General features: G+C 69.6%; 95 protein-coding genes and 5 pseudogenes (2 of these 100 only partly in view). 46 read left to right on the top strand and 54 right to left on the bottom strand.

Going from position 1 to position 115,343, the window contains the following annotated elements:
* Positions 1-2,943 carry the 3' portion of a TIM-barrel domain-containing protein gene (locus ACSYGN_RS01855; RefSeq protein WP_460391103.1) on the top strand. 288 nt of this gene lie to the left of the window's left edge, so the window shows 2,943 of its 3,231 coding nt (coding positions 289-3,231); its start codon lies beyond the left edge, outside the window; its stop codon occupies positions 2,941-2,943.
* A gap of 116 nt (positions 2,944-3,059) precedes the next feature.
* Here the strand turns inward: ACSYGN_RS01855 and ACSYGN_RS01850 are convergent, their stop codons facing one another.
* A complete protein-coding gene (locus ACSYGN_RS01850; protein WP_460391101.1) occupies positions 3,060-4,073 on the bottom strand; it encodes a LacI family DNA-binding transcriptional regulator in 1,014 nt (337 codons plus the stop codon).
* A 158-nt stretch (positions 4,074-4,231) separates the two neighbouring features.
* Here ACSYGN_RS01850 and ACSYGN_RS01845 point away from each other — a divergent pair, with 158 nt between their 5' ends.
* Positions 4,232-6,868 carry a PA14 domain-containing protein gene (locus ACSYGN_RS01845; protein WP_460391099.1) on the top strand — a complete coding sequence of 879 codons (2,637 nt, stop codon included), beginning with the start codon at positions 4,232-4,234 and terminating at the stop codon, positions 6,866-6,868.
* 64 nt (positions 6,869-6,932) lie between these two features.
* Here the strand turns inward: ACSYGN_RS01845 and ACSYGN_RS01840 are convergent, their stop codons facing one another.
* Together ACSYGN_RS01840 and ACSYGN_RS01835 are read right to left on the bottom strand one after the other, a co-directional pair.
* A complete protein-coding gene (locus tag ACSYGN_RS01840; RefSeq protein WP_460391097.1) occupies positions 6,933-8,432 on the bottom strand; it encodes a nitronate monooxygenase in 1,500 nt (499 codons plus the stop codon).
* 299 nt (positions 8,433-8,731) lie between these two features.
* On the bottom strand, positions 8,732-9,952 hold the full coding sequence (locus tag ACSYGN_RS01835) for an esterase/lipase family protein (protein ID WP_460391095.1): 1,221 nt from the start codon (positions 9,950-9,952) through the stop codon (positions 8,732-8,734).
* Between the two features lie 337 nt (positions 9,953-10,289).
* Here ACSYGN_RS01835 and ACSYGN_RS01830 point away from each other — a divergent pair, with 337 nt between their 5' ends.
* Positions 10,290-11,420 carry a GNAT family N-acetyltransferase gene (locus ACSYGN_RS01830; RefSeq protein ID WP_460391093.1) on the top strand — a complete coding sequence of 377 codons (1,131 nt, stop codon included), beginning with the start codon at positions 10,290-10,292 and terminating at the stop codon, positions 11,418-11,420.
* A 92-nt stretch (positions 11,421-11,512) separates the two neighbouring features.
* Positions 11,513-12,760 (top strand): DegT/DnrJ/EryC1/StrS family aminotransferase, encoded by a 1,248-nt coding sequence (locus ACSYGN_RS01825; RefSeq protein WP_460391092.1) that lies wholly within the window; start codon positions 11,513-11,515, stop codon positions 12,758-12,760.
* Positions 12,761-12,809: 49 nt separating this feature from the next.
* On the opposite strand, the gene ACSYGN_RS01820 is transcribed toward ACSYGN_RS01825, so the two are convergent.
* From ACSYGN_RS01820 to ACSYGN_RS01810, 3 genes are all read right to left on the bottom strand, one after another.
* A complete protein-coding gene (locus ACSYGN_RS01820; RefSeq protein WP_460391090.1) occupies positions 12,810-13,220 on the bottom strand; it encodes a nuclear transport factor 2 family protein in 411 nt (136 codons plus the stop codon).
* A gap of 54 nt (positions 13,221-13,274) precedes the next feature.
* Positions 13,275-13,919 carry a DsbA family protein gene (locus ACSYGN_RS01815; RefSeq protein WP_460391088.1) on the bottom strand — a complete coding sequence of 215 codons (645 nt, stop codon included), beginning with the start codon at positions 13,917-13,919 and terminating at the stop codon, positions 13,275-13,277.
* A 206-nt stretch (positions 13,920-14,125) separates the two neighbouring features.
* On the bottom strand, positions 14,126-15,010 hold the full coding sequence (locus tag ACSYGN_RS01810; RefSeq protein ID WP_460391085.1) for an NAD-dependent epimerase/dehydratase family protein: 885 nt from the start codon (positions 15,008-15,010) through the stop codon (positions 14,126-14,128).
* Between the two features lie 107 nt (positions 15,011-15,117).
* On the opposite strand from ACSYGN_RS01810, the gene ACSYGN_RS01805 reads away from it, so the two are divergent.
* On the top strand, positions 15,118-15,690 hold the full coding sequence (locus tag ACSYGN_RS01805; protein WP_460391083.1) for a TetR/AcrR family transcriptional regulator: 573 nt from the start codon (positions 15,118-15,120) through the stop codon (positions 15,688-15,690).
* Positions 15,691-15,756: 66 nt separating this feature from the next.
* Here the strand turns inward: ACSYGN_RS01805 and ACSYGN_RS01800 are convergent, their stop codons facing one another.
* Entirely contained in the window at positions 15,757-16,260 is a 504-nt protein-coding gene (locus ACSYGN_RS01800; RefSeq protein ID WP_460391081.1) for a DUF1203 domain-containing protein, read from the bottom strand.
* Between the two features lie 288 nt (positions 16,261-16,548).
* On the opposite strand from ACSYGN_RS01800, the gene ACSYGN_RS01795 reads away from it, so the two are divergent.
* Complete coding sequence (locus tag ACSYGN_RS01795) at positions 16,549-17,886, top strand: methyltransferase domain-containing protein (protein ID WP_460391079.1); 1,338 nt, start codon at positions 16,549-16,551, stop codon at positions 17,884-17,886.
* Between the two features lie 202 nt (positions 17,887-18,088).
* Here the strand turns inward: ACSYGN_RS01795 and ACSYGN_RS01790 are convergent, their stop codons facing one another.
* On the bottom strand, positions 18,089-19,480 hold the full coding sequence (locus tag ACSYGN_RS01790; RefSeq protein WP_460391077.1) for a uracil-xanthine permease family protein: 1,392 nt from the start codon (positions 19,478-19,480) through the stop codon (positions 18,089-18,091).
* A 744-nt stretch (positions 19,481-20,224) separates the two neighbouring features.
* Here ACSYGN_RS01790 and ACSYGN_RS01785 point away from each other — a divergent pair.
* Together ACSYGN_RS01785 and gap are read left to right on the top strand one after the other, a co-directional pair.
* A complete protein-coding gene (locus ACSYGN_RS01785) occupies positions 20,225-21,181 on the top strand; it encodes a GlxA family transcriptional regulator (RefSeq protein ID WP_460391075.1) in 957 nt (318 codons plus the stop codon).
* A gap of 104 nt (positions 21,182-21,285) precedes the next feature.
* Complete coding sequence (gap, locus tag ACSYGN_RS01780; protein ID WP_460391073.1) at positions 21,286-22,284, top strand: type I glyceraldehyde-3-phosphate dehydrogenase; 999 nt, start codon at positions 21,286-21,288, stop codon at positions 22,282-22,284.
* A gap of 81 nt (positions 22,285-22,365) precedes the next feature.
* Here gap and ACSYGN_RS01775 read toward each other — a convergent pair whose 3' ends face one another.
* From ACSYGN_RS01775 to ACSYGN_RS01765, 3 genes are all read right to left on the bottom strand, one after another.
* Positions 22,366-22,899: a TetR/AcrR family transcriptional regulator gene (locus ACSYGN_RS01775; RefSeq protein WP_460403165.1), complete on the bottom strand. Its 534-nt coding sequence runs from the start codon at positions 22,897-22,899 to the stop codon at positions 22,366-22,368.
* Between the two features lie 22 nt (positions 22,900-22,921).
* Complete coding sequence (locus tag ACSYGN_RS01770) at positions 22,922-23,758, bottom strand: alpha/beta fold hydrolase (protein ID WP_460391071.1); 837 nt, start codon at positions 23,756-23,758, stop codon at positions 22,922-22,924.
* A 99-nt stretch (positions 23,759-23,857) separates the two neighbouring features.
* A complete protein-coding gene (locus ACSYGN_RS01765) occupies positions 23,858-24,166 on the bottom strand; it encodes a TetR/AcrR family transcriptional regulator (RefSeq protein WP_460391069.1) in 309 nt (102 codons plus the stop codon).
* Between the two features lie 20 nt (positions 24,167-24,186).
* Between ACSYGN_RS01765 and ACSYGN_RS01760 the strand changes: the two genes are divergently transcribed.
* The 6 genes from ACSYGN_RS01760 to arcC all read left to right on the top strand — a co-directional run bounded on the left by ACSYGN_RS01760 (position 24,187) and on the right by arcC (position 30,884).
* The gene (locus ACSYGN_RS01760) at positions 24,187-24,684 is read left to right on the top strand and encodes a cysteine hydrolase family protein (RefSeq protein WP_460391067.1); all 498 of its coding nucleotides are present in this window, start codon (positions 24,187-24,189) and stop codon (positions 24,682-24,684) included.
* A gap of 337 nt (positions 24,685-25,021) precedes the next feature.
* Positions 25,022-25,576, top strand: coding sequence for a TetR/AcrR family transcriptional regulator (locus tag ACSYGN_RS01755; protein ID WP_460391065.1), 555 nt, complete (start codon positions 25,022-25,024; stop codon positions 25,574-25,576).
* 530 nt (positions 25,577-26,106) lie between these two features.
* Positions 26,107-27,606, top strand: coding sequence for an APC family permease (locus ACSYGN_RS01750; protein WP_460391063.1), 1,500 nt, complete (start codon positions 26,107-26,109; stop codon positions 27,604-27,606).
* A 6-nt stretch (positions 27,607-27,612) separates the two neighbouring features.
* The gene (gene aguA, locus ACSYGN_RS01745; protein WP_460391061.1) at positions 27,613-28,710 is read left to right on the top strand and encodes an agmatine deiminase; all 1,098 of its coding nucleotides are present in this window, start codon (positions 27,613-27,615) and stop codon (positions 28,708-28,710) included.
* A gap of 212 nt (positions 28,711-28,922) precedes the next feature.
* A complete protein-coding gene (ptcA, locus tag ACSYGN_RS01740; RefSeq protein ID WP_460391059.1) occupies positions 28,923-29,936 on the top strand; it encodes a putrescine carbamoyltransferase in 1,014 nt (337 codons plus the stop codon).
* Positions 29,937-29,945: 9 nt separating this feature from the next.
* Positions 29,946-30,884: a carbamate kinase gene (arcC, locus tag ACSYGN_RS01735; RefSeq protein ID WP_460391057.1), complete on the top strand. Its 939-nt coding sequence runs from the start codon at positions 29,946-29,948 to the stop codon at positions 30,882-30,884.
* A 115-nt stretch (positions 30,885-30,999) separates the two neighbouring features.
* Here arcC and ACSYGN_RS01730 read toward each other — a convergent pair whose 3' ends face one another.
* Positions 31,000-32,307 (bottom strand): hypothetical protein, encoded by a 1,308-nt coding sequence (locus ACSYGN_RS01730; RefSeq protein ID WP_460391055.1) that lies wholly within the window; start codon positions 32,305-32,307, stop codon positions 31,000-31,002.
* Entirely contained in the window at positions 32,304-33,479 is a 1,176-nt protein-coding gene (locus ACSYGN_RS01725) for a dolichyl-phosphate beta-glucosyltransferase (protein WP_460391053.1), read from the bottom strand. The genes ACSYGN_RS01730 and ACSYGN_RS01725 overlap by 4 nt, the downstream gene beginning before the upstream one ends.
* Positions 33,480-33,565: 86 nt before the next feature.
* On the opposite strand from ACSYGN_RS01725, the gene ACSYGN_RS01720 reads away from it, so the two are divergent.
* Positions 33,566-33,922, top strand: coding sequence for a hypothetical protein (locus ACSYGN_RS01720; RefSeq protein WP_460391051.1), 357 nt, complete (start codon positions 33,566-33,568; stop codon positions 33,920-33,922).
* Between the two features lie 50 nt (positions 33,923-33,972).
* Complete coding sequence (locus ACSYGN_RS01715; protein WP_460391049.1) at positions 33,973-34,194, top strand: hypothetical protein; 222 nt, start codon at positions 33,973-33,975, stop codon at positions 34,192-34,194.
* Here ACSYGN_RS01715 and ACSYGN_RS01710 read toward each other — a convergent pair.
* Entirely contained in the window at positions 34,175-34,681 is a 507-nt protein-coding gene (locus tag ACSYGN_RS01710) for a SigE family RNA polymerase sigma factor (protein ID WP_460391047.1), read from the bottom strand. The two genes, ACSYGN_RS01715 and ACSYGN_RS01710, sit on opposite strands and share 20 nt — an antisense overlap.
* Before the next feature lie 88 nt (positions 34,682-34,769).
* Positions 34,770-36,122 (bottom strand): glycoside hydrolase family protein, encoded by a 1,353-nt coding sequence (locus ACSYGN_RS01705; protein WP_460391045.1) that lies wholly within the window; start codon positions 36,120-36,122, stop codon positions 34,770-34,772.
* 186 nt (positions 36,123-36,308) lie between these two features.
* On the opposite strand from ACSYGN_RS01705, the gene ACSYGN_RS01700 reads away from it, so the two are divergent.
* From ACSYGN_RS01700 to ACSYGN_RS01685, 4 genes are all read left to right on the top strand, one after another.
* Positions 36,309-37,322, top strand: a complete 1,014-nt coding sequence (locus ACSYGN_RS01700; protein ID WP_460391043.1) for a LacI family DNA-binding transcriptional regulator — start codon at positions 36,309-36,311, stop codon at positions 37,320-37,322.
* 154 nt (positions 37,323-37,476) lie between these two features.
* Positions 37,477-38,832, top strand: a complete 1,356-nt coding sequence (locus ACSYGN_RS01695; protein WP_460391041.1) for an ABC transporter substrate-binding protein — start codon at positions 37,477-37,479, stop codon at positions 38,830-38,832.
* 98 nt (positions 38,833-38,930) lie between these two features.
* A complete protein-coding gene (locus ACSYGN_RS01690; RefSeq protein ID WP_460403163.1) occupies positions 38,931-39,881 on the top strand; it encodes a carbohydrate ABC transporter permease in 951 nt (316 codons plus the stop codon).
* A gap of 7 nt (positions 39,882-39,888) precedes the next feature.
* A complete protein-coding gene (locus ACSYGN_RS01685) occupies positions 39,889-40,758 on the top strand; it encodes a carbohydrate ABC transporter permease (RefSeq protein ID WP_460391039.1) in 870 nt (289 codons plus the stop codon).
* Between the two features lie 132 nt (positions 40,759-40,890).
* Here ACSYGN_RS01685 and ACSYGN_RS01680 read toward each other — a convergent pair whose 3' ends face one another.
* On the bottom strand, positions 40,891-41,214 hold the full coding sequence (locus tag ACSYGN_RS01680) for a DUF6191 domain-containing protein (RefSeq protein ID WP_460391037.1): 324 nt from the start codon (positions 41,212-41,214) through the stop codon (positions 40,891-40,893).
* A gap of 245 nt (positions 41,215-41,459) precedes the next feature.
* Between ACSYGN_RS01680 and ACSYGN_RS01675 the strand changes: the two genes are divergently transcribed.
* A complete protein-coding gene (locus ACSYGN_RS01675) occupies positions 41,460-42,686 on the top strand; it encodes a PTS galactitol transporter subunit IIC (RefSeq protein ID WP_460403161.1) in 1,227 nt (408 codons plus the stop codon).
* A 69-nt stretch (positions 42,687-42,755) separates the two neighbouring features.
* Here ACSYGN_RS01675 and ACSYGN_RS01670 read toward each other — a convergent pair whose 3' ends face one another.
* Complete coding sequence (locus ACSYGN_RS01670) at positions 42,756-43,253, bottom strand: hypothetical protein (protein WP_460391035.1); 498 nt, start codon at positions 43,251-43,253, stop codon at positions 42,756-42,758.
* Positions 43,254-43,448: 195 nt separating this feature from the next.
* Positions 43,449-44,288 (bottom strand): formate/nitrite transporter family protein, encoded by an 840-nt coding sequence (locus ACSYGN_RS01665; RefSeq protein WP_460403159.1) that lies wholly within the window; start codon positions 44,286-44,288, stop codon positions 43,449-43,451.
* A gap of 535 nt (positions 44,289-44,823) precedes the next feature.
* Here ACSYGN_RS01665 and ACSYGN_RS01660 point away from each other — a divergent pair.
* Positions 44,824-45,255, top strand: coding sequence for a universal stress protein (locus tag ACSYGN_RS01660; RefSeq protein WP_460391033.1), 432 nt, complete (start codon positions 44,824-44,826; stop codon positions 45,253-45,255).
* Positions 45,256-45,309: 54 nt separating this feature from the next.
* Here ACSYGN_RS01660 and ACSYGN_RS01655 read toward each other — a convergent pair whose 3' ends face one another.
* The 3 genes and pseudogenes from ACSYGN_RS01655 to ACSYGN_RS01645 form a co-directional block, all read right to left on the bottom strand.
* Positions 45,310-45,900, bottom strand: coding sequence for a TetR family transcriptional regulator (locus ACSYGN_RS01655; RefSeq protein WP_460391031.1), 591 nt, complete (start codon positions 45,898-45,900; stop codon positions 45,310-45,312).
* 165 nt (positions 45,901-46,065) lie between these two features.
* Complete coding sequence (locus ACSYGN_RS01650) at positions 46,066-46,368, bottom strand: hypothetical protein (RefSeq protein ID WP_460403947.1); 303 nt, start codon at positions 46,366-46,368, stop codon at positions 46,066-46,068.
* 11 nt (positions 46,369-46,379) lie between these two features.
* Positions 46,380-46,679: pseudogene (locus ACSYGN_RS01645) on the bottom strand (RNA polymerase sigma factor); the annotation flags it as partial.
* A gap of 292 nt (positions 46,680-46,971) precedes the next feature.
* On the opposite strand from ACSYGN_RS01645, the gene ACSYGN_RS01640 reads away from it, so the two are divergent.
* On the top strand, positions 46,972-47,832 hold the full coding sequence (locus tag ACSYGN_RS01640) for a DUF6544 family protein (protein WP_460391029.1): 861 nt from the start codon (positions 46,972-46,974) through the stop codon (positions 47,830-47,832).
* A 139-nt stretch (positions 47,833-47,971) separates the two neighbouring features.
* Here ACSYGN_RS01640 and ACSYGN_RS01635 read toward each other — a convergent pair whose 3' ends face one another.
* Positions 47,972-49,873 carry an RICIN domain-containing protein gene (locus ACSYGN_RS01635; RefSeq protein ID WP_460391027.1) on the bottom strand — a complete coding sequence of 634 codons (1,902 nt, stop codon included), beginning with the start codon at positions 49,871-49,873 and terminating at the stop codon, positions 47,972-47,974.
* Between the two features lie 526 nt (positions 49,874-50,399).
* Here ACSYGN_RS01635 and ACSYGN_RS01630 point away from each other — a divergent pair.
* Positions 50,400-51,059 carry a TetR/AcrR family transcriptional regulator gene (locus tag ACSYGN_RS01630; RefSeq protein WP_460391025.1) on the top strand — a complete coding sequence of 220 codons (660 nt, stop codon included), beginning with the start codon at positions 50,400-50,402 and terminating at the stop codon, positions 51,057-51,059.
* A 63-nt stretch (positions 51,060-51,122) separates the two neighbouring features.
* On the opposite strand, the gene ACSYGN_RS01625 is transcribed toward ACSYGN_RS01630, so the two are convergent.
* A complete protein-coding gene (locus ACSYGN_RS01625) occupies positions 51,123-52,808 on the bottom strand; it encodes a CocE/NonD family hydrolase (protein ID WP_460391023.1) in 1,686 nt (561 codons plus the stop codon).
* A gap of 49 nt (positions 52,809-52,857) precedes the next feature.
* Between ACSYGN_RS01625 and ACSYGN_RS01620 the strand changes: the two genes are divergently transcribed.
* The 4 genes from ACSYGN_RS01620 to ACSYGN_RS01605 all read left to right on the top strand — a co-directional run bounded on the left by ACSYGN_RS01620 (position 52,858) and on the right by ACSYGN_RS01605 (position 55,494).
* Complete coding sequence (locus ACSYGN_RS01620) at positions 52,858-53,631, top strand: TetR/AcrR family transcriptional regulator C-terminal domain-containing protein (RefSeq protein ID WP_460391021.1); 774 nt, start codon at positions 52,858-52,860, stop codon at positions 53,629-53,631.
* A gap of 177 nt (positions 53,632-53,808) precedes the next feature.
* Positions 53,809-54,642, top strand: coding sequence for a class II glutamine amidotransferase (locus ACSYGN_RS01615; RefSeq protein WP_460391019.1), 834 nt, complete (start codon positions 53,809-53,811; stop codon positions 54,640-54,642).
* 144 nt (positions 54,643-54,786) lie between these two features.
* On the top strand, positions 54,787-55,122 hold the full coding sequence (locus tag ACSYGN_RS01610) for a carboxymuconolactone decarboxylase family protein (RefSeq protein ID WP_460391017.1): 336 nt from the start codon (positions 54,787-54,789) through the stop codon (positions 55,120-55,122).
* 105 nt (positions 55,123-55,227) lie between these two features.
* Positions 55,228-55,494, top strand: coding sequence for a hypothetical protein (locus ACSYGN_RS01605; RefSeq protein ID WP_460391015.1), 267 nt, complete (start codon positions 55,228-55,230; stop codon positions 55,492-55,494).
* Between the two features lie 74 nt (positions 55,495-55,568).
* On the opposite strand, the gene ACSYGN_RS01600 is transcribed toward ACSYGN_RS01605, so the two are convergent.
* The 4 genes from ACSYGN_RS01600 to ACSYGN_RS01585 form a co-directional block, all read right to left on the bottom strand.
* Positions 55,569-56,114 carry a hypothetical protein gene (locus ACSYGN_RS01600; protein ID WP_460391013.1) on the bottom strand — a complete coding sequence of 182 codons (546 nt, stop codon included), beginning with the start codon at positions 56,112-56,114 and terminating at the stop codon, positions 55,569-55,571.
* A 1-nt stretch (position 56,115) separates the two neighbouring features.
* Positions 56,116-56,472: a PadR family transcriptional regulator gene (locus ACSYGN_RS01595; protein WP_460391011.1), complete on the bottom strand. Its 357-nt coding sequence runs from the start codon at positions 56,470-56,472 to the stop codon at positions 56,116-56,118.
* A gap of 148 nt (positions 56,473-56,620) precedes the next feature.
* Positions 56,621-57,841, bottom strand: a complete 1,221-nt coding sequence (locus ACSYGN_RS01590) for a carbohydrate-binding protein (RefSeq protein ID WP_460391009.1) — start codon at positions 57,839-57,841, stop codon at positions 56,621-56,623.
* Between the two features lie 108 nt (positions 57,842-57,949).
* Positions 57,950-62,392, bottom strand: a complete 4,443-nt coding sequence (locus ACSYGN_RS01585) for an acyl-CoA dehydratase activase-related protein (RefSeq protein WP_460391007.1) — start codon at positions 62,390-62,392, stop codon at positions 57,950-57,952.
* Between the two features lie 151 nt (positions 62,393-62,543).
* On the opposite strand from ACSYGN_RS01585, the gene ACSYGN_RS01580 reads away from it, so the two are divergent.
* Positions 62,544-63,176, top strand: a complete 633-nt coding sequence (locus tag ACSYGN_RS01580; protein WP_460391005.1) for a TetR/AcrR family transcriptional regulator — start codon at positions 62,544-62,546, stop codon at positions 63,174-63,176.
* Here the strand turns inward: ACSYGN_RS01580 and ACSYGN_RS01575 are convergent.
* Positions 63,142-63,615 (bottom strand): diadenosine tetraphosphate hydrolase, encoded by a 474-nt coding sequence (locus tag ACSYGN_RS01575; RefSeq protein ID WP_460403157.1) that lies wholly within the window; start codon positions 63,613-63,615, stop codon positions 63,142-63,144. The genes ACSYGN_RS01580 and ACSYGN_RS01575 overlap by 35 nt on opposite strands.
* Positions 63,616-63,862: 247 nt before the next feature.
* Here ACSYGN_RS01575 and ACSYGN_RS01570 point away from each other — a divergent pair, with 247 nt between their 5' ends.
* From ACSYGN_RS01570 to ACSYGN_RS01555, 4 genes and pseudogenes are all read left to right on the top strand, one after another.
* Positions 63,863-64,342, top strand: a complete 480-nt coding sequence (locus ACSYGN_RS01570; protein WP_460391003.1) for a CoA-binding protein — start codon at positions 63,863-63,865, stop codon at positions 64,340-64,342.
* Between the two features lie 171 nt (positions 64,343-64,513).
* A pseudogene (locus tag ACSYGN_RS01565) lies at positions 64,514-64,933 on the top strand (cellulose-binding domain-containing protein); the annotation flags it as partial.
* The gene (locus ACSYGN_RS01560) at positions 64,928-65,902 is read left to right on the top strand and encodes a hypothetical protein (protein ID WP_460403155.1); all 975 of its coding nucleotides are present in this window, start codon (positions 64,928-64,930) and stop codon (positions 65,900-65,902) included. The pseudogene ACSYGN_RS01565 and the gene ACSYGN_RS01560, both read left to right, overlap by 6 nt.
* Positions 65,903-66,140: 238 nt before the next feature.
* The gene (locus ACSYGN_RS01555) at positions 66,141-66,626 is read left to right on the top strand and encodes a hypothetical protein (protein ID WP_460391001.1); all 486 of its coding nucleotides are present in this window, start codon (positions 66,141-66,143) and stop codon (positions 66,624-66,626) included.
* A gap of 37 nt (positions 66,627-66,663) precedes the next feature.
* On the opposite strand, the gene ACSYGN_RS01550 is transcribed toward ACSYGN_RS01555, so the two are convergent.
* A complete protein-coding gene (locus tag ACSYGN_RS01550; RefSeq protein ID WP_460390999.1) occupies positions 66,664-67,401 on the bottom strand; it encodes an SGNH/GDSL hydrolase family protein in 738 nt (245 codons plus the stop codon).
* A 381-nt stretch (positions 67,402-67,782) separates the two neighbouring features.
* Positions 67,783-68,391: a TetR/AcrR family transcriptional regulator gene (locus ACSYGN_RS01545; protein ID WP_460390997.1), complete on the bottom strand. Its 609-nt coding sequence runs from the start codon at positions 68,389-68,391 to the stop codon at positions 67,783-67,785.
* A 371-nt stretch (positions 68,392-68,762) separates the two neighbouring features.
* Here ACSYGN_RS01545 and ACSYGN_RS01540 point away from each other — a divergent pair, with 371 nt between their 5' ends.
* The 3 genes and pseudogenes from ACSYGN_RS01540 (at position 68,763) to ACSYGN_RS01530 (ending at position 73,070) form a co-directional block, all read left to right on the top strand.
* Entirely contained in the window at positions 68,763-70,397 is a 1,635-nt protein-coding gene (locus ACSYGN_RS01540; protein ID WP_460390995.1) for a GH39 family glycosyl hydrolase, read from the top strand.
* A 230-nt stretch (positions 70,398-70,627) separates the two neighbouring features.
* Complete coding sequence (locus tag ACSYGN_RS01535) at positions 70,628-71,893, top strand: IS701 family transposase (RefSeq protein WP_460390556.1); 1,266 nt, start codon at positions 70,628-70,630, stop codon at positions 71,891-71,893.
* Between the two features lie 191 nt (positions 71,894-72,084).
* Positions 72,085-73,070 (top strand): annotated as a pseudogene (locus ACSYGN_RS01530) (IS5 family transposase).
* A gap of 168 nt (positions 73,071-73,238) precedes the next feature.
* Here ACSYGN_RS01530 and ACSYGN_RS01525 read toward each other — a convergent pair.
* Both ACSYGN_RS01525 and ACSYGN_RS01520 read right to left on the bottom strand, forming a co-directional pair.
* On the bottom strand, positions 73,239-74,084 hold the full coding sequence (locus ACSYGN_RS01525) for an LLM class flavin-dependent oxidoreductase (protein WP_460390993.1): 846 nt from the start codon (positions 74,082-74,084) through the stop codon (positions 73,239-73,241).
* A gap of 354 nt (positions 74,085-74,438) precedes the next feature.
* Positions 74,439-75,419 (bottom strand): LacI family DNA-binding transcriptional regulator, encoded by a 981-nt coding sequence (locus ACSYGN_RS01520; RefSeq protein WP_460390991.1) that lies wholly within the window; start codon positions 75,417-75,419, stop codon positions 74,439-74,441.
* A 250-nt stretch (positions 75,420-75,669) separates the two neighbouring features.
* On the opposite strand from ACSYGN_RS01520, the gene ACSYGN_RS01515 reads away from it, so the two are divergent.
* The 4 genes from ACSYGN_RS01515 (at position 75,670) to ACSYGN_RS01500 (ending at position 82,849) form a co-directional block, all read left to right on the top strand.
* Positions 75,670-76,977: an MFS transporter gene (locus ACSYGN_RS01515; RefSeq protein ID WP_460390989.1), complete on the top strand. Its 1,308-nt coding sequence runs from the start codon at positions 75,670-75,672 to the stop codon at positions 76,975-76,977.
* Positions 76,974-77,750 carry an alpha/beta hydrolase gene (locus tag ACSYGN_RS01510; protein ID WP_460390987.1) on the top strand — a complete coding sequence of 259 codons (777 nt, stop codon included), beginning with the start codon at positions 76,974-76,976 and terminating at the stop codon, positions 77,748-77,750. The genes ACSYGN_RS01515 and ACSYGN_RS01510 overlap by 4 nt, the downstream gene beginning before the upstream one ends.
* A complete protein-coding gene (locus ACSYGN_RS01505) occupies positions 77,747-80,395 on the top strand; it encodes a family 78 glycoside hydrolase catalytic domain (RefSeq protein ID WP_460390985.1) in 2,649 nt (882 codons plus the stop codon). The genes ACSYGN_RS01510 and ACSYGN_RS01505 overlap by 4 nt, the downstream gene beginning before the upstream one ends.
* Before the next feature lie 96 nt (positions 80,396-80,491).
* Positions 80,492-82,849: a glycoside hydrolase family 3 C-terminal domain-containing protein gene (locus ACSYGN_RS01500; protein ID WP_460390983.1), complete on the top strand. Its 2,358-nt coding sequence runs from the start codon at positions 80,492-80,494 to the stop codon at positions 82,847-82,849.
* A 65-nt stretch (positions 82,850-82,914) separates the two neighbouring features.
* On the opposite strand, the gene rbsD is transcribed toward ACSYGN_RS01500, so the two are convergent.
* From rbsD to ACSYGN_RS01465, 7 genes and pseudogenes are all read right to left on the bottom strand, one after another.
* Positions 82,915-83,304, bottom strand: a complete 390-nt coding sequence (rbsD, locus tag ACSYGN_RS01495; RefSeq protein WP_460390981.1) for a D-ribose pyranase — start codon at positions 83,302-83,304, stop codon at positions 82,915-82,917.
* Entirely contained in the window at positions 83,301-84,203 is a 903-nt protein-coding gene (gene rbsK / locus ACSYGN_RS01490; RefSeq protein ID WP_460390979.1) for a ribokinase, read from the bottom strand. Before rbsK ends, rbsD begins: the two co-directional genes overlap by 4 nt.
* Positions 84,204-84,312: 109 nt before the next feature.
* Positions 84,313-85,149: pseudogene (locus tag ACSYGN_RS01485) on the bottom strand (D-ribose ABC transporter substrate-binding protein); the annotation flags it as partial.
* A gap of 219 nt (positions 85,150-85,368) precedes the next feature.
* Positions 85,369-86,341: pseudogene (locus ACSYGN_RS01480) on the bottom strand (ABC transporter permease); the annotation flags it as partial.
* A complete protein-coding gene (locus ACSYGN_RS01475) occupies positions 86,331-87,869 on the bottom strand; it encodes a sugar ABC transporter ATP-binding protein (RefSeq protein ID WP_460390977.1) in 1,539 nt (512 codons plus the stop codon). The pseudogene ACSYGN_RS01480 and the gene ACSYGN_RS01475, both read right to left, overlap by 11 nt.
* Positions 87,866-88,882 (bottom strand): LacI family DNA-binding transcriptional regulator, encoded by a 1,017-nt coding sequence (locus tag ACSYGN_RS01470; RefSeq protein ID WP_460390975.1) that lies wholly within the window; start codon positions 88,880-88,882, stop codon positions 87,866-87,868. Before ACSYGN_RS01470 ends, ACSYGN_RS01475 begins: the two co-directional genes overlap by 4 nt.
* Positions 88,883-89,038: 156 nt before the next feature.
* Positions 89,039-89,473, bottom strand: coding sequence for a hypothetical protein (locus tag ACSYGN_RS01465; protein ID WP_460390973.1), 435 nt, complete (start codon positions 89,471-89,473; stop codon positions 89,039-89,041).
* A 507-nt stretch (positions 89,474-89,980) separates the two neighbouring features.
* Here ACSYGN_RS01465 and ACSYGN_RS01460 point away from each other — a divergent pair.
* Positions 89,981-90,973: an enoyl-CoA hydratase/isomerase family protein gene (locus tag ACSYGN_RS01460; protein WP_460390971.1), complete on the top strand. Its 993-nt coding sequence runs from the start codon at positions 89,981-89,983 to the stop codon at positions 90,971-90,973.
* Positions 90,974-91,188: 215 nt separating this feature from the next.
* On the opposite strand, the gene ACSYGN_RS01455 is transcribed toward ACSYGN_RS01460, so the two are convergent.
* The 3 genes from ACSYGN_RS01455 to ACSYGN_RS01445 all read right to left on the bottom strand — a co-directional run bounded on the left by ACSYGN_RS01455 (position 91,189) and on the right by ACSYGN_RS01445 (position 94,588).
* The gene (locus ACSYGN_RS01455; protein ID WP_460390969.1) at positions 91,189-92,199 is read right to left on the bottom strand and encodes a cytochrome P450; all 1,011 of its coding nucleotides are present in this window, start codon (positions 92,197-92,199) and stop codon (positions 91,189-91,191) included.
* 161 nt (positions 92,200-92,360) lie between these two features.
* Complete coding sequence (locus ACSYGN_RS01450; RefSeq protein ID WP_351572402.1) at positions 92,361-92,441, bottom strand: tryptorubin family RiPP precursor; 81 nt, start codon at positions 92,439-92,441, stop codon at positions 92,361-92,363.
* 539 nt (positions 92,442-92,980) lie between these two features.
* Positions 92,981-94,588 (bottom strand): MFS transporter, encoded by a 1,608-nt coding sequence (locus tag ACSYGN_RS01445; protein WP_460390967.1) that lies wholly within the window; start codon positions 94,586-94,588, stop codon positions 92,981-92,983.
* 198 nt (positions 94,589-94,786) lie between these two features.
* On the opposite strand from ACSYGN_RS01445, the gene ACSYGN_RS01440 reads away from it, so the two are divergent.
* Complete coding sequence (locus ACSYGN_RS01440) at positions 94,787-95,446, top strand: TetR/AcrR family transcriptional regulator (RefSeq protein ID WP_460390965.1); 660 nt, start codon at positions 94,787-94,789, stop codon at positions 95,444-95,446.
* Positions 95,447-95,891: 445 nt separating this feature from the next.
* Here ACSYGN_RS01440 and ACSYGN_RS01435 read toward each other — a convergent pair whose 3' ends face one another.
* The gene (locus tag ACSYGN_RS01435; protein ID WP_460390963.1) at positions 95,892-97,259 is read right to left on the bottom strand and encodes an amino acid permease; all 1,368 of its coding nucleotides are present in this window, start codon (positions 97,257-97,259) and stop codon (positions 95,892-95,894) included.
* A gap of 528 nt (positions 97,260-97,787) precedes the next feature.
* Between ACSYGN_RS01435 and ACSYGN_RS01430 the strand changes: the two genes are divergently transcribed.
* Together ACSYGN_RS01430 and ACSYGN_RS01425 are read left to right on the top strand one after the other, a co-directional pair.
* Positions 97,788-99,038 (top strand): hypothetical protein, encoded by a 1,251-nt coding sequence (locus ACSYGN_RS01430; RefSeq protein ID WP_460390961.1) that lies wholly within the window; start codon positions 97,788-97,790, stop codon positions 99,036-99,038.
* Positions 99,039-99,058: 20 nt separating this feature from the next.
* The gene (locus ACSYGN_RS01425) at positions 99,059-99,670 is read left to right on the top strand and encodes a hypothetical protein (RefSeq protein WP_460390959.1); all 612 of its coding nucleotides are present in this window, start codon (positions 99,059-99,061) and stop codon (positions 99,668-99,670) included.
* 25 nt (positions 99,671-99,695) lie between these two features.
* Here ACSYGN_RS01425 and ACSYGN_RS01420 read toward each other — a convergent pair whose 3' ends face one another.
* From ACSYGN_RS01420 to ACSYGN_RS01385, 8 genes are all read right to left on the bottom strand, one after another.
* Entirely contained in the window at positions 99,696-99,986 is a 291-nt protein-coding gene (locus ACSYGN_RS01420) for a ferredoxin family protein (protein ID WP_460390957.1), read from the bottom strand.
* A gap of 11 nt (positions 99,987-99,997) precedes the next feature.
* The gene (locus ACSYGN_RS01415; protein ID WP_460390955.1) at positions 99,998-101,299 is read right to left on the bottom strand and encodes an FAD-dependent oxidoreductase; all 1,302 of its coding nucleotides are present in this window, start codon (positions 101,297-101,299) and stop codon (positions 99,998-100,000) included.
* Positions 101,300-101,387: 88 nt separating this feature from the next.
* On the bottom strand, positions 101,388-102,863 hold the full coding sequence (locus ACSYGN_RS01410) for an FAD-dependent oxidoreductase (protein WP_460390953.1): 1,476 nt from the start codon (positions 102,861-102,863) through the stop codon (positions 101,388-101,390).
* Positions 102,864-102,920: 57 nt separating this feature from the next.
* A complete protein-coding gene (locus tag ACSYGN_RS01405; RefSeq protein WP_460390951.1) occupies positions 102,921-103,829 on the bottom strand; it encodes an electron transfer flavoprotein subunit alpha/FixB family protein in 909 nt (302 codons plus the stop codon).
* Positions 103,830-103,886: 57 nt separating this feature from the next.
* The gene (locus ACSYGN_RS01400; RefSeq protein ID WP_460390949.1) at positions 103,887-104,618 is read right to left on the bottom strand and encodes a hypothetical protein; all 732 of its coding nucleotides are present in this window, start codon (positions 104,616-104,618) and stop codon (positions 103,887-103,889) included.
* Between the two features lie 255 nt (positions 104,619-104,873).
* Positions 104,874-105,530, bottom strand: a complete 657-nt coding sequence (locus ACSYGN_RS01395) for a response regulator (protein ID WP_460390947.1) — start codon at positions 105,528-105,530, stop codon at positions 104,874-104,876.
* Between the two features lie 4 nt (positions 105,531-105,534).
* Complete coding sequence (locus ACSYGN_RS01390) at positions 105,535-106,734, bottom strand: GAF domain-containing sensor histidine kinase (RefSeq protein ID WP_460390945.1); 1,200 nt, start codon at positions 106,732-106,734, stop codon at positions 105,535-105,537.
* Between the two features lie 30 nt (positions 106,735-106,764).
* Complete coding sequence (locus ACSYGN_RS01385) at positions 106,765-107,613, bottom strand: LysR family transcriptional regulator (RefSeq protein WP_460390943.1); 849 nt, start codon at positions 107,611-107,613, stop codon at positions 106,765-106,767.
* A 93-nt stretch (positions 107,614-107,706) separates the two neighbouring features.
* Here ACSYGN_RS01385 and ACSYGN_RS01380 point away from each other — a divergent pair, with 93 nt between their 5' ends.
* The gene (locus ACSYGN_RS01380; protein ID WP_460390941.1) at positions 107,707-108,582 is read left to right on the top strand and encodes an NmrA family NAD(P)-binding protein; all 876 of its coding nucleotides are present in this window, start codon (positions 107,707-107,709) and stop codon (positions 108,580-108,582) included.
* Positions 108,583-108,690: 108 nt separating this feature from the next.
* Here ACSYGN_RS01380 and ACSYGN_RS01375 read toward each other — a convergent pair whose 3' ends face one another.
* From ACSYGN_RS01375 to ACSYGN_RS01365, 3 genes are all read right to left on the bottom strand, one after another.
* Positions 108,691-110,679: an ABC transporter ATP-binding protein gene (locus ACSYGN_RS01375; protein ID WP_460390939.1), complete on the bottom strand. Its 1,989-nt coding sequence runs from the start codon at positions 110,677-110,679 to the stop codon at positions 108,691-108,693.
* 334 nt (positions 110,680-111,013) lie between these two features.
* Complete coding sequence (locus tag ACSYGN_RS01370) at positions 111,014-111,898, bottom strand: phosphotransferase (protein WP_460390937.1); 885 nt, start codon at positions 111,896-111,898, stop codon at positions 111,014-111,016.
* A gap of 972 nt (positions 111,899-112,870) precedes the next feature.
* Entirely contained in the window at positions 112,871-113,797 is a 927-nt protein-coding gene (locus ACSYGN_RS01365; RefSeq protein ID WP_460390935.1) for a PIG-L deacetylase family protein, read from the bottom strand.
* A 344-nt stretch (positions 113,798-114,141) separates the two neighbouring features.
* On the opposite strand from ACSYGN_RS01365, the gene ACSYGN_RS01360 reads away from it, so the two are divergent.
* A protein-coding gene (locus tag ACSYGN_RS01360) for a helix-turn-helix domain-containing protein (protein WP_460390933.1) crosses the window boundary here: on the top strand, positions 114,142-115,343 show its 5' portion. It continues 1,111 nt past the right edge of the window; only the first 1,202 of its 2,313 coding nucleotides appear in the window; its start codon is at positions 114,142-114,144; its stop codon lies beyond the right edge, outside the window.

Raw genomic sequence — 115,343 nt, 5'->3', positions numbered from 1 at the left:
TCCGGTCCCTTCGGCGCGGAGAACCTGAGCGTGTCGCTCAGGGCGGGCCGGAGCCAGGTGCTCGCGGCGCCCTGGCAGCACCGTGACTGCTCGGCGGGCGTGCTGTGCGAGACCGAGGACCAGACCTACGACGGCCCCGGACTCGCCGCGGACCACTCCGGGTTCACCGGTAAGGGCTTCCTGGCCGGGTTCGAGACCGACAACAATTCCCTCACCGCGGACGTGCGCGCACCGAAGGACGGAACCTACGAGTTAGCCGTGCGGTATGCCAACGGCACCGGCGGCGACGGCCGTCACGTCACCCGCACCCTGAGCCTCGGTGTGGACGGCGGCACCGACCAGACGTTCAGCCTGCCGGAGACGGCCGACTGGAACACCTGGAAGGTCGCCAGGGTGTCCCTGCGACTCGGCGCCGGTCACCACGCCCTTCGGCTGCACCACGCCGCTGGCGACTCCGGGAACGTCAACATCGACAGCGTCGCCCTGCTGGACCCGCGCGCCGACTACCCGTCCAGGGCCGCGACTTCGCTGCCGGGCTGCCGGTTCGGCACAAGTTGCGAGGCCGAGGACGGTCTCCTCTCCGGCACCGGCGTCATCGCCACCGACCACAAGAGCTACGCCGGGTACGGCTTCACCGCCGAACTCAACAAGGGCGCGGGCGTCGCGCAGCGCGTCGTAGGCGTACCCGCGGACGGCACCTACCAGTTGAGCCTGCGCTACGCCAACGGCACCGGCGGTGACGGCTTCCACCAGGCCCGTACCGTCGACATCGCCACCGGCGGCGGCACCCACCGCACCCTCTCCCTCCCGCCCACCGACAACTGGGACACCTGGCAGTCCGCCACCGTCCCTGTCGACCTGAAGGCGGGCACCGACCAGCTCACCCTCTCCTGCCCGGACACGGCGAGCTGCCACGTCAACCTCGACACCCTCGCCCTGAGCCGCACGGACGACCCGGCCCCAGCGCCGCATCTCGCCCTCGGCGGTTACCGCCGCAGCCTCGACGGACTCAACGGCGACAACGACCCCGCCCCCTGGACCACCCCCGGTCTGCTGCACCGTGACGGCTGGTACCTCCTCGACGACACGCCCTCCGCGGTCTACGACGCGGCGACCCACGGCGCCTCGTCCCGGCCCGCCCACGGCACCGGCCCCTACCAGGACGGCTACCTGTTCGGTTTCGGCCACGACTACCAACAGGCCCTCACCGACCTCGCCACCCTCACCGGTCCGCCGCAGCTGCTGCCCCGCTGGGCCTACGGCGTCTGGTACTCCGAGTACATCGACCGCACCGCCGCCGCCTACGAGAACACCATCCTGCCCGCGTTCCGCGCCGCGAACGTCCCCCTGGACGTCCTCGTCACGGACACCGACTTCAAGTCCCCCAACACCTGGAGCGGATGGAACTTCGACGCGGCCAAGTTCCCCGATCCGAAGGGGTTCTTCGACTGGTCGGCCGCCCAGGGCCTGCACAATACCCTGAACGTCCACCCCAGCATCCTGGGCTCCGACCCGCAGTTCGCGGCCGCGCAGGCCACCGCGGGCGGCAAGCTGCGCATGGGCAGTTGCTCGGCGGGCGCCGACTGCTACACCTTCGACTTCGGTGACCCCGACCAGCTCAAGGCCTATCTTGATCTGCACCGGCCGATGGACAGGGCGGGCAACGACTTCTGGTGGCTTGACTGGTGCTGCGACGCCTCGCGCTCCTCGCAATCCGGTGTCACCCCGGACGCCTGGATCAACCAGAAGTACGCCGACCTCACCGCCGAGACCAGCGACCGCAGCTTCGTCCTCTCCCGCGCCTACGGCTCCCTCCAGGCCGGTGGCTACAGCGGGGGAGTGGGCCTGCCCACCGGGCCCTGGGCCGACAAGCGCACCACCCTCCACTTCACCGGCGACACCACGTCAAACTGGGCCACCCTGCGCGCCGAAGTGGGCTACACCCCGGGCGAGTCCGCCGCCACCGGCATGAGCGCCGTCAGCCACGACATCGGTGGCCACAACGACGGCTGGGGCATCCCCGGCGCCGAGACCTACACCTCGGGCGGCCAGACCCACCGCACGACCAGACTCCCCGACGACCTCTACGCCCGCTGGGTGCAGTTCGGCACGTTCCAGCCCGTCGACCGGCTGCACAGCAACCACAGCGACCGGCTCCCCTGGCAATACGGCACTCAAGCCGCGAAGTCGGCGGCGAGGTTCCTCGACCTGCGTGAGGCGCTGGTGCCGTACACCTACACCCTGGCCCAGCGGGCGAGCACCACAGGCGTCCCGATCGTCAGGCCGCTGTACCTCCAGTACCCGGAGGAGGACGCCGCCTACAGCAGGGCGAACAGCGAGTACCTCTACGGCCCCGACCTCCTCGTCGCCCCGGTCACCACCTCCGGCACCAGCACCACCACCTCCGTATGGTTCCCGCCGGGACAGTGGACCGACTGGTTCACCGGCACCACCTACACCGCACCGGCCGGCGGCGCCACGCACGACGTGACGACCACCCTCGACACCATGCCGGTGTTCGTCCGCGCGGGCGGCGTCGTGGCCACCCGCACCGACAAGGTGACCAGTGACGCGCAGAGCCACCTCGACAAGGTCACCGCCACGGTCGCCACCGGAGCATCCGGCGCCTTCTCCCTCTACGAGGACGACGGCGTCAGCCCGGTGTCCGCGCGGTCGGCCACCACGCAGCTCCGCTACAGCGAACGTGCCGACGGCACCGGCCAGTTGAGGATCGGCCCCACCAAGGGCTCCTTCAAGGGCCAGACCGCCCGCCGCACCTGGACGGTCTCGTTCCTCGGCACCGCCCAGCCGCCGCACCGCGTGAGCGCGGACGGCACCCGGCTGGCGGCCTCCGCTTGGCACTACGAAGCCGACAGCCACACGCTCCAAGTGACCCTGCCCGCCCGCAGCATCCGCAAGGGGGTCACGGTCACCTACCGATAGCCGTCACCGCGGGTGACGGCCACCGGACCTTTACCGTCAACCATGGAAGATGCCCAAGGGGGCCTGCGCGCACACTGCGTAGGCCCTCTCACCCCCACCCCCCGCCGGTACCGCACTCAGCGTCTCCCCAGGGTGCTCTCTCGCTCCACCAGCCGGTATTCCGCGGTGATTTCACGCCCGCCCGCTACCTCACGCCCGGACAGCGAGCGCAGCAGCGAGGCCACCGCGAGCCGTGCGATGGCCTGCTTGTCCGGCGATACGGTGGTCAGCGAGACGGCTCCGAAACGGCCCTCGGCGATGTCGTCGAAGCCCACCACGGCGATGTCCCACGGCACCCTGAGCCCCCGCTCGTGCAGCACCCGCATGGCGCCGATCGCGATGAGATCGTTGAACGCGAACAGTGCGTCGGGGCGCATCCCGGAGTCCAGCAACCGGGCCATGGCGCATGCGCCGTCGTCCCGGTCCCAGCCGCCGACCGGCACCACGAGGTCGTCCGGCGCGGGCAGCCCGGCGGCGGTCAGCTCCGCGCGCCAGCCGTCCAGGCGCAGATGGGCGGGGCGGTTCGCGGAGTCGGTGCGGGCGCCGAGGTAGGCGATGCGGGTGCGGCCACGGCCCAGCAGATGGCGCACCGCGGCGCGGGCGGCGGCCACGTTGTCGATGGCGATGTGGTCGAAGGGCAGGTCGTACTCCCGCTCGCCGAGCAGCACCAGCGGCACGTCGTCGGTGCGGCCCCGCAGGTCCTCCGCCTCCAGCTCCAGCGGGCTGAGGATCAGGCCGTCGATCACCCGGCCGCTGAAACCCTGGCTGACCAGCAGTTCCTGCTCGCGTCTGCCGCGGGTGTGGTCGAGCAGCACCGTGAACTCGTGCTCGGCGGCCGCGTCGATCACGGCACCGGCCAGCTCGGCGAAGTACGGATTGCCGAGCTCGGGGACGGCGAGGGCGATGATGCCGGTGCGGCCCTTGCGCAGATGCCGCGCGGTGAGGTTCGGGCGGTAGCCGAGCTCGTCGATCGCCTCCTGGACCCGGGCCCGCATCCCCGGTGTGACGTGCGGATAGTTGTTCACCACATTGGAAACCGTCTTGATCGAGACGCCGGCCCGTTCGGCCACGTCCTTCAGGCTGACCGGCAAGGGATCTCCTCGGCGTGGACGGGTGCTCCGGAGCCAGAGCATGTGTCGTTGATCTGGACAGCGGCCGGGAGGCGTGCTCTCATGCCAACTGCCACTGTTTCCAACGTTGTACAGACTGAAGCATCGAGTCGCCACCCTTCCTCAGCCAAGGAGGATTCGTGCGCATCAGACAGTTCAGCCCGTTCAACCCACTCACCCCGTTACGGCAGTTCAGACACCGGCTCGCCCTCCTCGTCGCGGTGGTCCTGGGAGCCGCCGGACTGGCCGCCGCCCCCGCGACAGCGGCCGTCGCAGCGACCGAGGTACACGGACTCAAGGGCGAGTACTACAGCCAGTCCGCCCCCGGAGCCTTCGACTTCCACGAGTTGAAGGCCACCACGTTCGACCCGCAGCTCGACTTCGGCAACCTGGAGCCGAGACTGAGCGCGGCGACCGGTCAGTCGGACGACGTCAGCGTCCGCTGGACCGGCCGGATCGTCCCGGAGAAGTCCGGCCCCACCACCTTCTCGATCATCGGTGACAACGGCTTCCGCCTCTGGGTCGGCGGTCGGCTCGTCATCGACCACTGGGTCGACGACTGGGACCGCGAGCAGACCGGTCAGCCCGTCGACCTGGTCGCGGGCACGGCCTACGACATCAAGGTCGAGTACTTCGAGCACTACGGAGGCTCCAACCTCCACCTCCGCTGGACCCCGCCCGGCGGCACCAAGGCGGCCGTCCCGCAGTCCGCGTTCCTGCTCCCCGAGGGCTACGACTACGACGGCGCCGTCGCCGCCACCGTCCAGAAGGACGGCAGGACCCTCAAGCTCGACTTCGCTCAGCAGCTGACCGCGCCCCCGGCCGGTCTCACCGGCCACCTCAAGGCCGTGATCGGCGGCGCCACCTGGCCGCTCGGCGAGGTCACCCTGGACAGGTCCGACTCCAAGGCACTCCTCGTCACGCTCACCGAGCCCGTCGTCGGCAACAAGGCCGGCACCGCGCCCGGCACCGCCGATGTCCGCTACGACGGCCAGGGAGGCCTCACCGCGGCGGACGACAACGTTGTCAGGGCGTTCTGGAGCAGCGGCTCCAACAAGTCGACGTACGAGCTGCGCACCAAGTGGGCCGACAAGGTCACCCCGGCCGACGCCCACCGCGAGTACCCGCGGCCCCAGCTGACCCGGAGCGACTGGAAGAACCTCAACGGCACCTGGCAGTTCGCCGCCGCCACGGCGGACGAGCAGCCGCCGGTCGGCAGGAACCTCGCCGAGAAGATCCTTGTCCCCTACCCCGTCGAGTCCCAGCTCTCGGGCATCGAACGGCACGAGGACCGGATGTGGTACCGGCGCACCTTCACCGTCCCCGCCGACTGGCGGATCGGCTCCGGAAAGCACCTCCGGCTGAACTTCGGCGCGGTCGACTGGCGCACCGTGGTGTACGTCAACGGCACCGAGGTCGCCGAACACCAGGGCGGCTACGACAAGTTCAGCGCCGACATCACCGACGCGCTGAAGCCCGGCCGCACCCAGGAACTGATCGTCGGCGTCTACGACCCGACGGATGCCGCGAGCGGTGAGAACCCGCCGGTCGGCAAGCAGCGCCTGGACCCGAGCGGCATCTGGTACACACCGACCTCCGGCATCTGGCAGACGGTGTGGATGGAGCCGGTCGCGGCCGACCACGTCGACTCGCTCAAGCTCACCCCGGACGTGAGCGCGGGCACCCTGACGGTCGAGCCACAGGGCGTGCGCGACGGCATGAAGGTCACGGCGACGGCGTACGTGGGCACGAAGCGGGTGGCCACGGTCACCGGCCGCACCGGCACAGCCCTCACCCTGAAGATCCCGAAGGCACATCTGTGGTCCCCGGACGACCCGTACCTCTACCACCTCGAGGTGCAGGTCGGCGCGGACCGGGTGGGCAGCTACTTCGGGATGCGCTCGATAGCCGTGCAGAAGATCAACGGCACCCCGCGCACGGTCCTGAACGGCAAGCCGGTCTTCATGATGGCCACCCTGGACCAGGGCTTCTGGCCCGACGGCCTCTACACGGCTCCGAGCGACCAGGCACTGGCCTACGACCTGAAGATGCACAAGGCGATGGGCTTCAACTCCGTCCGCAAGCACATCAAGGTGGAACCGGACCGCTGGTTCTACTGGGCGGACAAGCTCGGCCTGCTGGTGTGGCAGGACATGCCGGCCATGACCGCGGGCGTCAACCCGTCCGCCGCGGCCCGCGCGGAGTACGAGCGCGAGATGAAGCAGATGATCGACGAGCACTACAGCAGCCCGTCGGTCGTCATGTGGGTGACCTTCAACGAGGGCTGGGGCCAGTACGACATGGCCCGCATCGCCGACCAGGCCAAGTCCTGGGACCCGACCCGGCTGGTCAACAGCATGTCGGGCATCAACCTGGGTGCCGACGGCGGCACCGGCGACATCCTCGACGAGCACGGCTACCCGAGCCCCGCACTGCCCCCGCACCCGGACGGCACCCGCGCCCTGGTCAGCGGCGAGTACGGCGGCCTCGGCCTCGCGGTGCCCGGCCACGCCTGGCCGGTGCAGCAGTCGTACGTCGACGTCGACCCGTCGACCTACACGGACGACTACCTCACCAAACTGTCCGAGGTCCACGCGCTCGCCTGCAGAGGCGGCAACGGCGCGGTCTACACCCAGATCACGGACGTGGAGGGAGAACTCAACGGCCTCCTGACCTACGACCGCAAGGTCGTCAAGCCGGATGTGAGCCGCCTGAAGGCAGCCCAGCAGTCCCTCATCGCGGACGCGTCCCGGGCCACCGTGGCCAATTGCTCCTGACCGACCAAAGCCCCCGGAGCCGGTCGGCTCCGGGGGCCCTCAGCGGTTCATGCGGGCGTACGTCTCACACCGCGACGGCGACAGGCCGCTCGGCCTCCGCCGCTGCCTCTGACTCGACCTCGACCCCCGCGGACAGCCACTGGACCACCTCCGCAGCGGTGTACGGGGCGCCGTTCGGGGTGATGCGGGGGAGGAAGTCGAGGTCCTGGCCGATGGTGACGACGGGGGGCTCCACCGTGCCGCGGGGGCGGCGCTGGCCGAGGCCTATGGTGGCCAGGAGACCGTTGCACAGGCACTGGCGGCCGTCGGTGGCCTCGATGTCGCCGCCCTTGCGGACGTACGCCACACGCGGCTCGGCGGGGCAGCGGTAGTCGATGGTGCCCTTGGCGGTGCGGAACGGGGTGCGCAGGTAGCCGAGGTCGCAGACGCGGGTGCGGGCCGCTTCGACCTCGGGGTCGGCGACCGTGCCGGGCAGGTCGGCGACCTTGAAGGGGAACGCGGTGGGGGAGGCGGCCGGGTTGTTGCGGACCTTGAGGTCACCGCCCAGCTCGCGCTCGATCAGCTGCCGCCGCAGCTCCGCGTCCATGCCGGACTCCTCGCACAGCGCGAAGACGCTGCCCACCTGGACACCGGCGGCACCCATCTCACGGGCCGCGCGGACCTGCTCCGGGCCGCTCTGGCCGCCGGCGATCCAGAACGGCAGGCCGAGACCGGTCATCTTCGCGAAGTCCGGGACGTCCCGGGGGCCGTAGATCGGGTCGCCGTCCTCGTCGTGGCGCATCGGGCCGCGCGGCGGGGCGCTGTGGCCGCCCGCGCGGTGGCCCTCGATGACGAAGCCGTCGGGGCGGGTCTCCGCGTCGCGGTTCAGATACGCGGCCAGGGCCGGGAGCGAGACGATCGCGAGGACGTCGGGGCGGCGCAGGGTGCCCACGGCGCCGGCGCCGGCCTCGCCCAGGATCGAGGCGGGGTCGAAGGTCACGTCCAGGGGCTGGTCGTCGCCGGTCACGTCCACCTGGGCGGTGACCGGCTCCAGACGGGTGAGGCCGGTGGCCGTCCTGGGGATCTGCGTGGGGATGCCGGCGCCGACCAGGACGTAGTCCACGCCCGCGAGGATCGCGCCGAACATGGCCGGGACCGTGGCCAGCTGGATCTTCGCCAGGTAGTTGATGCCGACCGGCCCGTCGTGCCCCTCCTTGGCCAGCCAGACCTCGACGAAGTTGGCGACGACGGTCAGGGCGCGGGCGGGGCAGTCCGCCTCGACGGTCATCATGGGCGTCGCGGCGTAGCGCTCACCGGGGGCCACGCCTCCGGGCACGTAGTACTTCTCCTGCACCGCGTCGGCGAGCTCGCGCACCGGGAAGGCGGCGAGCGCCCGCCGGACGTGGCCGTCCGGGTCGCCGTTCTGGAGCGTGCGGATCAGCAGGGTGTCGACGGCGGTGCCGGAGACGACCCCCAGCTGCCCGGCGGAGGCGACGGCCCTGGCCAGCCGCCAGCCGGACACGCCGACACCCATCCCGCCCTGGATCAGCCACGGCAGTTCGGCCGCCGCCCGGGTTGCACTCATGAGGTCCTCACAAAAACGTCGCAGCCGGACCGGGGAGGGGAGCCTCGGATCCGTACCTTCACTGCCGTAACCTACGGCATCGTAACCTACGGCCTCGTAAGTTCACGCAAAAGGGTCCGTCCGCTTGCGCCGCTTCCCGCGAGACCGGCCGGTTTCTCTCCGTCGTCCCGGACCCGCGGGCGTCCATGGACCGAACGGGCCGGGGCGGGCCGCCGTACCCCCGCCGCCGCACGACAGCATGGGGTACGACGGCGGGGGCATGACGGCCCGCCCGTCGGGTCTGCGGTCCGGCCCAGGGGTCAGTCCAGCAGCCGGTCCAGCAGCCAGCCGCACAACTCCTCGGTGATCGCGGTGTGCGCGGTCGTGGCGGAGGAGCAGACGAAGTCGTCGACCTCGCTCTCCGACGGGTCCAGCGCGTCGATGTCCGCGTACAGGTCCTTCTGCTGGTCGAGGTCGCGGATCGCCACGGCGCTGACCGAGGGCACGAAACAGACGTCCTCGTGGCGCAGTTCGACCTGGGCGCCGAACTTCTTCAGCATGTCGGCGAGGATCCCGTAGGAGCGCAGGCTGCCGCCCGGGGCGCCGTCCAGTTCGGGGAAGCCGGAGGTCCGGATGGTCTTCTCGGCCGCCGGGAACCTCCGCTTCAGCTCGGCGACGACGACATCGTTGCCCTGGGCCTGGACGGAGAAGACGGTGCCGGGGTAGATCCGCTGGACCTTGAGCGCCGTCTCGCCGGGCGGGAGGGACAGGCCCGTGCCGTCGCCGCGGCCGTTGGCGAGCGCGAGAATGCGCGGAATACGCGGCCAGTTGCCGACCTCGGCCAGCCTCCGGAGGAACTCCGTGCGCTCGGGCGCGATGCCGATCTCGCCGCTCGCGGGGTCGTAGTGCCGCCAGAGCATCTGGCGGGCCGCTTGGCTGTCCATCTGCCGGGCGAAGTCGTTCGGCACCGGGATGAAGTGCGAGAACGCCTGAAGGCCCACCGGCACGACGGCGCCGCGGTGCGGGCTGTCGTACGAGAAGTACACGCGGACGCGGTGATCCATGCGCTGCATTTCCATCCGCGCCAGCGCATAGCGGGCGATCAGGCCGCCCATGCTGAAACCGCCCACTGTCAGTCCCGCATCGCCGAGTTGCTCGGCGATGGTGCGCATGACGGCGGCCATCACGGTCTGGGCGTTGTCGATGACGGACGCGGTGCGCTCCTCGAAGCCCACCAGGATCACATCACGGCCCCGGCGGCGCATTTCGCTGAGGAACGGGTAGTCGCCGTCCAGACCGGCGTAGAGCCAGTCCAGATCGCTGCGGCCGAGGTTGAAGCCGTCCGCCATGATCACCGGACGGAGGATCCCCCGGTTGCTCTCGCCGTAGTACACCTGGGCGAAACCGTTCGGCAGCTGCCACCGCTCGTCCGGTTCCGGAGCCTGATAGGAGGGCTGGGCCGGGCGAGCGGCGCTCAGCGGGTCGGCGAGCGTGAACGCCCCGACACTGTGCTCCGCCTTCTCGTCCTGCTGATCGGACAAGGCCGTCTCCTTCCGAATCCGCGCATGGCGCAGCAACCCGGCTGACCCGGGCTGGGGAACTGCGGACGGCGCGAAGACGCGACCATCATCAGCACACCGGCCGCTGCCCGGACGCGCACCACTCGCCCGGTCCTCCGTATGGCGGAAGCTCACCGAGGCAGCCGCCCCCTCCGTCACTCGACCGGCCCACCGGGCGGACGCCGGGGGGAGGGCCAAAGGGCCCGGGCGAGGGGCCTGTTCGGCCCAGGCGGACCGGTCCGCGGCGTCAGCATGCTGGCGTTGGCCTTGCCGGCCGGCGCGTCCGCACCGAGACCACGGGAGGGCGGGGGAAACCGGGATGGACATCACGGTGCACGGACTCGACGGGCTGAGCCCGTCGCTGCGCACGGCGTGGCACCGCACCACGGACGAGTCACCCGAGTACGCGAACCCTTTTCTGGCACCGCAGTTCGCGACGGCCGTCGCCCGCTGCCGCAGCGGTTCGCGGGTCGCGGTCCTGCGCGAGGACGGGGAGCCCGTCGGCTTCCTCCCCTACCGCCGTCATGCGCTCGGCGTGGGCCGCGCCATCGGTCTCGGCCTGTCCGACTGCCAGGCGCTGGTGCATCTGCCCGGGGTGACCTGGGAGGCCGGTGATCTGCTGCGGGCCTGCGGTCTGTCGGTGTTCGAGTTCGACCATCTGGTGGAGCAGCAGAAGCCGTTCGACCGGTACGCCCGGGGGTGGTTCGCCTCGCCGGTGATCGACCTGGGCGACTTCGGGGAGCCGGATGACCTCGGGAACGGGTATCTGGAGCGGCTGCGCGAGATGGCCCCGCGGCGGACCAGGACCACCCTGGCGAAGGAGCGTCGGCTGGGCCGCGAGGTGGGCGAGGTCCGGTTCGTGTTCGACGAGCGGGACCCACGGATGCTGCGCCGGCTCATGCGGTGGAAGTCGGACCAGTACCGCAGGACGGGACGGATGGACCGGTTCGCGCGGCCGTGGATCGTGGACCTGGTCGACGACCTGTTCCGCACCCGGGACGAGCACTTCACCGGGGTGCTGTCCGTCCTGTACGCGGGGGACCGGCCGGTCGCCGCGCACTTCGGGCCGAGGTCGCGCACCGTGCTCGCGGCCTGGTTCCCGGCGTACGACCCCGAATTCAGGCGCTATTCTCCGGGGTTGATCATGCATCTGCGGATGGCGCAGGCGGCCGGCCGGGCCGGGGTGCGCCATGTCGACCTGGGGCGCGGGGACATGGAGTACAAGGACTGGCTCAAGACCCGTGAACTGCGGGTGGGCGAAGGGTTCGTGACCCGGCCCCGCCCGGTGGCGGCGGCGTACCGGCTGTGGCGCGGTTCGGCACGCGGCGTGCGGACGACGGTCCTCGCGCATCCCCGGCTGCGCGAGCCGGCCGACCGCCTGCTGAAGACCGCCGGACGGCTCCGTACCTCCGGCCCGACGGGCCCGGGCCGCGGCCCTCGCGACCGCTGACGCAGGGGGCGCCGCTCCCTGGACTCCGCTCTCTGGACTTCGCTCCCTGGACTTCGCAGCACTCCGCAGCACTCCGCAGGAGGAAGGCGACCATGCCCTACGGCTCACGTCTGGCGGCGACCATGGCACGGCGGCTGGGCCGCGAGTGCGTCTACACTCCGTCGGCCCGCCTGGCCCTCTATCTGGCGTTACGGCGCTGGTGCCGCCCCGGCGCACGGCTGCTGATGTCACCGGTGACCGACGACGTGATCCTCTTCGTCGTCCTCGCCGCGGGACTGCGCCCGGTCATGGCTCCGGTGAGCGTGTGGGACGGCAACATCGATCCGTCAGCCGTTCCCGAGGCCGACTGGCGCGGCGTGGACGCCGTACTGACCTCGAACCTGTACGGAAATCCGGACCGGATGGAGGAACTGGCCTCCCGTTGCGACCAGTTGGGGATCCCGCTGATCGAGGACGCGGCGCACGCCATCGGCTCGCATGTGTCCGGACAGCCGGTCGGCAGTTTCGGAACGGCGGCGGTGTTCAGTCTCTCCAAGCACGTGGCCGCGATGTCCGGCGGGTTCCTCGCCGTCGAGAACCCCCGCACCAGAAGGGAGCTGGAACGGCTGCGCGACGACCTCCTGGCCCCACGCCGACTGCGCGGCGAACTGGCCGCCGCTCTGAAGCCGTTGGCCCGCTCCTCGGTCCGCACCCTCCATCTCGTACGACCGGTGTGGCGCACGATGCGGCAACTGGGCCTGCTGGAGCGCGAGGCGTACCGGATGCCGCTGAACGCACCCAGGCTGTCGGCCTGTTCGCGCAGGGCCCCGGACCTGACGGCGTACAACCCCTGGGTCCGAGTTGACCTGCACGACTACCGCCGTAGCCAAGGCGCCCTGTTCCGCGCCCAGTTGTCGTTGCGCATGTCCGGTCTCGACTACGACCTTGCTCGCCGCAGGCCAGGAGTGTCCCTGCTGTCGGCCACCAAGTGGGCGCCCCCACCGGTTCGGGACCGTACGGCCCACGAGGGCCCCCTGCCCCTCTTCCGTGTCCCGCTCCTCGTGGAGGACCGCGACACCCTCGTGAACCGGCTGGTCCGCTACGGAGTGGTCTGCGGCTACGTCTACGATCCGCCGCTCGACGACTACGCGGGAGCGGAGTTCGTGGAACCGTCCCCGGACCCCGCGCCTGCCCGCTGGTTCGCCTCGCACGTCCTGCCCGCGGACCCGCTGCAGGCACGCGGGATCATCACCACGCTGCACCACGAACGGGCGACGACCGCACACCCACCGGCCACCCCACCTGAGGTGAGCGAAGAGCGACGACGGAGCGACGGCTCCACGACGAGCCCAGGGAACTGAACCCTTGATCATCCGGAGGAGACGTACTCCGCGCTGACGTGGGCGGGTCCTACGCCATGCCGGGCGGCACCACCGTGCCCTGGTGGTAGTACATCCGCCAGCCCGTGTCCGCGTCGCCCTTGCGCCAGATCGAGCTGCGCCTCGTCCGATGCTCGCCGCGCCGGACCTCGAAGGTCAGGTGCACCAGCCCCGGCGCGAGCAGCACCCCGGAGATCTCTGGGGGCTCGTAGTGAGGCCCGTCCTCCGAACTGCCTGCATGGCCGAACAGTTCGTCGAGCATCTCCTCACGGGTCCACCGTCTCCCCGACGCACCCACCTCCACGAACTCCGGATCCAGAAGCCGGGCGGCCCGCTCCCGAGATCGACGGACGTCGGGGTCCATGAGCTGCAACTCACCGGCGATCGCCTGCCGCACTGCATCCGATGCACTGCCCATTGCACTGCCCATTGCACTGTCCATGGCCGCATTCTCGCCGCGCCCACCGTCCTCGCGGCAACCGAATAACCGGTTACGTCACTGTTCCGGCGCGGTGGGCAGTTGCATGTCTTTCCACGTCTCCGGGTCTTCGTGGACCCCCCTCAATATCGCGTCGAAGCGCTTCCGGTCGTAGAGTATGCCGCTGTAGTCGACGGGTATGCGTTTGCCGTTGATCACGGCGGTCGGGGTGCCCCAGCCGTGCGGGGCCGCGCTTCCTCCGGCACGCTCGTAGGCCTGCTCGGAGGTGGACACGAAGTCGCGGTACTTCATGGACTTCACGGCCGCGTCGAAGTCCGGGCCGCGCAACCCCTTGACCTGGCCGGCGAGCTTCAGCAGGTAGGTGTCGGTGAAGCCGTCCTCGCTCTCCTCGGGCTGGTGCGCGTACAGCACGGCGTGGTACTCGGTGAACTTCCCTTCCTTCAGCGCCGCACGCAGTGCGTTGACCGCCTTCCGGGACCCGCTGCCGCCGAGCCGGTCGTCGAGGAAGGAGGCCATGGTGTACTCCGTCCTGGTGTCCCGCCGCAGGTTCGCGTCCTCCAGCGCGGGGGCACCGGTGGACTCGAACTCCTTGCAGACCGGGCACCGTGGATCCTCGTACAGATGCACGGTCATGGTCGCGTGCGGATCGCCGACCGTGATGGTCGTCCCGTCGGCAGCGAGCCGCTCCGGCAGTTCCTCCACGCTTTCGTAGGGGCCATCTGCCCGCGCACCGGAATACCCGGAATACTGTCGACCGCACGCCACAAGCCCCAGAACCGCCGCTGCGCACACCACAGCGACACGCCCCCCACGCCTCACCGAATCCACCCCTCCTTTTTGGACCAGCGCGACATTAGATCATTCGCACAGGGAGCGCACGGGGATTCCATGGTCGGGCCGGCTGGAGGTCACCCGGCGGCGAAGTAGTGCCCCTCGTCGAGGTCGGCGATCAGCCCGGGGTGGACCGGTTCCCAGCCCAGCAGTTCCCGGGTTCCCGCGTCGGGCATCGTGATGTCCAGCGTGATGAACGGGAAGCCCTCGAAGTGCTCGGCGGCCCGCCCGGTCGGGACACTCACGGCCGGAACGCCGAGATGGCGGCCGATGGTCTCGGCGATCTCCCGTACCGGGATGCCCTCTTCGGCCGCGGCGAACAGCTGTGATCCGGCCGGACCCTTCTCCAGGGCCAGCCGGAAGAGGCGCGCCACGTCCAGGGTATGGCCGGCGGGCCAGCGGTTGGCGCCGTCGTCGACGTAGCCGGACACTCCCGTGGCGCGGGCGATCCGGATCAGCCGCGGGACGAAGCCGGCCGTGTCGCGCGCGCTGTGCGTGACCGACGGGACGCCGACGAGGACGGTCCGTACCCCGTGTCCGGTGAATCCGGCGAGCGTCTGCCAGACGGCGGAGCGGGGGTTGGCGTCGATGGCGGCGTCGCGCCGCGGGTCGCCGGTCCGGGTCATGCCGACACCGACGAGGGCCTTGCCGGTGCCGGCGAGGGTCTCGCCCAGCGCCCGCACCACGGTCAGATCGGCGGCCGCCGCCTCGGCGAAGGCTCCGGCGGCTATGGAGGCATGGTCGAACGCGAGATGGACGACGGCGTCCGCGTCCGCTGCGGCGGCGCGCAGCATGTCCAGGTCGGCGAGGGTGCCCCGGGCGACCTCGGCGCCGAGGCTCTGCACGGCGGCGGCCGAGGCGTCGGACCGCGCCAGACCGGTGACCTTGTGTCCGGCCCCGATGAGTTCGGGCACCAGGGCGGATCCGATGTGGCCGCCGGCGCCGGTGACGAATACACGCATCAGTAGCTCCCTGAGATGAGAGGCTCCGCACGGGCGGAGTGATGTGACTCAGTACCGTCACTATAGTCCAAGTGACGGTACTGAGTCACATCACCTATGCTGTCCTCATGGCTCGATGGGAACCGAACGCGCGGATACGGCTGGTGCGCGCCGCACTCGACCTGTTCGTGGAACAGGGCTACGACGCCACCACGGTCAGCCAGATAGCCGATCGGGCAGGGCTGACCAGGACCACGTTCTTCCGGCACTTCCCGGACAAGCGCGAAGTGCTGTTCGCGGGGCAGGAGTTGCACACCCGGCTCATCATCGAAGCGATCGACGCGGTACCTGATGCAGCCACCCCGCTCGATACGGTCGGAGCGGCCCTGGACGCTCTGGCGGACACCTTCACCGACGACCGCCGAGAGTTCAGCGCCAGACTGCGCCCTGTCATAGCGGGCCACCGGGAACTCCAGGAGCGAGCGGCCCTGAAGCGCGCCGGACTGGCGGCAGCCGTGGCGGAGGGGCTCCAGAAGCACGGGGTGACCGAACCGGCAGCGAGCCTCGCCGCCGAACTGGGCGTCCGCGCCTTCTATCAGGCGTACGACGAGTGGTCCGACCCGTCCGACGACCACGCCCTGACCGATCTCACCCGCCAGACGTTCGCCGAACTCCGCACCGCGCTGGCCGCGCTGACGTAGAGGCCACTGCATGCGGGGGACACGCCCGGAACGCCGAAGCCCGCGGACCTGGCGGACGGCGGCCCGTCAGGCCCGGTCCACACGGAAGAGATAGCAGCCGTACTCGGCGGCGCGCACATGGACCTGGACGGTGTCCGGGTGCGCGAAGGCCTCGGTGAGGGCACGCTCGAAGGCCGCGTCGGCGTCCTCGGGGAACTCCACCACCTGGCCGCCCGTGATGTGCCCCCGCTCGTCGTAACGCCGGAAGACGCGCAGGGTGCCGGGACGGGCCCCGGGGTAGCCGGTCCGGTCCGGGGCCGGTCCGCCGCAGTCCTCGGCGTGGATGAACACGGGGCCCTGCTCGTCGTACGCGCCCGGCTCGGCACCCGTCTCCGCCGCCCAGCGGCGCAACGGGGCGTACGACACCAGGGCGATCCGCTCGCCCACGCTGCTGCGCCTCAGGCAGCAGCGCAGCGGGGCTCCGCCCTCCTCGTCCGGATACGGGCTCGCCGGCTGCCCGGCGTCGTCACGGACGCGGAGTTCCGCCAGAACGGCGGGGGTGATGGGACGTGGCTCGAAGACATTGCTCATGCCATCGAGGGTGACGCGGCGCGGCACGAGGTGCTGGCGGTAATCCGACGGAGAGTTCAGCGCCTTCGGCCCCGCTGCACTTGCCGGGCTCGCCGAGGCTCCTCCGTGCGACGGGACGGCGGCGGATGCTTGGCGCACGGTCTGAGCAGCAGTAACACGGTGGCACCGCAATTGCTAGGTAAACATCGTCTGTGCCATCGTATGAGCGGCTATTTCGTTCGGCACGCTTGGCATGTGCGTTTTCAGAAGCTGGGTGTCTGGGTACGGTCACCCAGGAGGTGGTGGTCCGTGAGTCAGTTCCAAACAGCCGCCGGTACGGCCCACGACCCGAGGGCGGACGTCCTGGTCCTGGAGAACGCGCCGTACGACGGCCCGTACGCCATCGGCACCGCGCTGGAGGCAGCCGGCCTGACGCTGCGCACGTGCCGAGTCTGGGCAGGGGACCCGGTGCCGGACACGCTGGACGGCACGGCTGCCCTGGTCGTGCTGGGCGGGGCGACGGCAGTCTGTCTCGGACACGAGGACTTTCCCGGCCGCGCGGCGGAACTCGCCCTGCTGCGGGCCGCGCTGGCGGCCGAGGTGCCGGTGCTCGGGGTGTGCCTGGGTGCGCGGCTGCTCGCGGTGGCGGCGGGTGCGGAGGGGCATCGCGGAGGCGGTGCAGAGACCGGCTGGGGTGCCGTGGACCTGTCCCCGGTTGCGCGCCGCGACCCGCTCTTCACCGATGTACCCGGGCGACTCCGCGTTTTCCACGGGCACACCGACTCCATGGAGCTGCCCCACGGCGCCACGCCGCTGGCTTCCTGCGACCGGGACCCCGTCCAGGCCTTCCGGATCGGCGGCTCGGCCTGGGGTCTCCGGTTCCATCTGGAAGTGGACAAGTCGGCCGTCGACGCCCTCGCCGCGGCCTTCCCGGACGAGGCGCCCGACATCGCCGCCTCCGCCTCCGCCGAGCTGGCCGCCCTGGCCCCGTACCGCGACGGAGTCTTCGCGCGCTTCGCCGCCCTGGTCGCCGAACGGGCCGCGACGACGATGACCCGTACCTTCTTCACACCCCGCGCCGCCACCTGGGAGCAGCGCTTCGCCGACGACAACCCGGTGTACGCGGCGGCCGTCTCCGCAATGGGACTGCGCCGGGGCCAGCGGGCCCTGGACGTCGGCTGCGGCAGCGGCCGCGCCCTGCCGGCGCTGCGTGCCGAGGTGGGCGAGGAGGGCGTCGTACTCGGTGCGGATCTCACCCCGGCGATGCTGACGGCCGCGGTGAGTGAAGGACGCGCCGGTCTCGCAGGGCTGCTGGTGGCCGACGCCTGCCGGCTGCCCCTGCCCTCCGGCACCATGGACGGCATCTTCAGCGCCGGCCTGATCAACCACGTCCCCGACCCGCCGACGGCGCTGCGCGAATGGGCCAGGGTGACCGCTCCCGGCGGCGTCCTGCTGCTCTTCCACCCCTCCGGCCGCGCCGAACGTGCCGCCCGCCACGGCCGCCCCCTCGACCCGGACGACCCACTGGCCGAGGACAACCTGCGGCCCGCGCTGCATGCGGCGGGCTGGGATCTGGTCCGCTACGAGGACGCCGCGCACCATTTCCTGGCCCGCGCCGTCCGCCTGACCACCGAACCGGGAACCTGAATCCCCCCGGGCAACCGCCTGTCGGCGGGAGAAGGGGAGGGGCGCGGCCCCGTGACACGGCGGCGACGCAGGCGTCTCCGTCGCCGGATGAGCCCCGGAGGCCACCGCCCTGCAGCGCCGGATCCGGCCAAGGGAACGTTTCTCCCCTTCATCCGGGCGGTGGCCCCCGTGCCGGTGAGAGGGGATGCCTCCCGCCGGACGGCTACGACTCGGCGTGCCGGACGGTGTCGTCGTAGGAGCTGGTGCCCTCGTCCAGCAGGGGCTCCTGTGTCTTGAGATGGGCGGGGGCGAAGGCGCGCAGGCCGTGATAGCAGATGATCACGACCAGGGTGCCGAGTGCGATGCCGCTGAGGGAGAAGGTGTCGGTGAACTTCATCGTGACGTTCCCGACGCCGATGATGATGCCGGCGGCTGCCGGGACCAGATTCAGCGGGTTGCGCAGGTCGACGTCGGCGTTGAGCCAGATCTGGGCGCCGAGCAGGCCGATCATGCCGTAGAGGATGACGGTGATACCGCCGAGGACACCGCCCGGGATGGCCGCCACGACCGCGCCGAACTTGGGGCACAGGCCGAACAGCAGGGCGAAGCAGGCGGCGGCCCAGTAGGCGGCGGTGGAGTAGACGCGGGTCGCGGCCATCACACCGATGTTCTCGGAGTAGGTGGTGTTGGGCGGACCGCCCACCGCCGTGGACAGGATCGAGCCGAGGCCGTCGGCGGAGATCGCCGTGCCCAGCTGGTCGTCCAGCGGGTCGCCGGTCATCTCGCCGACCGCCTTGACGTGTCCGGCATTCTCGGCGACCAGGGCGATCACGACGGGCAGCGCGACCAGGATCGCCGACCACTGGAAGGAGGGGCCGTGGAAGGACGGCAGCCCGATCCAGTCGGCGTGGCCGACACCGGAGAGGTCCAGCCGCCAGTGGTCGGTGATCTTGCCGCTGGCGTCCGCCGAGTGGATCTTGCCGAAGACGAGGTCGAACGCCCAGGAGATGCCGTAGCCGAAGACCAGTCCCAGGAAGATGGCGATACGGGACCAGAAACCGCGCAGGCAGACCACCGCCAGGCCGGTGAACAGCATGACCAGCAGGGCCGTCCACTGGTCCTGCGGCCAGTAGGTGGCGGCGGTGACCGGGGCGAGATTGAAGCCGATCAGCATCACGACCGCGCCGGTCACGATCGGCGGCATCGCGATGTGGATGATCCTGGCGCCGAAACGCTGCACGGCCAGACCCACCAGGAACAGCGCGACGCCGACGACGAGCACCGCGCCGGTGACCGTGGCGCTCGTGCCGCCCTGCGCGCGGATGACCGCGGCGACGCCCACGAAGGAGAGCGAGCAGCCGAGATAGCTGGGCACCCGGCCGCGGGTCGCGAGGAGGAAGATGACGGTCGCGACACCCGACATCATGATCGCCAGGTTCGGGTCCAGGCCCATCAGGACCGGTGCGACAAAACTCGCCCCGAACATCGCCACCACGTGCTGCGCGCCGAGCCCAGCCGTGCGAGGCCAGGAGAGGCGCTCGTCGGGGCGGACCACCGCGCCGGGCGCGGGGGTGCGTCCGTCGCCGTGCAGTTTCCAGCGGACGCCAAGATCCATGGTGCGGCTTCGCTTTCGTTCGTACGTACGTATATCCGAGCCATTCTGACGTGAAGCGGAAGGCGAGCGGCCGCTCAGGCCCGGTTCGACTGCCCGCCTTTGCCTGTACACCCACCCGCCCGCCGCTCGCGCCTACCTCCGCACACTCGCTTGAGGCCCATGTTTTCGCAGGTCAGACGGGTTAGAGCCGCGACGGTCGAAGCCCCGGCGGCCTGGTCCGGCCGTGCGACCGGTGATCCCCGTCACCGTCTGCTCGACGGCTCACGCATTTGGACGATTGCACAAACCCTGTCGCCTGCGCCGGAGTGGAGACCGCGCAGGTCCGTTCGGCCGGGGAGGGTGTGAATTCGGGTGCGGCCCGGTCATCGGAGTCCTGGTGTTCTGCGCGCACTGGCCAGGGACCGCCGCCAAGTCTTAGCCGCAACGCCGCACGTAGATCACTCATTTGCCGTATCGACATGGTGCCGAGGCCGGTGCGAGCCTGGTGCGCCTCGACGGGAAAGCGACCGTGGCAGGGGAGCCGGAGCCCGGTCTGGTCTGGAAGCAGTCGGAGATGGCGGGCAGGTTCCTCACGACGGCACCGCTGCACCGGTGGGGGCAGCGCGTCGTGGTCGAGGCGTCCGTTGCGGTTCGACAGCGCCCCAAAGGGGCGCGGGGAACTGCGCGACCAGCCACGATGGTGCCGCAGACGACAGTCGACAGGCGGCACATCGCGGCACTTCCAGCGGAGCGTACCGTGGCCCCGTGCCGCCTTCCCGTCTGCGCCGTGTCGCCGTTCTCGTGCTCGACGGTGCCAAACCCCTCGACGTCGGTATCCCCGCGCAGGTGTTCTCGACCCGGGCGAGCATGCCGTACGAGGTGCGGGTGTGCGGTGCGGCGCCGGGGCCCGTGTCGGGCGGTGACGGGCTGTCGTACCACGTCGAGCACGGCCTCGAGGCGATCGCGTGGGCCGACATCGTCTTCATCCCCGGCTGCCGGTTTCCCGGCCGCGACGACCCGGCGCAGGCCGTCCTCGACGCACTGACAGCGGCCCACGACCGGGGCGCGCGGCTCGCGGCCATCTCGACGGGTGCCTTCACGCTCGCCGCGACGGGTCTGCTCGACGGCAGGCGTGCCACGACGCACTGGCACTACACGGACGCGCTCGCGGTGAAATATCCGCTCGTTCGCGTGGACCAGAATGTCCTGTTCGTCGACGAGGGCCGTGTGCTCACCTCGGCCGGCGCGGCCTCCGGCATCGACCTCTGCCTGCACATCCTCCGCGCCGACCTCGGCGTCGCCGCGTCGAACCACGCCGCCCGCCGCCTGGTCGCCGCGCCCTACCGCAGCGGCGGCCAGGCGCAGTACGTGCCGCGCAGCGTACCCGAGCCGCTCGGTGAGCGGTTCGCCGCCACCCGTGAGTGGGCACTGCGGCGGCTGGGGGAACCGCTCACGCTCACGGTGCTGGCCCGGCATGCGGCGGTGTCTGCGCGTACGTTCTCGCGGCGGTTCGTCGAGGACACCGGGTACACGCCGATGGAGTGGGTCATGCGCGCCCGTATCGACAGGGCGCGTGAGCTGCTGGAGCGTTCCGAGCGCAGTGTCGAGCAGATCGCGGCCGACGTCGGACTCGGCACCGGTGCGAACATGCGCCTGCATTTCCAGCGGGTCCTGGGCACCACGCCGAGCGAGTACCGGCGCACTTTCGCCCGCGGCGAGTAGCCGTGAAGGCGGCTGGCACGATCCTTGCGGACCGTGGCGATCACGCCGGTGTCACCGGCAGGGGCCGAGCGGGAGGCTGGTGGTGAGAGGAAGGGACACCACACATGACTCGCATAGCCATCAACGGATTTGGCCGGATCGGACGCAACGTTCTGCGCGCCCTTCTGGAACGTGACAGCGGCCTGGAGGTCGTCGCCGTGAACGACCTCACCGACCCCGCAGCGCTCGCGCGGCTGCTCGCCTTCGACACCACGGCCGGTCGGCTCGGCCGCCCGGTGAGCGTCGACGGGGACGACCTGATCGTGGACGGCCACCGCGTCAAGGTGCTCGCCGAGCGCGATCCCGCGCAGCTGCCCTGGGCCGAACTCGGCGTGGAGATCGCCCTTGAGGCGACGGGCCGGTTCACCTCGGCGAAGGCGGCGCGCGCCCACCTCGACGCGGGCGCGCGGAAGGTTCTCGTCAGCGCGCCCTCCGACGGGGCCGATGTCACCCTCGCGTACGGGGTCAACACCGAGGCGTACGACCCGGCGCGGCACACGATCGTCTCGAACGCCTCGTGCACGACCAACGCGCTCGCACCGCTGGCCTCGGTGCTCGACGACCTCGCCGGCATCGAGCACGGCTTCATGACCACGGTGCACGCCTACACCCAGGAGCAGAACCTCCAGGACGGCCCGCACCGCGACCCCCGCCGGGCCCGTGCCGCCGCCGTCAACATCGTGCCGACCACCACGGGCGCCGCCAAGGCGATCGGCCTGGTGCTGCCGAACCTCGACGGCAAGCTGTCGGGTGACTCGATCCGTGTGCCGGTGCCCGTGGGTTCGGTGGTCGAGCTCAACACGACCGTCGCCCGCGACGTGACCCGCGACGAGGTGCTGGCGGCCTACCGCGCCGCGGCCGACGGGCCGCTAGCCGGCATCCTCGAATACTCGGACGACCCGCTGGTGTCCTCCGACATCACCGGCAGCCCGGTCTCGTCCGTCTTCGACTCCGCCCTGACCCGGGTGGACGGCCGCCACATCAAGGTCGTCGCCTGGTACGACAACGAGTGGGGCTTCTCGAACCGGGTGGTCGACACGCTCGAACTCCTCGCCGCCCGCTGACGGCACGACAGGCGCGGCCCGGGCACCTGGATTCCGGGTGTCCGGGTTCCGCGTGTCCCGGACGCCCCGACCGGGGCCTGCTCACATGGCGCGCAGGCCCCGGTCGGTGAAAGCGATCAGCCACTCGAAGCTCTCGTCGATGTCCGCGCTCCACTGGAAGCCGTTGGCCGCCTGGAGCGTGGCGAAGCCGTGGCAGAGGCTGCGGAGCATGCGCAGGGCGTGGTCGACGTCGGACTCCTCGATCTCGTAGCCGTGCAGGACCGTCATGAACGCGTCGAGCAACCGCTGACCCGCGGTGGCCACCGGATCGTCCGGGCCGGTCGGTTCCACGCCGATCGTCGCGGCGTAGCGGCCGGGGTGCTCCAGGACGAAGGCGCGGAACGCGCGCGCCGCGGCCGCCAGGGCGTCGCGGCCCGCACGGCCCCGGACCGCGCCGCCGACGGCGTCGGCGGCCTCGCTCAACGCCAGAGCGGCGATACGCCGGTTGAGGTCTTCCTGGCCGCCCACGTGCTTGTACAGGGACGGGGTACGCACGCCCACCCGCTCGGCCAGCAGACCCATCGTCAGACGGGCGATGCCCACCTCGTCGGCGAGGGCGGCTCCGGCCGCGACCACGGCCGCCGGATCCAGACCGGCCCTAGGCACGGACGGCCTCCGAGCGAAGAAAGCCGAGCATCAGCGAGACCACCTGGTCGGGGAACTGGTCGTGCGGGTAGTGCCCGGCGCCCTCGATCATCTCCAGTCGGCCGAGGCCGGACGGCAGGGCATCGACGACGGCCGCACCCTCGGCGTGCGGGTCGGCCCAGTCGGGGTCGAGCGTGCCCATCACGACCAGGACCGGGCAGCGGACGCGGGCGAGTTGCGCGCCGGCATCGGCCGGGGCGCTGTGGCCCATGCCCTGCATGGCTTTCATCCGCCCCGGCTCGTGCATCAGGGAGTCGATACGGCCGAGCCGCTCGGCCCAGTCGGCGGGCTTCACCCGCGGGTACGCCACGTCGAGGTACGAGCGCCACAGCGCCACGCTGCCGAACACGCCCGTCCCGAGCAGCCGCAGCATGCCCTGCCGGAAGCGCCGCACCCGCAGGTCGCCGAGGCGGATCGACTGCTTGCGGGTGAACGGCGCCAGCTCGACGACCGCGGTGATCAGCGAGGGCTCCCGCGCCGCGGCGATGGTGGCGGCGCCGCCGGAGACCGAGTGGCCCACGAGCACGGCCGGGCCGCCCAGATGACGGACCAGGGCGAGCAGGTCGCCGGCGATGGCGGTGCGGCTCCATTCCGGCCAGCCGACGCTGGAGTCGCCGCAACCTCGCAGATCGACGGCGGCGACCCGATATCCCGCCGCCACCAGCTGAGGGATCACGGCACGGTACGCGGCGCGGCTGTCGCCCATGCCGTGCGCGAGAACGATCAGCGGTCCGGACCCCGTCACCTCGTAAGCGATCGTGCCGCCGTCGACGGCAAGACAGTCGGTCATGACATCCCCCTGTCTGGCTAACCCTGTTAGCTAAAAGCTAATCCCGTTAGCCAAGTCTGTCAACGACGAGGCAACTCACCTGTCTCGGGGGCCGGTTGCCTACCCGGAGCCGTCCCGTGGTTCCTCCAGCAGTGCCGTCAGTACGAGCCGGAGCAGCGGGGCCAGGTCTTCCGGCCCCGCGTCACCGAGGGGCTGGACGGCGACGGCGGAGCGGAGCACCGCCATGCCGACGCCCAGGGCGACGACCATCTGGGCACGCAACTGCTGCTTCGTGGCATCGGTCTTGGGCGGTGCGCTGGAGGCAGAGGCAGAGGCAGAGGCGGCGGCGAGAATGAGGCGCACGAAATCCTCAAGTGCGGCGCGTCGCATGTCCGCCAGCTCGGTGTCACCCGGATCGTTCAGCAGCATCAGCACCGGGTGCTCACCGAGTGCGGAAAGCGATCGAGGCCGCGAGGGCGTCGGAACACGCGGTTGTCCATGTCATGGTCGGCTTCCGGCCGGGCCGCGCCGAGGTCAACCCGCGCAACAAGATGTTCGGCGCCCTCGCCCGGAGCGCCGCTCCGCCCCAGGAGGAGCGCGCCAACGCCCTTCATCCCGAGGTGGCCCCTCTGTCGCTGGAACCCGTGGTCGTCAAGCGTCGTGTGAGCGGTTTCGCCGGCAGCGACCTGGACATGGTGCTGCGCTCAGGGGGCATCGAACACCTTGTCCTGGCCGGTATAGCGACCAGCGGCGTGGTGCTCTCCACCCTGCGTCAGGCGGCCGATCTCGACTACGGCCTGACCGTGCTGGCGGACGCCTGTGCGGACGCCGATCCGGAGGTCCACCGGGTGCTGATGGAGAAGGTCTTCCCCCAGCAGGCCGAGGTCATGACGGTGGAGGACTGGGTGACGCGGACGCGGCGGTCGCCGGACGGCGATCCGGCGTGAACGGAGCGCGCGCCGGACACTGTGCGCAGACGGTCAGCAGCCGCAGGTGCCCGCGACGGGAGCGGTCAGAGGGTCGGCGTGGCTACCGCGACGCCCTGTCGGCCACTGACACGGAGGATCGGTCACACAGTGTAACTGCTGCGCCGCTCCCGCCCGGTCATGGACCCCTGGCTCCTCTGTCGCCACAGTCGCGAGGAGTACAGTGCTTGCTGATGAGTACGGCAGCGTGCCGGATCGCTGATAGTCAGGGGGCAACCTCAAGGTGTCGACGGCGGGTCTGCGCTCCTCCCAACCTCACGGCAGTGAGCGTGGGCGCCGAGCCAGTGGTGAACGCAGGATGCGGCAGATTCTCGACGCGGCCGTGCAGGTCGTCGGCAACGGCGGGTTGAGCGCGCTCACCCATCGGGCCGTGGCCGACATCGCCGGGGTTCCGTTGGGCTCGACGACGTACTACTTCAAGGACCGCGTCGACCTGATGCGCAAGACCATGGAGCACGCGGTCGAGATCGAGGCCGAACGACTGGCCGCGATCGTGGAGGACTTCGACGGCGAGCTCACGGTCGACACCTCGGTCGACCTTCTGACCGAGATGTTCTTCGACAAGACCGTCGCGGATCCGCTGTACGATCTGGCGCTGTTCGAGATGTTCTTGGAAGCTACACGTAATCACGCGGTCCGCGACCTGACCCAGGCGTGGTCTCGGATGATCGCCGTACTGACAGACCGTGTGCTGCCGCCCACCGATCCGACGGTTCCCCGAGAGACCGCCGTCCAGATCGTGGCCACGCTGATCGACGGACTGATGCTGGAAGAGGCTTCCAACCAGACACTCGGCCTGGAGAATCTGTCCGATCGCCTGCGGATCGTCATCGCCCGGCTGTGCACGCCCTGACGGCCTGCGGCAACCTGACGCGCGGCGCGCGGGCGTCATCACCACGCTGTTGCCGCTGCGCGAGCTGAGGCTTGTCAGTCGGCGTCGGTTTCCGGCCGGTGCCCCCTGCCTGCGTGAGCCGCCGCACGAGCCGCTCGCGCTGCCTACGCAACCCCTTTGACCGGCCCCTTCGCCACTTAGGCCGAGGGGCTTCGACTCATGCCTCCTCGCGCCTGACCGCCCTCCCTCCCCGCCCGCGGTGCGTGAGTGGCCTGCCTCGACGCGGGCCAAGGGGCCGAACAGCCCGGGTATGTGAGCCCAACAGGCCTTGTGGCCGATTCTGAACCTCGTACATTTGTACACAGTGGATCGCGAGACACCCACTGGAACTGTTTTCCTGTGTGCGGCAGAGCAATAGGCCGCGTGTAGGGGACCGCTGTGGCCAATCGGGTTCACCAAGCCTCCGTCTTTCCCCTCGGCCGGCCTTTCGACGGGCCCCGGAGGGAAACGGCATCGGCCAATTCAGCGGTATGCGTAGCGAAGGAGCAGCCATGACCGCGCAATCTGACAAACCACCCACCGTCGAGGGTGGCGCGAATCATCCGAGTTTCCGGATGTTCGACATGGTGCTTTTCTCCGTGTGCGCCATGCTTCTGCTCTCCCAGTTGACGGTCACGGCGTCCGTAGGACCCAGTGCCATCTTCTGGACCGTGGTCATGATCGTAATTTTCTTCCTCCCCTACGGACTGGTCACCAGCGAACTCGGTTCCACCTATCCGGACGCCGGCGGTATCTACGCCTGGGTGGTAAGAGCCTTCGGCAATCGCTGGGGGAGCCGCGTTTCCTGGTGGTACTGGGCGAACGTCGCACTCTGGGTCCCCAGCGTCTATCTGATGTTCTCCGGTGTCCTGTCCTCGATCTTCTTCGACGGAAAACTCGAATTCTGGGTGCAGGTCGCGATCACCGTGGTGCTGATCTGGCTCAACTACCTGGTCAACGCACGCAGTCTGGACATCGGGACTTGGGTCTCGAACATCGGCGCGGGAATCACCGTCCTGGTGATTGTGTGCGTGGCTGTCGCCGGAGGGTTCTACGCTTCCGCCCACGGTTCCGCGACGCACTGGACACTGAATGCCGTCCTTCCCCATGACGGATTCTCGGCCGTGACCCTTGCTCTGCCCGTCATCATCTACAACTTCCTGGGCTTCGAGCTGATGTCGTCCGCGTCGACCCAGATGGCGAACCCCAAGCGGGACGTGCCCAAGACGATCGCCATCGCCGGCGCCATGATCGGTGGCTTCTACCTGCTCGCCACCGTGGGCATGCAACTGCTGCTCCCCGCGGACAAGATCTCCGAGACGACCGGTCTCATCGACACCCTCACCAAGGGTCTGGACGGCATGCCGGGCGGCGGCGTCCTGGTAACCCTGCTCGGCATCGGTTCGCTGTACTGCTTCTTCGCCTGCCTCATCCCCTGGACGATCGGTGCGAACATCGCGGCCTCGGAGTCCGCTCAGCAGGGCGACCTGCCCAAGGTGTTCGCCAAGACCCACCCCGAGCGCGGCACACCGACCGGCGCGGCCATGCTGTGCTCGATCGTCGGCACCGTGTTCACCGTCGGCTACGCCGTTCTGTTCTCGCTGACCGACGGTGCCGTCGACGACCTCTTCTGGAACCTGTTCGCCTTCTCCTCGGTGATCTTCCTGCTGCCCTACATCGTCATGATGCTGGCCTTCCGCAAGCTGCGCCGTATAGACCCCGGCCGCCCGCGCCCCTACCGGGTTCCCGGCGGGCCTGCCGTGGAGTGGTTCGTGGTCTGGGTTCCCACCGTCCTGCTGATCGCCGCATCCGTGTTCTTCGTGTGGAACCCCTTCGACTTCAACGCCGAAGTCACCGGGTCGATCGTCATCGGCCTCGTGGTCACCTTCGTGATCCAGGAGATCTTCTGCAAGAAGTCGCCCGAATGGACCCGGCAGCGGGCCCTCGAGCGCGGCGAGGACCCCGACTCCGTCGTCCAGTTCTCCGACACCGTCCCAGTTCAGAAGGGCTGATCCATCATGGGATCGACGCTTGACTCCACCCCGGCCGCCGACGGCTACCGCATGCCGGCCGAGTGGGCGCACCACAGCGGCTGCTGGCTGGTATGGCCCGAGCGGCCCGACAACTGGCGGCTGGGCGGCAAGCCCGCGCAGCAGGTGTTCGCCGAGGTCGCCAAGGCCATCGCGCAGACCGAGAAAGTGACGATGGTCGTCTCGGCCGCGCAGTTCGACAACGCGCGCAGCCGGCTTCCCGACGAGATCCGCGTCGTGGAGATGTCCACCGACGACTCCTGGATGCGGGACATCGGCCCCACCTTCGTGGTCGACGACAACGGCGATGTCCGCGGCGTGGACTGGGACTTCAACGCCTGGGGCGGCCTGGTCGACGGACTGTACTTCCCCTGGGCGGACGACGACGCTGTGGCCCGCAAGGTCATGGAGATCGAGGAAGTGGCCCGCTACAAGGCGGACTTCGTGCTCGAAGGCGGATCGATCGACGTCGACGGCGAGGGGACGGTCCTGGTCACCGAGGAGTGCCTGCTGTCCGAGGGCAGGAACCCCGGCCTGACGAAGGACGAGATCGACCAGCGGCTGCGCGACTACCTGGGAGCCGAGAAAGTCGTCTGGCTGCCCGACGGCGTGTACCTGGACGAGACCAACGGCCACGTGGACAACTTCTGCCGCTTCGTCGCACCCGGCAAGGTCATGCTGACCTGGACCGATGACGTCGACGACCCGCAGTACGACCGGTCGCAGGCCGCGCTCGAGGTGCTGCAGAAGGAGGTCGACGCACGCGGGAGGACGTTCGAGGTCGTCAAGATCCACCAGCCCGGCCCGATCTTCATCACCGAGGAGGAGTCGAACGGCGTCGACGCCATCGAGGGCACCCTGCCCCGCCAGACCGGCGACCGCCTCGCCGGCTCCTACGTGAACTCCTACATCGGCAACGATGTCGTGGTGCTCCCGGTCTTCGACGACGCCCACGACGAGGCCGCGGTGGCGACGTACACCGAGATCTTCGCTCCGCGTCGCGTCATCACGGTGCCCGGCCGCGAGATCCTTCTCGGCGGCGGCAACGTCCACTGCATCACCCAGCAGCAGCCCTCCGGCCGCTAGCTCCCCGCCCGGCCGCCGGCGGCACTTCGCTCCCCCCACCCCACCCGCGGCCGACGCTCACCTTCCCCTTTTCTCGTCGACCCGCGCCGGGCCCGCAGCTCGGTCCCGGCGCGCCTCGGCTGCTCCGTCCTGCCCGCGAACGGGCGCGGCACCACAGATCCACCCCGCCCGCCTCACCGCGAGCCGGTGCTACTCACAGAAAGAAAGATCCCATGACGACTGCGATGGACTTCATCGACACCCAGGACTTCACCAAGCAGGAACTCCTGGACATCGTGCACCTGGGCATCAAGCTCAAGCGCTGCATCGACGCCGGCTACTACCCGCCGCTGCTGAAGGACCGTACGCTCGGCATGATCTTCGAGCAGTCCTCCACCCGCACCAGGGTCTCTTTCGAAACGGCGATGACCCAGCTCGGCGGCCACGCGCAGTACCTGGCTCCCGGCCAGATCCAGCTCGGCGGCCACGAGAGCATCGAGGACACCGGCCGGGTGTTGTCCAAGCTCGTGGACATCCTCATGGCGCGTGTCGAGCGGCACAAGACCGTTGTGGACCTGGCCCGTTGCGCCTCCGTCCCGGTGCTCAACGGGATGTCGGACTACAACCACCCCACCCAGGAGATCGGCGACCTGATCACCATGGTGGAGAACCTGCCCGCGGGCAAGCGCATCGAGGACTGCAAGGTGGTCTTCGTCGGGGACGCCACCCAGGTCTGCGCCTCCCTGATGATGATCACCACCAAGATGGGCATGGACTTCGTCCACTTCGGCCCCGAGGGATTCCAGCTCAATGAGCACTTCCAGGCCATCGGTGAGCGCAACTGCGCCGAGTCCGGCGGCAGCCTGCTGGTCACCGACGACGCCGACAAGGCCATGGCCGGTGCCGACTTCGTCTACACCGACGTCTGGTACGGCCTGTACGAGGCCGAGCTCTCCGAAGAGGAGCGCCTCGCGGTCTTCATGCCCAAGTACCAGGTGAACGCGGAGCTGATGGCCAAGGCCGCCCCGGACGCCAAGTTCATGCACTGCCTGCCCGCGACCCGCGGGGAGGAAGTGACCGACGAGGTGCTGGACTCGGACAGCTCCGTCGCCTTCGACGAGGCCGGCAACCGGCTGACCGCCCAGCGGGCCCTGCTCGTCTACTTCCTGCGCCCCGAGATCCCGAACCCCATCAAGGTCGCCGCGGCCAAGGCCGACCTCGAGGCTCACCTCGCCACGATTCTCTGAGGTCGCGACATGTCACGCATCGTCATTGCGCTCGGCGGCAACGCGCTGGGCAACAACCCGCAGGAACAGCGGGAACGGATCGCCGCGTCGACCCCCGCACTCGTCGGGCTGATCTCCCTGGGCCACGAGATCATCCTCTCCCACGGGAACGGACCGCAGGTCGGGGCCATCAGCCTCGCCTTCGACACCGCCTCCCAGCACAACGAGCGGGTCCCGGCGATGGACCTGCCGGAGTGCACGGCCATGAGCCAGGGGTACATCGGCTACCACCTGCAACAGGGCATCAACAAGGAACTCAGTGCCCAGAAGATGCCCTGGCACGTGGCCACCGTCGTCACCCAGGTCGAGGTCGCCGCGGACGACCCCGCCTTCGACACCCCCACCAAGCCGATCGGCAGCTTCTACGACGAGGAGACGGCCCGGGACCTCATGGCGAAGGATCCCGCCATCGTCATGGCCGAGGACTCCGGGCGCGGCTGGCGGCGCATGGTGGCCTCCCCGCGGCCGGTCGACATCGTCGAGCGTGACTCCATCCTCAACCTGCTCGACCACGAATTCATCGTGATCGCCTGCGGTGGGGGCGGGGTGCCGGTGGTCCGCGACGAGCACGGCGACTTCCGCGGTGTGCCGGCCGTGATCGACAAGGACTTCGCCTCGGCCCGGCTCGCCCAGACCGTGGGGGCGGACTACCTGTTCATCCTGACCGCCGTGGACAAGGTGGCCGTCAACTGGGGCCGGCCGGACCAGACGGACCTCGACGACCTCGATGTGGCCACGGCCCAGCGCTACATCGACGAGGGCCACTTCGGTGCCGGCTCGATGCTGCCCAAGGTGCAGGCCGCGGTGGAGTTCGCCCGCAGCAGTCCCGGCCGCCGTGCGGTGATCTGCTCGCTGGAGAAGGCGCCGCTGGCCATGACCGGCAGCAGCGGAACCCTGATCCACGGCTAGCAACCGGCGCCGGCCGGGGGAGTGCTTTTCCCCCGGCCGGCGCATCGGCACGTCGACTCGAAGGGCGGTTTGCTGCTACGGGCGCAAGAAAGGGGTGATGCTGCGGGCCGTCTCCTCACGGGACACCCAGTTCGAAGAGCGCGTACCCCGCGTAGGAGCCGGACGCGACCGCTGCGATGCCGAGCAGGGCGCACAGCATGGGCAGGCGGAGCGTGCGCAGTTGGAGGGCGACGGGGATGAACAGGGGGAAGGCGGGGAGCAGATAGCGGGAGACGTTCCCGAATATCTGCTGGCTGCCCAGGACCAGAAGGAACGTCAGGACCGTGTAGACGGTCAGGACGGTAGGGAGACGGAGGTGGAAGAGGAGGGGGATCAGGAGCAGGCCCAGCAGGACGACCAGCACCCCGATGAAGTCCTCGAAGGGGTAGGCGAAGAGATAATCGAAGCGGCCCACCGCCACAGAGGTGAGGACGTCGAGGGTCTGCCGGCCGTAGTCGAAGGTGTGGGCCCAGGCTCCCTTCTGCAGTTTGAAGTAGCCGCCCAGGTCGCCCATCTGATTGCCGACCCAGAGCAGATAGCCCAGGAGCCCGAGCGGGGCGATCAGTATCGCGGTCCAGGGGCGTGCGAGGTCCTCCCGGCGGCGATGGAGTGTCAGGAGTCCGGCGACGGTGAGAGCGGCGACGAGTGCGGCGGCGGTGGGCCGGTTGAGGCCCGCGGTGAAAGCGAGGATGCCCGCGGTCAGCCAGCGGTCGGTCATGACGGCGTAGCAGGTCCAGACGGCCAGGGCGATGTAGAGGGACTCGGAGTACGCCGACCATTCCATGCCGGAGCCGGGCCATACGGCCCAGAGGCCGGCCGCGGCCAGCCCGGCGCGCCGGCCGCCGTACCGGGCGGTGACGGCGTACACGCCGACGGCAGCGACGAACGAGGCGACGACCGAGACCAACATGCCGGCGCCGTACAGACCGAGGCCCGTGCCGTTGGAGACCAGCCGCATGGTCGCGGGGTAAAGAGGGAAGAACGCCGCGGAGTTGCCTTCGAGGGTGATCAGCCCGGTGGCCCCGGGGACATGGACCAGCGCGGGGTGGTAGCCGTGTGCGGCGATCTGCTGGTACCACCAGCCGTCCCAGGAGGCCAGTACGTCCCAGGCGTGTGCGCCGCCGCCGAAGCGCGGGTCCTTCTTCCGGAAGTCACCGGAGGAGTCGAGCAGATACATGAAGACGCAGAAGCCGATGAGCTTCAGCACGCCGTACAGGGCGAGTACGGGTCCGTACCGGCGGGCCGCCCGGCGCAGGCGGGGCCCGTGACCGCGGTACAGACCTGCGACGTTCGGGATACGGGGGTGGAGGCGGAGACGGGGACGGACGCGGGATTCGGGGGCGTCGGTGCCGGGGTCGGCAGTCGGTGTCATCGTGTGGTTCATGCCGCTGCGGCTCCGGTCCCGGGGCGGCGGGCTGAGCAGGCTCGAGACCGGAGGACCAGGAACCGCAGAAGGAGGGCCGCCAGGTCGGCGGTGACGAGGATTCCGACCTCGGTGGGGCGCGTGGCGCGGGGCGCCAGGTGATGCAGCGCGGCGAGAGATCCGCTGGTGAGGACCAGGCTGACCAGCGGTCCTAAGGTGAGCCGTCGGATTGCGGCGGCGGCGATGACCGCGCAGATCAGCAGGGCCAGCGCATTGGCGGCCTGAGGGCGTGCCACCGGGTGCAGGGCGACGTACAACAGCGCATGTACGGTGGTGCCCAGAACTCCTGCGGCGGCGAAGCGCAGCGCACCGGGGCGTGGTGGCGGATCGCCCCCGGCGCTCCGTCGCAGCCCGCCGATCGGGAGCGTGCCGCGGGCCAGCGCCCGGCCGATCCTGGCGATACCGCGCAGGTCGGCCAGCACCGTGGAGAGGATGTCGACCCGGCTGTCGGGATCGTCCACCCAGTCGACCGGCACCTCGTGTATCCGTAGCCCGGCACGCTCGGCGATCACCAGCAGTTCGGTGTCGAAGAACCATCCCGGGTCCTTCACCAGGGGCAGCAGCCGTTCGGCGACATCGCGTCGCACGGCTTTGAAACCGCACTGCGCGTCCGAGAAACCGACGGCGAGGGTGGAGCGCAACAGGGCGTTGTAGCAGCGGGAGATGACCTCGCGTTTGGGGCCGCGCACCACCCTGGAGCCGCGCGCCAGGCGGGTACCGATGGCGATGTCGGAGTGGCCGGAGATCAGCGGAGCGACCAGGGGCAGCAGTGCCGTCAGATCGGTGGACAGATCCACGTCCACGTACGCGAGCACAGGCGCCGGTGATGCCGACCATGCGGCCTGCAGCGCCCGGCCCCGTCCCTTCTCGGCCAGCCGCAGCCACTCCACCTCCGGCAGTTCGGCGGCCAGGCGACCCGCGATCCGCGGGGTCCCGTCCGTGCTGCCGTTGTCCGCGACGGTGATGCGGAACGGGTAGGGGAAGGTCTCGCGCAGGTATGTGTGGAGCCGGCGCACGCCCCGCTCCAGGTCCGTCTCCTCGTTGAACACCGGGACGACCACGTTCAGGACGGGCTCCTGCCGGTGTGCCGACACCGATGTGTGCAGCGGCAGTTGGTCCAAGGGAATTGACACGTTCTGTCCATGTCTGTTGCTGTATGTCGTCGTTAGCAGGGCATGCCGGAGCCGCGCCCCGGAGTCGGTGCGATCAGGGTTTACGGATGAGCGGTCGGAAAGACGGCGTAGCCTCCGGACTGGGTTACCCGGGCTCGGCCGAGCCGACCAGTGCTGACGAGTCCGCGGTCGCCGTGGGCCTCGTCGTCGACGCCGTCGTGGTGGTCGGAGCCGTCGGTGTGTTGGGCGCGTCCGCTGTTCCGGTGGCGGAGGGCGGCGCCGTGTGGCTCCCGGTTCCGGTCGGGGTCGAGGGCACCGTGGCCGAACTCCCGGTCGCGGGCGGCGTGGTGGGCGGGGCGGAGGTTGCCGGATCGGTCCCGGTGGAGGTCGCGGAGGGAGTGTCGCTGGGAGACGGGGCCGGTGTCCCTGTCGGAGTCGTGGTCGGGAACGCCGGACCCGTCTGACTCGTGTCGGGCCGCGGAAGGGGGGTCTGCGGTCGGTCGTCGGCCCGGTCGTGGGGCAGCAGGAGGAAGCCGATGCCGAGTCCGGCGACGGCCAGGACGGAGCCGACGGTCCTGTGCACCGCGCGGGCACGGCGTCGGGCCTGGACACCTGCCCGCAGGCGGCTTCGGTGCTGCGGCTCGAAGGGAGTGTGTTCCTGGGAGTCGCGCATCATCCGCGCCAACTCCTGCTCGAAGTGATCCATCAACTCCCCTTCACCCCACCGGCTCGATGACATCGGACAGGATCCGGCGCAGCCGTGCGACACCACGCGACGCATGGGAGCGTGCCGTGCCCACCGGGCACCCCAGCGCCTCCGCGACCTGTTTCTCGGGCAGGTCCTGGTAGTAGCGCAGCACTACTGCGGCTCGCTGCCGGGGCGGCAGTTGGGCCAGCGCGGCCTCCAGGCGCGAGCGCTCCGCCACGGAGGCGGAGACGTCTCCCGTCTCCGCCCGGTCGGGCAGTCGCTCGACCGGCCGCTCACCCCACCAGCGCCGTCGCGCCGAGCGCGCCGCCGCTCGCGCCAGCACCTTGCGCAGATACGCCTCCGGCGCCTCCTCCGCGATCTTGGGCCAGACGAACCACAGCTTGACCAGGGCCTCCTGCAGCAGATCCTCGGCCCGATGCCGATCGCCCCCCACGAGAAGACGGGAGAAATGGAACAACGCCGACCAACGAGCCGCCACGAACTCGTCGAACCCCTCGGCCCGACCCTGTTCCATCCTCACCGTCCCCGTCCTGCCAACCCCTTACACCGAGGGAAAGACGGTGGACCCTGCTGCACTATGCACTCCACCCGTGTGATCCGGGTTACACCTCAGCTCGATGCGGTCCCGGCCACACCGCCGAGGCGTCGTCGCGGTCGGGGTCCGGCAGGCGGACCGGGCGGACGGGGATCGTGCGGGTGCGGCCCTCCGAGGCCGCCGTCCACCGGGTGGGGTGTCCCGAGTAGCACAGGGACGTCAGCACGAAGACGCCGTCGGCGTAGACCTCGACGTACTCGCCGACGGTGAGGATGCGCAGGGCCGAGGCGGGCTCGGTCAGCACGGTCTCGCCGAGCAGATTGCCGTCGGCGCCGGTGATCCAGAGGTTCTTGCCGTCGCAGCCGACGGTGAGGGCGGGCCGGTCGCTCCCGGGTGCGTCCGCGCGCAGGGTGACCTCGGTGCGGCCGGTGACGCTGACGTCGCCGACCGCGTGCAGAGCGGGCCGCTCGGTCTCCTCGCCCAGCCAGGAGTTCAGCCCGGGCCACCATTCCAGGCGGGGCGAACCTTCCTGTACGACAAGGCGCTTGGGCTGGGCGAGCATGCCGCGGCAGCGGTCGCCGGAGTCGGTGAGGCCGACGCGGCGGGGTGTGGTGTGCAGGACGACACGGGAGCCGTCGGGGGCGGCGGTGACGCGGGGGGCGTAGGAGCCCCTCGGGCCGAGCGGGCCGCGGCGGGTCCAGGGGCCGCGCAGGCGGGGCGCGGTCCACGCCTCGAAGCCGCGGGTGGCTCCTATGGAGCCGAGCAGCAGCCAGCTTCCGTCGTCGAGGCGTTCGAGGACGGGGCATTCCAGTTCGTCGACGTCGCCCGGTGAGATCAGGGGCGGGTGCACGGTCCAGTGCTCCAGGTCGTCGGAGGTGGCCCAGGCGACGCAGCCGCTGACCTCGACGGGGAGGGAGGCGTCCGCGGCGCAGACGGCCATGACCCAGCCGCCCGACTCGTCGTCGGGTACGACGAACGGATCGCGCCAGCCCATGCGTTCACCGGTGCGGTACCAGCGTGCGTCCGCCTCTACGACCGGTCCGGTGCCGTGCCGCCGCCAGCCCGTGCCGTCGGTGCGGTCGGAGTACGCCAGCCCGACCGACTGCAGCGGCCAGCCGTCGGGAGTGAGCCCGGACACACCGGTGTAGAACATCGCCCTTCCGCCCCCGTGCCGGACGGGATGCATGGTCCAGACGGCCTGCTGGTCGAAGCGGCCGGGCAGGCCGTTGCCGAACGCGGTGCCCTCGGTCCGCCAGGAAACCAGGTCGGTGGAGGTGGCCCGGCCGTAGGAGGTCTCCATCTGCAGATGGTCGAACTCGGCCGTCCACGGCCCCTGCAGGTGCAGCACGGCGTAGGTGCCGTCGTCGTCGCGGAGCAGGGCGAAGTCGTTCACGCAGAGACCGGGCGGGGCGTATCGCATGCGCAGTTCCTGTCGGCTCACAGCGCCCAAACGCGTGCGCTGACCATCCATCAAATCGGACTCACTTTGGAATCGAGCCAAGTAAATATGAACGCAAACGCTTGCGCAACAAGATGGGCGGGTTTACGGTCACGTCACCCACAGATCACACCGACGTGAAACCGACGGGAGAAATGCGCTGTGACCATGAGCATTACCGATGTCGCCCGCGCGGCCGGAGTTTCGGCGTCCACCGTGTCCCGCGCGCTGCGGGGCCGGCCGGGCGTGTCCGACGAGGTCCGCCTTCAGATCACTGCCGTGGCTGCCGAGCTGGGTTATACGGCGTCGCGTTCGGCGTCCAGTCTGGCCAGCGGGCGTACCTTCACCGTCGGGGTGGTGGTCCCGCATGTGGGCCGCTGGTTCTTCGGGACCGTGGTGGACGCTGCCGAGCACGTGTTCAGTGCCGCCGGGTACGACGTCCTGCTCTACAACCTGGGTTCGCCGGAGTCGCGCAAGCGGTTCTTCGCGAAGATGCCGGTGCGCAAGCGGGTGGACGCGGTGCTGTCGCTGCTGATCCCCGACGAGGAGGAGTCGGCGGCGCTGCGCTCCCTCGGCATCCCGCTGGCCAGCACGGTCGGCGTTTCGCGTCCCGGGTTCACGGTGGTCGGGATCGACGACCGGGCCGGCGCGCAGAGTGCGGTGCGGCATCTGGTGAATCTCGGGCACCGCCGGATCGGCATGATCAGCGGGTCGAGCGAGCCGCAGCACTGGACCACCCCGGTCGAGCGGCGGCAGGCGTATCTGGACGTGCTGGCCGATGCCGGCATCGCCCATGATCCGGCCCTGGAGGCGGACGGCGAGTACACCGTCGAGGGCGGCGAGCGGGCCATGACCGAACTCCTCGCCGCCCCACGGCCGCCGACCGCCGTGTTCGCCCAGTCCGACGAGATGGCGATGGGCGCGCTGCGCGCCCTGCGCCGGCACCGGCTGACGGTGCCGGGCGATGTGTCCGTCGTCGGCTTCGACGACCACGAGCTCGCCGATGTGATCGGGCTGACCACCGTCGCCCAGCCGGTCGCCGACCAGGGCGCCGCGGCCGCCCGGCTGCTGCTCCAGCAGCTCGACGAACCGGACACCGAACCGCCGGGGCATGTGCGGATGCCGATCCAGCTCGTCCTGCGCGAGACCACCGCCCCGCCCCGCCCCCGCGGACCCCAGTAACCCCTCTACGGCAACCCTCCGCGGCCGTCAGGCCGTCAGGCCGTCAGGCCGCGAGGCCTCAGAGCTCCCCCCACGCCGGAAAGCACCACCGCACCACACCGCACCACCGCACCCGCAGTACCGCACTCTCGTACCGCACGGAGGCACGAACCCCATGAGCTCGACCAGCAGAATGTCCCACAGAAGGTTCCGCCGCTCGGCCTGTACAGGTCTGGCCCTCGTCCTGCCGCTTGCCGCGCTGGCCGCCTGCGGCGGCAGCGGCAGCGGTGACAGTTCCGCCGAGGCGGGCAGCGGCAAGGGCACCATCAGCGTCTGGGCGCACCAGGGCCAGACCAGTGAGGACACCGCCCTGCAGAACGCGGTGAAGTCGTTCAACTCCTCCCAGAACAAGGTCAAGGTCGAGCTGAAGCTGATCCCGGGCAACGACTACACCAAGACCATCACCGCGACCGATGCTTCGAAGCTGCCGGATGTGATGGAGTTCGACGGGCCGACGATGGCGAACTTCGTCTACAACAAGAAGCTCGCCCCGATCGACGACTACGTCTCCGTCAAGACCCTCGCCAACGCCACCGACGCCAGCAAGGCGCAGGGCGAGATCAACGGCAAGCACTACGGCCTGGGCATGTACGACTCCGGCCTCGGCATCTACGGCAGCAAGAAGCTCCTGACCGCCGCCGGCGTGAAGTACCCCACCGGCCTGTCCGACACCTGGACCGCCACCGAGTTCACCAAGGCGCTCACGGCGCTGAAGGCGAAGGACTCCGACGGCAAGGTCCTGGACCTGCAGGAGAACTCCGGTTACGCCAACGAGTGGGGCACCTACGGCTTCGCCCCGATCGTCTGGTCGGCGGGCGGCTCCCTGCTCAAGAACGGCAAAGCCGCCGGCGCGCTGGACACTCCAGCGGTGGTGAAGGCGATGAAGACCTTCCAGTCCTGGAAGACCTACACCGACCCCAACACCGACTCCAACGCCTTCGCCAAGGGCCGCGTCGCCCTGAGCTGGGTCGGGCACTGGATGTACCCCGCCTACAGCAAGGCGCTCGGCGACGACCTGGTCGTGCTGCCGCTGCCCGACTTCGGCAACGGCCCCAAGACCGGCCAGGGCTCCTGGGCCTGGGGCATCGGCGCCGGCTCCAAGAGCGGCAAGGCCGCCGGCGCCTTCCTCGACTACCTCCTCAACGACACCAACATCGGCGCGATGACCACCGCCAACGGCGCCCCGCCCGCCACCAGGACCGCGCTCGCCAAGAGCGCGCTGTACAAGCAGGGCGGCCCGCTCCAGCTCTACGCCGACCAACTGAGCAAGCCCTGCGGCGACAGCCAGATCGACACCTCCTGCATCGCCGTCACCCGCCCCGTCACCGCCGGATACCCCACCATCACCGCCAAGTTCAGCAGCGCCCTCTCCTCCATCTACGGCGGCGCCGACCCCAAGACCGCCCTCGAGAAGGCCGCCCGCGCCATCGACCGCGACTTCTCCGACAACAACGGCTACAAGATCCCGTAGGACGCTTCGGCCGGGGCGGGCACGGCGAGCAGCCACCCCGCCCCGGCCGGGAACAGGACCAGGACCACCCCGTGACAACCGTGGAAAGCGCCCACACCGTGACCACAGCGCAGCCGGTACGGCCCAGACACCCGTCGCCGCCCAGACGCAAAAGCCGTGAGTGGCTGCACGGGCTGCTCATGTCCGCGCCCGCCGTGGCCGGGCTCATCGCGTTCGTCGGCATCCCCTTCGGCTACGCCGTCGTCCTCTCCTTCTACAACGTGCGCCTCGGCTCCCCCCTCGCGCCCACCTTCTTCGGCCTGGAGCAGTACCGGCGGCTGTTCACCGACCCCGACCTGTCCGGCCCCTTCCTGCGGGCCCTGCTCAACAACCTGACCTTCGCCGTGGTCGTCGTCCCCCTCCAGACCGCCCTCGCCCTCGGGTTGGCGATCCTGCTGAACCGCAAGCTGAAGGCGATCGGCCTGTTCCGGTCGCTGTTCTTCATGCCGGTGGTCTTCCCCATGACGCTGGTCGCGGTCATCTGGCGGCTCATCCTCGCCCGCAGCGACCAGGGCCTGCTCAACTCCGCCCTCCACGCCCTCAGCCTCGGCAACTGGGGGGCCTTCGACTGGCTCGGCAACGGGCTCACCGCGATGGCCTCGATCATCGTCCTGTCCGTCTGGCAGGGCGTCGGCTTCCAGATGGTCATCCTGCTGGCCGGCCTCCAGCAGATCCCCGGCGAACTCTACGAAGCCGCCCAGCTCGACCGCGCCACCCGCTGGCAGCAGTTCCGCCACATCACCCTGCCCGGCATCCGCCCCACCCTCGTCTTCGTCGCCATGCTCACCTCCGTCCTCTCCTTCCGCATCTTCGACCAGGTCTACGTCCTCATCCACGGCGGCGGACTCGACGAGGACGCCACCCGCACCGTCATGTACCAGGCCGTCACCACCGCCTTCGACCAGAACAACATCGGGCAGGCCTCCGCCATCACCGTCGTCTTCTTCCTGATCGTCGTCGCCCTCACCCTCATCCAGCGCCGCGTCGTCCGGCCCGACAACGAGGACTGACACCACCATGGCCACCACCCACCCACCCCACACCACCCGCGCGACCCGCCGCCGGCTGCGCCGCCTGACCGACTACACCGTCCTCACCGTCCTCGCCTTCGTCTTCGTCCTGCCCGTCCTCTACCTCCTCCTGGGCAGCCTCAAGCCCTCCGACGAAGTCCTGAACGGCCTGACCGGCTTCCTGCCCACCCACCTCACCCTCGACAACTACCGCCACGTCCTGAACGCCCTCAACTCCGACAGCACCGGCCACTTCTGGCGCTTCATGGGCGTCTCACTGCTCGTCGCGTTCCTCGTCGTCACCGGCGGCCTCTTCGTCAACTCGATGGCCGCCTACGGCATGTCACGCCTGAAATGGCGCGGCCAGCAAGCCGTCTTCACCCTCGTCCTGCTGCTCATGCTCGTGCCGTTCGAGTCGGTGGCCGTGCCGCTGTTCTACATGTTCAACAACCAGCGCGACACCCTCTACATCCAGGCCGTCCCCTTCATCGCCAACGCCTTCTCGATCTACCAGTTCCAGATCTTCTTCCGGAAGATCCCGCCCAGCATCGAGGAAGCCGCCCGCCTCGACGGCGCCGGCCCCTGGCGCACCTTCTTCGCGATCATCGTCCCCATGTCCAAACCGGTGTTCGCCTCCGTCGCCATCCTCACCTTCCTCACCCAGTGGGGCTCCTTCCTGTGGCCGGTCCTGATGGTCTCCGACCCCGCCGTGCGCCCCCTGCCCCTGGAGATGAGCGTCTTCCAGAGCATGCAGCCCCCGGACTGGGGCCAGATCCTCGCCTTCGGCGTCCTCCTCGTCCTGCCCGTCCTGATCGTCTTCGCCTTCTTCCAGCGCTGGTTCGTCCAAGGCGTCGCCAGCTCCGCCGTCAAGGGCTGAGCGCAGCACCAGCCGGCCGCGGGGCAGCGGCGCCGGACCAGCCGTAGGTCCTTCGCTTCTCCCGCCACTCTGTGAAAGCGAATCTTGAGCCCTGCGCCGTGTGCCGTGTGCCGTGCGCCGGTTTGAACAGGGCTACCGCTGGTGGGCAGGTGGCATCCGGACGACCGCGGTCCCCCCGTCAAGATCGACCGTAGTGCGGTTCGGCGGTGCTCCGTCCTCATCGTCGTCACGCAGCAGGAGCGCCGACTGGCGCTCCTTGAGCTCGGTCTGCTTGCCCGGCGAAAGGCTTGCGTGCAACTGCTCGAACCCGGTCGCCGATATCTGGCCCTGGCGTGCCATGTTCCGCCACGGCAGGAGACCGGCCCTGCCCATCCGCAGCAGAAGCTGATCAAGGAAGGCCAGCGCGGTCAGCAGGATGACCAGTCCGGGCAAGGTCATGAAGACGAGGAATGCCATGCCCTCAGTATCCCGGTGGGTGCTCCACGACACCTCCTGTTCTCACGTCGTGGGAGCGGGAGTTGATGGAACGTGTCGGCGCCCGTGAGTCGAGGCGGACGGCCTTGCCATGGGAACTTGGCGTACGCCAAATGAAGTGGGCATGGCGTTCGGGTCCCTTCATATCGCGGCCCCCGTCGACCTCTGTCGTCACCGTGCGCGTGCCGGACTGCAGCTGAACGTAGAGAGATCGCTGCTTCGTCGGCATCGGCATGGTGATCGGTCTGCTCACCGACAGCCTGGGACCGGCGGCCCAGTCGATGGCCGACCGGTTCGACATGGGGCTCTCCGTGGTGGACGTCGGCTGGCCGGGAACGGCGCCGATGGCATGGGCGTCGTCGATGGGCCTGGTGGCCATCCCCATCGCCATCCTGGTGAACGTCGTGATGCTGCTGACCCGCATGACACGGGTCGTGAACGTGGACATCTGGAACATCTGGCACATGGCCTTCACCGGCATCATCGTGCAGCTGGCCACCGGCAGCTTCGCATGGGGCGTGGTGGGCGTCGTGGTGCACGCGGCCATCGCCTACAAGCTCGGCGACATGTTCAGCCCTGTCACGGAGAAGTACTTCGGCCTCGAGGGTGTCGCGATCCCTCACGGGACCTCCGCCTACATGGGGGTCTTCGCCGCCCCGATCGACGACCTCATCGAGAAGATCCCGGGCGTACGGCGCATCAACATCACGATCGAGAAGCTCTCCCAGAGGATGGGTGTCCTGGGGCAGCCCATCGTGATCGGCTCCGCCCTGGGTCTGGTCATCGGGCTGCTCGCCGGTTACCCGGTCGGGAAGTCGTTGCAGCTCGCGGTGAAGATGGGCGCGGTCATCCTGCTGATGCCGATGGTCGTGAAGCTCATCATGCAGGGCCTGCTGCCCATCGCGGAATCGGCGCGGTCCGTGCTGCAGAAGCGCTTCAAGAACGCCGACTACCGGATCGGTCTGGACCCGGCGCTGCTGCTGGGCGACACCCAGGTCATCGCCGCCGGTCTGCTGTTCGTCCCGCTCACCCTCCTGATCGCCGTGCTCATACCGGGCAACAAGGTCCTGCCGTTCGGTGACCTCGCCACCATCGGGTTCTTCATCGCGATCGCCGTCGGCGTCCACGCGGGCAATATCTTCCGCACCCTGATATCCGGCAGCGTGATCATGGCGATCACCCTTTGGATCTCGACCCGGATGGTCGACCTGCAGACCGAACTCGCCCGGAAGACCGACATGCTCGGCGGTGCCAAGCATGTCGGATCGCTTGATCAGGGCGGTAGCCCCATCACCTATCTCCTGGCGCACGGCATCCCCGGTGACATCACCGTCGGGTTCCTGATCATCGCGGCCCTGTTCATCTCCGCCTTTGCCTACACCTTCCTCAAATACCGCCGCGTGGCCTTCTACCGCGAGGAGACCCCGATCGCGTCCGACCTGGTGGCGAAGTGATACCGACGGCCGTGGCCCGGCCTGTGCCAGGCAGAGGACCTGGGGGAGGGCGCCCGGGTCACAGTCTGCTCAGCAGCCGCCGCAGTTGTAGTACAGGACGTCCCAGTGGCTTCCCTCGTCGGTGTAGACGTTGCCGGAACCCGACGTCCACATCGGGTAGCCGTCGCCTCGCAGGCCGGAGTAGCTGAAGTTGTTCTTGATGTAGTTCCCGATGCAGGTGTACTTGCTGTAGTCGAGCTTGTAGCCGTTCCAGTGGGAGTACGTGCCGGAGGCGTGCCCGGTCTCGGTGCCGCCGGTGATGTTCAGGGCGCAGCCGCTGGCTCGCCTGAGGGTCTGGGCGCCCTGAGCGGTGGCGAGGTTGAGTTGCTCGAAGGACGTACAGGTCGAGGTGTTGCGGTCGGAGCAGTTGCCGGACGAGGACCAGGTGATGCCCACCTGGCTGAACATCTGAGTGGCGGTGGCATGACTGATCTTGGTGACGGCGAACGCGTCGGTGGCCGTGCCGACGACCGCGACACCGGGGGCGACGACGAGGGCGAGAGCGGTCAGTGCGGACCGGACCTTCATGGGAGCCTCCTGCGAATGGCCGTGCTTCCTATGGGGCGGCTGTGCAGGTGGTGCCATGAGATGGTGCCAGAGCTCTACGCGCGTCTGCCAGAGGGCGGGCTGAAGCACGAGCACGCTGTGGCCGACAGTATCCGGCGCACATGAAGAAACGGCACCGAGACAGTGATGTCGTCGGCGCCGTTCAGAGGCTGGTGATCAGACCTTCGCCGGGGTCTGGGGGGCGGTGTCCGGGGCCGGGAGGGACGGCTCGGCGGGGGACTTGCCGGCGGCCGTACGACCGCCGTCGTTCGCGAACCAGCACGCCGCGGCGACCAGCACCGCTCCGCCCACGATGTTGCCCGGGACGGTGAAGGCGAGGTTACGGGCGAGGTCGGCGACGTCCGCCTGGCCGTTGACTATGGCGAGGGAGAACAGCGACATGTTGGCGATGCTGTGCTCGAAACCGCTGGAGACGAAGGCGAACACCGGCCACCACACCATGGCGGCCTTGGCCCCGTCTCCCTGTGCCCGGGTGAACATCCACACGGCCAGGCACACCAGCATGTTGCAGAGCACGGCCCGCGCGAACAGCTGTCCGCCCGACTCGGCGTTCTTCGCGGCCACCAGGGTGCCCAGCAGGCTGGAGCCGGGGCCGGACTTGAAGGTCCCGGCCATGTCCATGACCAGCGCGAAGAACACGGCGCCCATAAGGTTGCCGACCAGGGACATCACCCAGATCCGCGTCATGTCCATCCAGGTGGTCCGGCGGCTGAGCACACCGAACGTCATGGTCAGACACTGACTGGTGAACAGGTCGGCACCGGCGAACAGCACCATGAGCAGGGCGACGGGGAACACCGCGCCCTCGATCAGCTTGACGGCGCCCGAATGCCCCGCCTCGAGCGGTCCCGCCACGCTGAGCATCAGGACCTCGCCGAGGCCGATGTAGATGCCGGCGAGCATCGCGGAGACCAGATAACGGGCCGGCGAGCGGACCAACCGTGACTTCTTGACGGCCAGATCGGCAGATTCGGCGATAGCGGCAGGAATTGTCATTGGCACGCTGATGAGGCTATGTGGCGTCCCCACGTCCCCTAACACGAGATGGTCCTGAGCCGACGGGCCCCTCGGCCCGGGTTCCCTGGGCCGTTCGGGATGCATCGGCGGTCACTGCCCTGCCGCAGAGGCCCTGCGGCAGGGCCCCATCAACCTGGGTCTACGGCGACACCGGCGGCGTGGTGGACGAGGACGCCCCCTGGAATCAGCCCCGCCGTGGTCACTGGCGCCCGTCGAGGACGCCGTTCCGGCCCGCGCAGCCCGTGGCGACCGAGCCGGTGCAACCGGTCGGCCCGTTCGGCCGCGCTGTCCCGACGAGCCTGAGCCTGAGCGGGCGGCCGGACACGAACCGGAGCCGTCATCGGCCCTGTGTCCACGGGCCGTTCGCCCACTGGATGCGAAGCGGGGGGTGATGGAGAGCACTGCGGCCGGGAAGTGATCGGCGGTTCCCGATGTTGATGTCGGCGACGCTGCCTGCCGGCGTCACCGATCAGCATGACGGCCTTCGGGCCGTCTCGAAGGGGAAGAAGCATTCATGTTCCAGCGCATTCTGGTGGCCGTCGATCCCAGCCCCGCCCGGCATTCCGCCGTCCGACTGGCCGGCGAGATGGCCCAGATGACGGGCGCCGACGTACGAGTCCTGCATGTCTCGGCATCCGCCGTGAACCTTGCCGCCGTGGTTCCGCTCGAGAACGACGCCCAGGCGCAGGCCGTCCTGGACGAGGCCGTGGCTGCACTGCGGGACAGGGGGATCAAGGCGGACGGAACGCTGGTCAGCGCACTGACGACCCAGATAGCCGCCACCATCTCCGAGACGGCCGAGGAGTTCGGCGCCGACCTCATCGTCCTGAGCCCGCATCACCGAGGCACCCTCGAAGCGCTGTTCAACCCGCGGATCAGCGACGCCGTGGCACACACCAGCCGTACGGCCATCCTGCTGGCACCGGAGGACGCGGCCCAGGCCTGACGCACGAGTTCCGCCTTCTGGTCCGACCGCATCCGGTCGGACCAGAAGGCTCTTCTACGCCGCAGTGCCCTTCGGCGTGCTGATGCGGCGCGCGGCCTCGACGACCGCCGCACGGTGCAGAGCCAGTCGTTCCGCCGGCCATGCCTGCCCGCCGCCTGTGCCGGCGCCGTCACCCTCGGCGGCCAGGAACCATGCCTGGGCCACTGCGAGCACCATGGTGAGCAGGTCGTCGGGCGCCATCTCCCGGGCCACGTCACCGCGTTGCTGCGCGGCGCCCACCTGGGCACTCTTCTGGCGGAACGCCTCAGGTTCCAGTGACGTGGCGGTCGGCCGCTCCAGTTGCTTCCACAGGCGCAGGCGTACCAGATCCGGCCGCTTGATCAAGTGGTCGAAGATCGAGCCGGCGTAGCCGGGCAGGTCGTCGACGTCGAACGGCACGGACTCGGCCCCCGCGGCCATGGCCCGCTGGAGCACCTCGTCGAAGAGCTGCTCCTTGTTGCCGAAGTAGACATAGATGAGCCGCTTGTTCACTCCTGCGCTCTCGGCGATCCGGTCCACCCGGGCACCGGCGATGCCGTGGGCGGCGAATTCGGAGAAGGCGGCATCGAGCAGGCGCGCCTTGGTGAGGCTGGAGTCCCGTGTCATCTGGCCACCCTAGCAAGTAACTATCTGGTTATTGACAAGGCCGTGGCGCGGTCTACGTCCGGGTAACTATCCAGATAGTTACCCGCCGGATCACGTACCGGCGCCGGTGGCGGCGGCCTGGCTCGTTGCTGCCGTAGGCGCGCGGCAGGCAGCAGGCAGCAGGATCTACGGCCGCAACGCGACGTCGACGGCCATGGTCAGCTTGCCGATGAATTCCGGACGGTCGGCGACGCGGTGCTTCCATCCCTCGCCGGCGGCGGCCAGGACCTCGGCGATCTGCCGGGGTGTGACGTTTCCTGAGGGCCGGCCGGAGACGGCGATGGCCTCGGTGAGTACGTCGAGGAAGGCGGCCCGGTAGTCGTCGTACATGGTGTCGAGCTGTGCTGCGCCGTGCTCCAGCAGTGCGTCGACACTCTCGTTGAGATGTGTGCCGACGTAGCGGCCCAGATGGGCGTCGAGCGCGGCCACCAGACGTGCAGGTCGGGAGGTGGGACTTTGGCGAGCGCGGCCCGATGTCGCCCCGCCGCCCGCACCGTGTTGCGTGCGACGTTCGTCGCTATCCCCAGCAGCCATGGACGCAGGCTGTCGTCGCCCGGAAGCACCCTCTCACGCAGCCGCCATGCCTCCAGGAAGGTGAGCGACACGAGATCGTCTGCCAGAACCCAGCTGCCGGTCAGTCGAACGGCGTGCCGATGGACCACCGAAGCATGCTCGTCGAACAGTTGCCTGAAAGTATCCGGATCGCCGGCTCGTACCCGGACGCGCAGTGAACCCTCCACACTCCTCCCTGTCCTCAGCATGCACCGCGCTGCAGTGATGCGCGTCAGTGCAGCGCGGGGCAGTTGGCTGTAGTAGGCATGACGTTCGCCCCGATTCCGGGTGTGCCTGGCCTTCCTGGACCGGCCCACCGAAGGGGTCAAGCCGGGCGCGGGTTCAGCAACCTTCCTGTGCTGCGGAGGTGCTGCGGGTGCGGCAGGCAGGGACGTGTGGCCCTGGCTGCCGCGGTCTGCCGGGGCATCGAATGGGGGCGAAGCGGCGAGGCCGCGGTGTCGTGCGGAAGGGTGGTGTCCGATGAGTGGCCCAGGTGCTGGGGGCGGGGGCCGTGACGGCCTCGCGGAGGGCCAGGTGCGGCCGGGCGGCCGGCTGTACCGCGCTCTGACGAAGGACGTCGCGGCTGCGGGGCTGCGCTCCGACCATCGTTCCGCAGCGCCGGTGACCGACGCCGACCTGGCCGGACTGCCGGACACCGTACAGCGCTACATGGGATTCATGGGAGTGGTCGGCAGACCCCGCGACCGGTCGTTCAGAGCCCGGTTCACCGGCCGGTTCCGCATGCGCCCGGGCTCCCGCTGGGCGGCGGCGGAGGCATGGCAGTACAACTCCGCCGTCGACGTCGCCCGCATCTTCGCCCTGCGGATCCGCTTCGCCCACCTGGTTCCCGTGTACGGCCACGACACCTACGCCCGCGGCCGCGGGCGACTGCGCATCAAGCTGCTGGACGCCCTCCAGGTCGCCGACGGCCACGGGGAAGAGTACGACATCAGCGAACTGATCACCTACCTCAACGACGCCGTCCTCCTGGCCCCCTCGATGCTCCTGGACCCGGCCGCGACATGGGCGGAAGTCGACGACCACTCCTTCGACGTCACCCTGACCGACGCCGGCCACACCGTGACCGCACGGGTGTTCCTCGACGAGCGTGGCGCACCCGTCGACTTCCACACCGACCGGTACGCCACGCTGCCGGACGGCCTGGCCCTGGCGCGCTGGCGGACACCGGTGTCACGGTGGGAGACCGCTCCGGGACGGCGGCCGGTGCCCGGTCCCGCCATGGCCGTCTACGACCTGCCCGAGGGCCCGTTCCCATACATCGAGGGCCGTTTCATGCCGGACAGCTTGGCCTACAACCTCGCCCCCGACCACCTGACATGAGCGCCGGTCGCTGAGGCTCGATGGTGCCGGCCCTGCCGATGCTGCTGCCCGCAAAACGGTTCGGCGACGGGGTCCGGCCGGTGGGCCGGGTCCCGCCGCCGGGGCCCTGGGTGACCCGGAGCGACCCGGGCGGGTCAGGTCAGCCGGTCAGGCGGAAGGACTGAGCGGCCGCGCCGGAGCAGGACTGCTGGGACAGCTTCGCCCCGTTGTCGGTGGAGCCGCCGTCCACGGCCAGGCACTTGCCGCTGTGCCGGGCCACGAAGCGGTACTGCCCCGACGCGACGGACTCTGCACGCCACTGCTGGTTGGTGCCGCCCGCGTAGTCCCACAGTTGGACCCTGGTCCCGTCGGCGGTGGCGCCGGAACCGCCTTCGACGTCCAAGGACTTGGTGCTGTACTGGTTGACGACCTGGTAGTAGCCGTCACCGGTCGAGCGGAACTGCCACTTCTGGTTGGCGCCGCCGCCGCAGGCCCACTGCTGGAGGGCGGTGCCGTTCGCGGTGCCCCAGTCGCTGTCGTCCAGGCAGGCCCCGCTGCCCGTGTTCGCCACCTGGTACCAGGCGGAGGAGTCGATCGGTCCGGTGGAGCCGCCGCCGGTGTCGCCGTTCGGGTTCCACACGAAGGTGGCCACCGCGCCGGCCGGCAGGGTGTAGGCGAGGGAACGGCCGTTGTCGGTGATGGAGAAGCGCTGCGAGCCGCCGGAGGTGTTCACCACATAGGCGACGCGGGTGCCGTCCGGGTTCTGGAAGGCGACATCCTGCACACCGCCGCTGCCCTGGCTGGTGGAGCCGATCCGGGTGGCGCCGACCTTGACGAACTTGCTGATGTGGCCGAGCGAGTAGTACTCCGCGCCCCGGTTGACGCTGCCGTTCGCGATCTCCACCACGCCGTTGCACCGGGTGCCGCAGAGGCCCTGGTGCGGGCCGCCGTTCTGGTCGAGGGCGAGGTTCCAGGTCAGGACGGTCTCGCCGCCGTTGCGCATGTTCTGCACGACGAGATTCTGCGCCTGCCAGCGCAGACTGTCGCCGAACGTGCTGGCCTTGTTGTCGCTGTCGGTGCCGGAACACTCGGTGAAGAAGACCCGCTTGCCGGTGCCTGCCACCTGCTGCTCGGCGGATGGGTCGCCCATGTAGCAGTGGAAGGCGGCGCCGATCACCCGGCTGGTCCCACTCGTACGGGAGAAGACGTCGAGCGGGTAGTTGGGGTGGTCCCAGTTGTGGTCGAAGGCCAGGATGTTCGTCGGCAGGCCGGCTGCCGTCAGCTTCGGGTCGAGCACCTTGATGAAGTCGGCCTGCTCCGCCGAGGTCATCGACATCGAGGGGTAACTCGTCGGGTTCTCGGGCTCGTTCTGCACCGTTAGGTCGGAGAGGGTGATCCCCTCCTGGCCGTATGCCTTGATCGCCTTGACCAGGTAGTCGGCGTAGTCGCCGTAGTTCGCGCTTCGCAGGCTGCCGCCGTTCAGCGAGTTGTTCGTCTTCATCCAGGCGGGCGGCGACCAGGGCGTGCCCATCAGACGAATGGACGGGTTGACGCCGAGGGCCTGCTTGACGACCGGGACGATCTCCTGCTTGTCGCGGTCGATGGAGAACTGCCCGCGCGTGTCCTCGTACGAGTGCGGTCCGGAGGTGGCGTCGAAGTCGCTGCTGCCGAGCGGCTGGCGCAGATAGGACAGGCCGATGCCGTCGCCCGAGGTGGAGAACAGCGACCGCATCAGCTCGTCGCGCCGGTCCTGCGAGAGCCCCTGTATGAGGTGCGCGGAGGCGCCGGTGACCGAGGCGCCCGCGCCGGTGTACCGCTGTCCCTTCTGGCTGCTGTCGATCCGCAGGTCGATGCTCTGCGGGGAACTGCTGAAGGCCAGGCTGCCGTCGGAGGTCAGCTTGCGGGAGCCGTCCGGCGTGGTGACCCATACCTGGGCGACGGGATCGGCTGCCTGCGCCGTTCCGCCGTACGTGAAACCGAGACCGGTGACGACAAGAGCCAAGGTCAGGGCGGCGGCACCGGCCCCTGCCCTCGGCGTACGGAATCTGTTGTGTGCTGACACAGTGGGGGGTCTCCTTCGGTCGGTACAACGTGGGGGGATGCACCGGCCGGCTCGCCGCAGCGGGGAGGACAGCGAGCCGGCCGGGGTCGAAGGGGTGTGGTGCGCTCGGCCCGCCGGACCGGAGTGGCAGGGCCGCGGCCCTGCTCGGGGCCGGCGGGCTACTGCGCGGGCCACCGGTCGGCGGAATGGCCGGGTGCGGCAGCGGTGGGGCGCCACCGCACCCGGTGCGGGACACATTGCCTACTTGCGGTGGTGAGGCAGCGGCCGCCGCTCGTGGACTCGGTCATGGGGGGAGGAACGGATCGGACGTCAGCGAGTGCGCCGGGCGGTTCTCCGCCCGTGGCGACGGCTGCTGACGACAGCGATGACATGCGGGTTCCCAAGGGGCTCGACGGCGGCTTCCAGCGGAACGACGGCATCATGATAGATCACCTACTGAGTACTTAGTAAGTGGTTCCCATCACAGTGAAGGGGGAAGTCGGTGAGAACGTCCGAGGGGGTGGTGGAGGCGACGTAAGGTGAAGAGGTGACCGACCAGTCAGTAGGCAGACCGGCCCGGGGCGCGCGCGGCGGGCCCCGCGTCCCCCGCAGTCCCGAAGCCCAGCGGCGCCAGCAGGACATCCTGCACATCGCCATGGACACCTTCGCGGCGCGCGGGTACAACAACGCCTCCCTGGCCGAGATCGCCGACCGGGCGGGGCTGTCCCAGGCCGGCGTCCTGCACTATTTCCGCTCCAAGTCGCTGCTGCTCACCAGCGTGCTCGCACTGCGCGACGAGACGGACATCGAACAACTCGGCACCGAGCGCCCGCGGGGGCTGGAGTTTCTGCGGCACCTCGTCGACACCGCGCGTCGTAATGCCGAGCGCGAGGGCATCGTCCGGCTCTACGCCGTCCTGTCGGCCGAGTCCGTCACCGACGACCACCCGGCGCAGAGCTACTTCCGTGACCGCTACACCGGTCTGCGGGCCTTCGTCACCGACGCCATCACCGAGGCCTGCGGACTCGACGCGGCGGACACGGCGCGAGCCGGGCACGCCGCCAACGCGATCATCGCCGTCATGGACGGACTCCAGGTGCAGTGGCTGCTCGACCCGGAGGCCGTCGATATGGCGGCTTCCACGGAACTGGTCGTCAACTCGATCCTCGCCGACCTGCCCCCGGGCCGTTCCACCACTCCGGACTGAGCCTCAACCGCTTCACCGCGCCCGCGCCCCGCAGTTCCGACCCGCAGCCTTGCGGGTGACGCATCACGTGAGCCCGGGGCTCCGGGGAAGTACCAGTGCCGAGTCCGCGTGGAGCGTGATGTGCACCAGTGTGAAGGTGGTGGCGTTCACGGGCGACTCACCGGTGCCGGGATTGCGGGCGTAGCGTGGGTGGGCACCCCCGCTGATCTGCCAGCGTATGCGGTGGCCGACGGGGAAGCGGTGGGCGGTGGAACTCATCGGCACGGTGACCTGCGAGGGCGCTTGTCCGGCCGTCCGGAGTCGGCCGAACCCGTCACAGATGTTGACGGAGCGGCCTTGTGGGTCCACGTCGCACAGGCGGGTGAAGACATCGGCGTGTCCGGTGTCCGTGGAGATGCCCAGCCGTGCTGAGACCGGGCCCAGGATGTCCATGGGCTCGGTCAGCGGTGGGCCGGTGAATGTCAGGACGTCGTCCCGGGCCTCCAGGGGGCCGTTGTCCCGGGGACCGGCGGTGCGGGAGAGAAGCGGGCCGCCCAGGGAAGGGGTGGGGTCGGCCGGGTCGTAGCGGAACGCCGTCAGGGGTGCGGAGTCCGTGGGGGCCTGCCGGGTGAGATGTCCGCCGGGTACGGGGTACCACGAGGTGGCCGCCGCGACCGGTGGCCAGTCGTCGAGGTCCCGCCAGATGTCTGCGCCGCCGATGTGTGCACGTACCGCGGTGGGACGCAGGCCGGAGGGATCGGGGTACAGGTGGGCGCGCAGCCACGTGAGGCTCTCGGTGAAGACCTCGGGCCATCCTTGCTGCAGGGCCGAGGTGTGGGTCCAGGGACCGACGAGCAGGGCGGTCTCACATTCGGCCCGGCGCAGCCGGTCGTACTGCTCGAAGGTCTGGTCGGCCAGTACGTCGTGCCATCCGGTGATCAGAGCCGTGGGCACCCGGTGCCGCTCCGCCGGCTCCGCCGGCGACGCGTCGCTCCAGTAGGCGTCCTTGGCGTCCGGGTGTGTCATCACGTCGTCCAGCCACGGCAGTTCGCACCCGAGGGCTGACGCGTACGCTCCACGCATGGGCTGCGCGGTGGTGACGTGGCGCAGTCGGCGCTGCAGGCGCAGCGTCGCCCTGAGAAACGGTGCCATGCCCTGATGCTGGTAGATCATGCCCACGCCGACGGCGAGGGCGTTCTCCAGGCGGAGCGCACCGTCTGCGTGGAACAGGGCGTAGGGATCGTGCAGCCCTACCTGCACCACCATTGCCTTCAGTTCCGGCGGCGGGTCCGAGGCGAGGGCCCATTGCACGTAACCCAGGTAACTGGGGCCGACGGTCCCCAGCGTTCCGTTGAACCAGGGTTGTTCGCGCAGCCAGGACACCGTGGCCCTCCCGTCGGCGGCCTCGTTGCGCCACAGGTCGAACGCACCGCCCGAACCGCCGGTGCCGCGGCAGCTCTGCAGGACCACGTGAAAGCCCTGTTCCGCGAAGAGCAGGCCGTACATGGGAGACCACGGCACGCCGCGGCCGTAGGGCGAGCGGACCAGGAGGGTCGGGAAATCGCCCTCCGCACGGGGGAAGTAGTGGTCGGTGATCAACGGGCTGCCGTCGGCGGCCGGCACCACCAGCCCCGGCTCCCATCCGGCCTTGTGCCGTCTCGCCGGAAGACCTCGCCAGGTCGCCCTCATCATCCGTGAGGACAGCGGCGGCTTGCCGGCGGGTGGCACCCAGGCCGGTCCGGCCACGGCGTCGGGCGTGCGTGATGGCATCGTTCCCTCCTCTATTCTCGTACGCTGTACGAGAATAGACCATGCTTGGATGACCTTCGCAAGAGCCGCCTCAGCAACCACGGTCCACGGGAAGGAGTGCGAGGCTGTGTCCGGTGACGGAAAGTCCGGCGCCACGGGCGTCGATCCCGAACAGCTCTGGCTGCGTCCCGCCGAGCCCCGCAGGGGCCGCAGGCCCTCCTTCAGCCGGGAGGCGATCATCGCGGCAGCCGTCGCTCTGGCGGACGCGGAAGGACTCGAAGCGGTCACCATGCGGCGCGTGGCCGCCGAGGTCGGCGCGGGTGTCATGTCGCTGTACAGCTACGCCCCTGACAAGGAGACGCTGCTGGAACTGATGGTCGACCAGGTCAGCGGCGAACTCACGGTCACGGACCCGCCCAGCGGCGACTGGCGGACCGATCTGAAGGCCGTGGCCCACCTGCAGCGCGCCCACATGCTGCGCCACCCCTGGCTGCCCGCCGCCTTGTCCACCCGTCGCGTTCCGGGCCCCAACACCCTGGCCTTCCTGGAACACGCGCTCGCCGTTCTACGGCCCACCGGGCTGGACGGTGCGGCGAGGCTGGAGGTCTTCGCCCAGCTCACCGCATTCGTGGCCGGGCACGTCGGCCATGAGATCGCGCAGGCCGCGGCCTCACGGTCACCGGACCGGGCCGCAGCCGAGGGCCGCTACCTGGCCGCTGTCGCCGCCGACGGCTGCCACCCGGAACTTGCCGAAGCCCTTTCCGCCCCCGGACGTCCCCTCACCCCCGACGCCACCTTCACCCGGTTCCTCAACCGCCTGATCGACGGTCTGGACACCGACTGACGCCACGCACCTGTGACTGCTGTCTCTCCTGCGGTACCAACATGCCGAGTGGGCCTGCACGGGCAGCGCCGGGACCCGGCCCCGGAGACGAATCACCCCCCGTGGGTGACCCGGCGGCCGACGGCGGCACGGGACGCTGGGGTCGGTCATCCCACGACACGAGGAGATCGGAAGCCGATGTGCCGCTGGCTTGCCTACTCGGGCACACCCGTCCTGCTCGACACCATCCTCTACCGCCCCGCGCACTCACTGATCGACCAGAGTCTGCATGCCCGCCTGGGCGTCGAGACGACCAACGGCGACGGGTTCGGGGTCGGCTGGTACACGCCGGGCCTCGACACTCCCGCAATCGTCCGGGACACCGGACCTGCATGGAACAACCGCAACCTGCGGGAAATAGCCGATCACGTGAGTTCTCCCCTCTTCTTCGCGCACATACGGGCCACCACCGGCACGGCGGTGCAGCAGACCAACTGCCACCCGTTCCGCTTCGGCCGCTGGCTGTGGATGCACAACGGGGCGATCACCGGCTTCCACCGGATGCGGCGGGACCTGGCCCTGGCCGTCGACCCGAATCTTTTCCTCGACATCGAGGGGTCGACGGACTCGGAGATGATGTTCTTCCTGGCACTCACATTCGGCCTGGAACAGGACCCACCGGGCGCCGTCGAGCGGATGGCGGGCCTCGTGGAACAGACCGGTCACCGGTACGGTGTGGAATTCCCGCTGCAGATGACCGTCGCCGTGACCGACGGTCATCGTCTGTGGGCCTTCCGCTACTCCAGCCAGGGAGCCTCCCGCTCGCTCTTCCACAGCACACAGGTGGAGACACTTCGGGCACTCCATCCCGACGCGGCCTTCCTGCGGGACGCGTCCGACGAGACCCGACTCGTCGTCTCCGAACCCCTGGGCGATCTGCCCGGTGCGTGGAACGAGGTTCCTGAGGGCAGCTACGGTGTCGTGCAGCCGGGTGCGGACGAACTACGCCCCTTCACCCCGCAGTTCGCCTGACGGCGTTCACACTTCCGGGCGATGCCGGGGCGGGCGGGCCGACCCTGCCCGTGGGGGGCTTTCGGCCCTGCGGGTGCCGTTGCTCCGTCGGTAGCGTGCTGATGAACGACCAGCTCTTGGTCCGTCGTGCCAGGAACGGATGTGATGACGATGGCGGCGCAACGGATGCCCGGCGGAGTGAGCCAGGCCTTCGAGGTCTTCGGAACGGAGGCCGCAGCGCACGCGGGGGCGTGGATGAATGCCACCAGCGCGCTCGGCGAGGCCTGTGCCCTGGATGCGAAGACGAAGCACCTCGCCTACCTTGCCGTGCTCGCCGCGCTGCGCATGGAGAGCGGGATCCCGTTTCATGTGGGTCTGGCCAAGCAGCACGGGGCTACCAGGGAGGAAGTGATCAGCGCCATCCTGCTCTCCCTGCAGCCGGGCGGCCACGGCGCGATCACCTGTCTTCCCTCGGCCTTGCAGGCCTACGACGCAGACTGAGCCCGGATTCCAGAGGTCCCGTTCAAGCGGCCGGCCATCATCCGAACGGGTGCAGGGACGAGCACTGGGCGCGCGGACGATCACGCCCGGCCAGACAGTGAAGCCATGAGCATCATCGTCCTGCAGGAAATGGGAACGCAGCTGTCCACCGACTTCGGTGAGGGCGGTGCAGAGCCGTACATCAAGCATGTTCATGCCGCACCAGCTGATCCCGCACTACCTGAAGATCCGGCCGAGGAGACCTTCTGCGGCAAACCGACGTCAGGTATGGAACGCCTGGCATACACACCGCGCAGCCCCAGCGATCACTGGTACCCGAGCATCCTGAGCAGATGGGCCTGCCCCGACTGCGACCAGGCCCTGAGCGGATAGTTGACCCCTTCTCATGCTTACGGGGCGAGCTTCGGGCCGGCCCCTTCGGGGCGGGATGTCCGTTGTCCGGGCCGTCAGTCGGCCTGACGGTTGCGGCGGTGCGGCAGCGCCCGCCAGAGACGGCCGCAGGCGACGGCACCGACGATCAGCAGCACGTAGACCAGCGGCGTCCACGCGCCACCGGTGCGGCTGGCATGGCCCCCGTGGACGACGAAGGTGACGGAGCTCTGCAGCCAGACGACGCCGCTCCAGGTGAACGTGCCGTCAGTGTGCGCGCCCGTGGCCGTGATCGCCTGCTGGTAGGCGTTCGCCGCCTCGTCCAGGAAGAAGTTGAGCAACAGCGGCGTGGTGAGGAGGAAAAGGGTGGCGGCGATCCAGGAGTGCCGTGGCCCTTCGCCGAGTTCGGCGGTCAGGTACTCCTCCGCGAGTTCGCGACTGTCACCGAGACGGCGTACCGCTTCCGCGGCGCCGACCTCGGCGGCGGCTGCCAGCAGGTTGGCGCGGACCTCGCGGCGGTGGGCGACCCGGCTGCGGGAGGGGAGGTCGTACAGGCGTTGGTCGAGCGACCAGACGAGGCGCTCGATGCGGAGCCGGTCGAGCCAGGTGACGGTGTGCAGCATGTCAGGAACCCTTCTGCGGTGCGGTGGGCAGGGGACGGGACAGGACGGAGTCGACACTGTGGACGTGCCGGGCCCAGGCGGTGGCACCAGCCGTCAGGGCATCGCGCCCGGCATCGGTCAGCCGGTAGTACTTGCGTGCGGGACCGCTGGAGGAGGCGACGAGCCGGGTGGCCAGCCGCCCCTCTCGTTCGAGCCGGGCCAGCGCCGGATACACCGTGCCCTCGAGGACGTCGGTGAAGCCGACGGCCTGCAGGCGCTGGGCCACCTCGTATCCGTAGGACTCCCGTTCGGCAAGGAGGTGCAGCAGCAGCAGCGAGAGGACACCTTTGAGCAATTGCGGGTCATGGCTGGAAGTCACAGCATCTAGACTGTTGCCGGTACTCGGCAATGTCAAGTAGCGAGTGGGTCGGCGGTGGTTCCGGTCCAGTGGGTCACGGCGCCTGGACACACGCATAGCCGGTCCGGCGGGGTCTGTCCCCGCCGGACCGGCTACGGCTGTCAGTTCGTCAGCAGGCGCCTTCGTCCTGCCAGGGGCCCCACTCCGAGGCGCTGGGCACCTCGTTCTGGGTCCACCACTTGGCCTTCCAATTGTGGCTGTTGTACGAGACCTCGTCGCCCGCGACATAGACCGAGGCCGACTTCCACGCCGCCTTGCAGCCGGTGGACGGAACCGTGGGGGTGGACGTCGGGGTGGCTGTGGGAGTCGAGGACGGCGGGGTGACGCCGGCGAACTGCACCGAGTACTTGGCGAAGTCCCAGGAGTTCTGCGCCACACTGGAACAGGTTCCGGACGTACGGCCGCCGTTGTCGGCCGGAGTGCACTGGCGGTCGCGGTTCAGGGACCAGAAGGTGAAGCGGTCCATGTTGTGGCTCGTGGCGTAGTCGAGCACCGTCTTGAAGTCGGCCTGGGTGAAGTACTCACCGGTGTCGCTGCGGCCGTTCATCCCGGAGAAGCCCTCGTGGGCGTAGGCGGTCGCCTGGTCCCAGCCGAACGTGGACTGCAGGATCGCGTTGAAGTTGGTGAGCGCGCTGGTCTGTGAGGCCGCCCCGTTGAAGCCGCCGTCGAACGGCATGATGGAGAAGTTGTTCGGCGTGAAGCCCTGCGACTTCGCCTCCAGCAGCATCTGCTTGCCGAACCAGCCGGTCCCGTCCGCCGTGCCGGCCGTGGTGACCGAGACGTACAGGCCCGGGTTGTTCTGCTGGAGGATCTTGGCGGCGCCGATCTCGTTCTTGATCGCCGCGGTGTTCTCGTACTCCGGCTCCTCCAGGTCGAAGTCGATCGCGTGCAGCCCGTACTTGGTGATGACCTGCTGGTACGCGGCCGCGGTGGAGGCCGCGTCGGCGCAGGTCTGGCCCAGCTTGGTGCCGCCGTAGCCGCCGATCGAGATGGAGACGTCGCCGCCCTTGGCGCGGATCGTGTTGATCACCGACTGGACGGCGGTGTCGGAGGAGACGGCCGCCGTACCGCCCCAGGTGGGCGTGCAGCCACCGCCGTTGGGGGCCAGGACGAACGCCAGCTGGAAGGCCTTGAGACCGGTGGCGTCCATGATGGCGGCCGGGTCCGGCGGGTCGTTGTCCAGCGGCATCAGGTAGGGGGCGGCGGCGTACCAACGGTTGTTCAGCGCGGTGGTCGCGCCCGAGGCGTGACCCGCGACGAGCGCGGTCGTTCCGGCGGCGGCGAGGGCGACGGCGGCCGCCGCGCCCAGGCCTGCGCGAAGAGGTCTCACTGATTCCTCCAGAGAAGTGGGGGGAGGGAGTTCAGCTTGATCGCTCTGACGGGACCGCGTCAATAGATTGGCCTAGACCAGGTGCTAATTTTGGACTAGACCACGCTCTCAGCGGCCTGCGGCGCCCGAGGGGGCCTCCGTGTGTCCTGGGAGAGGGGAACCGGTCGGCAGGAGTGGGTCCGGGGCGGTCGCCTGGAGCCGGGCGGAGGCGATCACGAGCTTGATCCGGTTGAGCTGGTTGACCTCGCTGGCTCCGGGGTCGTAGTCGATCGCCGTGATGTTGGCGTGCGGGTGGCGGCGCCGGATCTCCTGGAACATCCCCTTGCCGGTGACGTGGTTGGGCAGGCAGGCGAAGGGCTGGGCGCAGATGACGTTCGGGACGCCGTCTGCGAGGAGATGGAGGATCTCCGCGGTGAGGAGCCAGCCCTCACCGGCCTGGTTGCCGAGTGAGGCGATGGCGGAGGCGTGCTGCGCCATCAGGGCGAGGTCGCCCGGGACGGGGAACTTGCCGCCGGTCGCGCTCAAGGCCCGGCGTACGGGACGCCGGTAGACCTCGGCGAGGCGTCGCAGGGCCTTCTTCGCCCAGCGCGAGTACGTGTCCGTGCCCAGGTTGGCGTGGTTCCACTCGGTGACGTACAGGTCGTTGAAGACGAACTCCGCCAGCCCCGGAAGTACCGCCTCGCAGCCCTCGGACTCGATGGTGTCTATCAGGTGGTTGTTGGCGTCCGGATGGAACTTCACCAGGATCTCCCCGACGATGCCGATGCGCGGCTTGCGGGGTCCGTCGAGCAGAGGCAGCCGGTCGAACTCGTCGACGAGGGATTCGATCAGCCTCGCGTATCCCCGCCGGCGTCCCCGTGCCGCCGGGCGCCGGTGTTCGAGGTGGTCGCAGACGATGGCGTTCCACCGCTCGTACAGTGCCGCGGCGCTGCCGGGGACCGCCTCGTAGGGGCGTACGCGCAGCAGACAGTGCTGCAGCAGGTCGCCCAGGACGACGGCCTGGAGGGCGCGGTGGATCAGGGGGAGGGAGAGGGAGAATCCGGGGTTCTTCTCGATGCCGCCGGTGGAGACCGCCAGGACGGGGACATGTCCGTAGCCGGCGTCCTCGAGTCCCTTGCGCAGCAGACCGGTGTAGTTGGTGGCGCGGCACATCCCACCGGTCTGACTGATCATCACCGAGGTGGTCTCGGGATCGTACCGGCCGGTGGCGAAGGCGTTGACGAGCTGGCCGACGACGAGGACGGCCGGGTAGCACGCGTCGTTGTTGACGTGGCCGAGGCCGGCGTCGATGTCCTGGGGCGATGCGGTCTCCAGGATCTCGATCCGGTAGCCGCAGCGCCTCAGGGCAGCCTGCAGCAGCCGGAAGTGGATGGGTGACATCTGCGGGGCGATGATGGTGTGCTCGCGTCGCATCCGGCGGGTGAACGGGACCCGGGCCAGGACGTGGCTGTGCGCGGGGGAGGGGTTCGCTCCCGGGCTGCCCGCCGATACGCCGTCTGCCGATGTGCCGTCCACCCGCAGGCCGTTCGCCCGCACGCCGTTCGCCCGCACGCCGTTCACCTGCGCCGCCTCCACCCGTGCGGTGTGCTCGGCCTCTCTGGCGCGGGAGGTCCGCTCGCGGGTCGCCGCGGCGAGGGAGCGGAGCCTGATGCGGGCTGCGCCGAGGCTGGACACCTCGTCGATCTTCAGGGTGGTGTAGACGTCGCTTTGCGCTTCGAGGATCTCGGCGACCTGGTCGGAGGTGATGGCGTCCAGTCCGCAGCCGAAGGAGTTGAGCTGGACGAGCTGGAGGTCCTCGCGGCCGGCGACCATGGCCGCGGCCTCGTAGAGGCGCGAGTGGTACGCCCATTGGTCCCGGACGCGCAGCGGGCGTTCGAGGGAGGCCAGGCCCAGCACGCTGTCCTCGGTCAGTACAGCCATGCCGAGGCCGGTGATGAGTTCGGGGATGCCATGGTGCACCTCGGGGTCCACATGGTAGGGACGCCCTGCCAGAACGATGCCCCGGGTGCCGGTGGCCGCCATGTAGTCCAGCGCACGGGCGCCCTCGGCCCTGATGTCGGCCCTGGCCTTTGCGTCCTCGGCGAACCCGAGGTCGAGCGCCTGGGCGGCCTCCTGCTCGGTCACGCCCTCCTCGGCGAACACCTCGGCGAGCCGTCGGGCGAGTACGGGCCGGTTGGCGAGGTTGAGGAAGGGGTTGAGGAAGCGGACGCCGTCGGCCCGCAGTTGTTCGATGTTGTTGGCGATGACCTGCGGATACGAGGTGACGACGGGGCAGTTGAAGTGGTTGTCGGCGCCCTCGGTGAGTTCCTGCTCGTAGAAGACGGAGGGGTAGAAGACGGTACGGACACCGCGTTCGAGCAGGCTGAGGATGTGCCCGTGGGCGAGCTTGGCGGGGTAGCACACGTTCTCGGAGGCGATCGACTCCATGCCCTTCTCGAACACCTCGTGGCTGGACCGGCCCGAGACGATCACCCTGAATCCGAGAGCGGTCAGAGTGGTGAACCACAGCGGGTAGTTCTCGTACAGGTTGAGCACGCGCGGAATGCCGATGTCGCCGCGGTGGGCCTTGGCCGCGGTGAGCCGCCGGTAGCCGAAGAGCCGTTTGTAGGTGTAGTCGAAGAGGTTGGGCAGGGGGCTCTTCGGGGCGGACTCGTCGGCGCCGCGTTCGCACCGGTTGCCGGAGACATGCTGCCGGCCGTCGTTGAAGGTGGAGACGGTGCACTGGCAGTGGTTCTGGCACATCGAGCACGTCTTGGCGGACGTCTGCACACGGAGCGAGCCGAGTGACGCGGCGGACAGCAGACGTCCGGGGTGTCCGGGCACGAAGTTGGACCGGGCGATGAGCGCCGCGCCGAAGGCGCCCATCAGCCCGGAGATGTCGGGGCGCACCACCTGACGGCCGGTGAGCAGCTCGAAGGCGCGCAGCACCGCGTCGTTGAGGAACGTTCCTCCCTGGACGACGACCTTCTCGCCGAGTTGGGCCGGGTCCCTGAGTTTGATCACCTTGTAGAGCGCGTTGCGCACGACCGCGTAGGAGAGTCCGGCCGAGATGTCGCCGACGCTGGCGCCTTCCTTCTGCGCCTGCTTGACCGAGGAGTTCATGAACACGGTGCACCGCGACCCCAGGTCGACGGGGCTGAAGGAGGCCAGGGCGGCGGCGGTGAAGGACTCGATGTCCAGGCCCATGGTCTCGGCGAAGGTCTGCAGGAACGACCCGCACCCCGACGAGCAGGCTTCGTTGACCGAGATCGAGTCGATGACGCCGTCGCGGACCCGCAGGAACTTCATGTCCTGGCCGCCGATGTCGATCACGCAGCTGACCCCGGGGCACACATACTCCGCCGCGCGATAGTGGGCCATCGTCTCGATCTCGCCGTCGTCGACGTGCAGGGCCGCCTTGATCAGGCTCTCGCCGTAGCCGGTGGCGCACGAGCGGGCCAGCACGGCCGTGCCGGGCAGGGAGCGGCGTACGGTGCGCACGATGTCCACGGCCGCACGCACGGGGTCGCCGCCGTTGGTGGCGTAGTGGGAGAACACGATCCGGCGCCGGTCGTCGATCACGACGGCCTTGATCGTCGTCGACCCGGCGTCGATCCCGAGGAAACAGGGCCCACTGGCCTGCGAGATGTCCAGTTGCGGCACCCGGGCAGTGGCGTGGCGGGCGTCGAAGGCCTCGCGCTCCGCGTCGTCGGCGAAGAGGGCCGGCATACGGGCGCTGGAGGTGTCGGCGCTGCGGCGAGTGCGTAGCCGCTCGGCGAGGGCGGCCAGCGCAAGGGGCTCGCCCTCGGCGAGGTAGGCGGCGCCCCTGGCCACGTACAACTGCGCGTCGGGAGGAGTGATGAACGCGTCGGCGCTGCCGGCCAGCAAACGCTGGAAGGCCTCGCGCAGCCGCGGGAGGAAGTGCAGCGGTCCGCCCAGGAAGACGACGGTGCCCCGGATGGGGCGGCCGCAGGCCAGACCGGCGATGGTCTGGGTGGCGACGGCCTGGAAGATCGAGGCCGCCAGATCCTCACTGGGCGCGCCCTCGTTGATCAGGGGCTGCAGGTCGCTCTTGGCGAACACGCCGCACCTGGACGCGATCTGATACAGGTTCCGGTGGCGGGAGGCGAGCTCGTCCAGGCCGAGGGCGTCGGTGTGCAGGAGTGTGGCCATCTGGTCGATGAAGGCGCCGGTGCCGCCCGCGCAGGAGCCGTTCATCCGCTGTTCCGGGGCCGGTTTGAGGTAGGTGATCTTGGCGTCCTCGCCGCCGAGCTCGATGACGACATCGGCCTGCGGAATGGTGCGCCGGATCGCCTCGGTGCCGGCGATCACCTCCTGGACGAAGGGCAGCCCGAGCCGGTCGGCGATGCCGAGGCCCGCCGAGCCGGTGACGGCGGCGGCGATGTGTCTGCCGGGGAAGGCCGCTTCGGCCTGCTTGAACAGCCGGGCAAGCTCGACCTGGACATCGGCGTTGTGCCGGCGGTAGTCCTCGAAGACCGGGACGCCGTCGTCCATGAGGACGAGCTTGATCGTCGTCGATCCGACATCCAGGCCCATGTGGAGGGCTGCCATCGGAGTCACCCCTCTCCCGCTCCCTGCGCGCGTGGCACCGCGCGCTGCGCACTGCGCTACGCGTAGCGTAGCGCGCGGTGAACGTCCTATATTGGTGGCAGCCGACGCTGTCGCGCCGACGGCCGGGCGACACAGGGAGGCGCGAAGCACAGTGGGACCCGCAGACGAACCACGCGACCGGAAGTCGGTCACCGACGACAAGGTCTTCCGCGCCACGGTCGAGCTGCTGCGCGCCGAGGGCACGCGGGCCGTCACGATCGAGGCGGTGGCCGCCCGCTCGGGGGTCGCGAAGACCACGATCTACCGCCGCTACGCCGACCGCAACGAGATGCTTCGGGCGGCGCTCAACCACTATCTGCCGGTCTTCGAGGAGCATGACCGGACCGATCCGCGCCGGACCCTCACCGCAGCGGTGACCGCGGTGTCGCAGACCATCGAGCACTGCGTCGGCCTGGCGATCGCCACGGTGCTCGCCGGTAATCCCGACCCGGCGGCGGCGATCGTCCGGAGCCGGGTGGTGGAGCCGCGCATCGAGGCGCTGACGTCGCTGCTCACCGAATGGATGAAGGCGGGCTCCGTGCGGGAGGACCTCGACGTCGACATCGCCATCGGCATGATCATGGGGTCGGTCAGCGTCACCTACGCCCGTTTCGGGACGTTCCCGCCGGGCTGGCCGGAGCGATTCGTCGACCAGTTGTGGCCCACGCTCGCCCCACCCGTGCCGGTGCCGGTGCCGGTGTCGGTGTCGGTCAGGATGCCAGACGGTCCAGCTCCTCACCGATGACCTCGCGCAGCACGTCGTGCCGCGGGCCGAGCGCATGACGCTCGTCGTTCCACCGCTCGCGCGGATACCGCCACACCGGCCCGCCCACACGATCGGCCGGCTCCCAGCCGAACCTCGGCCACACATGCGCATGCAGGAACGGATCGGTGTTTCCGAGGATCTCCAGATTGACTCGCCGGAAAGCCGGATCCAACCGCTTGCAGGCGCGTTCGACGGCCTCACCCAGCTTGTCCATGTCGGACAGGAACGCCAGCCGCTTGCTCTTCGGGAGCTCCGACAGCCGCTGCACCGAAGGATCATCGACGAGGAGGACCGAGTATCCCGGGAGGAACTGGACGTCGCCGATCACTGCGAACCCCGCCTCCAGCCTTCGGAGCACCGTGGGATTCCCACCCCGAAGCGCGCTGCCGATCCGGTCCGTCCGCCAGTCGCGCGGCACGGGGACGGCGGGGTGCGGGGACTGGGGGAGCAGCGCCTGGTGGCCGTCATCGGGGAGGTGCTGGAGTCCGTCAGCCATGAGGAGCGACAGCCTACGACGCGCTTTCCTGGCGTGGGAGGGCTGGGGGTCACCGATCTCGGTGGCAAGCGGCACTAGCCGGGGCGGCGGACAGCGGCGCAGCGTGGGGAGGAGAGTGCTCGGGCCCAGGGGATGCTGGGCCATTCCGGCAGAGTACGAGGGAGTCACCATGCCGACGACAAAAGAGGCCGCATCTCAGTTCCTGGCCAAGAAGCGGATAGCGGTGACGGGGGTGTCCCGGAAGCCGCAGGGGCACGGCGCCAACGTGGTGTTCCGACGGCTGCGGGACCGCGGCTACGACGTCTTCGCGGTCAACCCGAACACGGACGAGATCGAAGGCGTCACGTCGTATCCCACGGTGAAGTCGGTCCCCGGCGGTGTCGAGGCTGTGGTGATCGCCACCAGCCCGGAACACGCCGAGGGCACCATGCGGGAGTGTGCCGAACTCGGCATCCAGTGGGTATGGATGCACAGCCCTGTCTTCGGAGACGGCAGTGTCTCCCCGACGGCGGCGCAGTACGGGCGCAGCCATGGGATCACGGTGATCGACGGCGGCTGTCCGCTGATGTTCGGCCCCACCGCCGATCCTGCACACAGGCTGATGTGCTTCTTGTTCGGCCGGAACGGCAGGGTGCCCAAGCAGGTGTGAGGCGTCTCCACCGGGTCGTACGGTCCGTCAACGCTGTGCTGCCGCACGGCAGATCATGCGGTCCGGACCCGTCGTCCTGCGGACAGGAAACTCATCCCTCTTCTCGCGGCAACCAAATGGCTTCGGGCGGCTACTACCTCATGAGATCCACAACAGCTCAGGAGTCGCCTCATGAGGTCCCCCAACGATCACCGCCTTCGCAGGCGGATCATGCGTCCCGTCCCGATTGCTGTCGCTTCCGTCCTGGTGGCGGGGGCCGTGGTCGCCGTACCGATGATGGCGAACGGTGCGGAGTCCGCGTGCAGTGTGTCCTACAAGGTCTCCGGGCAGTGGGACAATGGTTTCCAGGGCGCCGTCTCCATCACCAACAACAAGAGCAAAAAGCTCACCAGTTGGAAGCTGACCTTCGACTTCACCGGCGGTCAGAAGGTCGCGCAGGGCTGGAACGGCACCTGGAAGCAGTCCGGCACCACCGTGACCGTCAAGAACGCCGACTGGAACGGCAGCGTGGCCGCCGGGGCATCGGTGAGCACGGGCTTCGTCGCGTCGCGGTCCGGGTCCAATCCGTCGCCCTCGACGTTCAAGCTGAACGGCGTGAAATGTGAGACCGGCTCGGCGAGCCCGACCGCCTCCAGCACAGCAGCGCCGACCTTCAGCGAATCCAGCAGCCCCACGGCCGGCGCCACCACCAAGCCGAGTGCCACCGCGTCGCCCAGCGCGAGTGCCAGCACCGGCGCCAGTGCCACTGCCAGTGCCAGCGCCACGCCGACCGCGGCAGCCACGACGACCTCCGCCGCGTCGTCCGGTGATGAGTGGAACCCGCCGTCCGCCCTGGTCAAGCCTTTGAACGAGGTCTGGAACCACGTCGAGTCCACGTACTCGGACCTGTACGGTTTCAAGAACTACGGCTGGGACCAGGTGATCGCCAATAAGGGCACCGTCAACTACTGCGTCCGCTGGGACTCCGACACGACGGTGACGGCCGCCACCCGGGACAAGATCCACTCCGCCATCAAGACGCAGTACGCGAAGTGGATGGACTCCCTCGTCGAGAACGGCAAGGGCTACAACGAGTGGCCCTACACCAGTGTGAAGGTCAACATCGTCGGCTGGGCGGTCAAGAACCGTTCCACGCTCCAGTGGAGCGACAACTCCGTGCCCATCTACACCAACCTCGACAGTGACGGGGCACCCCAGTGCGCACCCGGCTGCGGTCGCTTCTTCCACCAGGACGGCGACTATTCGCAGTGCCCGGGCAAGGAAGAGGCCCACTACGACCAGTCGCTCTGGCTCACCAAGGGCTTCTCGGGCGGCGCCGGGGGAGACTGGGGCCAGCGTGTCGGCCAGGAGTACTTCGTCAACGCCCTCGGCCAGGACAACATCCATATCTACCTGCACGAAGTGGGACACACCTTCGGCCTGGACGACTTCTACGACTGGACGCCGACCGGTGTCTCCGGCTTCATCATGAACGCCGGAAGCGCCACCGAGATCACCACCTTCGACAAGTGGATGCTGCGTGACTTCTGGCGTCACCTGAAGAACCGTTACGGGTACTGAGTGCCTTGAAAATGAAGCCCGGTGCGGATCGTCCATCGCACACCGGGGTGCCTCGACGCCCACCGGCGGGTGGGCGCGGGGGGCCGCCACAGCCAGGCTGTGGCGGCCCCCCCCCCGCCGGTGCTGTGTCGCGGGTGATTCCGGCCGCGTGCTTGCCTTTTATCGATCGTTGCGCGTCAATGACTGACTATCTGACGTCTCGTCAGAGAATGATGAATGGCCGCAGAAGAGGTGACCGATGAGAGCAGCGATCAGAAAGTTGCGGGCCACAACGACGGCCGGCGTCTGTGCGGTACTGCTCGCCGGGGCTGTGGCGCTGGCACCGGCAGCGGCCGCCGTGACTCCCGATACCGCCACGGCTGTGTACGACTGCGGGATCTATGGCAGGTCGGTCGCTCAGCTCACCGCGGACCAGAGCGGCTCGTTGGGAATGATCACGGTTGTCTTCTACCAGATCACCGCGCCGGTCTCGATCCCGTGGTCCTCCATTCATTCCAGGCTGGTACTTGCCGACACAGACGCTTACACCACCAGGACCTTCGAGGGGTACGCCAACCCGGATTTGCGGGCAGGGGATTGGCTCACCGTCGGCCCGCTGCCCGGCACGGTGTACTCGGGTGACAGTCTGAGCGCCTCCGGTGGCTCGCTGACCATGGACATCTACGGGGTCAGGATCGACTGCACCTCAAGCATGCTGTCACCGCACCCTTTCATTTTCGACTGATCCGACGTGCGCGGATCGGCGATTGTGCCCCGAGAAGTCAGCCCGTGGTCTCGTTGAGCCTCGCGGCATAACCCGCCATGTAGCCCATCAGGTTGGGATGGAAAACCGAGGACGCGTTGGTCAGGTCGTTGATCCACGGATCGGAGCCGCACGCCCCGTGGTTCTTGAACGGCTCGCGCATGTCGACGAAGGAGACCGACTCCTCGGCCGCCGCGGCCTTGGTGCCCTCGGCCAGCGCGTCGGCCAGGCCGTTCATGGCGGTGCGCTTGGCAGCACTGAGGTCGATCACCGGACAGGTGCCGGTCGAGGAGATCGTCTCCGGATAGCCGAGGACGATGATCGCGGCGCCCGGAGCCTTGGTCTTGATGTCCTTGTACAGGCCGGCGAGTTCCGTCACCATCTGGTTCTTCGCGTAGTACGACATCCAGTCGGTGGCCGTCTTGCAGTAGCTGTCGCTCTGGGTGAGACACGCCTCGGCGACGCTGGCGAACTGGGCGTCGTTGCCGCCCACGGTGAGAGTGACGAAGTCGGTTTCGTCGTTCAGGGCGGACAGTTGGTTGTTGCGCACATCCGCGATGGTCGCGCCACTGCAGGAGACGTCCTTCAGTGCGAAGTCCGAGTGCGCGGCCGCCCACTGGGCCGGGAAGCTGAGCGTGCTGCGCTTGCAGTCGCCGCTGGAACTGTCGTAATAGCCCGCACCGACCCCGGATGTGTACGAATCCCCGAGGCTCACGTATTCCAGCTCCCCCGCGGCCTGGGCGGGTGTGCTCGTCATTCCGGCCAATCCGGCGGATGCCATCAGGCCGGCAACGACAGTAGACGTTAATTTACGCACGAGTTCGTTCCTTCTGGTGATGACGTGGAATCTGAATCGATGGGGGTGCGAAGATCGTACTGCGGTTCATCAGCCATGCCAGTCGGGCCTGTTTCCGGCGAAGTGACCCTCAATTGCGGCAAATTGACTTTCCTTCAGGACGGAAAATCCTGGTGGGAGGCAGCCTCCGCACACCACCCTGCCGCGCTGCCCCTCCATCGCCCCCACCGCACCGCCCGCCGCCTGCTGTACAACCTGCCCCTGTTCCTGCCCTCCTGGCCCATGAACTGGTGCGGCCGACCGGGTGCATCATGGCCGCGTCAACATCGCGCTGCGTCCGCGTCAGGAATCGGTTCGGTCGATCAGGTCGAGAAAGCGTTGAAGAAGGCCGACGATGTCGAGGTCGGGGTCGAGTAGCCACTGGGTCTGCAGCCCGTCCAGGACGGCGAGGAGCAGCGCGGCGGTCGAGTCGGGGTCGAGCTGAGGGGGCAGATTGCCTCCGGCCTGGCGCTTGTCCAGATCGGCGACGATCGTCGCGCGTGCTTCCGCGTAGCGCTCGACGAAGTAGGCGTGTTCGGGATGGCCGGGGCGTGACGCCGCCACCGCGAGCTCCGTCCACAGGCGCATGAGCTCGGGGGCCTTCTGGTGCTCGCGCAGCACGCCCGCGAGGAAGGCCGCGGCCGACATGCGTGGGCCGACCGGGTCGGTGAGGCTGGTGCCGCGCTTCTGCTCGTCCGCGTCGCGTTGTGCCAGTACGGCTGTGAGTAGTTCTTCCTTGCTGCTGAAGTGGTGCAGCATGCCCACGGCGCTGATGCCGGCCCGGGCGGCGATGTCACGCAGCGTAGACCCTTCGTAGCCACGCTCGGCGAAGCTGGCCCGGGCGGCACGCAGGATCTCCGCGCGACGGGCGGCGGTCTTCGCGTACGGGCCCCGCTTCTCCGGCCGGTCCACTGGCAGAACTCCTATCACGAGTTGGTAACGCGGGCGATCAAAGTCTAACCCTCGTTCGACTTTTGACGATACGTTTCGCCTCGAATCTCGAACAGGTGTTAGTGATTGGGCTCGGCCCGCCCGCTCGTGAGCGGTCGGACGTGCCTGTTCGCACTCCCCGGAGGCCGTCATGCTCAGACCGCGCCGCTCGCGTCGCCGCCTCGGGCCCCCGGCCGCCGACGGTCCTCAGGCATGCCGGTCCGACGGGTCGTCCGGCTTGCTCCTGCTCCACACCAGCGTTACCTCCCCGCACGTCGCCTTGGCCGGACCGGCCGGACCGGCCGGACCGGCCAGCCGACTGAAGCCGGGGGCTTCCAGGCAAGGAGTTTCCGATGAACCAGCAGCCACAGACCGCAGGCCCTCTGACACGCCGCCAGATCGTCCTGGGCGGCACCACGGCCGCCGCAGCGGCCCTCACATCGGGACTGGCGGGCCAGGGCGCGGCCTGGGCAGACGGGGCCGCCACGGTCGGCGCGCAAGCGCTCGTCGATCTGACGAAGCCGAAGTCACCGTTCCCGCACGTGTGGGAACGCGTCGTCGGCGGCGACTGGGCCAAGCAGGCCCTGCGCCGCGACTACCAGGACCAGCTGTTCGCCTGTCATGACCAGCTCGGCATCACGTCGCTGCGCTTCCACGGCGTACTGAACGCGTCGATGAGCACGTACTTCCCGACGGTGAACGGCCGGCCGCGCAATGCGGCGTTCTCGGACGACGACTACTCGTTCTTCAACGTCGACCAGGTCTACGACGCCCTCGTCGACCACGGGATGCATCCCTTCGTCGAGCTCAGCAGCATGCCCGCGGCCCTGCAGTCGGCCGCGCCGGCCTTCGGCGTGTTCCTCTACGACTTCAACCAGATGGAGCCCAAGGACTACGCGCTGTGGGGCAAGGTCGTCGGCGACTTCGCCCGGCACATGGTGGACCGGTACGGCCTTCGCGAGGTTCGCCGGTGGCCGTTCGAGGTGTGGAACGAGCCGAACCTGTTCGTGTTCTTCAACGGCGACCAGCAGGCCTACTTCAAGCTCTACCGGTACGCGGCAGAGGCGATCAAGAACGTCGACGCGAGCCTGCAGGTGGGCGGGCCGGCGACCTCGGCCGGGCAGATGAGCTTCGGCCCTCCGCGCTCTCCAGGAGCGAAGTACTACCGCGAGTTCATGCAGTGGGCCACGGACAACGATGTCCCCGTGGACTTCGGCTCCGCGCACGGCTACGAGACCGACGACGGCGCCGGGCCGCAGGGCGCGGCCTCGTTCTTCCGGCAGAACCGGGAGGACACGCCTTCCGGGGTGCCGTTGTACATCTCCGAGACGAACGTGTCCGCGGACCTCGGCGATCCCGGGCTGGACCGCTCCGACGCTGCCGGGAGTTTCCTGCGCACGATCGTCGAGACCGCGGGCGTCGTCGATGCCTTGTCCTACTGGTCTTTCAGCGACATCTTCGAGGAGGCCGGCCAGGCGGACAAACCGTTCCACGGCGGGTTCGGCCTGCAGACGATCCACGGCATCAAGAAGCCGTCGTACCGGCTGCTGCAGATCCTCCACGAAGTGGGGGAGCACCGGGTCCCGCTCACCCTGTCCGGGGCGCCGGAGACGGTCGGCGGGGTCGCGGTCACCGGTGGCGCGGGCGGCGGAGTCGACGTGCTGCTCTACAACCACGCTCTCGCCACCGGCGATGGCAGCGACCCCGTCTCCGCGCAGCCGACGGCGCTCACCGTCACCCTGCGCGGCCTGCCTGCGGGAGCCCGGGCGCGCGTCCGGCTGATCGACGAGGATCACACCAACCCGTACCGCGAGTGGGTCGAGATGGGATCGCCGGAGTACCCCGGCCGGCGCCGGCTCCGCGAGCTCGAACGCGCCAGTGAACTCGACGACCGGCACCTCACCCTCAAGACCGACCGCGGCACCGGAGTCGGCAGCTTCACCCTCACCCTGCCCGCCGAAGGCGTCGCCGCCGTCCATCTCGGCTAGTGCCCCGACAGGCAACGTTCGCCCCGTCGCGACGTCCGGCACGCACTCTCGCCGCACCGGCCGAAGACCCAAGTACGTCCAGTACGAGGGCCTCCGGCCGGCACGCCGAGAGCACGCACCGGACGCCGCTCCTTCACGGGCAAACGTTGCCTGCCACGGCACTAGTAGTGCTTGGTCAGGTTGATGGGGCTGGTGCGTGTCCTTCGGGTCCGGTGTGGTGTTGAGGGGGTGTGACTCCGGACGAGATTGCTGTGGTGCGTGGTGAGCTGGAGGCGTTCGCGGAGGAGGTGTTCGAGCCGTTCGCGCGCAAGGACCAGCGCCGGTGGGGGCAGGTCTACCTTCGGGGACTGCTGACCGACGGCAAACGCAAGTCCATCGAGCCGATGGCCGCCCGGCTCGGGGCTGACGGCAACCGTCAGGCTCTCGCCAACTTCATCACCACCAGCCCCTGGAACCCGGCTCACGTCCGGGCCCGGCTCGCCTGGCGGATGGAGGCGGCGATCAAGCCCAGGGCCCTGGTCTTCGACGACACCGGGTTCCTGAAGGACGGGAGTGCCTCGGCGTGTGTGTCGCGGCAGTACACCGGCACTGCGGGCAAGGTCACCAACTGCCAGGTGGGCGTCTCGCTCCACCTCGCCTCCGACCATGCCTCGGCTGCGGTCGACTGGCGGCTGTTCCTGCCCGAGACCTGGGACCCGGCCTCACCGAAGGCCGACCCGTGCAAGATCGCCCGCCGCACCGCCTGCGGCATCCCGCCGGACGTCGGGCACGTGGAGAAGTGGCAGCTGGCCCTGGACATGCTCGACGAGGTCCGCTCCTGGGGGATCGAGGTGCCGCTGGCCGTCGCGGACGCTGGATACGGCGACGCCGCGGCCTTCCGGCTCGGCCTGCAGGCCCGGGGTCTTCGCTACGTGGTGGGGATCTCCACCACCATGTCGGCGCAACCCGACGACGCGGTCCCGGTGTGCGAGCCGTACTCGGGGCACGGACGCCCGCCGGTTGCGAAGTACCCCGACCCGGCCCGGTCGGTGAAAGAGCTGGTCCTCGCCGCGGGCCGGAAGGCCGCACGGCCGGTGCAGTGGCGGGAGGGATCCCGTCCCGGCACCGGCCGCTCCGGCCGCAGGCGCATGTACTCCCGTTTCGTGGCCCTGCGGATCCGGCCTGCCGGGCGCGAGATCCGGCAGGCCACCGACGGCCCGGAACTGCCCGAGTCCTGGCTGCTGGCCGAATGGCCCGCCACCGAACCGGAGCCGGTGCAGTTCTGGCTGTCCGACCTGCCCGCCGACACCCCGCTCACCACGCTGGTCCGGCTCGCCAAACTGCGCTGGCGCATCGAGCACGACTACCGCGAGATGAAGCAGGCCCTGGGCCTGGCCCACTTCGAGGGCCGGACCTGGAACGGCTGGCACCACCACGTCACCCTCGTCTCCGTCGCGCACGCCTTCTGCACCCTGCAGCGGCTGAACCGATCCCCAAAAGACACGGCGCCGGCCTGAGCCTCTACCAAGTCGTCCGCGAGCTGCAGACACTCCTCGCCCTCTGGACCGGCGCCTGCCCCACCTGCCACCGCGACATACCCACGGCGATACCAACCTGACCAAGCACTACTAGGTCCTGTCTGGAGTCCGGATCACGAGTTCGGTAGATCGCCTGCGTCATGGGGTCCCTCCTTGATAGGCCATCGGCCATGGCGCGAGGCGATCTCACCGACGAGCAGTGGGCCCTGATCGAGCCCCACCTTCCGATCGCCGCAGTCGGGCCCATCCCCGACCTGCGGAAACACTTCAACGCGGTGATGTGGCGGTTCCGCACGGGCAGTCCCTGGCGCGACCTGCCCAGCGAGTTCGGGCCCTGGCAGAGCGCGTACGACCGCTTCCGGATCTGGGCGACGCAGGGCGTCTTCCAGCACCTGATGGAGGCGGTGATCGCCGAGGCCGCTGACCGGGGTCAGGCGGACCTGGGCCTGGTCAGCGTGGACTCGGCGACAGCACGGGCGCACCACCACGCCGCCGGGATGGCACTGGAACCCGAGCAGTTGGCGGCCCTGGAAGCGGCCGCCGAGTCCGAAAAGGGGGCGCCGTGGAGGGACAACAGCCGCAGGACGGACAGTGCGAGGACGACGCGGGCGCTGAGCGGCGACGGGCCCGCCGACGGCACCGGGCCCGTCTGAAGGCCGCACAACTGGGGCGTTCCCGGGGAGGGCTGACCAGCAAGATTCACCTGGCGGCCGACCGGCGCTGCCGTCCGCTGGCGTTTGTGCTCACCCCCGGACAGGCCGGCGACAGCCCGCAGTTCGTCCCGGTCCTGGAGCGGGTGAAGGTGCGCGGGCCGGTCGGGCGTCCCCGGACCCGACCGGACGCAGTGGCCGCGGACAAGGCTTACTCCAGCCGCCGTAACCGCCGCTACCTGCGGCGTCGTGGAATCCGGGCGGTGATCCCGGAGAAGGTGGACCAGGCCGCCAACCGGAAGAAGCGCGGTTCGAAGGGCGGTCGCCCGGTCAGCCACGACGCGGCCTTGTACACCGAGCGCAACACCGTGGAGCGGTGCATCAACCGGCTGCGGAACTGGCGAGGCATCGCGTTCCGCTTCGACAAGACCCCGGAGAGCTACGAGGCCGGACTGCATCTGTGCGGTGCGATGCTCTGGCTCCGCAGCATCGCACCGCAGTCGTGATCCGAACTCCAGACAGGACCTAGCTCTCCGCTCTGAGGGACCTGCTGGGCAAAGGAGCGGCCACCGCTTGATCATGCGGTGGCCGTTTTCGGTTCTCTCGATGCTCCAGCGGCCTGTGGCGTGTCGGCGCCACCCTCAGCCGGCCGGCCGAGGAAACCGGCGTTGCCGTCATTGGACATCGGCGAGGCGGTCCACTTGGTTCGGGTCGAGGCCGTGGCAGTACAGCATGACCTCGTCGGCACCGAGGTCGGTGAAGCGGGCGATCGCATCGCGGATCGCGGAGGGCGTGGTGAGCAGTCCGGCCACCATCCGGTCGGCGACTCCGGTGAAGGTGTAATAGGCGTGCATGTTGGCCCGGGCGTCGTCGATCACCTCTTGAGGGCCGAGCGCGACGTTGACTTGCGCGACGATGCGCGGCTCGCCCTCGCGGCCGTACTCCTTCCAGAACATCCGGACGGTCTCGAACAGACTGCCTGCCCAGGAGGGTGCCGCAGCGGCGAGGAACCCATCACCCCAGCGTGCGAGGCGTTCCAGCGCGGCGGGCTGAAAGCCGCCGAACAGCACCTCGGGGCCGCCGGGCCGGGCGGGTGCGGGGCCGATCGGGCCGACCCCGTCGCCGTACGGCTCGCCGGCCCACAGGCGGCGCATCACCGCCAGTTGCTCATCCAGGCGCCGGCCTCGGCTGCGCTTGTCGATGCCCGCGGCCTGGTAGTCGTCGTCCCGGCCGCCGATGCCCAGGCCGAGAACCAGGCGGCCGTCGGTCATCCGATCCAAGGTGGTGGCCTGCTTGGCCAGGAGGGTGGTGTCGCGCAGCGGGGCAAGCAGCACCTCGGTCTGGACCCGGATGCGGGAGGTCGCGCCCGCGAGGACGGCGAGGGCCACCAGGGGCTCCGGGTTGTGGTAGACGAGCCGGTCGAGCAGGCCGAGCGTGCTGAAGGGCCCGGCGTCGGCACGCTGAGCCCAGGTGAGCAGAGCGGCAGGGGCGCCGATGGGCAGGCCGATACCGATGTTCATGAAAGAGACCTCCGAACGGAAGGGTCGACAAAGGCTGCCGCCTCTCCGGCACCTCAGCGAGGTGGAACGCTCCCGCTCTGCGGCGTACTTCCGGGGGAACGTCTCATCGAAGTGATCTGACCGTAAGACCGCCAGTTTCCGTGAGGCAAGCCAATTTGGGCCCTGCCGCAGCGCGGGCACGTCGCCAGACTCACCCTCACGGGCTTCGTCCAGACGCTCCGGCAGCGCCACCGAGTCCATGGCTGACGTATCGTCAGATACCCGTGGAGCGCCCCACGTTCACCGTGCAACGGTATCCGCTGCAGCCCGGCTGCCATCGGTCGGCTGATGCGACAGACGGGCCCGGTCGCGGGGTCAGGCGGATGCCCGGACCTGGATCCGAAGCGGGTCCTGGACGGGGTCGGCGGTGACCTGCTTCCCGTCCAGGGTGTCGACGAGGCGCCGGGCCAGGCCCCGCGCGATGATTCCGGTGTCGCGGACGACCGTGGTCAGCGGCGGCTGGGCCAGAGCGGCACCCGGGATATCGTCGACGCCGATCACGGCGAGGTCCTGCGGGGCACGCAGCCCGAGGGAGTGCAGGGCGGCCAGCACGGCGATCGCGACCTCGTCGTTGTACGCGCAGATGCCCGTCACCGGCGGGTCGGCGGTGAGCCACGTCTTCACCGCTTCTGCGGCACCGTTGGGCTCCAGGGGGACGGTTCGGGCATCCGGTTCCGGAAGGCCGAGTTCGGCGCAGACCTTGCGGACCCCGTCCAGCCGCGGCCGGGCCAGGACATCGAGTCTCGTGAGGTCCGGGTAGGCATAGCCGAGCCGGTGGTGCGCGGCGGCGAGGTGGCGGGCCTGCAGCGCGCCGATCGGTTCCTCGGACAGCAGGGGAGGCCGAAGCTCCCCCCGTACCGAGCCGTGCAGCGCCATGACGACCTCGATGCCCGCCGTCCGCATGGCGTCGACCTCGGACTGGGGGAACTCGTCCAGGGCCAGCACGGCCGCAGGGGTCATGGCCTTCCAGATCTCCCGCAGGGGCCGGGCCGGGGGAGCCGACGAGTGCACGAGGAAGGTGAGCTCGTGTTCGGCGAAGGCGTTGGTCAGCTGCTGGATGAGCCGTCCGAGGACATGCTCGATCGGCCAGTCCGGCAGCAGGCCGAGCACGACGTCCGAGCGCCCGGTCCGCAACGCGCGTGCCGCGGCCGACGGTGCATAGCCGAGCCGGTCTGCCGCGTCCCACACCCTGCGGCGCGTCGCTTCGGGGATCTTCTGGTGAGGGTTGTCGTTGAGGACGTAGCTCACCGTCGCGCGGGAGACTCCGGCCTCCCGCGCGACATCCCCGCTGGTCACACGCCTGACGCTGGACGCCCCGGCCATACACCCCACCCTTTGAACGAGCCTCTTGCCAGATCCCATTGCTGCAGCTACCTTACTCGCACAGTCAACCTACACGTTTAAGTGGCGCGTTTAAGTAACACTTTGTGACGGCATAGCTGTCGGCTCCCGCCTGGCGCCGCCCCATCCGTGCTCGTCACGTGCCTCTCACGTGCCCCTCATGTGCCCTTACGTCCCTCATCCTGGTACTCAACGAAGAGGACCCATGTCTGACCTGAAAAGCACCACGACAAGCCCCTGGAAGACCGCGATCCTCGCCGGCATGGCCTCCTACCTGGACGCCGCAGCCCTGGTGACCTCGGGAATCGCCATCGGCGGCTACTACGCCGCCCCGCTCCACCTCAGCGCCGGGACCATCGGATCCGTGCTGGGGCTGCAGACGCTGGCGTTCGCGGTCGGTGCGCTGTTCGGCGGCCGGCTCGGCGACCGGTTCGGCCGCCGGAAGATCTTCAGTTTCTCCCTCGTGCTCTACGCGGCCGGCATCCTGCTGCTCCTCGTGGCGACGGGCCCCGCTCTGCTCTACGCCGGCATCGTGGCCAGCGGTCTGGCCATCGGCGCGGACCTGCCTGTCTCGCTGGCGCTCATCAACGAGGAGGCACCTCCCGGCAAGAAGGGCACCATGGTGGTGTTCTCCGGCATGCTCTGGCTCGCCGGCATCATCGCCGTACTGGTGCTGAGTTCCTTCATGGGAGTCGGCGGCATGCTCGGCGGCCGGATCCTCTTCGCCCACCTGCTGGTCGTCGCGGTCGTCGTGCTGCTCCTGCGCCTCACCATGCGGGAGTCGGCCGAGTGGGCAGCCGCACGCCAGGCCGCCGACGCGCATGCGGCCGAGGCCTCCGAGACCATCGAGCTCAGCCAGGTCAGGGATCTCTTCCGGGCACCGACTCTCTACGCCCTGCTCGCGACCGGCCTGTACTACGCCTCCTGGAACCTCGGTGCGAACACCCTCGGCCAGTTCGGCACCTTCATGTGGACCACTCTGGCCAAGGGAGAAGTCGCACAGTACTCCCAGCTCTCCCTCATCGGACTGCCGGTCGGCTTCCTCACCGGCCTGCTGTTCATGAGGGCGGTCGACAAGCCGGCCAGACATGTGTGGTTCGCCACGGGCTCGGCCCTGATCGTCATCGCCTGGGCACTGCCCGCCCTGCTGGGCCCGAGCAAGTTCACCCTGGTCGCCGTCATGCTCATCTCCGGCCTCGGCAACTCCTTCGCGGGCGAGTCCATCTACAAGGTCTGGGCCCAGGAACTCTTCCCCACCCTGCTGCGGGCCACCGCCAGCGGCGTGACCATGGCCTTCACCCGGGCCATTGCCGGACTGGTCGCACTGGGCACCCCCGCCTTCGCCCTGGGCCACACCCGGCTGTTCTTCGGTCTGGTCCTCGGCTTCGTGGTCGTCGCGGCGGCCATCGGTCTGGCCTGGGTGCCGCGACTGCCCAAGGCCGCCCAGCCCGAAGAACCCGCCGACCTCAACGACGCTTTCACCCAGGACACGACCGGTAAGGCAGCCCTGTGATCCACCCTCACGACTTCCACTACAACGGCCTGACACTGCGCTCCACGCTGCACATCCCCGAAGGTCCGGACGGAACCCGTTGGCCTACCGTGGTGTTCGTCCACGGCTTCACCTCCAACCGGCTCGAACTGCCGAACTTCGTCGCCATGTCCCGGCTGCTGGAGGCTCACGGCATGGCCTCCGTCCGGTTCGACCTGTCGGGCCACGGCGAGAGCGACGGCGACTTCTTCGATGTGACCATCACCGGCGAGATCGCCGAGACCCGTGCGGTCCTGCGGGCTGTCCGCACGCTCGGCTTCGTCGACCCCGACCGGATCGGTCTGGTCGGGATGAGCATGGGCGGTGTGGTCGCCGGCATCACGGCCGCCGAGGAGCCCGGGATCGGCGCGCTGTGCCTGTGGTCCCCGGCCGCCGTCGCCCCGTTCGAGATCGGCGGCGGCCACCTCAAGGGCCGCAGCATCGCCGCCGAGATCGAGGAGAAGGGCTACGTCGACGCCGACGGACACCGGATGAGCCCCGCGCTCGTCGAGGACATCGCCGGTCTCGACGTCTACGGGCGGTCCGGCGCGTACACCGGCCCGGTCCGCATCCTGCACGGCGACAATGACGGCATCGCGCCCCTCGAATACGCGCGCCGCTACCTCGACCACTACAACGGCAACGCCGAACTGGAGATCGTCGAAGGCGCGGACCACGCCTGGGGATCCGTCCCGCACCGCACCGCGCTGCACCGGTCCACTCTGCAATTCCTCGGAAGGCACCTCCAGTCATGACGACGTCGAGTTTCCAGGCGTTTCACACGGTGGACACCACGACGACGGTCATCGGGCTGCGCACCGCAGACGACTCCGGACTCGTCGCCACCCCGTACCCGCAACCCCGTCTGTCGTGGTCGCTGGCGAGCGAACGGCCGGGCGTCCTGCAGCACGCCTATGAGATCCACGTCTCCGCCGACCGGTCCTTCAGCGTGGTCGCGGCATCCAGCGGAGAGGTCCGCTCCGACACGGTGGCCGACCACCCATGGCCGGGGGCCGAACCGCTGCGCAGCCGCGAGGCCCAGTACTGGCGCGTCCGCGTCCGCACCGACCTCGGGTGGACGAAGTGGAGCGATCCCGCCCGCGTGGAGGCCTCGCTCCTGCACGCCACGGACTGGAAGGCCCGCCCCGTCCACCTCCCCAGCGACCAGGGACGTACCACCCCCGGCCCGGTGCCGCTGCTCCGCCGGGAGTTCGACCTCCCGGCGGATCCGGTCTCCGCCCGGCTGTACGTCACCTCGCTGGGCATCCACCGCACAGCGATCAACGGGCGACCCGTCTCCGGCGACCTGCTGGAACCCGGCTGGACCAGCTACCCCGACCGGCTGCTCTACGCCACCTACGACGTCACCGGCCTGCTCGTCCCCGGCCGCAACGCCCTCTCCGCCGCGGTCGGCGACGGCTGGTACCGCGGCCACCTCACCTGGCACAAGAACCGCAACGTCTACGGCGACACCTCGGCCCTGCTCGCCCAACTCGAAGTCACCCTGACCGACGGCACCACCGTCACGGTCGGCACCGACGACCACTGGCGGGGCGGCTACGGCGACCTGCTGGCGGCCGACCTGTACGACGGCTGCGAGCGCGACCTGCGCCTCGAGCCCCACGGCTGGCGACTGCCGGGCTTCGACGACCGAGACTGGGAGCAGGCCGCCGCACTCCCGCTGCCCGCCGGGCTGACCCAGCGGGCCCACCCGCCCGTACGCGTCGTAGACGTCATCCGGCCCCAGCAACGGACACTGCCCGACGGCACCATCGCCGTCGACGCGGAGAAGAACATCACCGGCCATCTCAGGCTCCGCGTCGACGGCCCGGCAGGAGGCACCGTCGCCGTCCGCCACGCCGAGGTCCTCGACGACGACGGACGCCTGCTGACCAGCATCCTGCGCGGCGCCCGGGCCACGGACCGGTACACCCTGCGCGGCGGCACGGCCGAACTGCAGCCGGAATTCACCTTCCACGGCTTCCGTTACGCCGAGATCGACACCTCCCCGGGCGTCACTGTCGAGGCCGTCGAAGTGGACGTCGTCTCCAGCGACCTGCGCCGCACCGGCGAGTTCCACTGCTCCGACGAGCGCGTGAACACGCTGTACGACAACGTCGTACGCTCCCAGCGCGGCAACTTCATCGCCGTACCCACCGACTGCCCGCAACGCGACGAGCGGCTCGGGTGGACCGGAGACATCATGGCGTTCGCCCCGACGGCGTGCGCCACCTTCGACAGCCGCGCCTTCCTCGACAACTGGCTCACCGACCTGCGCATCGAGCAGCGAGCCGACGGCGCGGTCCCGATGGTCGTCCCCGATGTGCCGCTCGGTGAACTGCCGCCCAGCGACCTGCCGTTCGTCGGCACCGCCGCGGGCTGGGGCGACGCCGCCACTGTCGTGCCCATGGCGCTCTTCGACGCCTACGGCGAACGCAGCCTGCTGGACCGCCACTACACCGCGATGCGCGCCTGGGTCGAGTTCACTGCCGATCACCTGGACGACGACGGGACCTGGAGCGGCAACGCGCAACTCGGGGACTGGCTCGACCCGGCCGCCCCACCGGAGGATCCGGCGCGCGCCACCACCGACTCCGCCTATGTCGCCACCACCTTCGTCGCGCACAGCGCCCGGCTGCTCGCCGACGCGGCCCGCGAACTGGGCCACGCCGACGACGCCGACCGCTACGCGGCACTGCACCGGCGTACCGCCCGGGCCGCCTGGCACAAGTGGGGCGACCACGCCCGGACCACCCAGACCGGCTGCGCGCTCGCGCTCCAGTTCGGCATCACGCCCGCCGCCGAACGCGCCGCGGTGGGCGAGGCCCTCGCAGCCCTGGTACGCGCCAACGACGGGCGCATCGCCACCGGCTTCCTCGGCACACCCTTCGTGCTGCCCGCCCTCACCGGCACCGGCCACACGGACGAGGCGTACCGGCTCCTGCTCAACACCGAGTGCCCGGGGTGGCTCTACCAGGTCGCCCGCGGCGCCACCACCATGTGGGAGCGGTGGGACGCGATACGTCCCGACGGAACCATCGATGTCGAGAAGGCCGGCACGATGCTGTCGTTCAACCACTACGCCTACGGTGCCGTCGCCGCATGGCTCTATCGGTCGGTCGCCGGACTCCGACCAGCCACTTCCGGCTACCGCACCATCGAGATCGCTCCCCGCCCCGGAGGCACGCTCACCTCCGCCGGCGCCTCGATCGCCACTCCGTACGGCACGGCGGCCGTCGCCTGGTCGATCAGCGGCAGCACCCTCACGGTGGACGCCGTACTGCCACCCGCCACGACCGGACGGTTCAGCGCACCCCAGGGCTGGCGCCCTGCACAGGCCACCGATCGGCTCGGGTCCGGAAGCCACCGCCTGGTCCTGCATCCCGGCACCAGTAGCTGAACATCACCGTGGCACCGCGGACCGGAACGGCCGAGCACCCGTCCGGTCCGCGGTGGCCGCATGCCTTCACCCCTCACGCACCCAAGGACCCGCACCATGGCGACCAGCCAGACCAGCCAGACCAGCCAGACCAGCCAGACCAGCCAGACCAGCCAGACCAGCCAGACCAGCCAGACCAGCCAGACCAGCCAGACCAGCCACGATCGCGGCGCTGCCGAGCTGGACCTCGACGAGAAGACCGCACTGCTGTCAGGGCGGGACATGTGGACCAGCAAGCCCGCCGAACGGGTGGGGATACCCTCACTCGTACTGAGCGACGGTCCGCACGGCGTCCGGCGTCAGAACCTGGACTCCGGGCTCGACCTCTACGACAGTCATCCGGCGACCTGTTTCCCGCCCGCCGTTGCCCTGGCCTCCAGCTGGGACCCGGAACTGATCGGCCGTATGGGAGAGGCGCTCGGCCGCGAGGCCCGGGCGCTCGGTGTGGACGTACTGCTGGGCCCCGGCGTCAACATCAAGCGCACCCCGCTGTGCGGCCGCAACTTCGAGTACTTCTCCGAGGACCCGTTGCTCACCGGCGTCCTGGGCGCGGCACACGTGGCCGGAGTGCAGAGCCTGGGTGTGGGAGCCTCGGTGAAGCACTTCGCGGCCAACAACCAGGAATCCGGGCGGATGCGGGTCAGCGCCGACGTGGACGAGCGCACCCTGCGTGAGATCTACCTCCCGGCATTCGAGCGGATCGTGGTCCAGACCCGCCCTGCGACCGTCATGTGCGCCTACAACAAGGTCAACGGCACCTACGCCTCCGAAAGCCGCCGGCTGCTGACCCAGGTGCTCCGCGAGGAGTGGGGCTTCGACGGCCTGGTCGTCTCCGACTGGGGCGCCGTCAGCAACCGTGTCGCCGCGCTGCTGGCCGGCACCGACCTGGAAATGCCCGGCACTCATCGCGGCACCGACGCCGAGGTCGCGGCTGCCGTCCGCTCCGGCGAGCTCGACGAGACCGTCGTCGACACCGCCGTCGCACGGCTGCGCGCTCTGGCCGAACGGGTCCGTGCCCGGACAGAACCCGTGGCGGTGGACTTCGACGCGCACCACCGGCTGGCCCGCGAGGTCGCCGCCGACTGCCTGGTGCTGCTGAAGAACCACGACCGGGCTCTGCCGCTCGCTCCCACCGGCCGCATCGCCGTCATCGGCGAGTTCGCCGCGGCCCCGCGTCACCAGGGCGGCGGCAGCTCCCACGTCAACGCCACCCGCACCGACAGCCCGCTGGAGGAACTGCGCGCCCTGCTGCCCGAGGCCCGGGTCGACTTCGCGCCTGGTTACGGCACCCGGCGTGACGCGGACGCCGGGCGGCTTGGCGAGGAGGCGGTCGCGCTCGCGGACGGGGCCGACACGGCCGTACTGGTGATCGGCCTGCGCGAGGCCGACGAGTCCGAGGGCCGCGATCGCGAACACATCCAACTGCCCTCTGATCAAGTCGATCTGGTGCGAGCGGTGGCTCAGGTGGCACACCGTACGGTCGTCGTGCTCCTCAACGGTGGCGTGGTGAGCCTGAACGGCTGGCACGACGAGGTGGACGCCCTGGTGGAGGCGTGGCTGCCCGGGCAGGCGGGCGGCGGCGCGATCGCCGACGTGCTGACCGGCCGGGTCAACCCGTCAGGGCGGCTCGCCGAGACCATCCCGTTCCGGCTCAATGACACGCCGTGCTTCCTGAACTTCCCCGGCGAGCAGGGCCACGTCCGTTACGGCGAGGGCGTCATGGTCGGCTACCGCTACTACGAGACCGCCGAGGTCCCGGTCCGCTACCCGTTCGGACACGGCCTGAGCTACACCTCCTTCGAGCAGACCGGCTTCCGTGTCACCCCCACCGGCCCGGACACCGCCACGGTGAGCGTCACGGTCACCAACACGGGCGACCGCTCGGGCAAGCATGTGGTGCAGGTCTACGTCGCCTCTCCCGACCGCCCGGTCAGCAGCCCGGCCCGGGAACTGCGCGGCTTCACCAAGGTGGCACTCGCCCCGGGCGAGAGCGGCACCGTCGAGATCGGCCTCGACCGCCGTGCCTTCGCCTACTGGGACGTCACCCGCGACGGCTGGGCCGTCGCGGCGGGGCAGTACCAGGTCCAGCTCGCCGACAACGCCCACGACGTCGTCGCCACCGCCACCCTTGACCTGGCGGGTGACAACGTGCCGCAGCCCCTCGCCCTCGACTCTGCGGTCAGCGAGTGGTTCGGTCACCCGACGGTCGGTCCCGCCCTGACGGCGGCGATGACGTCCGGGCTCACCGAGGAACAGGCCGACGCGGTCATGGAGGAGAATGCCGACGCACTGCACCTGCTGTCATCCATGGCGATGCGTCAGTTCGCGGGGTTCCTCTCGCGGCCGATCCCGGACGAGGTGCTGGAGCGACTCATGAAGATGAGCGAAATCTCCCCAGAGCCTAGCGGCGCCTGAAGGCGGACACTTGGGCCACGGCTGCCCGCCCACCGGCGAAGCGGCCTCACTCGGCGCGGTACGAGTCAGAAGAAGACCCCGCACCGCAGCAGCACATTTGCGTACGGCTGTGCCTCGCCCGTCCGTACGACGAGGCGGGCGCTCGCCGACAGTTCCTTCAGCTTCTCGTGCGGAACGAGGGCCAGCTCGGGAAAGTGCCCGGTGAGCAGTGCTGAAGCCGCCGGATTGGCGTCCTGCACCTCCGTCGCCGCCGTTGCGCCCTCGACGACCAGCTCGGACAGGAGCCCGTCCAGCACCTCGGCGAAGGACGGCACCCCGGCCCGGAAGGCGAGGTCCACGACCCGCGGGCCGTCGGGTATCGGCATGCCCACGTCGCAGACCAGCACAGCGTCGGTGTGCCCCAGCTCGGCCAGGGCCCCGGAGAGATGGCGGTTGAGAATCCCTGACTTCTTCACAGCGCCGCCACCTCGTCCGCCGTCGGGAACGACTCCTGCGCGCCCTGCTTCGTCACGGCCGCCGCCCCGACACGCGCCGCGTATGCCGCAGCCTCCGCCAAGGTCGCACCCGCGCCCAGCTTCCAGGCCAGGGCGGCCGTGAAGGAGTCACCGGCACCTGTCGTGTCCACGGCCTCGACCTTCACCGACGGAACCCGTTCGGCACCTGAGGAGGACGCCACCAGCGCGCCCTGCGAACCCAGCGTCACGACCACCGACTTCGGCCCCGTCGCCAGCAGCATCCTGGCCCAGTCCTTCGGTTCCTCGCCGGTGCACGTCTCGCCCAGGATCACCTTCGCCTCGTGCTCGTTGACGATCAGCGGATCACAGGCTGCGAGGATCTCGGCGGGGAGAGGACGGGGCGGGGACGGGTTCAGGACGAAGCGGCTGCCGGGCGCCAGACTCCGTACGACCTCCACGACCGTCTCCAGCGGGATCTCCAGCTGCGCCGACACCACCCGGGAGGCATGGAAGAGGCCGGCCGCCGCCCGGATGTCCTCAGGCGTCAGCCGGCCGTTGGCGCCCGGCGACACCACGATGCTGTTGTCGCCGGACGGGTCCACGGTGATCAGCGCGACGCCGGTCGGCGCCCCGCCCACCAGCACACCCACCGTGTCGACCCCGGCCGCCCGCTGTGAGTCGAGCAGCAGCCGGCCGTGCGCGTCGTCGCCGACCCGGGCCAGCAGGGCCGTTCGCGCGCCGAGGCGGGCGGCCGCGACGGCCTGGTTCGCGCCCTTGCCGCCGGGGTGGACGGCCAGGTCGGAGCCCAGCACCGTCTCACCGGCCGCCGGTCTGCGCTCGACGCCGATCACCAGGTCGGCGTTGGCCGAGCCCACGACCAGCAGCTCGTAGTCGTACATGAAACTGTCTCCCTGTACAGGTGAGTTGGAGCCGCACGTCGGCCGGTCGCACCGTGTGCGGGTCATACCGGGGTGGCCGGGCGGTGTCCCGCCCGGCCACCGTGCCGTGTCAGCCGCTGAACCCGTTCACGTTCTCGGACGTGACCACCTTCACCGGCACCTTGACCGTCTTCTCGACCTTCTCGCCCTTCGCGGCCTTGACCGCGTTCTGCACCGCGAGCTTGCCGAGTTCCGACGGCTGCTGTGCGACGGACGCGTACAGGGTGCCGCCCTTGACCGCGGTGAGGCCGTCCGGCGTGCCGTCGAAGCCGATCACCGTCACCGACTTGCCGGCCTTGCTGCCCAGCGCCTTGATCGCGCCGAGCGCCATCTCGTCGTTCTCGGCGAAGACGCCGGTCACGTCCGAGTGCGCCTGGAGGAGGTTGGTCATGACGTCCAGGCCCTTGGTTCTGTCGAAGTCCGCGGGCTGCTTGGCGAGGACCTTGATGTCCGGGTAGGCCTTGAGGCCCTCGGCGAAGCCCTGGCCGCGCTCACGGCTGGCGGAGGTTCCCGCGGTGCCCTGCAGGATGACGATCTTCCCCTTGCCGCCCAGCTTCTCGGCCAGGGACTTCGCGGCGAGCCGTCCTCCCTCGACGTTGTCGGAGGCGACGGTGGCGGCGAGGTCGGCGCCGTTGACCGTGCGGTCGGCGGCGACAACCGGTATGCCCGCCTTGTCGGCCGCCTTCACCGAGGGTGCCGCGGCGTCCGAGTCCACGGGGTTGATGATGATCGACTTCACGTTCTGGCCGGTGAAGTTCTGCAGCTGGTTGGCCTGCTGCGACGCGTCGTTCTGCGCGTCGGTCACGGTCAGGCTGACACCCTCGGCCTTGGCCTCCGCCTCGGCGCCCTTCTTGAGCTGCACGAAGAACGGGTTGTTGAGCGTCGAGAGCGACATGCCGATCTTGGTGTCGCCGGAACCGCTGCCTCCGGAGGCCGAGTTGCAGGCGGTGGCGGTGAGAGCGAGGGATGCGACGGCGGTGGCGATGACGGCGATCTTCTTCGTACGCATGGCTGCTTCCTTGCAGTGAGCGGGGTGGGGACAGGGGGTGCGGGAGAGAGGTGGGTGAGGGAGTCTGGCGACCGAGGATGAGGGAATGGGTGAGGGAATCGGGGGGTGGGGTTCAGGAGGCGCGGTGGCGCAGCGTGTCCAGCAGGACGGCGAGCGCGATGACCACACCGATGACGACCTGCTGCCAGAAGGCGGACACGGACAGCAGGTTGAGGCCGTTGCGCAGTACGGCCAGGATCAGGGCACCGATGAAGGTGCCGGAGGCCTTGCCGATGCCGCCGGAGAGGCTGGCACCGCCGATGACGACTGCGGCGATGGCGTCCAGCTCGTACCCGAGGGCGGCCTGCGGCTGTGCGGAGACCAGGCGGGAGGCGAGCAGGATGCCCGCGACGGCGGCGAAACCGCCGGACAGCGCGTAGATGGCGAGTTTCTGCTTCTTCACCCGTAGCCCGGACAGCCGCGCCGCCTCTTCGTTGCCGCCGATGGCGTACATCGAGCGCCCGATGTACGTACGGGACAGGATCACAGCGGTGATCAGGCCCATCGCCACCATGACCAGTACGGGCACCGGCAGCCAGCCGCCGAGGGTGTTGCCGAGCGCGGACACCGAATCGGGGAAGGCGATCGGGCTGCCCTGCGAGATGACCAGCGACAGGCCGCGGCCCACCGAGAGCATCGCGAGCGTGGCGATGAACGGTGGCAGCTTGCCGTACGAGACCAGCGCGCCGCTGACGAGCCCGCACCCGACGCCGGTGCCTATGGCCAGGAACACGGCCAGCCACACGGGCAGCCCCTGGGAGGTCGCCGTCCAGGCGAGGACGGTCGCGGCCAGTGCGGCCACCGAGCCGACCGACAGATCGATACCGGCGGAGACGATGACGAAGGTCACGCCGAAGGCCAGGATCGCGGTCACGGCGGCCTGCACACCGACGTTGAGCAGGTTCTGGGTGGTCAGGAAGTCGCCCGAGAGCAGCGACATCGCCACGGCCAGCACAATGAGGGCGCTGAGCGCGCCGTTGTCGAGCAGGACGCGACGGACCGCGGTGGCGCTCCCGGCGCCGCGGCTGGGCTTGAGCGTGTCAGTCGTCACGGCCGGCCTCCACTTCTTCCTTCATGTCTTCCTTCACTGGTGATGCGGCGACGGCGAGCGCCATGACCGTGTCCTGGGTCGCCTCGTGCGCGGGGAGTTCGCCCGCGATCCGGCCCTGGTTCATGACCAGGACCCGGTCGCTCATGCCGAGTACCTCCGGCAGATCGCTGGAGATCATCAGCACCGCGTGGCCCGCGGCGGTCAGTTCGTTGATGAGCTGGTAGATCTCGACCTTGGCGCCCACGTCGATGCCCCGGGTCGGTTCGTCGAGGATCAGCACCTTGGTGTCGGCGAGGAGCCACTTGCCGATGACGACCTTCTGCTGGTTGCCGCCGGACAGGGTGCGTACATGCTGACCGAGGCCCGCCATCCGCACGCCGAGCTGCTCGGCGATCCGGGCGGCGGCGGTGCGTTGAGCCCGGCGGTCCACCCAGCCGACGCGGCTGGCCGCGCGCAGCGTGACCAGACCGAGGTTCTCCTGCACGGAGGCGTCGAGGACCAGCCCCTGGCCCTTGCGGTCCTCGGGCACCAGGCCGACGCCGGCCGCCATGGCGGCGCCCACGTCATGGCGGGGCAGGCGGCGGCCGGCGACCTCGACCGTCCCCGAGTTGTAGGGATCGGCGCCGAAGATCGCCCGGGCCACCTCCGTGCGGCCCGCGCCGACCAGGCCCGCGACGCCGACGACCTCACCGGCCCGCACATCGAAGCCGACGTCGTGGAAGACGCCGTCGCGGGTCAGGCCGGAAACCGAGAGCAGGGGCGCTCCGGGGTCGGCCGCCTCGCGCGGGTACTGCTGCTCGATGGACCGGCCCACCATGAGCCGTACGAGTTCGTCCTGCGGGGTGGAGGCGGGTACCTGGCCGACGCTCCTGCCGTCGCGCAGTACGGTCACCCGGTCGCCGAGGGCGGCGATCTCCTCCAGGTGGTGGGTGATGAAGATGATGCCGACGCCGTCCTCGCGCAGCCTGCGCACGATCTGGAAGAGCTTCTCCACCTCCTCGGAGGTGAGCACGGCGGTCGGCTCGTCCATGATCAGGACGCGGGCGTCCAGGTTCAGCGCCTTGGCGATCTCCACCATCTGGAGCCGGGCGATGCCCAGTTCACGCACCTTGGCTCTCGGGGAGACGCGGACGCCGACCCGGTCGAGAAGCCGGGACGCATCCGCCTCCATCCGCTTTCGGTCGATCATCCCGAAGCGGCGCGGCTGGCGGCCGAGGAAGATGTTCTCGGCGACGGTGAGGTCCGGGACGAGATTGAACTCCTGGTAGATCGTGGCGATACCGAGGCGTTCGGCGTCCCGGGCGCCGTGGATGCGGACCTCCTGCCGCCCGGCGAAGATACGGCCGGAGTCCGGGCGGTAAGCACCGGAAAGCATCTTGATCAGGGTGCTCTTGCCGGCACCGTTCTCGCCGAGCAGCACATGCACCTCGCCGCGGCGCAGGTCGAAGTCGACGCCGTCGAGCGCGACCACACCGGGGAAGGTCTTCCCCAGGCCTTCGATACGCAGCAACTCGTCCGGGTTGCTCACGGTGTGCTCCTTCGGGTGGGGGAGGGCTCGCCGCACGAGCGGCGTACGACGAGACGGGCGGGGAGGGTGACGGACTTGGGGGGCCGCCCCTCGATGCGGTCGACCAGGGCGTGTACGGCAGCCCGGCCCAGTTCGCCCGTCGGCTGGGCGACCGCGGTGATCGGCGGATCGGTGTGCACGAACCACGGGATGTCGTCGAAAGCCGCGAGGGCGATGTCCTGGGGAACCCGCATCCCCTGCGCGCGGAACGCGTCCAGCGCACCGAGCGCCATCAGGTTGTCCGCGGCGAAGACGACGTCGGGCGGCTCGGGCAGCCGGAGGAACTCCTCGGTGACCCGACGTCCGCTGTCGGCCTGGAAGTCGCCCTGACCGATGTAGGAGTCCGGCAGTTCGATGCCGTACGCGTGCAGGGCCTCCCTGAAGGCCCCCACGCGCTCCCGGCCGGTCGTGGTCGCCGCCGGACCCGCGATGATCGCGAGCCGCCGGTGCCCGAGCCCGTGCAGATGCGCCACGAGGTCCCGTACGGCGGCCCGTCCGTCCGCCCGTACGACCGGCACGTCGACGCCCGGGATCCACCGGTCGACGAACACCATCGGCGTCCCCGCCCGCGCGGCCTCCAGCATCAGCGGCGAGCCGCCGTCGGTGGGGGAGACCAGCAGGCCGTCGATACGGCGGTCCAGCAGGGTCCGCACGTGGTGGTCCTGGAGGTCGGGCCGCTCGTCGGCATTGCCGATGATCACGCTGTAGCCGAGCGCCCGGGCCTCCTCCTCGACGGAGCGGGCCAGTTCGGTGAAGTACGGGTTGAGTACGTCGCTGATGACCAGCCCGAGGGTGTGGGTCTGGTCGGTGCGCAGCGAACGGGCGACGGCGTTCGGGCGGTAGCCCAGCCCCTCGACGGCGGCCAGCACGCGTGTGCGTGCGTCCTCGCTGACCGACGGATGGTCGTTCAGGACGCGCGACACCGTGGCGACGGACACTCCCGCCTCGGCAGCGACGTCCTTGATGCTCGCCATCGCCGCTCCACCTCCTCGTGGAATCGATTACATCGACGTGTGGGAGGATTGGAATCGATTACATGAGATCAAAGCAAGGGGTAGGACTGGCCGAAACCCAATCGTGACCGGAGGAGGGGCCCGCACGGACGGAACCGAACGAGGACGGATTACGCGTCAGCCGAGTGCGTCGATGAGCAGGCCGGGCATGAGAAACAGGGCGATTCCGCCGAGGGCGAGGATCATGCCGCCCGTCACGACGGTGATGAACAGGGAGGCGAAGGGGGCGCCCAGAGTGCGGCTGGTCCCGTTGCCCGGGACGCACCAGATCGTGCGAGTCGGACGCGGTCTGGCGAAGCGTGCCGACAGGCGCAGCGCGTGCTCCCGGCGGACGCCGTCGGGGTCGACGAATACGTAGACGACTTCCGGCCAGGGTCCGCTGCCCGTGCAGCCGACGTCCCTGTCGACGTACCGGGCTTCGACCCGGATCCCACGGGTCCAGGGATCCCATCTTCTTCGGCACCTGACGGACCACCACCTCCATGCCCCTGCAGGAGGGTTCCGTGCTCGCCACCGGGAGCTGGAGGTCTCCGGCACCTCCGGCTCAGCCACAGGTCGCCGGTGGTCGCTGTCCTTCGACGTCGCCCAGCCGGCCCTCGCGCGGGGCTGTGTCGATCCGGTCGGTGAGGTTGTCGCGGATCCCGGCCAGGTGTGGTCGCTCTACGGGGGAGACGATGAGGACGGGCACCGGACGCAGGCGTGTTCTCTCCCGCGTCGAGGGTCGACCTCACTTTCCGCCTCGCCTGTGAGTGTTGGCGGGTGTGACTGTCTGCGCAGGGTGCGGGGTTCGGTGGTGCAGGCCCGTTCGGTGTTCGTGTCTGTGGTGTTCGCGGGGCGGACTGATGAGAGATCTGCATTTCTCGATCCGCGTCCCAGGTCGGAGGCTGGCGTCGTGGTTGAAGCGTCCGGGATGTTGCCCGGGGGTGTGACCTGGGCCGGCCCTGTGTCGGGCGGGGTGTCGCCACTGTGTGTGTTCGCAATGACGAGGAGCGGGCTGTGAGCTGGTTCGGTGTCGTGTGAACGTCTGATACGTCTGATCACCCGAGAGGAAGACCTGCCATGATCCGTGGCAATTACGAGTCGGACCACGACAAGCGGAAGGAGCTCTCCCACGAGGAACTGGGGACGATTCCCCCGATGAAGTTCGAGGAGTACTCCGAGCGTCTGAAACACTGCTTCACGATGACGCGGACGAACGGCATCCTCGAGGCGCGTCTGCACACCAACGGCGACTCGCTGCAGTGGGGCGCGGCGGCGCACCAGGGTCTGCACTACTTCTTCAATTGGGCTGGTCGTGACCCCGACAACGAGGTGATCATCCTCGGTGGCACGGGCAAGGACTTCATGAAGGGGATCGGCCGGGTCGACAAGGAGGGGAACTGGCAGCCGTCGTACGAGTTCGCCTCCGACCCCGAGCACGCCTGGCGGATGTACGACTACCAGTACTACGACGGGACGAACGACATCGAGGGCCAGGTCTTCGACGTCGAGGTGCCGACGATCGGTGTGTGGAACGGTGCGGCCTTCCACACGGATCTGGTGCTGTTCTCCGACATCACGCTGGCGACCGAGGACGCCTGGACCACGGAGATGCACTTCCGGGTGAACATGGTTCCCGGCGACGGTATCGGGATCGCCTGGCGTGAGCTGATGGGCCGTAAGCGGTACGCGTACGCGGAGCTGACGGGTGAGATCATCACCGCCCGCAAGGCGCTGCAGCTGGGCATGGTCAACGAGATCTGCGACGACACCGAGGCGGCCTACGCCCGTGCCCGGGAGATCGCCGAACTGATCATGCACACCGGGACCCGGGTGACCCGTCGAATCACCACGCAGCAGCTGCGCAAGGCGTGGAAGGAAGACATTTCCAACGAGCTGCGCAACTCGTTCGCGGCGGAGATGTATGTGACCGCGACGGAGCACTCGCCGCACGAGGTGAGCTACTGGGAGTGGGCGCACGAGGAGGCGGAGCTGGTCAAGGCCGCCGAGAAGAAGGGCAAGGTCATCCGGCCCCGGCTGAACGGCGGTCAGGAGGAGGACGAGATCAAGTAGCACGACCCGGACGGCCCCGGTGGAGATGCCTCCACCGGGGCCGCCGGCCCGTCCCGGCCACCGGACCCCGACGGCCGGAACACCGCGCCGCAGACATGTCCCGCCGGGTCCTCGGGCACGGACGATCGAGGAGGCCGCCGGGCGACGCCGAGCAGCGCGGGGCTGCTCGCCGCTGCGGTCGGCGCGGCCCGGTCGGCTCGTCGTCCCGCCGATTGTCAGGCCGGGCGTGTCAGCCGTACCTCGTCCACGCCCAGCAGACCCAGGAGGGGGACCTTGGCGACCCGCTGGTCGGGATCGACCACCAGCCCGGAATCCCGGATCAGGCCCAGCAGCAGTTCGGCGAGTGGCATCACCATGTGCCGCCCCCAGCAGCGTTCCGAGGAGTGCCCGAAGGGCAGGTAGCCGGGAGCGGTGTCCGGGTCGAGGTCCTTCCAGCGTTCAGGACGGAAGCCGTCCGGGTCGTCCCACAGAGCCGGGTCACGGTGGGACAGCAGAGGCAGCAGCAGGACGTCGTCCTGCTCGCCGATCCGCTCGTCGATTGCCGGGTATTCGGGCGAGGCGTTGCGCAGGATGTTCCAGGAGGGCGGCAGCAGCCGCAACGACTCGTGGACGATGTGACGGTCGGGTGTGCCGTCGTCGAAGGGCGATCCCAGCCAGAGGGCGTTGGCGACGAGCGTGGAGACGGTGAAGCACACCGGGGCGGCCGCTCTGCGGTACATGCCCATCGCATAACGGCGCTCCTGGTAGCCGGTGGCCCGCGCCGCTCGCCCCGCGAGTCCGGTGAGCCGCTCGCTCGGCCGGGGCCAGCCGGGCAGAGCGGCGCCGACCGCGATGACCGACCAGGTGAGCTTGGGGGTCAGTTCGAGGTTGCGGCTCATGAGCATGCGCAGGCGGTAGGGGTCCTGCCCCAGGACGAGGTCCCGAAGGAACATGTGACCGGTCAGCGGCCAGGGACCCGAGAGGTCCACGTCGTCCGGCAGGGGCCTGCTCAGTGCTTCGCGCACGTCGTTGCCGATCGTGCGGGTGATGCCGGACGCCTCGCTGCGCGAAATGGAGCGTCCGTGCAGCGGTTTGAAGGTGGGGCGCTCTGTTTCCGTGGCACGGCGAGCGGCCAGGATGCGGTCGGAGACCTCCGGTCCCGATACTCCGATCGTGTCGGGTTCCAGCCGGAAGACGTCCTCGCCCACATGGTCGCGGATGAGGGCGGCGAGGCGCGGGGCGAACACGGTGACACGGGGGAGCGCTGCGGATGACGGAGACAAGGCGGCTCCGGAGCGGTAGACGTGAGGGGCTCGGGAGGGCTGCGCGGCTGTGCGTTGTCCGGCGCCGCCTCGGTTCAGGGCGCCGGACAACGCTGTCACCTCGGGTGCGTTGCAGCGGCAGGTGCTCAGTACCAGAGGTACCAGGCGTTCGCCTTGAGGCTCTTGGCGGCCGCGACCTTGTTGCGGATGGCGAAGAGAAGCTTCATCACTGCACCTCCTCCCAGGGATGGTCGGGTGGCACGGGCCGACACCGGGGGCGAGCCGGAGAGGGCACGTGCCGGTGGCTCGGGGAGACTACCCCCGTTCCGTCGTCGGCTAAGCGCAAGGCGGTCCAAGACTTGTTCAACGACCGCGAGTGCTCTCCGGGCTGGAATCGGCCAGTTCGCTTTCGGCGTCGCAGAGTTGCCACAGGTACTCGCTGTGCAGGCGCTCCGGGTCGTCGCTGGTGCAGGTGCGTGCTGCGACTGCTGGTGCCTGTGGGACCGGTGGCCAGGAACTTGTCGACGCGGTCGCAGAAGTAGCCCGGCGAGGCCGTCGAAACCGGTGCGGGGTAAGCCCGCGCCCGTCCCGGCGATAGCCGTGCTCGTCGGCTGGCCGCTCGGGTTCGTCCTCTTCACCCAGGTCCGCTCCGGCAGCGGCCCAACGGGACGCTGTCACCGCGACGACCAAGCGGCGGAGGCCGGGACACCGTCCCGGCCTCCGCCTGCCGTCCCTGCCGGCAGCCCGGCGGTGGCGGCCAGGCAGGTCACTGGCTGCCGTGGGCCGGCTGAGCCTCTTCGAGGGGCGCGCTGGGGAGTTCGTGCACACGGGAGCGACGGCCGGGCAGGACGAGTGCGATGATGACGGCGCCGACGGTCAGGATGATGCCGCTGACCACGCTCGTGTACGACACCGCATCGGAGAAGGCGCCGTTGGCCGCGTCCAGCAGGGACTGGGCCGCCTGAGCGCCGCCGCGCGGGCTCTGCGCGACCTGCTGGGCGACCGCCGGGACCGTGCCGATGGAGTCCTTCGCCGCGTCCAGCGCGGCGGCCGGAAGCCTGCCGCCGACCGCGTCGGTGAGATTGTCCTTGTAGGAGGTGGCCAGCAGAGAGCCCAGGATCGCGACGCCGAGCGTGCCGCCCAGCTCCACGCAGGTGTCGTTCACACCGCCGCCGACGCCCAGTTCGTTCTCCGGGAAGGCGCCCATGATGGCGTCGACGCACGGGGACAGGCTCAGTCCGACCGCCAGCCCCAGGATGATCAGCATGGGCACGAAATCGCGGTAGGTGGAGCCGCTGTCGACCGGCACCAGGGAGAACACGCCGGCTGCGCCGAGCAGCATGCCCAGGATCGCGGTGGCCTTCATCCCGATCCTCGGGGCCAGCCAGCTGGTGATGCCCGCGCCCACGAAGACCGCGCCGGCCAGGGGCAGCAGCCGGATGCCGGTGTCCAACGGGCTGTAGCCCAGGACGAACTGAAGGTGCTGAAGGGTGTAGTAGGCGGTGCCGAAGACACCGAGGAAGAACAGCACGACGACCAACGTGGCCCCGGTGAACTCCCGGTTCCGGAACCTGGACAGGTTCAGAACCGGGTTGGGGTGGCTCAGCTCCCAGTAGACGAACGCGGCCAGTCCCACAGCAGCGACGACGGCGGCGGTGATGGCCTTGACGCCCCAGCCGAAGTTCGGCCCCTGGATGATCATGTACACCAGGCTGCCCAGAGTCACGATCGACAGCAGGCCGCCCACCAGGTCCAGACGTCCCATGCCGTGCGCCTTCGACGGAGGCACGAGCAGAAGCGTGGCGACCAGGGCGACCAGTGCCAGTGGGACGTTGATCAGGAACGTCGAGCTCCAGGAGTGGCGTTCCAGCAGCAAGCCCGCCAGCAGCGGGCCGAGCACCACGGCCAGACCCGAGGTGGCGGTCCAGACCGTGATGGCCCGCTTGCGCTCGTCGGCCGGGAACATGGCAACCAGCAGGGACAGCGTGGCGGGCATGATCACGGCTCCGCCGACACCCATGACGGCACGCGAGGTGATGACCATGGAGACGCTGTCGACCATGCTGCCCATCACCGATCCGGCGGCAAAGATCAGCAGACCGACGTTGAGGGCCCCGCGTCGGCTGTACTTGTCGCCGAGTGCGCCGAACACGAGCAGCAGGGCGGCGCACGGGACGGTGTACCCGTCGATCACCCATTGCAGGTCGCTGTTGTCGAGACCGAGAGAACGGACCATGTCCGCGGCAGCGACGACCAGCGAGGTGTTCGCCATCAGCACGAGGAGCAGGCTGAGACACAGCACGCCCAGCCCCCACCATCGGCGGGCGTAGCGCCCTTCCAGTTCTTCGGCGGGAGTGGCGGCGATTAGGGGCATGACTCTACCTCCGTGAGAGGCCAAGCAGGGCTCACCTGCTCATTTGCTCATTCATGTGCAGATTAGCTTCTTGCTCATCGATGTGCAAATGTAAGATGGTGTCAGATCGACCGCCAGGCCCGGACCCGTGCCGCCCCAGCGGTGCCTCCGTCCGGAAGCCGGGCGGTACGGCCTGCTGGGCCCAAGGAGGAACCACCGATGGAGCGAGCCGTCACCTCTCGGCGACAGGGCAGCCGCCTGGAGTACAACCGGGCGCACATCCTGTCCGTGGCCCGTCGGGAACTCAGCATCAACGCCGATGTGTCGATGGATGACATCGCGCGGGCCGCCGGCGTGGTTCGCCGCACGCTGTACGGGCACTTCCCCGGCCGTGACGCCCTCCTGGACGCCCTGACGGAGGAGGCCTCCGCCGCGTTGGAGACCGTCCTCGACGGGATCCGCCCCGCCGCGGACCCGCCCGGCACGGCACTCGCCCGCTTCATGCTCACGATCTGGCCCCTGGGCGACCGGTACCGCATGCTGCTCGCGCTGGCCCGCCGGCACCTCGGCGACGAACGCTTCGCAGACCTGCTGCGACCAGGCCGGCAGCACATGGTCGAGATCATTGCCCAGGGCCAGTGCGACGACGTCTTCAGTGATCTCCTGCCGGCAGAGGCGCTCGGCCCGGCTCTCGAAGCCGTCTGCCTCTCCCTGCTGGAGAGCGTCAACACAGGCGTCTGGCGCGACCCCACCGGCGCGGCAGCAGCCACCGCCGTCCTCGTGGCCGCGGGGATGCCGTCCGACCGCGCAGCGGCCGTGGTGTCCGGGCTCAGCACACCCGGCCCGGCCTTGCCGCCGGACTCCGCCGGCCTTCGGTAACCGACCGAAGGCCACAGTGAGCCGCCGCGGGTGTCGGCCGTGAGTCCCTGCGGGCGTCGGCGCGGGTCCGGCTTCGCACAGACCCCCTCGCAAGGAAGCGGTCGGCGCGCCACGCGTCTTCACCGGCGGCCGCGCTGTCGCCGAGCGCCGTGCCCCAGGCCAGAAGTGCCGCTTTCGCGCCCGGGCTGGCAGCGCGGCCTCGATGTCAGTGGCGCGAACACCGCGCCCCCCACCTCGGCTGCAAGAAGTGCCTTACGGGCGACCGGAAGGCCCTCACGTGCGGGTGGTCACGTGAGGGGCCTGAGGTCATGCTGTCCCGGAGGCTGGTGTCAGGCGGCCTAGGAGTGTCCTGAAGATCTTGGAATCACGCCCGGTGTGCACCGCTTTATGGCGATTGACATTTACCGGCAATCTCGGGCGAGCCGGGTGGCCATTCAGCGTTCTTCTAGGCGCGGGCCCGCTGGCGGGCGTAGCCGACCAGGGCCAGGAACACTGTCATCGCGCCGGTCGAGTACAGCTGGACCCGGGTGCCCGGCTCGCGCGCCATCAGGACGAAGATCGCTGCCATGCCGGCCAGTGCCACCCACGTCAGCACCGGGAACGCCCACATCCGTACGGTCAGCTTCTCCGGCGCCTCGCGTTCCAGCCGCGTGCGCAGCCGCAGCTGTGAGACCGCGATGAAGATCCAGACGACCAGGATGACCGCGCCGATCACGTTCAGCAGCCAGGGGAACACGTCGTCGGGCCGCCAGTAGCTGAGCAGTACGCAGCCGAAGCCGAACATCGAGGAGACGAGGACCGCGGTCCGCGGCACGCCGCCCGACACCCGGCTCAGCGCCTTCGGGCCCTGGCCCCGCTCCACCAGGGAGTAGGCGATGCGCGAGGAGCCGTAGATGTTGGCGTTCATCGCGCTCAGCAGGGCGACCAGGACGACCACGTTCATCAGCTGGCCCGCTCCCGGAATGCCGAGGGCGTCGAGGGCGGCGACGTAGGGGCCCTTCTCGACGACCTTCGGGGAGTCCCACGGCACAACGGTGACGATGACGGCCATGGAGCCGATGTAGAACAGTGCGATGCGCCACATCGCCGTACGGACCGCGCTCGCCACGCCCCGTACGGGGTTCTCGGACTCGGCGGCGGCGATGGTGACGGTTTCCAGGCCGCCGTAGGCGAAGACGGAGGCGAGGAGGCCGACGAGGAGGCCGTTGGCGCCGTGGGGGAGGAAGTCGGTCAGGTTGGTGGTGCCGGGCGAGTCGGTGCCGGGCAGGACGCCGGCGATCGCCAGGGTGCCCAGGATCAGGAAGAGGCTGATCGCGCCGACCTTCAGCGCCGCGAACCAGAACTCGAACTCGCCGAAGTTCTTCACGGCGGCCAGGTTCGCCCCGCAGAACACCAGCATGAACAGCGCTACCCAGGCCCACTGGGACGTGCCGGGCAGCCAGCCGGTGACGATATTCGCGGCGCCGATGCCCTCCAGGCCGACAGCCGTGCACAGCAGGACCCAGAAGGACCAGCCCGCGGTGAAGCCCGCCCAGGGGCCGATCGCCCGCTCCGCGTGCGCCGAGAAGGATCCGGACGAGGGGTAGGCGGCGGACATCTCGCCCAGCATCCGCATCACCAGCATCACGAGGAGGCCGGAAAGGGCGTAGGCGATGACGATCGACGGGCCGGCGGCGGCGATGCCCGCCCCGGAACCTACGAAGAGGCCGGCGCCGATGACACCCCCCAGGGCGATCATCGACAGGTGGCGCTGCTTGAGGCCGTGGGAGAGGGCGACACCGCTCGGGTGCGTCTCCGTGGTGGTGCTGGGCATGGCGCGGCTCGTTGCTCAAGAGGGGGTAAAGGAACCCAATTCTGGGTAGCACACCCGTTCGCGTGACGGGGCTGCCCACCATGTGGACGCTCTGGACACCTGGGGTGCCCGCGCGGCTACGGACGCGTGGTACCGAGGGTCCCGAGGGACCGGCCCGCGCCACCCCGCGACAGCCCACCGGCACCGTGTCGGCCACCTGCAAGCCGTCAGCTGTGGTTGGCCGATCGGTAGTTGAGATGCTGGGTGCCTGGCACTGGCAGCACACGGAGCGGTCGGCGCCTCGGCCGAAGAGCCGGTTCTCGAGGATCTTGGTGCGGACGGCTCGGCCGAAAGGCCGATGCCCGAGGCGGCGGCCGCGGTCAAGAATTCAGATGACAGCCGGTCATACGCCCGTGACCCGGCCGAGCACGTATCCGTGCTGTCCATCCGCGCCGAGACAACTCTCCAGCTGTCCCTCGGCCCATGCCTGGCCCGCACCTCTGCGCGGTGGCGTCAGGCTGTCCCACCCCGAACGGAGACGTCACCCTCATGACAGTTGCCGACACGGTCGCGAGCCCTGTGCAGGGCGCCCTCCCGACGCAGCGGAGAAGCCACCGACGGCTGACCGATCTCTTCCACCACCGTCGTGTGCCGCTGCTCGCCACCGTGACGATGCTCCCGCTGTATCTCGTGTGGGCGTTCTTCCGTGCCAACGGCGGCGGTGACCTGGCGGCCCAGCAGACGTGGGCGCGCGTTGCCGCCGAGCACGGTGAATCGGCGTACGGGCTGTTCTGGTTCGGCGGGCTGCACACGGCGAACTACAGCCTGCTGTCCCCGTATCTGATGGGCTTCTTCGGTGTGCGCACGATCGCCGTTGCCTCCGGGCTGGTCGCGGGCTGGCTGGCCGCCGTCCTGTTCGTGCGATCCGGGGTCCGCCGCCCGCTGCCGCCCGCGCTGATGGCTGCGTTCGGACTGTGGGTCAACGTGGCGGCGGGACGGGTGACGTTCGCGCTGGGCGTCGCCTTCGCCCTCGCCGCGTGTGTGCTGCTGGTGAGTGAACGGCGCGTGGTCCTGGCCGCCGGCTACGCGATGCTCGCGACGATGGGCAGTCCGGTGGCCGGGCTGTTCCTCGTCGTCGCGGGCGCGGCGTACGGCCTGCTCCGCGACTGGCGGCGGGCAGCCGCGCTCGCGGTTCCGTCGTTCGTGGTCGTCGGAGTGACCACTGTGCTGTTCCCGTTCCACGGCGAGGAGCCGATGGCGACAGGGCGGACATGGTGGCCTGCCCTGCTCGGTCTCGCCGTGGCGGTGTTCGCACCTCGCGGCTGGCCGGTGGTGCGGCTCGGCGGCGCCGTGTACGCGGTGGGTGTCGTCCTCACCTATTTCGTCCCCTCCCCGATCGGCTCGAACGTCGAGCGTCTGGCTCTGCTGTTCGCTCCCGCCGTGCTGCTGGCCGCCTGGATCGCGACGCAGAGGCATGCCCGTTTCCAGCGAGGGGCCCTGGCCGTGGTGCTCGCAGGGTCCTTGTTCTGGCTGGGGTCGGGGACGCCGGTCTCCTTCCTGAAGGGCTCGAAGGAGGTGCCGGCGTGGGCTGCCGACACCCGCGGTCTCGTGCACGAGCTCGGCCGACTCGACGCGGGCCGCGCCCGGGTCGAGGTCGTCCCGGCCGGCGATCACCGCGAGGCCGCTGTGCTGTCCCCTCACGTCAACTTGGCGCGCGGCTGGAACACCCAGCTGGACATGGAGCGCGGCCGGTTCTTCTACGACGCACCTTCTCGGAGGCGGCCTACCGGGCCTGGCTGAACCGCTGGGCCGTCGGCTTCGTGGTGCTGTCCGACGCCGAGCCCGACCGCTACGGGGAGGCGGAGGCTCGCCTGATACGCCGCCTGCCCGCCTGGCTGGAGCCGGTGTGGAGCGATGCGCACTGGCACCTGTACCGGGTACGGCACGCGGTGCCGCTCGTGCCGGCGCCCGCAGAGGTCGTGAGCGCGACGGACGCATACCTCATCGTATGGATGCCGGAGCCGGGTTCGGTGACCGTGCGGCTCGCATACTCCCCATGGCTGCACACCGTCGTCAGCGTGGATGCGCAGGTCGCGCCGGAGCGGACCCCGGACATCCGGCCGACGACCGCCTACACATTCCGGCCCGCGGGGAAGGCCGACGTACCGATCACCGTGCTGCAGATCGGGGACGTCGTCGTGGTGGGCGTGCAGGCGGAGCTGTGCAGTTCGACCGGTCTGGAGATCGAGGCACAGTCGCCGTTCGAGCGGACGGTGGTCGCGACGGTCGTCGACGGCGCCGCCAAGTACATGGCCGACGCCCGCAGTTACGAAAGGATCACCTACGAGGCGATGAACTCCCGATACGCGCGTGGCTCGGCCGAAGTCGTCACCACGGCGGTCCTCAGCCTCCTGACCGAGCTGCGGGCCTGATCGCGGATGTCCTACGGGCGATCTGTCAGCCTTCTTGAAAGGTGATCCCGTAGCCCCCGCGCGGGTAGTGCCACGACAAGGTCCCCGGCGCGGCGACGGCCAGGCATGTCCCGCACTCCAGGCAGGCCGCGTAGGCGACGGAGATCGTGCCGTCGGGTTCCTCGGAGTAGACGTGCGCGGGGCAGACGCGGACCAGGAGCCTGCCGGTGCCGGTGCGGCGGGCTTCGTCCTGGTGCACCTCGATGTGGTTCTGCTCCTCGTCGAGGTGGTGGGAGTTGCGGGCCAGGCGTTCGTGCACGCCGCCCAGTTCGATCATCGTTCGTCCCTTCACAGCGCTCTCACCGCGGCCCAGCCGTCACGCACCAGCCGCGTCAGCCTCAGGTCCGTCCGCTTGAAGGCGGCGTACGCGGTGGGCAGCAGATGCTTTCGCGGGGTGAGGTTCAGGTCGTAGACCCCGTGGAGGACGTCGGCGAGCAGCAGGCCGTAGTCGCGGTACATGCGCGGGTTCTCCAGGAACGACGGCGCCTTGGCGTACGTCGTCATGTCCGCGTGGACGAATCCCGCGGCCAGCCGGGTGCGGTAGTGGTCCATGGCGGACTGGGAGAAGTCGCCGTCGGCGAGCGCACGGGTGGCGGTCTCCGCGGCCGCGATGGCCGAGCCGGCGGCCAGGTCCATGCCGCGGATCGTCAGTCCTGTGTTGAGTGTGAAACCGGCGGCGTCGCCGATCAGGAGCAGGCCGGGGCGCGTCAGGTCGTGCGAGACCATCTGCGGGCCGTCCTCGATCGTCAGATGGCAGCCGTACTCCAGCGGTTCGCCGCCGGCGAGCAGCGGTGCGATCACCGGGTGGGCCAGGAACCGGTCGTGGATGTCCGACGGCGACTTGCCCTGTGCGGCGAGGTCGTCCAGGCGCAGCACGACCCCGACGGAGACCGACTCGGCGTTCGTGTAGAGGAAGCCTCCGCCGGCGACGGCGTCGGTGCAGTCGCCGACGACGGCGTAGGCCGCGCCGTCGTCGCCGGTGACCCGGAAGCGGTCCTCGATCGTGGTGCGCGGCAGTCCGATGACGGACTTCACACCGACCGCCAGATGCTTGGGCGGTTCCTTGGCGCGCACACCTGCGTCCCGCGCGAGGAAAGAGTTGACGCCTTCCGCGACGATGACGACATGCGCGCGCAGTTCGTCGTCGCCCGCCCGTACGCCGACCACTTGGGGGCCGTCGTGGAGGAGGCTGTCGACGCGTAGGCCGGGCATCACCATGACGCCGGCTTCCTCGCACCGGCCCGCCAGCCACGGGTCGAGCCGGGCCCGCAATACCGTGACGGCGTTGACCGGGTCGGCCAGCCGGTCGTCCCAGTAGTCGATGTTCACGTGCGACGTCGGGTTGAGGAAGCTCAGCACATTGCGTGTGATCCGGCGTTCGACCGGCGCCTGTTCGGTAAAGCCGGGGAAGACCTGCTCCATCACCCGGCAGTAGAACACTCCGCCGGACAGGTTCTTCGCTCCGGGCTCGACGCCCCGTTCGAGGAGTACGACCTGATGGCCCGCCCGGGCCAGTTGGTAGGCGCAGACGCACCCGGCGACTCCGGCGCCCACCACGATGACGTCGAAGTCGACGTCGGCCTCACTCATTCACTTGCTCCTGGTCTTCCTGTGCTGCGCGACCGGTCGTGGCAAGAAGGACCGTTGCCCGGGCCACGACCGGTCGCGACGGCGTGTCCTACAGAACGCCCGCTCCGATCCGTTCGGCGATGTCGTCCGCGGTCAGCCAGCCGGACGTCAGGGCGAACCCGTTGGCCGAGCCGGGGACGGGCAGCGCGTACGACTCGCCGTACAGGCCGCCGGCGTCGCAGCCGACCGAGTACAGGCCGGGGATGGGGGTGCCCTGCTTGTCGAGGCAGCGCATATGGTCGTCGATCCTGATGGCGCCCATCGTGATCATGATCCCGGTCTCCATCTTGATCGCGTAGAACGGGCCGTTCTCGACGGGCAGCAGGTACTTGGCCGGCTTGTGGAACCGGTCGTCCTCTCCCTTGTGGCAGGCGGCGTTGTAGGCGTCCACCTCGGCGCGCAGGACGGCGGGTTCGACGCCCATCCTGGCGGCGAGGTCCTCGATGGTCTCGGCCTTGTGGACGTTGGTGCGGGCCTCCTCGGCGGCGTCCGCCTCGATCTCGGCCGGCAGGTTCACCAGCTTCTCGCGGTTGCGGACGTAGATGCCGAGCCCGATCTCGTTGCCCTCCTCGACCAGGTGGCGGATCGCACCGGTGTCGAGCACGGACCAGAACATCGCCCCGGGAAGCCCGGCGACCACGTCGCCGGCGTTGCCGAAGGCGAGGCTGACCACCTCGTCGGTGAACCGCCTGCCGTGGAGGTCGACCCAGAAGTAGGGCTGGAATCCGGCGGCGTTGGTGTGACTGGTGATGGTCTTGTCCCGCATCACAGGGAACAGCAGCAACGTGCCGATCGACGGGTGCTCGATGCCGCCGGCCTCCAGGACCATCCGCAGGCCGTCGCCGGAGTTGCCCGGGCCGCCGACGTTGATGAGCTTGTCGCCGATGCCGTCGTAGCGGGTGTACTTGTCGATCAGGTCCGGGTCACAGGCATAGCCGCCGGTGCCGATGACCACGGCCTTGGCCCCGAGGCGTACCTCCTCGCCGTCGGAGTCCCTGGCGAGCACGCCGACGATCCTGCCGGTCTCGTCCTTCAGGATGCCGGTCGCGGCGGTGCTCAGGAAGATGTCGACGCCGCGGTTGCGCGCGTCGGCCTCCAGCAGCTCGATGACGCGAGCCACCTCGCCTTCCGGCAGGTGCCAGGTGACGAGCTCGCCCGGCTGGTCGAGCGCGGTGACGGTGACGTCCTCGTAGACGGCGCCGACCTCGTCGCGCATCTTGACGATCGTCGTGGCGGCGTTCTCGACGTACCGGCTGACGATCGACGGGTCCGCGCGCCAGTGGGAGTAGTCGAGGTAGGTGTCGAACGCCTGCCGCTTGGTGACGGTGATGCCGCGCTTGGCCTGCTCGTCGGACTCGAACGCGGCATGCCCCTCGGCGAACGCCGAACTGCCGCCCGTACGGGCCTCCTTCTCGAGCAGCGCACAGGTCAGACCGTTCTTGGCCGCCTGTACGACACACGACAGCCCCGATGCCCCGCCGCCGATGACGACGACGTCGTAACTGGAGTCGAACTGCTCACTCATGACGTTCTCCTTGCTCGTTGCGGGGGTTTCCCCTGCCCGGGTTCCCCGTCGGGGGTTTCACCGCTGCAGTTCCGCGATCAGCTCGGGCACCACGTCGTACAGATCGCCTACGACGCCGTAGTCGGCGGAGCGGAAGATCCGCGCCTCGGGGTCGTTGTTGACGGCGACGACGACCTTGGCGCCGCGCACGCCTTCCATGTGCTGGGGTGCGCCGGAGATGCCCACGGCGAGGTACAGCCGTGGGGAGATGTGCTGACCGGACCGTCCGACGTACCGGTTCTTGGCGAGCCAGCCGAGGTCGTCGGCGACCGGCATCGAGCAGGCGACCTCGGCGCCCAGTGCGGCGGCCAGCTGCTCGACGAGCGTGACGTCGGCCTTCTGCCGCACGCCACGTCCGAACGACACGACGATCCGCGCGTCGCCGATCCCGCCCGCCGCCTCGGCCGGTTCGGTACCGGCCACGGTCATGGCGGAGGCATCTGCGGCGGTCTTGCGTACGGCTCCGGGGTCCGCGTCCGCAGCCATGTCGTCGTCGGTGTCGTCGCCCGCCAGGATCACCGCGAGCGGATTGCTTCCGACGAGGGTCTCGACGGCCTCCCCGCCGAGTACCGCGCGCCGTACCGTCCACGGGTCGCCGTCGAGAACCTCGACGACCCCGGGAACGACGGTGGCCCCGATCGTCGCGGCGGCGGCGCCGAGCAGTACCCGCGCCGCCGGATCGGCCGTGCTCACCAGCAGCGTCGGGTGGGCGGCCGCCACCTGCTCGGCCAGGCCGGCCGCATACGCCTCGGCAGGCGTGTCGGGGGCGGGCTCCACCCACACGACCTGTGCTCCGGACGTCGCGACACGGTCGGCGAGTGCCTGAGGACCGACGACGGCGACGGTGACCGACCCTCCGGTACGGCCGGCGGCGCCGAGTGCGGCATTCCACTTCTCGTCGGTCACGAAGACCCAGATGTCAGCCATCGGCCTTGCCGTCCTTCCCGATCACGGACCTGATCACGGACCCCTGCGATGCGATGCTCACAGGACCCCCTCCGCGCGCAGAGCTCCGACGAGCTGCTTGGCGACGTCCGACGGCGCCCCCTCGAAGACGCGTGCCGGTGTGACCTCGGGCATCCGGGTGCCACGGCTTTCGACATCCCCGGTGCTGACGCCGAGCTCGGCCGTCGTCAGCCTGTTCACCGGCCGCTTGCGCGCTGCCAGCAGCTCCTTCATCCCCGGAGCGCGATCGACATCGGACTCGGCGGCGATCCCCAGGACGACGGGTGTGGCCACCGCGATCGTCCGGGTGCCCTCCTTGACGCGCCGGGTCGCGGAGATCTGCCCGTTCGCCGCACCGGCGGATCCGACCCCTGCCAACGCGGGCCAGCCGAGCTGTCCGGCGACGGAGACGCACACCCCCGGGTCCTGCTTGGAGTCGCCGATGACGACGATGTCCACCCCGCCGATCCGGCGGACGGCCGCCGCGACGACGGCGGCGGTGGCGGCGTTGTCGGCAAGCGCCGGAACGTCGGCGACCGAGTAGGTCGTCTCGACGCCGCGGGCCAGGACCCAGCTCGCGTCGCCGTCGCCTATCGTCAGCCCGACCAGCTCGGCGCCTGTCTCTTCCGCGATCTGCTGGGCGGCGGCGAGCGCGGCGGGGTCGTCCTCGCCTGCAGCCATCTTCGCGTTGCGCCAGTCGACCGAGCCGTCCGCTCGGAGGGTTGCGGCGCCGGTATCTCGCGCCCACTTGTAGACGATCACGACTTTCATGGCGAACCCCTTCGTTCGTGGTGTCCGCCAAGCGCCGGTGGGCGCGCGGAACGACCGTGGGAGCGACCGGCCGGACGGACTGTCCGGCCCCGGTCATGGAGTCCACCCTCGCCATTTGTGAAAACGTTCACTAGCACCGATCGGGCCCGGCGGGGCGACCGATCGGTTTACCCCCTGGGGGTATGGTGCAGGCGTCGTGGCGGGGCCGAGCCGCCGACGCGGCTGTAGTGGTTTCGGACCAGTCGTGGTTTCGGGCTAGGGGACGAGTCCCTTGCGGACGCTGTAGACCGCGACCTGTACCCGGTTCTTCATGTGCAGCTTGTCCATGACGCGGCCGAGGTGCTTCTTCACCGTCGTCTCGCCGAGGTGCAGATCACGGGCGATCTCCTCGTTGGACAACCCGTCCACGAGCAGCCTGAGCACATCGAGTTCACGGGTCGTCAGCGTCTCGGCGGCGCGGGCCCCGGGGGAGTGGTGGCCGACGGGGCCGCCGGTGAACTCGGCCAGCACCTGGGCCGCCAGGGCGCTCGACAGCGCGGTCTCACCGCGCATCACCGCCGCGAGGTAGTCGCGCAGCCGGTGGGCGGGCTCGTCCTTGATCACGTAGCCGTCCGCGCCGCTGCGCAGCGCCTGGTAGACGTCCTCGCCGAGCTTGGACATGGTGAGCATGACGACCTTGACGGAAGGATCGTCGGCACAGATCCGGGTGGTGGCCTCGACACCGCCCATCGGCTCCATACGGACGTCCATCAGGACGAGCTGGGGCTTCAGTGTGCTCGCCAGACGGATGGCGCTCTCGCCGCCCGATGCGGTGCCGACGACCTCGAACTCTGGCCATTTGCCGATGAGCGACACGAGCCCGTCGAGGAACAGGGCGTGGTCGTCGACCACGAGCACGCTGGTGCGCTCCATCGGTTCAGATCCTCTCCAGCGCGGTCATGCCGAGTCCCCCGACGGCATGTCCTGCCGGACTGAGCGGGGCCTTCGCCGTGACGAGGGTGCCGCGTCCGGGCAGGGACTCGATGACGAGGGTGCCGTCGACCTGCTCCATGCGCTGGCGCATGATGCTCAGGCCGAGGCGGGAGTCCGGGATGCTGAGCGGGTCGAACCCGGTCCCGTTGTCCTGGATCTCCATCTGCACCTGGGTGCGCGAGGCGGACAGCCGCACCGTCACCGCCGTGGCGGCGGCGTGCAGGTGACAGTTCGACAAGGACTCCTGGAGCACACGGATCAGCTGGGCCGACACCGCCATGGGCACGTCGTCGACGAGGGCCTCGTCACGGCACACGAAGTGCACCCGGACACCGAGCTGCGTGCGGAAATTCTCGAGATGCTCGCGGACCGTGCCGATGAGATGACCGCCGACGAGCCCGGCGTCCGCCCGCAGGCCGAGCATCTGGTGGCGCAGGTTCTTCTGGAGGTTGTCGACCGAACGGCAGAGCGTGTCGATCCCCTCGTGGAGGGTAGGCGATCCGCTCTCGGCGTCGAGGCGCACGGACTCCACCTGGAGCCCCAGCGCCGCGGTCTGCTGTGCGAGGTCGACATGGAGCTCCTCACCGAGGCGCCTGCGCTCCTGCAGCGCACCCAGCTCCTGCTCCCGCTCGCTGGCCTGCCAGCGATAGAGGGCGTTGCCCAGGATGCGTCCGGCGACCGCGAGGAAGGCGCGCATGTCGTCCTCGAGGCGGTAGTCGCCGTCGAAGGCCAGGAGGACCGCTCCCAGGTGCCTGCCGTCGGCGTGGATCGGGACGACGATGCCCGAGGTGCCGAACCACGCCTTGAAATCGTCGGGCAGGATCGCCCACGACTCGTGGTCGAGGTGATCGGCCGCCGAGACGGGCCACTCCTCCGCGTTGATCCACGGCGATCGCAGGTGCACGACCGCGGGCATCGTCTCGAAGCCGTCCTCCAGCATGCGGCGTTGCTTGTCGTCGGTGACCAGCACCAACTGCGTCCCGGTCGGGTCCAGCAGGAACATCGGCGCGAGCTTTGCACCGACGAACGTACGGATCCTGGCGGCAGCGTCCACCAGCGTCTCCGAGCGGTCACACGACCAGTTGAGGACGTCGTTGATCCGCACCAGTTCGGCGAGGAAGGTCACGGGATCGGTGCTGCCCACAGCACGAGCGTACCTTGGCGGGGTGCACCACTATCCGTGCGCTCCGCCCACCGAGGTCGCTGTGCGGACCAGCGCCGCAGTCGCCCTGGAGCGGGACTGCTGGGGCCAGGCGATCGACAAGGTGGCCGGGGGCGCGTCGGGCACCTCGCGGTATGCGATGCCCGGGCGCGGGTACCGGGTGCACACGGATACCGGGAGCAGGGTGACGACGTCTCCGAGTTCGACGAGCTTGAGCAGTTGGGCGAGATCCTGGATCGCATACCGGTCGACGATCGTGTCGAGGTGGCGGGCCAGGCATCCCTGAGCGTCGTGCTCGGTGCGCGGGAGACCGAGGTCGGCGAGAGCGATGCGGTCCCTGGCGGCCAGCGGGTGGTCGGCCGGGAGGGCGGCCAGGCGGCGTTCGACGGTCACCGGCTCCGTGTCGAGGCCGACGCGGTCGAACGGTTCGTAGATGAGGGCCGCGTCGGCTTCGCCCCGGCGCAGCAGGCTGGGTTGGTCGCGCCAGCCGGAGAGGCGGATCGTGACCGGCTCGGCCGCGGGTTCGGCGGCGTACCGGGCGAGGATGGACTCCAGCAGGCCGCCGTCGCCGTCGGCCTTCACGGCGAGAACCAGCTTCGGCTCGGCCGCGCGTTGTGCCCGGCGCCCGGCCGCCTGAAGAGCGTCCAGCGCGGGCCGCGCCTCCGCGAGCAGTACGGTGCCGGCCGGGGTCAGCGTGACGCTGTGCGTGGTGCGTTCGAAGAGGGTGACACCCAGTTCCGCCTCGAGGTTGCGGATGGCGCGAGACAGAGGCGGGGCGGAGATGCCGAGCCGTTCCGCCGCGCGGGCGAAGTTGAGTTCTTCGGCGACGGCGACGAAATAGCGCAGCGGGCGGGACTCCACGGCCTGGCACCTCCGTTTGGTATGTCCCTGAGGGTAACAAGCGGGATCCCCGCGATCCTTCCGTCCTGCCGGACCCGATCAGATGCTTCTTCCATGATTGTCATCACCACTCCCACCGGCCAGATCGGCCGACAGGTCCTCGACGCCCTGCTCGACGGCGAGCAGCCGGTCCGTGTCATAGCCCGTGACCCTTCCCGGCTTCCCGCCCGGGCGCGCGAGCGGGTCGACGTCGTCCACGGCTCACACGGCGACCTCGATGTCGTCATGGAGGCGTTCGCGGGCGCGGACAGCGTGTTCTGGCTGGTGCCGCCGGACTCCCGGACGGACAGCGTCGAAGACCACTACCTGAACTGGACCCGTCCCGCGTGCGAGGCGATCACCCGTCACGGCGTCAAGCGCATCGTCGCCGTATCGACCATGGGCACCGGGATCGAGAAGAACGCCGGGCATCTGACGGCCTCCGTGGCCAAGGACGAGCTGATCAGGTCCACCGGCGTGAGTTTCCGGGCGCTGCGGGCGGCGGCCTTCATGGAGAACCTGCTCCGGCAGGCCGAGGCGATCAGGAACCAAGGCACTTTCTTCCTTCCGTCCGTGGCGGACCGGGTGCTCGCGATGATCGCCACCCGCGACATCGCCGCGACGGCCGCGCGTCTGCTGCTCGACGACTCCTGGAGCGGGCAGGACGGCGTCCCGCTGGTCAGCCCCGACCGTATTACCCCCGACGACATGGCTCAGATCATGTCTGAGGTGCTGGAACGGCCTGTCCGCTGCCAACAGGTCCCCCTCGACGCGTACAAGGAGACGGCTCTGAGCCACGGGGCCGACGAGGCCTGGGCACAGGGCCTGGTCGACATGGCCGCGGCCCAGAACGACGGCGCGTACGACGCCGAGCACCACTCCGCGCAGCCTTCCCCCACCGGGTTCCGCCAGTGGTGCGAAGAGGTGCTCAGGCCGGCCGTTCTGGCCTGAGGGCAGCGGCGGCCGTGCCACTGGGGTTGGCCCGTTGGCCCGTTGGCCCGTCTCCGCTCACCCGCCCCGCCAGGGGCCCGGCGGGTGAGCGGAGACGGGCCGTACCTCCTAAGGGGCGGTGCGGGGCCTGTAGCCCGAGGCCTGGAGGGTGAACATGGCGGCGTAGGTGCCGTCTTGGGCCATGAGTTGGTCGTGAGTACCGGACTCGATGATGCGGCCCTCGTCGAAGACGTAGATGCGGTCGCAGTCGACGACGCTTGCCAGCCGGTGGGAGATCAGGATGGTGATCTGGTCGTCGCGCAGTCGACCGCGCAGCACGGCCTCGTAGACGGCGTGCTCGGACGGTGGGTCCATGCTTGCGGTCGGCTCGTCAAGGATCAGCAGCGGGGCCATTTTGTACAGGCCGCGTCCCACAGCGAGTTTCGCCCACTGGCCGCCGGAAGGCTGGTGACCGCCCTTGAACCGCTTCGACAGGAGTGTCCGCCACTGTCCGGGCAGAGCGGCGATGACCTGGTCGGCGCCGGAGGCGCAGGCGGCGTCCATGGCGCGTTGCGGGTCGGCCTGGGTGAGAGTCCCGGTGGAGATGGTGATGTTGGACAGGGCGCTGAAGGGGAAGCGCACGGGGTCCTGGAGCACGCAGGCGACCTGGCGATGCAGCGACTGGGCGTCCATTTCGCGCACGTCGACGCCGTCCCAGCACACGCTGCCCTGCTCCGCCTCGTAGAGGCCGGCCAGGAGTTTGGCGAGGGTGCTCTTGCCGGAGCCGTTGAGGCCGACGAATGCCGCTGTCTGGCCGGCGCGGAGGGTCAGGGAGATCCCGTTGAGTGCTGGTGCGGTCTTGCCCGGGTAGGTGAAGTGCACGTCCTGCGCGTTGATCGTCTTCACCTGCCGTGGTGCCGGTTGTCCTGTTCGGCGCTGCAGGAGGTTGCGGGAATGCTCCTGCACGGCGAGGAGGTCGTCGACCCACAGAGCGTGCTCGTAGACGAGGTGGGCGACGTCGACGAGCCGGGTCAGCGCGGCCTGTCCGGCCTGGATCGCCAGCACGGCACCGGCCCCGGCCTCCAGGGGCAGCCATCCGGCGATCAGCATGGCGGCCAGCACGGTGTAGGTGACGCCGGTGCCGATGCCGCCGAACGCCCGGCCGGCCAGATTGAGCAGCGCAGCGTGCACACCCAGACGGGTGTCCTCCGCCGCGATCTTGGTCGTCAGCCGGTGGTGCTCGTCCAGCAGAGCGCCCTGGGCGGTGTCCACGCGAAGTTCGGGGGCCGAGTCCACGTCGATCAGGAGCCAGGAGAAGACCCTCACCCGCCGCTGCAGCGCGTTCCACCGCTTGAAGGAGTGGAAGCGGGCCCGGGCGCTGCGGACTGCGGCTGCACCCACCGGGAGGACGGACAGCAGAAGCAGGGGCAGAAGCGCCGGGTGCAGGATGCTGAGAACACTGGCAGTACCGGTGAGCTGGAGGGCGGCCGAGGCGAGGGAGACGACCTGCCCGACGATCTGGCGTGCGTAGAACAGGCCGCGGTCGTTGGCGCGGTGGACTTCGTCGTGCCACTTCGAGTCTTCGACGGCCTCGAGACGTACGTGTGCGGTGAGCCGGAGGAATTCGGACTCAAGTGCCGTGCGGATTTTGGGCGTGACCCGGGCCTGCGCGACGGCGACTGCCGCGTCGAGCAGCGCGCGGGCGGCCAGAAAGCCGACCACGACGAGGATCTGCGGGACGGCGGCGCGCACGCGGTCGGGGGTCGGGCCTTGGGCGAACAGGTGCTGCAGGACCGCGACTGACGCAAGCAGTCCGAAGGCAGCCATGGCGGCCGAGGCGAGCTGGCAGCCGATGACGGCAGTGGTCGCTGCCCGGTCGGCCTGCCATGCGAACTGTCCGATCAGGCGGGTGATCTTGGGCAGCTGGGCGAGGACCTGCCGAACGCCGGCGCTGGCGGCGGCGCCGTCGTGGACGGACCAGTACGCCTCCTCCAACTCGCCGGTCACATCACCGTCCTGCGGCCCCGCCGGCATATCGGCCGGGGGCAGGGAGAGCGGGACTGGCCTCGGGGCTGGAACATTGCCTTCCGAGCGGTCTGTCTCCGTGGTCTCGCTCACGCCGCCCACCTCCCGACCGGTTGCGCCCCGCAACGGGCGCTGACGCCGACGAGCTGCACGGGGGAGGCGGGAAGGTTCGCCGTGAGCTCTCGCTTTTCGAATCCGACGCACCGATGTGCGTGGGCAGGTACGGAATGCATGGTGTCCTCCGTCTGGGAACCGGGCAGGTCGTGGTGCTCCGGAGACGCGCTGAATCCCGGAATGGCACGGCCTGTTCGGAACAAGCGAGAAACGACTGATCCGATCTGGCCGGCTGACTGGCCATCAACCTCGCGGTTCCACGGGCAGGTGTCGCCTGGTGCAGGCGTTGGAGGCTCACCGGTCAGCGGCTGCGTCATGCGTGCACCTCCGTCATCAGCCGGTCCAGGATCCGGTGGCCGCGGGCGGTGACCTCGCGGTCACCCTGCTCGGGGTCCCGCACCAGGCAGCTCACGGCGTCCAGGGCCGACAGACACACCAGGGCGTACTCCTCCTGCGGGCTCAGTTCGCGTCCGTATCCGCGAAGAACGGCCGTGCGCTGTCGGGGATCGTCGGTCCAGGCCTCGCCGTACAGCGGGGCGAAGTCCTGGACGACGGCGCCGAAGCGGGCCCGCTCGAAGCCGGTCCAGGCCGCCCGGCCGCCGGACCAGATGAGGTTGTGGCCCCAGGCGTCGCCGTGGAGGAATCCCAGCGGCAGCGGTCCGAGCCGCAGGAGGTCACTGGCGAGGCCTTGTACGAGCCGGTGCTCGGCCGGGCTCACCCGGTCACCGGCGGCCGCCAGGTGCGACCTCGCGCTGTGCGCGGCCCGCTGCAGTGCCTGCTCGGCCTCCGCGGCGTGTTCGCCGCGCAGGTCGCCGGCCGTGTGCAGCCGGCTGAGCAGGGCTCCGGCCTGCCGGTAGGCCTCGCCTCGCTCCGCCCGGGTCATGTCCTGCTCGGCGAGGGGACGGCCGGGCAGGCGGGTGAGCAGGAGTCCGAGGTGCTGCGGGCTCGATTCGATCAGCTGGGGCGCGGCGCCCGAACCGAGGGACGGCACCGCGTGCCGGTGGGCGAAGCACTCCCGCTGGTAGGCCAGCGGCCCGCGCGCTGCTTTCAGTACGACGCCGGGGCGGCCCTCGAGTTCCAGGTGCCAGACGCGGGAGCGGGCGAGCGGGTGCGACAGGTTCTGCACGGCTGTGATCGGGCCGACCTGCTGTTCGGCCCAGGACCGCAGTGGGGCGGGGACGGTCGTGGAGTGGGTCATGCGTCCCACCTCGATGACAGGCGTGCTGCGGATGCGAAGGCGCGGCGGACGTCAACAGGGCGCCGCAGCACGGCGGGCCGTCCCAGGCCGGCGGGCAACTGGAGATGTTCGAAGGCGGCGCGAAGGGCGGCGAGTGCGGGCATGGGATTCACGAGTTCTCCTCGGTAGGGGTGCGGTGCGGAACAACCGGACAACGTGCCTGCTTGTGCAGCCGTCACGGGTATCCGGGGGCGACGCTTCGACAGTGAGTTCGAGGTCATATCGGTCGGCCAAGGGATATCGGCCTTGTGGCCCGACCCGTGTCAGTTCGAATTCACTCGTCAGAGGGGGGAGGGGCCGACCGCACCCGAACGGGCGATTGCGTGGCGTACGGCGGCGAGTGCATTGTCCGTCCCCCGTCCTCTGTCGAGATCACGATCCGGGTGAGGGGAAGAACTCTGACGGGCCCCACTGACAACCGACGTCGGGCGAGGACCGGAACCGGACAACTTCCCGCGCACGCCCCGGGGAACCCGGCACGCGCAGCACAAGGCACCCCGGCCGGGGGCTCGTTCGGGCGCGGCAGGAGGACACTTGCGGGACGGGCTCTCAGGTCCGGCGGGACATTGTCGGAAAACAACCGGAGGATGCCTAATGGTGTTGTCAGCGCCGACAGTGACGTCCCGTCATCGAGTCATGCCGTTGTGGTGCCGAGTGGCCGGGGCTACTTCGTATCGCTGAACCGCTCTATGGCGCTCGCGTGTCCGCGTGACCGGCCACTTCTCGTGATCCGCTGGCTCTGGAGCCGACCCTTTCGCTTGAGGAGCTTGATCGCGTGACGTGGTCTTCGACCTGACTTGAGCTCCGGGAGCTTGATGAACACGTTTTCGCCCCCGAGCACATGCTCGGGGGCGAAAGATCCACAGGTAGGGCGGTTGCCGAACTGAGTGATCGACTACGACGCGCGGACGACGTCACACGGGGAGGATCACGTCAGCTGGGCTTCCCCGGCCGGTAGTCCGACGGCAGGGTGTACACGAACTCGCGCGGGTCACCGTGCGCGCCCTCCATCCACTCCGGGACGCTGTGGTAGCCGAGGGCGTAGAAGTTGCGGTCGGGATCCCAGGTGTTGTAGGCGTAGATCGCGTTTCGCTTGATCGCCATGTGGGAGGAAGGGATGTTGAGCACGTACGACGCCCCCCTTCCTCGCTTCTCGTACGGGAGGATGTAGGCGTAGATGTGGTTGAACCGTACGTCGGTGAGGACGCCGTCGTTCATGAGCCGGTAGGCCGCGTCGCTGCACGCCTTGTGGGTTTCCGTTTTCCCGTCCAGCCAGCCGGCGGCGAACTTGTGCGAGGCTCCGGGGTACTGGCCGGCGAGGGCCTTGATCTTCGCGGTGACCGCGTCGACGAACTTGGGATAGGAAGCGTCGGTGTCACAGTTGTCGGGGAGCTTGAGGTTGATGACCTTGTTGACGCCGATCGCCTTGGCCGACGCCATGAATTCGGCTGTCCGCGCGGCCACGACCTTGCTGGTGCCGTCCGTCGGCCAGCCGAGGCTGTGCTGGTGGCCGGGGGCCGCGCACCGGGAACCCAGGTGGCACGCCCCTTCGTTCATGTACCCGGCCAGCCCGTTGTTCTCCCCCTTGCTCACCAGGACCAGATAGACGGGGCGGCCGGCCGCCTTGTGCTCCAGGATCGACCCGGCGAGTCCGATCGCCTCGTCGTCCTGATGGGGTGAGTAGAAGATGGCCGGGTTGCTGGGTGCGGCGGATGCCTTGGGCGTCCACAGGGAGCTCTGCGCCACCGCGGCGGTGGTGAGGGCTGCGGCCCTCAGAGCCTGACGCCTCGACATGCCGCTCGCCGGTCGGTCCGGCGTGCCGCCCGGCGCCGAGGCGGTGCGGTCCTCGTGGTTGCTCACGTGTGTTCCCCTTCGGGTGGTCGTGTGGCGGTCGTCAGGTGCAGCACTGCGGGCTGTGATGGCCGGCATGGGGTGCGACGGCGCGCGTGTGCAGGTCCACCGGGCATGCGCATCCGGTGGACGGTGGACCACCGGGGACCCCCGCCCCGGAGCGCCGTCCTGCCGGGACCGAGTCGACCATGCCGGCCGCTCCTGGACCATGCCGTTCCACCGGCAGAAGTGACAAGCAGCATATTTCTGCCGGACGGCCAACGGCTCTGCCGGCACGGGACATCACCCCGGGCGAGAGGCCGGGCACGGATCGGCGGTCACCGGCCTGCCAGCCGAGCGAGGGGAAACTGATCATGGCCACGGGCACACCGGGCACAGAAGCCTTCGGGCAGCGGCTTCTGGAACTGCGTACGCGGGCCGGGCTCAGCCAGGAGGAGTTGTCGCAAGCCTCGGGCGTGAGCGTCCGCGCCATCGCGGACCTGGAGCGTCGGCGGACCCGCGGCCCTCAGCGCCGCACCGTACAGGCCCTGGCCAAAGGACTGGGGCTGGACGCCGCCGGCACCGAGGCACTGGAAGCGGCGGCCCGCCCTGGACGTCCGCGCCCCCGCACCGCAGCGCCGGCATGTCCGGCGCGTGGTGCGCTGGCTCTCCCGCGTGACATCGGGGACTTCACCGCTCGTGGTACGGCACTTGAGGAACTGCTGGCCCTGGGGCGGGACACCGAGTCGGCCTGTCCGCCGGTCAGTGTCGTTGCGGGGCAGCCCGGGCTGGGCAAGACGTCGTTCGCCGTCCACGCGGCCCACCGTCTGGTGCCGTACTTTCCTGACGGGCAGTTCGCTCTCGACCTGCGGGGGACGGACCCGGAGCCGGTCAGCGTCCGGGAGGCGCTCGCGCGGCTGCTCGGCGCGCTCGGAGTGTCTGACCGGGCCGTCCCGACCGGGACGGACGACCGGTCGGGGTTGTTGCGGTCACTGGCCGGTGACCGTCGTCTGCTGCTCCTTCTGGACAATGCGGCGAACGAGGCGCAAGTGCGGCCTCTGCTTCCGGCCACCGGGCGTTCACTGACCCTCATCACCAGCCGTCGTACCCTGGCGGGTCTGGCCGCGGTCCATCGCATCCACCTTCAGCTCTTACGGCGGGAGGAGACTGTGGAACTGCTGACGCGGATCCTCGGCCCCGAACGGGTGGAGCGAGAGGCGCAGGCCGCACGTGACCTCGCGGACCTCTGCGGGCATCTGCCGCTGGCCGTCCGGATCACCGGGCAGCGTCTGGCCGCCCGGCCAGGTGAACGACTGGGCAAGCTCGCCACCCAGCTGGCCGCCGAGGGCCGCAGACTGGACACCCTCCAGGCGGGCGATCTGCGCCTTCGGGCGGTCTATGCGCTGTCGTACGGGCGGCTGGCCCCTGACACGAGGAGACTCTTCCGCCGTGCCGCGCTGACGGCGTCTGCCGACTTCGGCCCCGAGACCGCGGGACTGCTGGCCGGGCTGCCGGCCCAGCGGGCCGCCGCGTGCGCGGAGGAACTGGTGGAGAGGGGGTTGCTCCAGCCCGACAC

It is taken from the genome of Streptomyces sp. YIM S03343, from assembly GCF_054729195.1.
The sequence above is the reverse complement of the archived record's forward strand: the minus strand, read 5'-3'. Positions and strand labels throughout refer to the sequence as shown.

Excerpts from the sequence above, each read along its gene's own strand:
- ACSYGN_RS01840 (WP_460391097.1), bottom strand. The coding sequence starts at position 8,432 with ATGAGTGCAACCCGGGCGGCGGCCGAACTGCCGTGGCTGATCCAGGGC.
- ACSYGN_RS01830 (WP_460391093.1), top strand. The coding sequence starts at position 10,290 with ATGGACATCACGGTGCACGGACTCGACGGGCTGAGCCCGTCGCTGCGC.
- ACSYGN_RS01825 (WP_460391092.1), top strand. The coding sequence starts at position 11,513 with ATGCCCTACGGCTCACGTCTGGCGGCGACCATGGCACGGCGGCTGGGC.
- ACSYGN_RS01820 (WP_460391090.1), bottom strand. The coding sequence starts at position 13,220 with ATGGACAGTGCAATGGGCAGTGCAATGGGCAGTGCATCGGATGCAGTG.
- ACSYGN_RS01810 (WP_460391085.1), bottom strand. The coding sequence starts at position 15,010 with ATGCGTGTATTCGTCACCGGCGCCGGCGGCCACATCGGATCCGCCCTG.
- ACSYGN_RS01805 (WP_460391083.1), top strand. The coding sequence starts at position 15,118 with ATGGCTCGATGGGAACCGAACGCGCGGATACGGCTGGTGCGCGCCGCA.
- ACSYGN_RS01800 (WP_460391081.1), bottom strand. The coding sequence starts at position 16,260 with ATGAGCAATGTCTTCGAGCCACGTCCCATCACCCCCGCCGTTCTGGCG.
- ACSYGN_RS01790 (WP_460391077.1), bottom strand. The coding sequence starts at position 19,480 with ATGGATCTTGGCGTCCGCTGGAAACTGCACGGCGACGGACGCACCCCC.
- gap (WP_460391073.1), top strand. The coding sequence starts at position 21,286 with ATGACTCGCATAGCCATCAACGGATTTGGCCGGATCGGACGCAACGTT.
- ACSYGN_RS01770 (WP_460391071.1), bottom strand. The coding sequence starts at position 23,758 with ATGACCGACTGTCTTGCCGTCGACGGCGGCACGATCGCTTACGAGGTG.
- ACSYGN_RS01765 (WP_460391069.1), bottom strand. The coding sequence starts at position 24,166 with ATGCTGCTGAACGATCCGGGTGACACCGAGCTGGCGGACATGCGACGC.
- ACSYGN_RS01755 (WP_460391065.1), top strand. The coding sequence starts at position 25,022 with ATGCGGCAGATTCTCGACGCGGCCGTGCAGGTCGTCGGCAACGGCGGG.
- ACSYGN_RS01750 (WP_460391063.1), top strand. The coding sequence starts at position 26,107 with ATGACCGCGCAATCTGACAAACCACCCACCGTCGAGGGTGGCGCGAAT.
- aguA (WP_460391061.1), top strand. The coding sequence starts at position 27,613 with ATGGGATCGACGCTTGACTCCACCCCGGCCGCCGACGGCTACCGCATG.
- ptcA (WP_460391059.1), top strand. The coding sequence starts at position 28,923 with ATGACGACTGCGATGGACTTCATCGACACCCAGGACTTCACCAAGCAG.
- arcC (WP_460391057.1), top strand. The coding sequence starts at position 29,946 with ATGTCACGCATCGTCATTGCGCTCGGCGGCAACGCGCTGGGCAACAAC.
- ACSYGN_RS01730 (WP_460391055.1), bottom strand. The coding sequence starts at position 32,307 with ATGAACCACACGATGACACCGACTGCCGACCCCGGCACCGACGCCCCC.
- ACSYGN_RS01720 (WP_460391051.1), top strand. The coding sequence starts at position 33,566 with ATGAGCGGTCGGAAAGACGGCGTAGCCTCCGGACTGGGTTACCCGGGC.
- ACSYGN_RS01710 (WP_460391047.1), bottom strand. The coding sequence starts at position 34,681 with ATGGAACAGGGTCGGGCCGAGGGGTTCGACGAGTTCGTGGCGGCTCGT.
- ACSYGN_RS01705 (WP_460391045.1), bottom strand. The coding sequence starts at position 36,122 with ATGCGATACGCCCCGCCCGGTCTCTGCGTGAACGACTTCGCCCTGCTC.
- ACSYGN_RS01700 (WP_460391043.1), top strand. The coding sequence starts at position 36,309 with ATGAGCATTACCGATGTCGCCCGCGCGGCCGGAGTTTCGGCGTCCACC.
- ACSYGN_RS01695 (WP_460391041.1), top strand. The coding sequence starts at position 37,477 with ATGAGCTCGACCAGCAGAATGTCCCACAGAAGGTTCCGCCGCTCGGCC.
- ACSYGN_RS01685 (WP_460391039.1), top strand. The coding sequence starts at position 39,889 with ATGGCCACCACCCACCCACCCCACACCACCCGCGCGACCCGCCGCCGG.
- ACSYGN_RS01680 (WP_460391037.1), bottom strand. The coding sequence starts at position 41,214 with ATGGCATTCCTCGTCTTCATGACCTTGCCCGGACTGGTCATCCTGCTG.
- ACSYGN_RS01670 (WP_460391035.1), bottom strand. The coding sequence starts at position 43,253 with ATGAAGGTCCGGTCCGCACTGACCGCTCTCGCCCTCGTCGTCGCCCCC.
- ACSYGN_RS01665 (WP_460403159.1), bottom strand. The coding sequence starts at position 44,288 with ATGACAATTCCTGCCGCTATCGCCGAATCTGCCGATCTGGCCGTCAAG.
- ACSYGN_RS01660 (WP_460391033.1), top strand. The coding sequence starts at position 44,824 with ATGTTCCAGCGCATTCTGGTGGCCGTCGATCCCAGCCCCGCCCGGCAT.
- ACSYGN_RS01655 (WP_460391031.1), bottom strand. The coding sequence starts at position 45,900 with ATGACACGGGACTCCAGCCTCACCAAGGCGCGCCTGCTCGATGCCGCC.
- ACSYGN_RS01640 (WP_460391029.1), top strand. The coding sequence starts at position 46,972 with ATGAGTGGCCCAGGTGCTGGGGGCGGGGGCCGTGACGGCCTCGCGGAG.
- ACSYGN_RS01625 (WP_460391023.1), bottom strand. The coding sequence starts at position 52,808 with ATGCCATCACGCACGCCCGACGCCGTGGCCGGACCGGCCTGGGTGCCA.
- ACSYGN_RS01620 (WP_460391021.1), top strand. The coding sequence starts at position 52,858 with ATGACCTTCGCAAGAGCCGCCTCAGCAACCACGGTCCACGGGAAGGAG.
- ACSYGN_RS01615 (WP_460391019.1), top strand. The coding sequence starts at position 53,809 with ATGTGCCGCTGGCTTGCCTACTCGGGCACACCCGTCCTGCTCGACACC.
- ACSYGN_RS01610 (WP_460391017.1), top strand. The coding sequence starts at position 54,787 with ATGACGATGGCGGCGCAACGGATGCCCGGCGGAGTGAGCCAGGCCTTC.
- ACSYGN_RS01605 (WP_460391015.1), top strand. The coding sequence starts at position 55,228 with ATGAGCATCATCGTCCTGCAGGAAATGGGAACGCAGCTGTCCACCGAC.
- ACSYGN_RS01600 (WP_460391013.1), bottom strand. The coding sequence starts at position 56,114 with ATGCTGCACACCGTCACCTGGCTCGACCGGCTCCGCATCGAGCGCCTC.
- ACSYGN_RS01585 (WP_460391007.1), bottom strand. The coding sequence starts at position 62,392 with ATGGCAGCCCTCCACATGGGCCTGGATGTCGGATCGACGACGATCAAG.
- ACSYGN_RS01570 (WP_460391003.1), top strand. The coding sequence starts at position 63,863 with ATGCCGACGACAAAAGAGGCCGCATCTCAGTTCCTGGCCAAGAAGCGG.
- ACSYGN_RS01555 (WP_460391001.1), top strand. The coding sequence starts at position 66,141 with ATGAGAGCAGCGATCAGAAAGTTGCGGGCCACAACGACGGCCGGCGTC.
- ACSYGN_RS01550 (WP_460390999.1), bottom strand. The coding sequence starts at position 67,401 with ATGACGAGCACACCCGCCCAGGCCGCGGGGGAGCTGGAATACGTGAGC.
- ACSYGN_RS01540 (WP_460390995.1), top strand. The coding sequence starts at position 68,763 with ATGAACCAGCAGCCACAGACCGCAGGCCCTCTGACACGCCGCCAGATC.
- ACSYGN_RS01525 (WP_460390993.1), bottom strand. The coding sequence starts at position 74,084 with ATGAACATCGGTATCGGCCTGCCCATCGGCGCCCCTGCCGCTCTGCTC.
- ACSYGN_RS01515 (WP_460390989.1), top strand. The coding sequence starts at position 75,670 with ATGTCTGACCTGAAAAGCACCACGACAAGCCCCTGGAAGACCGCGATC.
- ACSYGN_RS01505 (WP_460390985.1), top strand. The coding sequence starts at position 77,747 with ATGACGACGTCGAGTTTCCAGGCGTTTCACACGGTGGACACCACGACG.
- ACSYGN_RS01500 (WP_460390983.1), top strand. The coding sequence starts at position 80,492 with ATGGCGACCAGCCAGACCAGCCAGACCAGCCAGACCAGCCAGACCAGC.
- rbsK (WP_460390979.1), bottom strand. The coding sequence starts at position 84,203 with ATGTACGACTACGAGCTGCTGGTCGTGGGCTCGGCCAACGCCGACCTG.
- ACSYGN_RS01470 (WP_460390975.1), bottom strand. The coding sequence starts at position 88,882 with ATGGCGAGCATCAAGGACGTCGCTGCCGAGGCGGGAGTGTCCGTCGCC.
- ACSYGN_RS01460 (WP_460390971.1), top strand. The coding sequence starts at position 89,981 with ATGATCCGTGGCAATTACGAGTCGGACCACGACAAGCGGAAGGAGCTC.
- ACSYGN_RS01450 (WP_351572402.1), bottom strand. The coding sequence starts at position 92,441 with ATGAAGCTTCTCTTCGCCATCCGCAACAAGGTCGCGGCCGCCAAGAGC.
- ACSYGN_RS01445 (WP_460390967.1), bottom strand. The coding sequence starts at position 94,588 with ATGCCCCTAATCGCCGCCACTCCCGCCGAAGAACTGGAAGGGCGCTAC.
- ACSYGN_RS01440 (WP_460390965.1), top strand. The coding sequence starts at position 94,787 with ATGGAGCGAGCCGTCACCTCTCGGCGACAGGGCAGCCGCCTGGAGTAC.
- ACSYGN_RS01435 (WP_460390963.1), bottom strand. The coding sequence starts at position 97,259 with ATGCCCAGCACCACCACGGAGACGCACCCGAGCGGTGTCGCCCTCTCC.
- ACSYGN_RS01430 (WP_460390961.1), top strand. The coding sequence starts at position 97,788 with ATGACAGTTGCCGACACGGTCGCGAGCCCTGTGCAGGGCGCCCTCCCG.
- ACSYGN_RS01420 (WP_460390957.1), bottom strand. The coding sequence starts at position 99,986 with ATGATCGAACTGGGCGGCGTGCACGAACGCCTGGCCCGCAACTCCCAC.
- ACSYGN_RS01415 (WP_460390955.1), bottom strand. The coding sequence starts at position 101,299 with ATGAGTGAGGCCGACGTCGACTTCGACGTCATCGTGGTGGGCGCCGGA.
- ACSYGN_RS01410 (WP_460390953.1), bottom strand. The coding sequence starts at position 102,863 with ATGAGTGAGCAGTTCGACTCCAGTTACGACGTCGTCGTCATCGGCGGC.
- ACSYGN_RS01405 (WP_460390951.1), bottom strand. The coding sequence starts at position 103,829 with ATGGCTGACATCTGGGTCTTCGTGACCGACGAGAAGTGGAATGCCGCA.
- ACSYGN_RS01400 (WP_460390949.1), bottom strand. The coding sequence starts at position 104,618 with ATGAAAGTCGTGATCGTCTACAAGTGGGCGCGAGATACCGGCGCCGCA.
- ACSYGN_RS01395 (WP_460390947.1), bottom strand. The coding sequence starts at position 105,530 with ATGGAGCGCACCAGCGTGCTCGTGGTCGACGACCACGCCCTGTTCCTC.
- ACSYGN_RS01380 (WP_460390941.1), top strand. The coding sequence starts at position 107,707 with ATGATTGTCATCACCACTCCCACCGGCCAGATCGGCCGACAGGTCCTC.
- ACSYGN_RS01370 (WP_460390937.1), bottom strand. The coding sequence starts at position 111,898 with ATGACCCACTCCACGACCGTCCCCGCCCCACTGCGGTCCTGGGCCGAA.